Raw genomic sequence first — 112500 nt, 5'->3', positions numbered from 1 at the left:
CACTCTGGATCGTTCGTTGTTCATCGTCTTTGACGATGTCTGATGAATGATCGGATTACCGTTGCCTGACCGCGCGGTACCGGATTTGATCTCGAGAAGCTGGTCTTAAGATAGACTGCAAGTGAGCTGCTCGGCGTAGCTCCAATAAAGCAGATCTATCGAACACGTCGATGGCATCATTGGTTTGGTTGGGTTGTAAAAGGTAACCCGGCCTGTTGCTCGTTTCCTTTGGAGGCGACAGCGAGATGATGAGCATTGGCAATGAGAACGATTAAGTGTCGTAAGGGCATTTGGTGGATGCCTTGGCATGCACAGGCGATGAAGGACGTGATACGCTGCGATAAGCCGTGGGGAGCTGCGAATAAGCTTTGATCCATGGATTTCCGAATGGGGAAACCCACCTTAAATGCTTAGAAAATCCAAACTGTCAGTGATGACGGCTTGGGTTTCTAAGCATTGTTAATAAGGTATCTTATCCTGAATACATAGGGGTAAGAAGCGAACTCGGGGAACTGAAACATCTAAGTACCCGAAGGAAAGGACATCAACCGAGACTCCGTAAGTAGTGGCGAGCGAACACGGACCAGGCCAGTGGCAATGAGGAATAAAGCGGAACAAGTTGGAAAGCTTGGCCATAGTGGGTGACAGCCCCGTACGCGTAGAACACTCATTGTCCTAGAGTAGGGCGGGACACGTGAAATCCTGTTCGAACATGGGGAGACCACTCTCCAAGCCTAAGTACTCGTGCATGACCGATAGCGAACAAGTACCGTGAGGGAAAGGTGAAAAGCACCCCGACAAGGGGAGTGAAATAGAACCTGAAACCGGATGCCTACAAACAGTAGGAGGGCGAAAGCCTGACTGCGTACCTTTTGTATAATGGGTCAACGACTTAGTGTAACTAGCAAGCTTAAGCCGGTAGGTGTAGGCGCAGCGAAAGCGAGTGTTAATAGCGCGATTGAGTTAGTTGCATTAGACCCGAAACCGAGTGATCTAGCCATGAGCAGGTTGAAGGTTGGGTAACACCAACTGGAGGACCGAACCCGCATCTGTTGCAATAGATTGGGATGACTTGTGGTTAGGGGTGAAAGGCCAATCAAACTCGGAAATAGCTGGTTCTCCGCGAAAACTATTTAGGTAGTGCGTCGATCGAATACCTCAGGGGGTAGAGCACTGGATGGGCTATGGGGACTCACCGTCTTACTGATCCTAACCAAACTCCGAATACCTGAGAGTACTAATCGGCAGACACACGGCGGGTGCTAACGTCCGTCGTGAAGAGGGCAACAACCCTGACCTCCAGCTAAGGTCCCCAAGTCATGGCTAAGTGGGAAAGGATGTGAGGATCCCAAAACAACCAGGATGTTGGCTTAGAAGCAGCCATCATTTAAAGAAAGCGTAACAGCTCACTGGTCTAAATAAGGGTCTTTGCGCCGAAAATGTAACGGGGCTAAAGCCATGCACCGAAGCTGAGGATGTGCAGTAATGCACGTGGTAGCGGAGCGTTCCGTAAGCCTGTGAAGGGACAGTCGTGAGACATCCTGGAGGTATCGGAAGTGCGAATGTTGACATGAGTAACGATAAAGGGGGTGAGAGACCCCCTCGCCGAAAGACCAAGGGTTCCTGCTTAAAGTTAATCTGAGCAGGGTTAGCCGGCCCCTAAGGCGAGGCAGAAATGCGTAGTCGATGGGAACCACGTTAATATTCGTGGGCCTGGTGGTAGTGACGGATCACACAAATTGTACAGTCTTACTGGATTGATTGTGCAGTGGAGTGGTTCCAGGAAATAGCTCCACCGTATAGACCGTACCCGAAACCGACACAGGTGGTCAGGTAGAGTATACCAAGGCGCTTGAGAGAACTATGTTGAAGGAACTCGGCAAATTGCACGCGTAACTTCGGAAGAAGCGTGACCCCTTTTTACGCAAGTGGAGAGGGGTGGCACAGACCAGGGGGTAGCGACTGTTTATCAAAAACACAGGGCTCTGCGAAGTCGCAAGACGACGTATAGGGTCTGACGCCTGCCCGGTGCTGGAAGGTTAAAAGGAGAGGTGCAAGCTTTGAATTGAAGCCCCAGTAAACGGCGGCCGTAACTATAACGGTCCTAAGGTAGCGAAATTCCTTGTCGGGTAAGTTCCGACCTGCACGAATGGCGTAACGACTTCCCCGCTGTCTCCAACATAGACTCAGTGAAATTGAATTCCCCGTGAAGATGCGGGGTTCCTGCGGTCAGACGGAAAGACCCCGTGCACCTTTACTATAGCTTTACACTGGCATTCGTGTCGGCATGTGTAGGATAGGTGGTAGGCTTTGAAGCTTGGACGCCAGTTCGAGTGGAGCCATCCTTGAAATACCACCCTTATCGTCATGGATGTCTAACCGCGGTCCGTTATCCGGATCCGGGACAGTGTATGGTGGGTAGTTTGACTGGGGCGGTCGCCTCCGAAAGAGTAACGGAGGCGCGCGATGGTGGGCTCAGACCGGTCGGAAATCGGTCGTCGAGTGCAATGGCATAAGCCCGCCTGACTGCGAGACTGACAAGTCGAGCAGAGACGAAAGTCGGTCATAGTGATCCGGTGGTCCCGCGTGGAAGGGCCATCGCTCAACGGATAAAAGGTACGCCGGGGATAACAGGCTGATGACCCCCAAGAGTCCATATCGACGGGGTTGTTTGGCACCTCGATGTCGGCTCATCGCATCCTGGGGCTGGAGCAGGTCCCAAGGGTTTGGCTGTTCGCCAATTAAAGCGGTACGTGAGCTGGGTTCAGAACGTCGTGAGACAGTTCGGTCCCTATCTGCCGTGGGTGTAGGAATATTGACAGGATCTGTCCCTAGTACGAGAGGACCGGGATGGACATATCTCTGGTGGACCTGTTGTCGTGCCAACGGCATAGCAGGGTAGCTATATATGGAATGGATAACCGCTGAAGGCATCTAAGCGGGAAACCAACCTGAAAACGAGTATTCCCTATCAGAGCCGTGGAAGACGACCACGTTGATAGGACGGGTGTGGAAGCAGGGTAACCTGCGAAGCTTACCGTTACTAATAGCTCGATTGGCTTAATCGTTCTCATTGACCATGCTCATCAAAGCCTTCGGCTTTGATGATGCCATCTGTTTTGTCCTGACGCTGTCGGCTCTTTGAGCCTTCGCTGCGGACGGCCCGCACCATCAGGTGCGACGGCCCTTGGCCTTGCGAGCGGAGCTCGTCACGGCCACGGAAACAAAAAAGACGTGTTCACACAATAAGAAAACGGGCAACGCCCACCAGCTTCTCAATTATGCAAAGCATCAATACGGTTCCGTATCAACGCTTTGGCACCCTTCTGAGCGCAAGCGAAGAAGATGGGTTTGCCAAAGAAAAGGGAACAATGTTGATGCGAGAGCATCAACATTGCCCTTAGCTGACCTGGTGGTCATGGCGGGGCGGCCGCACCCGTTCCCATTCCGAACACGGCCGTGAAACGCCCCTGCGCCAATGGTACTTCGTCTTAAGACGCGGGAGAGTAGGTCGCTGCCAGGTCTGCTAATGGCAATGTTGTAAAGACATCAATCAAATCAATCATCTTCTCTCCAAAAATTCGGCCCTGCCGACAACAAAAAGGGTCGCATAAAGCGACCCTTCTTACGTTGAAAAATACACTAAAATATAACGCGGGGTGGAGCAGCCCGGTAGCTCGTCAGGCTCATAACCTGAAGGCCGCAGGTTCAAATCCTGCCCCCGCAACCAAATAAATCACCGCAATACCATCAAAGCCCCTCAACCGCAGGGGCTTGGCGTTTGTCATTGTCATGGTGACCTAGCCTCGTTGAAATAATCCATTTTGAAGTAAGCTCTGGGCCATGCCATGTATGGTTTCGTCGGGAATCTAGCCCTCGGCTTAACCTCGTAAACACCCTCAATTTCGATGCTACCGCTTTTCGAAATTGCTTTTGTGTAATTTGCGAGGGGGTTGACGTAGCGCAAAGCGGTGTGAGCAGACATCAGTCATTTATGTCCGGAAGGCTTATGTCTTCTGGATAAATCGAGGATGGTGGCGATGGCACAGTTTAATTCCGCTTCGAACGAGAATTCAATCGCCTTGGAGGCATTGCATCGCGACGTTATTGACCTTCGCGCTGACATTGCTGCTCATGCGCAAGATTTGTTGCAAGGTCTGTGCGGCTCAGCGGTGGTTCCCGCGCAACATAGACCAGCGATTGAGAACCTTTGTCACTATCTTTCACTGCGCCACCGTGACCTTCGTGTTTTGCAGCGCGAGTTGATGTGGAGAGGGCTGTCGTCTTTGGGACGTCTGGAAAGTCGCGTGCTTCCAACCTTGGATGCCGTCTCCGCTGCGCTGTCGGGACTACAAGGTGTTGCGTCACACCTGGATGAACTGTCAGAGAGTAAATTCTTTGCCGGAGAGCGATCGTTGCGGGCGGCAACAGAGGAATTGCTTGGACCAGCCCGCTCTTCTCGCCGTGGGCGGATCATGGTGACCATGCCGAGCGAGGCGGCTGATCAGCCGGATTTTGTGCTTGATCTCGCCGCACGCGGGATGGACATTGCCCGGATCAATTGTGCACATGATGACGAGAAGGCGTGGACAAAGATCGCAGGCCACGTCCGCGCGGCGTCAGAGATCATTGGTCATAAACTCACCGTGTTGATGGATATCGCAGGACCAAAAATTCGCACGGAAGCCGTTGCGGGGGAGAAGCGCAAACTTCAGGTCGGGGACAGCCTCAGATTGGTTGCGCAAGGAAAGCCGCGACCAACAGAGGATGTCGGGTTTGCGGCGACCGTGTCGGTTCCCGAAATCGTCACCCGCGTCGCTGTGGGCCATCGGGTTCGATATGATGACGGCAAGCTTGAAGGTGTCGTCGAAGAAACGGGTCCAAACGAAGCGGTCATTCGTGTAACCCATACCAAAACCGGTGGTGTCAAACTCAAGCCCGAAAAGGGTTTAAATCTGCCCGATACAGCGCTTGGTCTTTCGCCGCTGACGACGAAAGACTATTCCGATCTAGAAACCGTTATGGCACAGGCGGATATGCTGGGCTATTCCTTTGTCAGTCATGCCAATGACATCGACCTCTTGGAGGATGCACTGGCAAAATTTCCGGCTCGGTTGCAGCCGCTTGGCGTGATTGCCAAGATCGAGCAGCCGCAGGCTGTGACCAACCTGCCGGAATTGATCGTGCGAGCCCGATGCCGCAACCGCCCGTTTGGCGTGATGATCGCGCGGGGTGATCTTGCGGCTGAAATCGGCTTTGAGCGCGTAGCGGAAATGCAGGAGGAGTTGTTGTGGCTCTGCGAGGCTGCGGCTGTACCCACCATATGGGCGACCCAGGTTCTCGAAGATCTTGTCAAAACAGGTCTGCCCTCCCGTGGAGAGATGACTGATGCCGCCATGGCCGCCCGCGCCGAATGTGTGATGCTGAACAAGGGGCCTGCGGTGGGTGAGGCAGTGAGCCTTCTCGATAGTCTTCTTGCCCGTATGGACGGACATGTGTTCAAGAAGACCCCGACGCTTCGCGCCTTGAAATCATGGTAGCGGACGATTTCTAGAGCATCGGACCGAAAAGTGGGAACCGGTTTTCGGATAAATCCGATGCGCAAACAAAAACCTAGAGCATCGTGCTGGTTCCGATTTTCTGTACGATGCTCTAGTCGCTATCATCTTCTGATATTTGACCCTCTCGGCGCTGGCGGAGAGGGTCAAATATATTTCAATTGTTGTTTTGTGGGTCGCCGTTACAGCGCTTATTCCACGTAGTATTTGTTGTATTGTTTACGGAATTTCTCCGAACCGCCAAAATCGCTATAGCGGGTCAGGGTCTGCATATCGGTCTTGTTCAAGAGAACGCCAAGGACCTTATTGCTGATATGCGGTTCTGCTTCGAGTAGATCGGAGACCAGCTTCTTTGGTGTCTTGCCCCATTCGACAACAAACACAAAGCCATCTGCCAGGGGCGCGAAGGCCTTTGCATCGACGACCGGGCCAAGTGGCGCAAGGTCGACGATAATGTAATCGAACGATTGGCGAACATTTTCGAGCAAGGCATTCATTCCAGGTGATGCAATGAGCTCGTTGGTATGCGCCAGAGATCTGGCTGCTGCGCCTGGAACGATAGGCAGGACGGCAAGTTTCGTTTCCTGATCCACCTTGATACAATCCTGCCAGGAGACCTCACCAAGCACGGCTTGCACGAGGCCGGTTTTCGGGGCGGGCTGTAGAAGCCGGCTAAGGCTCGGATTGCGCAAGTCGGCGTCGATCAGCAATGTCCGCTTGCCGCTGGAGGCAAGCAGAACGGCGAAATTTGCTGCAACCGTGGACTTACCTTCACCAGGCAGCGCCGACAGAATACCGATCACGCGGCTTGTCTTACCCTGCAGGATAATATCGGTGGCAAGCTTGGTATTGCGCAGGGTTTCGGTAAAGGCGGACCGGGGCGCTTCGATTACGGTTCGCATCATTCTGTCGAGTGATACATTTTCTGCCCCAGGAACGACAGTTGCTCCCTTAGGCGCTTTTTGACGCCAGCGGGCGAGTTTGGGGTTGATTGCCTTTTTCAACTTTGGACCGAGACGGGGCAGGTAACCTAGCGATTTTTGGCCAAGTGTGGTGCGCACATCGCTTTCCAGCCGGAAATACCGCTCCTGCATTTCCTGAAGAAAGGCTAGCCCGGCACCGACCATCAGGCCGAGAACCATGGAAAGAGCAATCACCATTGTCTTTTTAGGGCTGGATGGTGAGGCGGGTATACCAGCCTCCGAGATGACCCGCGCTTTGGCCGCTGGCAAGGACTGGCTTTGGCTGGCCACTTCGTAGCGATTCAGGAAAGCTTCATAGAGGGTTTTGAGCGCTGACGATTTCTGCTCAAGCTCTTTCAGATGCACCAGCGATCGATTGGCATCGGAATTTGTGCCGGTCAACTTTTCCAGGCTGCCGCGCAGCGATTGCTCGCGCGATTTGGCAACGTCGAATTCATTGCCATAGCTTGATGTCAGCTGTTGCAGTTCCTGGAAAATCTGGCCGCCGACATTGTCTTTTTCAGCCTTCAGTGCTTTGGCCTGGGGATGGGTCGGGCCAAAATTGGCAACGATATCCTGTTCACGCTTTTCGATCGACAAATACCGGCTTCGCAGATCCTGAAGCACCTGGTTGGCGCCAGCCTGTCCGGAAACGATGGCATTCTTCACCGCATTTTGCGGGCCTTGCGTGACGATGCTTTTATATTGCTCGTAGCGGGCCTGGGCGCTTGCCGCATCGGCCTGGGCAACGATCAGCTGTTTGTTGAGGTCGGTCAACTGCTGTTCGGACATCAGTTCGCCGCCCGTTTGGGTCAGGCCGTTTTCTGCCTTGTATTTTTCAACGTCCAGCGAGGCCAACTGGGCACGCTTTGCCAGATCGTCCAAGCGACCTTGCAGCCACAGCGTTGCTCGCTCACTGGCATCGAAATTGGCGTTCAACTGATCGGTCAGAAAGGCATCTGCGTAGGCTTTGGTGACTTTCGCCGACAGCAGAGGGTCGGGAGAGCGATAGGATACGGCAATGACCGCACTTCGCATCACCCGTTCCACGGTAATGTTCTGCTGTAGCATGGCAGCGGCCTTGCCGCGCTTGCCTGCTGCGATTTCCGCATCGGTCAATTTCGGTCCAGGGCTGACCAGCCTTTTCACGGACCTCAACATGTCCTTGACGAAGGATACTGGCGAGGCGGGGGGATTGGTGACCAGCTCGTTATCACTGAGCTTGGCCTCGTCAACGACCCGCAGGGCCATGCTGTTGGATTTGAGGATTTCCACGGCGCTGGCCAGTTCCGTATCGGCCTGGGAACGGTCACCGGGCGCTGCCTTGTCGTCCTGCGTGTAGCGCGACAGGCTGTCATCCAGCAGGATCTGCGTCATCGACGTATAATAGGGCGTCGTGAAGAGGAGATAGGTAATGCCGAGCATCACGAAGAGGGCGATCGACAGACCGACGATCCTGGCCCTGCGCACGGCAATGGTCAGCAGTTTATCAAGATCGATAAAGGAATCGGCTTCAGGCTGCTCCCGTTGCAGAACGGCTTTATAGGGATAACTTCTCTCGTTCATGGGGCGGCTCTTCATAATTCGTTGCGGAACATAGTTTGGTCCAAGGATGTCTCGGCGGCACCAGGCATAAGCCGGAAACCGGCTTCAAACGTGGTTGAGGCATGGATGGCTGTCAGGAAAAGACCTCCGCTGACCTGCCGGGATCCATTTAGGGTTCGTCTCCCGCCAATGCCGTGCGGGCGGGAGCTCTTCGTCCGGGCATGGTCTGTCAACGGACAGCTGGACCGCCGCGACTGCTCATGCACATTGGAAAAACTCACACTCATACAGCACTCCAAACCCTTGATCTCGACAGATGCTCGTTTCCCGGCTTCGTCAGGCTCGGAATGATCCTGCCCGGACGAAGCAAATTGTAGAACAATGTTGATTTTCCGGCGCCTGATGTCATCCATGACGAACAAAGCAGACCCAGGCACTTTATAGTCAAGCATCGCTTTCGCCTTAAATCGATTTCGGACTTAAGGATTTTGCACTATAGGACGTCTTGGTCCGCCTGAATACGGCCTTCATGCGACGGAACCAATTCCTTTAAAAAAGAGTAAACAGCGCAGGTCAAGATCGCTCCGGGTTGGGACAAGGGCATCACTGATTTTGGCATTGGCGTGCAAGGATCCATGTCACTTCTCTCTAAAGTGGTGGGTTAGCCCTTGATGGGCGGATCGGCAGAAGACGTAGCGGCGTTTGATGTCTGGTCTTTCTGCAAACTCTTTATCAGTCGCTGGAGACGAACGGAGATTGGCATTTTTAGATGGCGCAACGCCAAGGGGTTGGCAAGGGCGGTTTTGATAACGCCCGACAGCGATCGTGCCTTGAGACTATCGATCAGATTTATGAAAGCGCGCGCTTCCTTCAGGCTGCGGGTCCGGGCCGTCTGGGCCGCAAGGGCTGCCCCTTTCAGCGGATAGCGAGAGATGAAGCCGGCATCGGCGGCCATCATAGCATCGACATGATGGAGGCGAAGCACCCGCGAGATCGATCCCTCCCTGATATAATAGAGATAACCCGCTGTCGGCTCTATCGTGCAGAGGGCATTCTCGGCCAAGGCCGAAGCCAGCAGCAGGTAATCCTCGCCGATTCTCAGGCTCTCGTCGAAACGCAGGCCTTTGTCATTCAGGAAACTGCGCAGGAACACAGGCTTCATATAGCCGAAATTATGCTCGGATCGGAACAGGATGTTGGAGCCGATAAACCGCGCCAGGTCGATTTGGCCGATATGTGCTAGCGCGTCTTCCAGAAACATCGTCCGGCAGGCGCCATTCATGTCGATGACATCAAGATTATCGACGACGACCTGAGCCTTTTCGTCCTCGGCACGCTCGATCATTCGAAACAGGCGCATCGGTTTGAATGTATCGTCTGAATCCAGCACGGCGATCCAGCGACCACGGGCGGCGTCTATTCCCGCATTCCTGGCACCGCCCGGGCCTTTATTGCGCTCCAATGCGATCAAGCGAATGCGTGGATCGGTGAGGGCTGCGACCCGGTCGCGGGTATCGTCGGATGAGCAATCGTCGACAACAACAACTTCGACTGTGACATTGACCTGCGACAGGGCGCTTTCAATGGCGCGCTCAATGGTTTCACCGGTATTATAGGCGGCAATCACCACCGTGACATCGGGGGTCCAGGCGATCATGGCTTGGCAGTCTCCAGCGATCCGTATTGGTGGATTTCACGAAAGCCGAGAATGCCGGAGATGGCGCCGAGATGCAGGATGCCGCGCAGGACATAACGATGACGATGGATTGGCATGAAGGCGAAAACCAGTGCGGCCAGAAAGCAGAAAATAGCCTTTGCTCCGGCCATCAGGATTGCCTTGAATTTCGTCAGGGTTCCCTGGCCTTCAGCCACCAGCCGGCCATGGGTCTGGCCCATGCGGTAGCGGCGCTTGGCCAACCAGTCGAACCGGCTGCGCGATGGGGTCACGGGTTCATGGAGAAGGGCGTTCTCGGCATAGGCGATCCTGCCGCCATTGCGGTATATATAGGTGAAATACTCGGTATCCTCACCGCCGGTCTTGCCCAGCGCCAGGTTGAAACGGCGCTCGGTAAGGCGTGGTGAACGCAGATCGAGAAGCACGTTGCAGGTATAGCCGGTGCGGATTTCACCGCCGACAAAGACCGGGAATGTCGAGTGAAAATCGCCTTTGCGCATCCATTCCGGCGCGTTGTCACTATAGCTCGCCTTGACGGGACCAAGTACGGCATCGGCACCGGTCTGGCGGGCGACCGTCAGCAGTTCGGTCAGCCAGCTTTCCGTTGCGGTCTCATCATCGTCGATAAAGGCAAGGTAATCGGCATCGCTGGCATCCAGGCAGGCATTGCGGGCAATGGATATATTGCCAGCCGGGCAATGGACGTAAATCAGCCCGCAGGGAAGACGTGGGCGCAGGCTATCGACCAGGGATGCGGCGCTGGGCGTCTGATCATTGTCGGCAACGATGATACGCAGGGAAACCCCGGTGGGAACGTCGATCATGGCGAGCGACAAAAGAGCTGTCTCAAGCTCGGGCCGCCGGAAGGTGCAGATGCCGATATCGATGCGGATGGGATGGGCGGCATTCATGACGCAACCTCTTGGCTGGGCGGCAGCGGATAGGTTTTACGATTGCGAAAATCCAATATTTCCCGCCAGAAACCGGCTGACCAGGCAAAATGCATGATCATTGCCGAGAGGGCGGCCAGCGGCCCGAGCGGTTGGCGCTCGCCGATGGCGAGCCAGACGCCGTAACCAAGGCAGGCCAGCGCCCAGACGAGAAGCGGGATGAGTGCGAGCCAGCTGAACACACCCAGCAATGCGAAAACGGCAACCGGAGCCACAGCCAGCGGAATGAGCTGACGCAGGCTTGGACGGGAGCGATGTTTCAGGAAATTCTGGGCGCGGCCGCGGCCATAGCCAAAATATTGCCGGTAGAGCGGCAAGGGGCTGGAGCGTGGATAATAGACCATGCTGGTATTGGCGGTCATCCAGACACGAAAGCCGGATTTATTCAGTCGGTAGTCGAATTCCGCGTCTTCGTTATGACGGAAGGATTCGTCATAGCCGCCAATCGCTTTATAGGCGGCAATGCGAATCAGGGCGTGATGGCCGTGATCTGTCCAGTGACTTTGGGCGCCGGTACGATGCTTGGAGCCACCGTTGCCGAGTTTGGAATTCTGGGCCAGCGCCGTTGCCTTCTGGAACGTTCCGAAGCCAACCGTCAACATGCCGACAACGACGGAGTCGGCCCCGGTTTCCAGGGCCTCTGTCACCAGTGTCTGGCAATAATCTTCAGGATAAGTGCCGTGGGCATCGATGCGAATGATATAATCGTAATCACCGCCGAATTGGGCAACGGTCAAGTTGACGGCGGCGCTCTGGATCTTCTTCGGATTGTCGATCAGTCTGACCTTGGAATTCGCAGCGGAAATGCGCGAGACGATCGCCTGGGTCTGATCGCGGCTGCCGCCATCGGCAACGACGATTTCAGCGTTCAGATCGTCAAGCGCCTTGGCCAGATTGGCGATGACGCCCTCGATATGCTTTTCTTCGTTGAGGCAGGGGATGACGATCAGGCATCTTACGGATTTCAGCTTGTCAGCCATCATGAACGTCTACCTTGTTCGAAAGGGTTGGCTTGGTTGAAAGGATCGGCGCCTTCAGGGCGTTTGAATTGAGCGAGCGGGAGGCCAAGGGATCTGCGGGAAGCGCTGCAAGTCGGCGCACCAATGTCTCGCAATCGGCTCTGGTGAGCGTGAAGCTGTGTGGATCCTGGGCGGCAACCGCATCGAAGGCGGACTGGTAACGCTCGGCAGTCATGGTTTCAAACAGTGAAACGAGGGAGGAGACGCTTGCATCCTGCAATTCAAAGCCAATGCCCTTGCGGGCCAGGTAGCGTGCTGTCTCAGTTCCCTTCAGGGCGATGGGAACGGTGCCATAGCGGCATCCTTCATAGAGCCGGTTCGGCAAAAGCCAGCTTGAATTCTGGCCTTCCTCGTAGAAATCGATGGCCCAGACAAATTGAACCTGCTGGTAAATCCCGGCCAGATCCTCAGGATTTTTGTAGGGTCCATGAAAATTGACATGCGGTTCACGCGCGACCTGAGCGTCGAAATTCTCAAACTCGATATGGGCGGGCCGTCCACGCATCTCGACAACTGCCGAACCCTGTATCGACCGGGTGAATTCACCAAGCAGTTTAAGGGATTTCGAGCAGCGCAGGGCGCCGAACCAACCGATGCGCCAAGGCTGGCCGGGAACCGGAACCCGCGGTGTCAGCGCCAGCGGGGCGTCTTGCCCGGACAGGTCGAGAACCTGGTTTTCAAGCAGCATGGTCGGCAGATCCAGACCTGAAAGCGGTTGGAAATACTGCTCGACAAAGGCCGGAGAGCTGGTGATCAACAGGCTTGCCTGGCGACCGAGCCGCGCTTCCAGACCGCGCAGCGATTTGCCGAGCGGATCATTGCGCAGCATCAGCCTGTGGATGTCGAGACATTCATAGACCATTGGCACGGCTGCACCGAAAATATGGCGGGCGCGGCGGCCGATGGCCAGCATTTCGAGATTGCGGGCAATGATCACGTCCGGGCGGGGCAGATGGCCAAGTTTGGCGGCGGCTGACAAGCTGGCTTTCAACACCGTTGCCGCGCGGTGAGCAAAGCGGCCATCGGCGGTTATTCCAAGCTCAATCGGCTGAACCCCTTCCACCGCGGCCAATTTGTTTTCATCGCGGCGAAAGCCAGCCAGCATCACGTCCGCGCCACCGGCACGCAACATCATCACCCTGCGGCGAATGGCAGGATCGGCAAGGTCATGCGCAAGGTATAGCACACGTATGGTCATTGGCCCCCTTTGTGCAATTGTGTGGAAACCCTCGCCAGAGAGGATCGGGTTTCCCGCGAAATTGCGTCTTCATGGAAAGGTAAGCCACCCATGGCTTACCTCGCCCCCAGTCATGTTTCAGTGATGCGACATGTTTTTTCTTGAACCTTACCCGGATCAAGCCATGATGCAGCAGTCTGGCAAGGTAGCGTCCCTATTAACGTAAGGCCGCCCTCACATTGCTCGGTGTCAATTCAGCGTGCAAGCGACCGATTCCGGGAACTGGCACTTGTCGCCCAGCGCCGTGAATGCCAGTCTCTCTACGGTCATGGTCTGCGGTCCGGAATAGGAAAACGACCCCATCCAGTCCTTCAATGTATCCGTACCCCAAAGGCTGAAGAAGATCTTCTGGCTGTGGCTCGGCAATTTGGCCGGATCGGTCACGTCCTGAACCAGCTTACCGTTGACATAGTAGCGCAGCCTGTCCTTTTCCCAGACAAAGGCATAATCGTTGAAGCCCTTGTTGGCGCCGTTATCGACGGCAGCCATTTTTTCATTACCACCCTTGGCCGAGATATACTGGTTGACCTGAACCTCGTTCAGGTTCTTGCCGAGGATCTCGAAGTCGATCTCGTCATGGGGAGTTTTGTCGCGCGGGCCGATAAAGGTGAAAAAAGCCGAATTCAGCCCGGACGCATCGGCGGTCTTCAGGCGCGCCTCATAGGTACCATAGCTGAAGCGCTGCTTGGTCTGAATTTCGGCACAGGAATACTGACGCTCGCCCAGGGGCTTGTCGTCAAATGTCAATTCCAGATGGCCATCCTTGATTTTCACGTTCTTCTTGGTCCACGTGCAGTTCTGATGCGGTCCGTTATTCCAGCCGTCGGAAATATACCAGCGTTTTAAATCCAGTTTGTCAAATGTATCGACAAAGGATTGGCCTTCGACGGGTTGCTGGGCATGCGCCGTGGACAAGGTCATCAAAACCGTTGCGCCAAAAGCAGAGGCGCAGAGTAGCCGAGAAAACAGACCTCGGAAAAGCGAGGGGTGGTTCATGTCAGTCTCCTTTGCTGAAGGCAAGCGCCCGCCCGGCTGCCACGTTCTTGTTCTTGTCTCTGCCGCTTGCATTGCGCTGGCCGGTCATGACCCCGTAAAATCCGGGTGTGAGCCGGATCGCCAGGAAATGGGAGGCAAGCAGTAGGCAAAAGGTGACGGGCAGCGCAAGGACGTAAAATAGAGGGTAAGGCCCTATATCGAATTTCTGCCAGATCATCCATGCGGTCATCAAGATCGGATAATGCGCGCAGAAGATCCAGAAACTAAGCCCGCCGGGTGCGGCGACCAGTGTTTTGCCAAGGCGGGTATTCCTGAGCAGCCGGGTCATTTCCCAGGCTCCCAGGCCGCCAATCACCGTAATCAGACCATATATCACATCAAGCCAGAGTGGATGCTCGTTAAAGCCTGTCTGATACATGCAGACGAAGACCGCCATTGCGCAGACCAGCACCGCTGCCACAATCGGCAAGGCATAACGGTCGAGCTTGCGGATATCGATATTGTGTATCGCTATCGCTGCACCGGCCGAAAACCCGAGAATGATCGATTTTTTCAGGAAAATCATATTGGGCACCGGCAGGACGACATACAGCAACATAACCCCAAGCGTCAGGGCGGGTTGCCGTTTTACCAGGAAGCCAATCAGCGGCGATAGAAGAAAGCAGAGTAGCAGGTCGCGCAGGAAATAGAGTGGCAGATTGATCGGCCAATCTTCCGTTGCCAGCGCCAGGGTAACGAGTTCCCGATAGGATGCGGTGAGAACACTTGGAAAATATCCTTCGCCATAGCCCATGGATTGCGTTGTCAGCACATACAGGAAAACGATGCTGTTCCAGAGCAGGAAAGGCAGCAAAACGCTCGAACTTTTCGAGCGAAGCACTTTCTTGTAATCGAAACCGTCAAGGCCTCGGCGAAACATCAGCAGGCCGGAAATCGCACTGAGGCAGGGAACGCCAATGCGAAACAGCATATCGCCGAGAAAGGCGCGCAGCCAATCAAAGGCGCCGTATTGGCCCAGATAGGCGTTCGACTGCGGATCGAAGGGGACATGTACGAAGACAATGCCGACGATCAGCATCAACCGCGCCATATGAATCCGCGCGGACAGTTCCTGGTCGATCTTCACGATATTCGGTACTCCTGTCTTCAATATCCTCTATTGTCCCCATCACCCTAAGGCCCATCACAGTATGGGCCAGCACCTTCACATTATGGGAATGTGCCTGTAAAAATGTGGCAGTGCAGCAAAAAATTTACCTCTTGATCTTCAATTTTTTGCAGTTTGCCCAGTGAGCTCGGGTTGGATTAGCGGGGTAATAGTAGGATTTTTTTGATAAAATCTTGAAAATTCAGCGGCTTAAATTTATGCGTTTATTGCTATATTTCTATTCGCGTGTGCGAATATTTTTTTGTCCAGAGCTCGAAAAAAGCTAAGGAATTGCACCGCCTATACCATCAGTTTTCCCGGATGAGGGCAGAATGGCTCGATAATGAGGCGGCGCAGAGCGGTTTGCATGGCTTACATTATTCTGCAGGTGCGGGCGCCGCGGATCTGCGGTTGCGCACCATGGTTTTCAGTTTTCTCAACAATTCGGCCTCCGTCAGCACAACGAATACACCGTAGATTGTGCCGCCGATCAAACCACCAATCAATACCTGCAATACTGGATTGGGGACCAGATACCCATAAAAATGCAGAAGGGCGCGAACCATGCCGGCCATGACCAGGGCGGTGACCATCGGCCGTGTGGAAATAAACATGCCCTTGAGGAACGGCATCTGGTCAGCGCGGAACACCACCCAGGAATAGCCGAAGAGCACGACGACATTGACAACGCACAGCGCCACCATGGCATCGACCAGGTTTCCGAAGGCTGCGGCAACCGCGACGGCAACGGTGGTGACGATTGCCCGGATGACGGCCCACCAGAACAGCGTACCGCCGTGTCCAACGCCTTTAAGATAAGGGATAAACGTACTGCACGGCGTGAGAATGCCCTTAGACAAGGCAAGCAGACCGAGAACCGGCCAGGCCCAGGCCCATTGCGGTCCAAACAACACCAGCATGGCCGGCTCGGCCAATGCCCACATGCCGAACATCATCGGCGCCAGCAGCACGGTCGTCACCTGAGTGCTCAACATCAGCGCCTGAGAGCGGCGATCCCGGTCATGCATCATGGTGCTGAAGGCGGGAAACAGCACGCCCATGACAGCGGACAGGACGACCTGGTTGGGAATGCTGGAAAACCGGTTGGCGGCGGAATAAGCGCCGGCATCCGACAGGCCGAGATAGCGGGAAATCACCACCATGGGAGATTGGAAGGTGATGAAATTGGCGATTTCCGAGCCCATCATTCCGAGGCTGAAGCGCCCCAGCGCCAGGATGCGGCGCGGCTTGAAGGCAAAGCCCGGGACATAACCGGATACATAATAGAGCCCGCAAAGCCGGATGATGGAGGAGGAAAACAATTGCGCCACCAGCGCCATCACCCCATAACCCATCAAGGCCATGCCGACCGCAATCAGTGCGCCAGCTGATTCGGAAATCATGCTCCACAGCGCGTCCTGGCTGAACTGCATTCGCCGGGCCAGGAGAGCATAGGCAACGTCTCCGGTGAGTTGCAGCGGAATAAGCACCGCCATGATGCGCACCAGCGGCGCGGCCTCGACCGCTCCCAGCATGGCAGAAATCGGTTCGGCAAACACGTAAAGGAGGGTTGCCATCAGGCAGGAAATGATCAAATTCGCCCAGAAAACAGAATGGATCGTCTCCGGCTCTTCCTTTTCCTGGATGACCAAAGCTGCACCGAAACCTGCACCGCCGATCATCGCCAGAAATTGCACCACGGTTAACGCAACGGCGACAGCACCGAATTGATCAGGGGTGAGAATGCGCGCCAGGATCGGGACCGTGACAAATTTAAGCCCGAAAGTGCCTGTCTTGGAAAGGACGCTCCAGCCGACATTCCGGGTTACGGATTTCGCATTGACGGTTGGCGGCATGGGCAAACATCCTTGGGTCTGGGGGCGAAAGAGCGGTTACAGGTCGAAAGGCTTGTGGGAAAGCGCCAAAATTGTATGGTTATGGAGCGTTTTTGCTTTCAGGGTGGCAAACAACACAAGCGCTATGGCGAACCTGATTGCATCATGGAATATGGTGCAAAGCACCATAGTCTGATAGCGCAAGGGTACATAACAGGCAACTGAACCTCTTTCTTGAGAAACGACAGGGCAAAAAGATGGCGAAGCTGACGGTGATTATTCCCTTCTATCAGAAGGAAGCCGGAATTTTAAGACGGGCGCTGGGCTCGATTTTTTCCCAGACATTCCAGGACTTCGACATTATTGTGGTCGATGACCAGTCACCCTATTCCATCGATTTGGAATTGCAGTCGCTGGAGCCGGCACATCGTGCCCGTATTCGGGTTATCAAGCAGGAGAACGGTGGTCCGGGCGGTGCCCGCAATACCGGGCTCGACGCAATTGCCGCCGATTGCGATTTCGCCGCCTTCCTGGATTCCGACGATGAATGGGCGCCGGATCACCTGAAAAATGCCTATGAGGCCATGACCCAATTCGGTGCGGATTGCTATTGGGCATCGATCCACGGCGGAGATGATTTCTACTATCATTTCAGTGTTGCCGAGCTGAAGAAGACCGAAAAAACCGTGCAGCTTCAGGAGACGCCACTGGTGCTCGAACTGCCGGAAATGCCAGTGGTGATGCTGAAGAACTGGAGTTTCCTGCATCTGTCCTGCATGGTGATTGGTCGCCCGCTGTTTGAGAAAATCCGGTTTGAAGCCGAGCTTCGGCTGGCGGCTGAAGATGTACTGTTCTTCTGTGATTGTGTGCTGGCGGCCAAGCGCGTCATTCTGTGCGATGCCGCTGGAGCCGAGCGCGGTGAAGGAATCAATATTTTCCACAGTATTGATTCAAGTTCTCCCGCCTTTCTGCAGCAGCAGTTGAATACCTGGGTGGCGCTCGACACGCTTGAACGTCGATTTTCCAATAAACCTGAAGCCTTGAGCTTTATTCAGCACTATAAGCAGACAGCTCGTAAAAATGCCCTCTGGGGTCAGATGGGCATGGTAAAACGCCGTAAGCTACCGCAGTTCGGCGTGCTATTGCGATGGATGAGACGGGATCCTGCCATCGTCCAAAGTGCTTTGGCCCTTGCGGTTGGTAAATTTTCCCGCTGATATAAAAGTATCTTGAAATGCAGTGATCATGCATTCTCATCGGGCGTCTGCCTCGCCCCGTAAAGGAACATTCATGCAGCCTTACTATTGGGAATCCGCCCATGGAAACTTTGGTGACGACCTTAACCTCTGGTTATGGGATTTTCTCATGCCAGGTTTTCGGGATGTGCATCCGGAAACGTTGCTTGTCGGCGTCGGAACTGTTCTCAATCGCGCTCTTTTGCCGGAAGGCCAGCATAAGCTGGTGATCGGCAGCGGTTTTGGTTATGGAAGCCTGCCGGATATGAGCCGACCGGAAGAATGGGATATAAGGTCCGTGCGCGGTCCTTTGACTGCCAAGGCGCTTGGTCTGCCGCCGGAAAAAGGTGTCATCGATCCGGCTGTGATGCTGGCGGAAATGCCTGAATTCCAAAAGCTGCCAAAACTATACAAAAAGAGTTTCGTTCCTCACTGGGAATCGGCGGTAGCGGGCGTTTGGGCATCAATTGTGCCCAAAGTGGGTCTCACCTATATCGACCCCTGCGGCGAGGCAAAGGCGGTTATTCGTCAGATTCTGCAATCCGAGGTGATTATAGCCGAATCAATGCATGGCGCGATCATTGCCGATGCTCTACGCGTTCCATGGGTCGCGGTCAGCACCTCAGCTTCCATCAATAGTTTCAAGTGGAACGATTGGGCTTCTACTCTTGGTGTGACTTACAAACCCCTGCGCGTCCCACTGTCCAGCCGAGCTGAAGCCCAGATAAAGGGCGAAAGCTTTTGGGGGGTGAGCTTTAAAAACCACCAGCCAGCCCCAGAAAATCCGAATGATCTGGCTGTAGATGCAGCGGTTCTGGAACAAGCACGCGGTCCGAAGCAAACCGGATTGCGCACCGTCGTCAAACAGATCCTGGCAGGGCCAGCCATGCTTAATCTATGGAAGGCAAGTCAAGCAGAACCGCAACTGAGCCGAGATTCAGTTTTGGATGAGCGTAAAGCCCGCTTCCTGGAGGTTATTGACGGCGTCCGTCGTGATTATGGGATCGGCGCGGCTTCCTGATCCGACCTGCAGCATAATTCAAGTGTTACAGCGCTGTGCGTTTTATCAAACGCACAGCGCTGGAGGTGCCGGTTGTCTCTGTTAAATACTATTGGACAATTCTTTAAGTCGGAATCGGTTTAAAGAATTATGCAACAAATATAAGGAGCTACAGCGAACCTTTGTGCGCCATATGTCGTGCACGGCGCTGTAGAGCATCGTGCAGACAATCAGAATCAGCACGATGCTTCCAGTTTTTGTTTACAGACAGGATTTATCCGAAAACCGGTTCTTAACTTTCGGTCCGATCCTCTATCGCTGGTCGGCATCCGCGATGGCAGGCAAGAGATAGCGCAGAGGCCCCGAGGACTGGGCAGATTGAGGGCGTTGGCTACTGCCAATCAGCGCATCTTTCTTATCGGCTGCAATCCCGCCGATGATGGCCGGTATGGCAACAGGATGGGTCGCCGCATAGGAGATGGCGGACAATGCACCTTGATTATTCTTTAAATCGAGGAAATGTCGCAGCTCATAGCGGTCGCGGATGTGCTTTTCATGCTGGAGCAGCAATGATCTCTGCTCCTGCGTCAGGTCTGGATTGGCGAGGATGGAGCGGTCAGCTTCGTAAAGCCGCTTTAGATCTTCGGTTCTATGCTTGCCGCTGAGCGAATCAGGACGGACAACAGCACCATAACCGCAACTATGAATGATCTTGTAGCGGGCACCAGCGACAAGCGCACGTGCATAAAGATCATAATCTTCGCCGAGGCGAAGCCTTTCGTTATATCGCAAGCCATGGCGATCCAGAAAGTCGCGCCGCATGACTGGCTTGAGGAAGCCGATTTCCCCGCGTTGCGCGCCTCTCTGGGAAATATTTCCAGCAATGAAATCCTCAAGCACCAAAAGGCGCGCCTGACGCCGGAAACGTTTGACCTCGGTACTGACCTGGGAAACGCATTCCTCTTTCACAAAGACGATATTGTCGGCGATGAAATCCCAATGGTCTTCAGCCATCATCTGAGTGAAGCGCCCTGGCAGGAAAAAATCATCTGCATCGAGAATAGATAGCAAAGGTGCCGTCGATGCTTCAATAGCACAGTTGCGTGCGGCGGCTGGGCCGCGATTATGGTCGAAGCGGATAATTTTCAAGCGACCGCTGTTGTCGTCGGCGGAAAAAGCTTCTGCGCCGGTGCCATCCACCGATCCATCATCGACGACAACAACTTCCCGCGTTTCGGCTTCCGCCAAGGCAGAACGCACCGCCCGCGCCACAGTGGCGCCAGCGTTTTTAGCGGCAATAATAACGCATACGGTGGAATTCATCATCATTACGGTCCCCCGTATTCTAATCTGACGCGCAGGTAGCGCGTTTCTGATAAGAACAGATGACGAAGCAAAATTTCCCCTACATTACGGCAGGAACCGGAAAGGCAGTGGATGTCTCCCGGGGTTCTAATCGCCTTGCTCCAAATCAACCGTTTTCCAAGCCAAACGCGGCTTTCAAACACAAATGCTTGGCGAAGTGAGCCGTGTCAACGGCTTTCGCGCAATCTTTGCCAATTGATTTTGGCTGAAACGCGGCCGGGCGAAAAGAAGGCCGGTTAGTTGTTGCGCAATGCGGTCTGACCGGTCTTGCCAAGTGCGCGGATTGCGCCATTGCTGGCTGTCGCGTCGCTGGTCCCGGTCGCCTGTGTGCGGCGCTTTGATTCTTGAAAAACAAGATAAGCAACACAACAGAAGTAACCAACCTGCAAAAGAATGGCGGCTAAAACTGTTTTAATGAGCGTGCCAGCAAGCGAGCCTGACAGGAAATAAGTCGCAACTGCAAACACCAGCAGTGCACCAATCATGCTAAAGAAGACCTTAGGCGCATGCATAATTTAGAGCCTCCCCCCGGTACATTGATCTTGAGATCATAGCCATTGCCTTCTCCTCAGAGGCATAATGAATATAGGCACCTTGCCTCATTCTTTCAATCTTCATGTTTGTACGGCCCTTTGGCTGCGATCTTGGCACGACAATAGAGCAAATGGCTTGCAGGACCGTTACAAAAATCAGTCAATTTTTCTCGCGGCTTTAGGGAATTACTAACTATTTCCTTGGCTTGCGATAGGGCGTCAATGAAGGTCATTGCGTCTTTGAATAGGGACGACCTTGGCTTGGGGGAGGTGGCGATCGAGCCGAAAACCTATATTTCGCCTTTCTGAATTCATTAAATCTTTACCTAATTCGATCACGAATTGTTTCAATATTAGGATATCGTTTTAAACCTATATGCGTCGCACCATAATGATGCAATGCAATATCCATGTCGGAGGACATCAACCTGAGCCGCTTTCCTCCATTTCACATGACGAATTTATGAAATTTCATTGAGTTCCCATATATATTAAAAGTAATAAACATTCCATTTGCGGGAAGGTTAAAGGATTTTCATTGCAAAATATCCAAAATTGGAAACCTAAGTGTCACAATGGGACGTTAAATACTTAAATTGTAGTGTGAAAGAGACACATATTTTAATCGCTATCATTCCATCCTCTGGAAGGTTTTCTGCAAAGGCTATTGCGAAGGACAAATTATCACCACACACTAGGGATCAATGACCACGGACGCGTCCCGCCGGGACCCGACCAATCGCCCACGTAAATGGAGTTACCTCTATGAAGTCCGCGACAAGATCGGCCAGTTCGCCGTTTTTTACGACCGCCGCATCCGGTACCCAACCGGTTGGTGGTCTTGCCAAGAGAGGGTTTGATATTTTCATCGCCACGATGGCGCTGATTATCTTCAGCCCGATGTTCTTGATGATTGCAGCCATGGTGAAATTTACCGATGGCGGCAGTGTATTTTACGGCCATCGCCGTATCGGACATAACGGCCAGCAATTTCATTGCATGAAGTTTCGCACCATGGTGCAGAATGGCGACAAGGTTTTGCAGGATTACCTGCGGGCCAATCCGGAAGCTTATGAAGAATGGCGTGCCACCCGTAAGCTGCAAAACGATCCCCGTGTGACGGCGATCGGTTCCGTGCTGCGTAAGCTCAGCCTGGACGAGCTTCCGCAGCTCTTCAATATCATTAAGGGTGAGATGAGCATCGTCGGACCCCGGCCTGTCGTCGAAGATGAGCTGGAAATGTACGATAGTGCTGCAGCTTTTTATCTGCAAACCCGCCCTGGCCTGACTGGTCTCTGGCAGGTGAGCGGCCGCAACGATGTTTCCTACGAAACGCGGGTGGCTATGGACACGCAATATGTTAAGACATGGTCGCTGGCCAGGGATGTACTCATCATGGTCCGCACGGTTCCGGCAGTGTGCCTGTCTCGCGGCAGCTACTAAAAAAAGAATGTCATAAGGGCGGAGCCGATCGGGCTGCTGCCCGAAATGACGTTTAGACGTGCCGACTTTTTATAGAATACGCATAGGATCTGCCATGAAGGCTTACGGATTTGCTGGAGGATTTCGGTCATCCAAGCGCATTACGACCTTGAACGTTGCAGCACTCACGCTTTGCCTGTCCTTGGCTGTGCCGGGATTGACATTGGCAGATGACTACCGTTTGGGCGTAATGGACAAGGTCCGCGTTCGGGTGGCGGAATGGCAGACGGCCGAGGGTGCCGTACGGGACTGGGCCGCCGTCAGTGGCGACTATTCCGTCGGTGCTGCGGGTCAGGTGTCTCTGCCGTTCATCGGCGAATTGCCGGCCTCCGGCAAAACCACAGCCGAGGTTGCCGACGAGATCGGCAAAAAGATGCAGCAATTGTTCGGTCTCAGTGATCGGCCGTCCGCATCGGTTGAAATTTCCGAATATCGCCCGGTCTACATGGCTGGCGCGATTCAGTCGCCGGGCGAATATCCCTATGCACCGGGTATGACGGTTTTGAAGGCCCTGAGCGTGGCGGGCGGCTTGAAGCGCGCCGATGCTGGCCAGCGTTTTGCGCGTGATTTCCTTCAGGCACAGGGCGATGGCGCCGTTTTGGTCTCCCAACGCAACCGTTTGCTGGTTCGTCGTGTGCGCGTTCTTGCGGAAATGAATGAAAAACAGACGATCGAAATTCCTGAGGAACTGAAATCCATTCCCGACATCAACCAGTTGGTTGAGTCGGAAGCGGCCTTGATGAATTCCCAGACCGCCAAGCTCAAGGTTCAGTTGTCGTCGCTCGCTGACCTAAAGACCTTGCTTGCGGCTGAAATCGAGGCGCTCGGTAAGAAGTCCGAGACCCAGACCCGTCAGTTGACGATGGTTCAGGAAGATCGCGATAAGGTCAATAGCTTGAGCGAGCAGGGATTGGCGCTGAGTTCGCGTCGTTTGGCGGTCGAGCAGCAGGTGTCAGATTTGCAGTCGGCGCTTCTGGATATCGATACCAACACGCTGAAGGCCAAGCAGGACCTGAACAAGGCCCAGCAGGACGAAACCACGACCCGCAACGACTGGGATGCCCAGCTTGCCCAGGAATTGCAGGATACCGAAGCGGAGCTGGACCAGATCGCGTTGAAGCTTTCCACTAGCCGTGGCCTGATGGCCGAATCCCTGCTGCAATCTTCGGAAAGCGCCAGTGCCAAGAATGCTGATGGTGAAGCCAATGTCGCTTATTCCATCGTCCGCGAAAAGGATGGGAAGCCCACTGAAATCGCTGTTGACGAGAATACCTCAGTAGCGCCCGGCGATGTGATCAAGGTTACGGTAAAGCTGTCTCAGCCAGCCATGCGGTAACGGTCGATGCGGATCGCCAAATCGCATTTGATCGACCCGGAACGCAATGGTCTCTACGCCATCACAGCGATTGCGCTTTCCTACTTCGTTTTTGCCTATTCTGCCCGTTTCGGGCAGATTTCCATTCTGGCCTATTACGGGGTCTGGCTGCCGCTGATTGCTGTGAATTATCGGCGCGTGCTCGGTAACTACGGCCTTTATCTTCCGATCTTTGCCTTCAGCATTCTGACGATCCTGTCGATCTTCTGGTCGGCGGCGCCACCGGTGACGGTCAGGGCCTCGCTGCAATATTTCTCGCATATCGTCTGTGCGTTGATTGCCATGCGTGTGGTGGGCATAAGGTCCTTTTTGAGGGGATCAATGATCGGCACCGGTATCGTGCTGGTCTATTCGCTGCTGTTCGGTTCCTATTTTCTGGATCCCCTGGACGGTTCCTTCAGCTTTGTGGGTGCCTTCTCGTCAAAGAACCAGCTGGGCTTTTATGCCTCGCTCGGCGTGTATTTTTCTTTCGCCGCGATCATTATCCTGAAAGAACGCAGCATATGGATGCTGCCGCCCGCTGGGCTGGCTTTGCTATCGGCCTATTGTCTGTTTGCATCGGAGTCGGCCACATCGGTCATTACCGTCATGGCGGTGGTCGGGGCGTCCCTGGTGTTGAGAGCGGTCATTCTCCTATCGCCGCGCCATCGTATTGTGCTGGTTGTGGCTGGCGTCGTGCTTGGCGGGCTCGGGGCGGCGGCGTTCGTCTATGCTGGTGGCGTCGATTTGATCCTGGGAGCATTCGGAAAGGATTCGACCCTGACCGGGCGAACCTATCTTTGGCAGCAGGGCATAGCGGCAGCCTGGGCGAATCCGATTTTTGGCGTCGGTTACCAGGCCTATTGGGTCCAGGGCTTTTCCGAGGCGGAGCGGCTATGGGATGAGTTTTATATTCCGACCCGGGCCGGGTTTCATTTCCACAATACGTTCATCGAAACCGCTGTTGAGACCGGGATTATCGGCCTCGTTCTGCTGGTTGGAATGTTGGTCTTCGCATTGATCGGCAATCTCAAACGTCTGCTCGTTAATGCCCGAGATCCAGAGGCCGGTGTGCTGTTCGGTCTCGCCATGCTGCTGGTCGAGCGGGCCTTCGTGGAAATCGATATTATCTTCGCTTATCAGATCGGCTCCTTCCTGCTTTATTTCATGCTGGGCAAACTCGTTCAGCGCCGCGCCGTCCCGGTGACACGCTCAAGTGTCGTGCGTTATTATGGTGATGGGACATCGAGCGCCCGCAACCTTTAAAAAACAAGGGCGCTGTAGCCGTTGTAAAAGAAGCGCTACTGCATCATATATGTGTGAGGGTCTGCTTTGCTTGCAGGGTGCTGCCTTTGCCCCTGCTTTCGTTGGCTGGCGTTGAATTTAGATAAGGTGCTGTGTGTTTAGCCAAGCACGAAAGGCGCCATAGAACTTTAAAGATGCTGTACAATGTTTCCTAAATCAGGCTCGATTTAAGGAAACGTGCAGTCACCGTCATAATCGACAGTCGATTTCCTGACCGTATCCCTTTGCTCAAGCCCGTTCATTCGAAGGATTAAGCCATGATTCGCTTCACCACCATTACCGATGATGCCGCACCGGCAAAAACGCCAGCCGTCAAGGCGGTTTCCAATGAGACTGCGCCTGAGCAGCAGCCTGAGCCGGCAAAAACCGAAAAGCGCCAGAAGCGCAGCAAGCCGGCAGATGGCGGTGAAAGACTGCTGTGATGATTGGATGGGTCTACTGAACGACGATTGCGACGGTTTGCTCCCTTCGGGAGCCCGGTGATCTCTTCATGTTTCTGAAATATGCGAGCGAGAATAATGCGATGGCTTTAACCTTCCCCAATAGTAGCCGCAGTTTCGATGAGAAGGGTCACCGCATCCGGTTTCTCGGTTACGACGGCATGTTTGAAATTCGGTTTTTCGTGGAACTCGATGCGATATCCAAGGCGATGGCCAAGGTTATCGTCGGGGAACACGACTTCCTCGCCGCATTTGACAATCTACGCGGGTCTATTCTGGATGTTGCAAGAAAAGCCTATGGGAAAAAAGGCGGCAACAACATGTATCTTTTGACCGCAGCGGATTTCCGTTGACTGTAGAACCGCAGGATCTGCCACGTTTACACTGAACCGGACGAATTTGGGGAAACCAGGGTCCATTTCTCCCCGACAACCTCTCAGCAAAGGGATTTTATATTGACTGATCAAGATGAGGATCTGGTTGAACGCCGCGCTGTTCGCGCCCAGGAAAAACTGGTGAAGCAGCAGGAGGGGCAGCAGGCGATGGATGAACATCTCGCTGCCCTCGAGCGGCAGAAGGAAAAGACCTTGCGGCTGCGCGAATTGAGACATGCCCTGGAAGCAGAGAAAATCCGCGCTGCCGCCAAGACAAAGCCCACAACCAAACGCGCTGGTCAGCTGTAAACGGCTTTGGACGGAGAGGCTGCATTGCGTCTTTCATCCATCGCCCGAGAGCTGTCGTATCAGGTGGTCGCAGCTGAGGCGAAATTTACGTCCAGGAACTGCTTGCTGATCGATAGATCGAGTTGGGTGAGATTATGCCCCGATGGCAGGGTGTCGTGGCTGACCGTATGACCCACAGCTTGAAGTGAGCCGACCAATCGTTCTGCATTGTCAGCGGGAATGATTGGATCCATCGCTCCAGATAGCACGAGAACTGGTACGCCAGCGCCACTGTCATGCTCTACTGGCGGGGATTGAAGCGGTGCCATGGCCCGCAACAGCACCGCACCGGCCAAGGTCTGGCGATGCAGCAACAGCAGAGCGGCGGCAATATTGGCGCCATTGGAAAATCCGACGGCAACAGGGGCCGCCAGGTTATGAGCCGCACGGGCCTCCTTTATGAAGCCGGCCAGATCCGCTGCCCGCACCCGCAGGTCATCTTCATCGAACACACCTTCCGCCAACCGTCTGAAGAAGCGTGGCATGCCGTGTTCCAGCACTTGCCCACGGGGGGATAGCAGAGCCGCACCCGGTGAAATGGCAGCGCCGAGCGACAAGAGATCATGTTCGTTGCCGCCTGTTCCATGCAGTAAAAGCAAGGGCGCAAGGTTTGGCACCGTCGCCGGAACGAACTGATGGATAAACGACGAGCTGGGGGAATGGGTCATGTCGGATTTCTCCTATGCGGCCCCGATGTGAGGCGCGAGATGTGCAGCAGACGTAAAGTGTTGCAGCATGCGAGTGCTTGATAAAATGCACGATCGTGTGTCGGCGGCGTGTTTTGGTAACGCGCCGCATTTTTGAGCGTTTGGACGTCAGCATCTCCCAGAAAACTGGAATCGGTACGATGCTGTCGTTTCTGTTGTCGCATCGGATTTTCCGAAAACCGGATTTCACCTCTGCCTGACGAACTCTAGTCCTGCTGAGCGACGCTGAGATCGCCGAGATCGGGTAGCATCCCCTCAATCTTGGCCCGGAAACCTTCCAGGCCCTTCGGCAGCTTCAGTGCCTGACCCAGAGTTTCCGCGGGTTCATCGACGGCAAAGCCTGGGTCGAGCGTGGCGATTTCGAACAACACGCCGCCCGGAGAGCGGAAATAGATCGAGCGGAAATAGTCCCGGTCTTTCTGTTCCGTTGTCTGCAAGCCGTGATTCTTGCGCAGTTTTTCAGCCATTTCCGCCTGTTCGGCATCGTCCTTTGCTCTGAAGGCAACGTGATGGACCGAGCCGGCACCTGGCCGGGCGGGCAAAAATTCACCGGCAGCGCGCAGATCCACCACCCCACCGATCTCCGTGCCAGGCACATGATACCGGGTGACATACCCTTCCTTGCCCTGCTGTTCAAAGCCGAACACATCGGTCAGGACAGCAGCGGTTGCGTCGATCTTGTCCAGCAGCAGCGTCACCCCGTGAAATCCCCGCAGCGCGTGCTCGGCGGGAATGCCCGGTGCAGCCCAGGCGGCTTCGTGGTCGATGTCTTCAACGCCGACCAGGGCAAGTCGCATCCCATCCGGGTCCTTGAACGGCAGAACTGTCTGGCCAAAGCGCTGTTCGATCTTTTCATGCACGACGCCCTGTTCGATGAACCGATGCGCCCAGAAGCCCAGGGAGGATTTCGGGACCCGGTAACCGGTTTCCTGGGTTTCACCGATGCCGAGGCGGCCCGGTGCGGCATGTTCCCAGGGGAAGAAGGTCATGATCGTACCGGGATTGCCGGCCTCATCGCCGAAATAGAAGTGATAGGTGCCGGGATCGTCGAAATTGACAGTCTTCTTGACAAAGCGCTGGCCGAGAACCCGCGTGTAGAAATCGAGATTGCGGCGCGCTGGGCCAGCAATTGCTGTGACGTGATGAATGCCATGTGCCATGTGAACTCTCCTTTGCTTGGTCAGCATTGAGGACGCCGTGCGGTTTGAATTGCCGCTAATCGGGTTCTCTGGTCCGTGAAAGCAGGTGCAGGATTGGACTTCGGTTCCCGATGTCGGCAATGATGCGGCGCTTTCGATGACCAAGAGATAGGCGCTTGCCGTTCGGATTGCAGCTGGTTTTGCTTGCATTCATGCAAACTTGACTTTGCGCAGTAAGAAACCAGAATGCATTTTGGAAATATACGTGGAGGCTTATGATGCGGGCAGCAAAATCCTTGGCCTGGGACGATCTGCGGCTCGTCAAGGCAATAGCGCAGGCCCAGGGGATGGCCGGGGCAGCCGCGGCACTGGGGATTGACCATTCCACCGTGTTCCGCAGGCTGGGCGCCCTGGAAGAGGCACTGGGTGTGCCGCTGTTTGAGCGCAGGCGCTCCGGCTACGCACTGACGCCGACCGGGGAAGAAGCCGTGCGCACTGCCGAGCGGATCGAGGCGGAGGTCGCGCAGCTGGAACGCCGCCTGCAAGGCCGGGAGATTGCGCCGGCCGGTGAAATCCGGGTGACGACGGCCGACAGTCTGCTGGTCTATTTGCTGACGCCCTTGTTTGCCCGGTTCCAGCAGGCCTATCCTGATATTCAGCTGGATGTGGTGATCGGCAATAATGCTTTGAACCTTTCGCGGCGGGATGCAGATATTGCCATTCGTGCAACAGACAATCCGCCGGACATGCTTGTCGGACGCCGCATCGGCCTGATCGCCTGGGCGCTTTATGGTCGCGGACAGGATTTTGCCGCTGCATCCAGTCCGTCGCCGGAAGAACTCGACGCCGCACACTGGGTTTGCCTAGGCGAAGACATGGCGGGGTTGAAAGTGGTCAAGGCGGCCAGGCAACAGCTGGCGTCAAAACAGCTGCGCTACCGCGCCAATTCGGTGCTGGCATTGGCCGATGCGGTGGAGGCGGGCATCGGCATCGGCCATATTCCCTGTTTCATCGGCGACGTACGCCCCGCCCTGGTTCGGCTTTCGCCGACCATTCCTGATTATTCCGCCAGCCTTTGGCTGCTGACTCATCAGGACCTGCGCCATTCGCCCCGCATTCGTGTGTTTATGGATTTTATTGCCGCGCAGTTGATCCCGCTGCGACCGCTGATCGAAGGGGTATCGCCTGGCCGTTCCGAGGCCCTCCAGCAGCCTTGATCTTGCTGAGGTCGTCTTCTGGGTGTCGAGGTTCCCCACTCGGGATCAAGATCAGGTCCGGGAAAGTTCACCTTGCTATGCGGTCTGCGTCTTTACGGAACAATCTTTGCCGTGCTTTTCCTGTTGAAAGTCGGCGGGTGAGAATTCGTTAAGATTGTTTGAATAGTGTCAGCGTAGAGAGGGTATCTTGAAACGACCGTAGAAGGTCGCTAGTAGTTTGTTGCGCCCACCGTCTGCGATGGCAGTCGCACTGTGGAAGCGCCAAGGAGTTGTGCGAGTGGAGAGTTACCCGTTGAAAAAGGTTGTCGCAGTTTTTGTTACTGCGGGTCTTGCTGCATGCGATACTCTACCGGCGTCAGGGCCGCTTTCCTCGCAGATCGAGAGCCAGGCAGGTAAGTCAAGGCAGGAGCTAAACAGGCCCAATGCATCGGTTTTCGATGTTGTGGATGTCGATCAGCGGACTGCCCGTACGGTTTCCGGTTTTTCCAATTCGATGTTCAGCCGCCGTTTCGGTATTGGCGGACGGGCTGGCCGGGTGGTGATCGGGATTGGCGATCAGTTGAAGATCAGCATTTTCGAAGCCGGATCGGACGGGCTGTTTTCAACGAGCCAGTCCAAGCAGACGACCATCGATGTGGTGATCCAGCCAGATGGAACCGGCACCATTCCCTATGTCGGACAGATTGTCCTGGCCGGAAAAACCCAGGAAGAAGCGCGCAAGGCTATCCTGGCCAAGCTGGTCAATAAGGCCGTGGAGCCTGATGTCCTTGTCACGGCAGCAGGCACCGCTTCGCGTTCCGTCACGGTTTCCGGCTCCGTCGGCAAGCCTTCGAATGTGGAGCTGACCCTGGCCGGAGACAAGCTCACCGAGGTGATCGCACGGGCTGGCGGGGCTTCCAGCGAACCCTACGAATCCTATGTAACTCTGGTACGCGGCACCAAATCGGCCAGCGTGCTGTTGAAGTCGCTGATCGAAAATCCGCGTGAAAACATTTATGTCGAGCCGCGCGACCAGATCTATGTCACCCACGATCCGCGTACCTTCACCATTCTGGGTGAAGTCCAGAAGAATGGCCGTGTACCCTTCGGCGCCAATGATCTGAACCTCCTTGAAGCCATCGCGCTTGGCGGCGGCGGTTCCGACAGCCAGGTGGATGCGGAAGGCTATTTCGTGTTCCGCTACGAGGAGCCGGAAATCGTCATGGATATTCTGGGTGCCAAGCGGTTCCACGAATTGCAGTCCAAGGGCATGGTGGCGAGCAAGGATGGCCGATACCCGATCGTCTACCGGTTCAACATGCGTTCACCCGATAGCCTGATTGTTGGCCAGAATTTCCCGATCAAGAGTCGCGATGTCATCTATGCGTCGCGTCATCCGACGGTCGATTTCATGAAGTTCATGCAATTGATCGCAACCCCTGTTGGTACGGCCTCCGGCGTTCGCAGTTTGACGGATTGATTTTGAGGGGAGTTATATCAGGAGTCATTGAAAATGACGCCTGATATTCCCCGTCAAAACAAGTCAAGTGCATGATGTTGCTCATAATCTATAGGGTTGCTCGTGGTGAGCTTTTTCGGATAACAGATCATCCTCCGGCGGCGGTTTCCTGCGTGTCACACCGGTGGTCGATGGCTGTTTTGCCGGTGCTTTCGGTCGCCGCCGGGATTTTGTCGGTCCATACCTCGTGCACATAATATCGACCGTGGCTGCGACATTGGCCTCCATGTCCCCTTCGCTCGGAATGCCGGCTACACCAAGCAGCACAGGTTCATAAAGACCGGCCTCGCACAGCGCCTTGAATTCCCGTGCGGCCTGCGCGCTATCGGGTGGGACAAGTTTACCTGATATTTTCATCGTCTCGAAAATCTGTATGAAGCGGTCCAGCACCCGGCGCGGACCGATGTCGAAGTAAATCGCGCTGAGATCGGTGGCCCTGCCTGCTTCCGATACCACCAGACGGGTGATTGCGATGATCTTGGGGCGTAGCAGCAGCCTCAGGTAGTTCATTCCGAGCGCTTTCAGCGTATTTGCGGCGTCCTGCTCCTTGTCGATGACATCCATCAACGGTGCAAAGGCATCTTCGCCTGCCTGAACGACAAAAGCGGCAAACAGATCCGCCTTGCTGGGGAAATAGCCGTAGAGCGTTCCCTTGGATCCGCCGACTTCTGCCGCCACCGCCGCCATCGATACCTGGGCATAGCCGTGGCGAAGAAACATCGACCCGGCGATGTCGACAATGGCCTGGCGCTTGGCCTGGGTTCTGACACGCATGGCGCCTCCTGAAATCGTACTGGGATGTACGTTTATAACTTGACGTCTGTCACATGGCTGTATATGTACAATATCGTACGGTTATGAAAGGTCAATCCGATGACAGTCCCATTTCCAAATAAGCCTGAATTTACTGGATCGCTCTACAAGCCGGCCCGTTTTGAAGGCCAGGTTTATGATCTCGAAGTGGAGGGCAAGGTGCCCGAGGAGATCGACGGCACGTTCTTTCAGGTTGCTCCCGATCCGCAATATCCCCCTATGCTTGGTGAGGACATTTTCTTCAATGGCGATGGCGCCGTCAGCGCCTTCCGGTTCAAGAACGGCCATGTGGATTTTCAGCGTCGTTACGTGATGACCGAGCGATTGAAGGCCCAGCGCGACGCCCGCGCCTCCTTGCACGGGATCTATCGCAATCCCTTTACCAATGATCCGAGCGTCAAGGATATTTCCAACTCCACCGCCAATACCAATGTCGTTGTTCACAATGGCAAGCTGCTGGCGCTGAAGGAGGATAGCCCACCTTATGCCCTCGATCCGATCACGCTTGAAACCATCGGTCTTTATGATTTCGATGGTCAGTTGACCAGCGCGACCTTCACGGCCCATCCGAAATTCGACCCAGAAACCGGCGATCTGCTGTGTTTCGGCTACGAGGCCAAAGGTGAGGCCACCCCCGACATCGTCTATTACGAGATCGACAAGCATGGCCGGATGAAGCGTGAAGTGTGGATCACCGCACCTTATGCCGCAATGATCCATGATTTCGCGGTCACGGAGCATTTCGTGATTTTCCCGTTGATGCCGTTGACGGCGGATCTGGAGCGGATGAAGCAGGGCGGCAAGCACTTCCAGTGGCAGCCGGGTCTGGATCAGCTCTTCGGCATTCTGCGCCGGGATGGCGACGGACGTGATGTTCGTTGGTTCAAGGCGCCCAACGGCTTCCAGGGCCATACGCTGAACGCCTTCGATGATGGCGGCAGGATCTTTGTCGATATGCCCGTCACATCAGGCAACATCTTCTATTTCTTCCCGCAATCGGACGGCACGGTGCCGCCGCCGGAAACCCTGTCTTCGCAGATGATGCGCTGGACCTTCGACATGCGGTCGAACGGCAACAATATCGAAGTGAAGCCGCTCACCAGTTTCGCTTGTGAGTTTCCCCGCAGCGACGACCGCTATTGTGGCCGGCAATATCGCCATGGCTTTGTGATCGCCATGGATCCGACCAAGCCTTTTGACGAAGCCCGGATCGGTCCGCGTCCGTTTCAGTTCTTCAATCAACTGGCGCATCTGGATATTGCAACCGGAAAGACCCAGCTCTGGTTTGCCGATGACCAGTCCTGTTTCCAGGAGCCGGTCTTCGTGCCGCGCCGGCCGGATTCGCCTGAAGGCGATGGCTATGTGATCGGTCTGGTTAATCGGTTGGCGGAGCGCGCTACGGATCTTCTCGTGCTGGATGCGCAACATCTGTCTGACGGTCCGATTGCGACCATCAAGTTGCCGATGCGTCTGCGCATGTCGTTGCACGGCAATTGGGTGCCGGGCGATCAGCTGAAGGCGGGTTGACATAGCCTGAAGGACGGCATTGGGCTGGAAACCGGGAACGATTTTCAGCCCAATGCGATAAAACCAAGACTTAGATCATCGGGCCGATCCCGATTTTCTGCACCGTTTTCTACAGTGGCATGCATTTTGTCAAGTGCATGTAAGTTACTGTAATAGTTCAAATTTTCGACATAATTTCGCATTGGATCGAGTTCAATCTAAGGAATTATGCGGTAAGGATATGGGATATTCGAAAGAGTATACGAATTGTCATATTTCATGACTTTCCGACTAGACATCAATCCGATACCGGACCCCGTTGCCGCCCTTGAAGAGAACCGACCGCATGTCTCCAGCAACAAAAAACACCACACGTGGCGATGTGAACCGGTGGCGGCGTCGATTTGTTTTCTTAAAAGGCCCCAGCGTCAGCTTTGCCTTGCGCACCACCATTGCCGCTATTCTTGCCATGGCATTGGCCACATTGCTGCAAATTCACCATCCCTACTGGGCGGCAATGACTGTGTGGCTGGTCGCCCAGCCCACCCGTGGCCTGGTGGTCGAGCGGGGACTGGCGCGGCTGGCGGGAACCATCGTCGGAGCCCTTTTCGGCTTTCTAATGCTCTGGCAATTGAGCGCTGCACCTGGCCTGCAGCTGTCGGTGCTGATTTGCTGGGTCGCGCTGTGCGCTGCGGCGGGATCGTTCTTTCGCCATTTCCGGTCCTATGGGCTTTTGCTGGCCGGTTACACCGCTGCCGTCGTCACCATGTCGGGTCTGATCGAGCCCCAGCTTGGCCATGAATTGGCCTGGTCGCGGATCGCCTGTACCCTGATCGGTGTGGTGGCTTCGCTTGTCGCCACGGTGCTTTTTGCACCGGGGGCAGCCAAGGACATGGTTCATACCCGCTCTCTTGCACTTCTGCGTCAGGCTCTGTCGCTTTCGGCGGCCCTGCTGAAAACCCCTGGGGAAACCATGGGGGGGGGCGTGGGTGAACCCGTGCAACAGTTCTTCTCGGTAGTCGTCCAGATGGATACTGATCTCGACACACTGGCTGCGGGCTCGCTCACAGGGCACCAGCGCGCCCGGTTCGCCCGTCACATTGCCGCCGCCTCGACCATTCTGGTCACCGAAGCGATGACGGCCCGCCAACTCGGCGAGCCGCAGATGCGGACGGAAAAGACCGCTGAAACATTGGCCGCTGTCGATCTGGCGCTGGGGCGTGGCGATATCGAGGCGGCCCATACTGCTGTCGCGGCAATCGGCGAGCACGCCCCGCAACTGTCGGCCGCGGTGACCGCTGCCATCGGTTACCTGGGTGAGCTTTCCGCTGTCCAGCCGGTCAATCGCCTGCTGGATCTCAATGCCTTGCGCATTTCGGACAAAAGGGCGGCAGCAATTGCCTTTTGCCGGACTTTCCTTGCGCTGAGCGCGGTGGCCCTGGTCTGGAAGCTGACTGGCTGGTCGTTGGGTCCGGTCATGCTGATGACAGCTGCGGTATTCGTGACGCTGTTTTCAAGCCATGAAGCCCCTCAGCTCGCGGTTGGCGAGGCATTGAAAGGGACGGTGTGCGGCGCAACGCTTGGCTTGCTCTCGCGGATTTTTCTGTTGCCGCATGCGGAAAATTCGCTGGACATGCTGTTGATGGTGGCGCCTTTCTTGGCCGTGGGCGCTTACGCCATGTCGCGTCCGAAAACCGCCAAAGCGGCCATTGATGGCAATATGTCATTCCTACTCGCTGCCCAGCCGGTTTTTCCGGTGGCGGTATCGCCTTGGCTTTCGGTGGAGCAGACCTTGGCGATGGTGGCGGGTGTTGCTGCTGCGGCACTCGCTTTTCGTTTTGTCTTTCCGGTCAATCATCGCCTGGTGCTGACAGTGCTGCGCAACCGTCTGACAGAAGATCTTGAGGTAACGGCCCGGCTTGCCAGCCATGAACAGGTGCTGCAACGCCGCTTCAGAATGATCCAGCGCATCCTGCGTATGGGAAGTCTGCGGCTCGTTGCGCCTTCAGAAACCAGCCGGGACGTGTTTCTGCTTCTCTGCCTTGTGACCATGCTGGGCCGTCTTCTGGAACGGCGTGGGCGTGATGACATCGCCTCGCTCGACAGGCGCTATGTCGATTTTGCACTCGAAGCACTGAAAGCCGCTCCTGAAAACTGGGAGCATCACCATTCGGTCTTCTTGACCCTGCTGAAACGGAATCCGGTCCTGGTTCCCCATACATCTCTCTGAATTTCAATTGTGGAGAAAAGCAATGAACGCGATCAACCGGTCGGAACCCTATTGCGCTTACAGCGGCCAATATATTGGCGGCGTCTGGCGTCCTGGCACCACAGGGGATGTCCTTAATGTCAACAATCCCTATTCCGGTGAGAGGATTGCCGAAATCGCGCTGGCCTCGGTGGAGGATCTCGATGCGGCCTATCTGGCCGCCGAAGCGGCGCAGCGCGATTGGGCAGATAGGCCCGCCAGCGTAAAGCGCGATGTCTTTCTGCGCGCCGCGCAAATCGTCGATCAACGGCATGCTGAAATCGTCGATATGATCATCGCCGAATCCGGCAGCACGCGCATCAAGGCCGAGATTGAGTGGGCTTCGGTGCGCGATACGATGCTGGAGGTGTCCGGCATGCCGTCGCGCGTCCAGGGCCGGATTATCCCCAGCGAAGTGCCGGGCAAGGATGTGCGGGTGCATCGCGCTCCTCTCGGGGTCATCGGGGTTATCAGCCCCTGGAACATGCCAATGCATCTGTCGCATCGTTCGATCGCGCCGGCGCTGGCGCTTGGCAATGCGGTGGTTGTCAAACCGGCGGAAGAGACCCCGATCAGTGGCGGGTTGATGATTGCCAAGATTTATGAAGAGGCTGGCCTGCCGGGCGGCCTTCTGAATGTGGTCGTCGGCCTTGCCGGGGTGATCGGCGACATGTTCACGCTGCATCCCGTGCCGAAGTTCATTTCCTTTACCGGATCGGCACGGGTCGGTCGTCATATCGGGCAGCTTGCCATGCAGGGCTCAACCTTGAAACGGGTCGGGCTTGAGCTGGGCGGTAATGCGCCTTGCGTTGTGCTTGATGATGCGGATCTCGATCTGGCCGTCCGGGGCGCGCTGTTTGGCCGCTTCCTGCACCAAGGCCAGATCTGCATGAGCACCAACCGGATCATCGTTGATGCCTCGATCTATGACGAGTTTGTCACTCGCTTTATTGAGCGCGTCTCCAAGCTTACCTATGGTGATCCCAGCCTCATTGGCACCAATATCGGCCCGATCATCAGCAAGCGCCAGCTTGATGGTATCCTGGCAAAAATTGAAGAAGCCAAGGCCTCCGGCATTCATCTGGCGCTGGGCGGCGAGCCGCAAGGCCAGGTCCTGCCGCCACATGTGTTTATTGATGTCGATAACAACTCGACGCTGGCCCAGACTGAACTGTTTGGCCCCGTTGTTCCGATCATCAAGGCTCATGGTGAGGAGGACGCGCTAAAACTCGCCAACCAGACCGAATTCGGACTTTCCAGTGCGGTTTTCACACGGAATGAAGGGCGTGGCCTGCGGTTTGCCAAGCGCATCCATGCCGGCATGACCCATATCAACGATATTTCCGTTGCCGATAGCCCCAATGCGATGTTCGGTGGTGAAAAGAATAGCGGTATCGGGCGGTTCAACAGCGATTGGGTCATCGCGGAATTCACCTGCGATCACCTGATCACCACCCAAAGCATTCCCCTGCAATATCCCTTCTGACCGAAGGCGCTTCGTTTATCGCACGGACACGACAGCATCAGACGTTTCATAAAACGCATGATGCTGTCGTTAATAGCCGTAGGCCAGCATTTCAGCGGCCATAAAGCGTCAGGATGGTGGTGGATGCATTTTTCGCTGCGGTCTCGATTTGCGCGTCATTCGGGCGATCAATCAGGCCCCAGAGGCAGTGTTCATAAAGACCCGCTTCGGCCACTGCCTTGAACTGTAAGGCCGCCATTGCGATATCTGGGATGGCAAGCGCCTGGCGTTCGACCAGATGCTCCAGCTTTTTTTCGATCTGGTCCAGCGTGGCCCGGGGTCCATTCTGATAGAAGATCCTGCCAAGCTCTTGAAAACGTGGCGCTTCGGCAATCACCAGCCGGTTGATGGCGAGAACCTCCGGCGAAAGCAGCAGCCGCAGGTAGGCGCGCGCATAGGCCGTCAGCGATTTTTCCACGGTGTCGCCAGCCTGATTGCTATCGGCCAAAGCTGCAAAGGGTTCGCGCCCCGCTTCAATCACATAGGCTTCGAACAAGGCTTCCTTGGAGGGGAAATGATTGTAAAGGGTCGATTTCGATCCGCCGACCGAGGCCGCGATCTGCGCCATATTGACGGCCCCAAATCCATGCTCCCGGAACAGATCCCCGGCAATCGTCAGGATCTGGCGTCGTTTCGTCTCGCTTTTTGTCCGCATTGGTTCTCTGGTCGGAATACATCGAAGATGCTGATGTATCCACACATTGAGGATCATCGCTATCCCTGATGCCTCATGGCTTCAAGTGTTCATTCTCCACGAGAATTATCCTAAAATTCTTGCCAGGTTAAGGTTCTATGTCGCAGAAGGAACAATCTTCTTCAGCTTTGATGTTCTGCATCCAGCGTCACGGTGAAGACATCGTACTGCGCCGTGATTGTCAGGTCCAGTGAATCTCCTGGCGAAAAGACCAGCGTATCGAAGCGGTGCAGGGAAATGGTTTGTCCATTGGCGATGATGGTGGCATCACCGTTGAAAATGGCCAATGTCGTGGTCGTGGTCGTGGTCGTGGTCGTGGTCCTGGGCCTGGGCCTGGTCGCCTGGCCGTGCAACACTTCCAGATTGCCCCTTTTCATGGTGTGGCGAAAGCGGCTGCGCCGGGTCATGATATTGAGATCCACCGTTTTGCTGCCAAGATTGCGACTGGAAACGGCCCAATCGCCGGAAAAGGCGAGGGGTTCACTGCCTTGTTTGAGTGCCACATCTTGGCCGTCTGATAGGGACAGAACCATGCCGTCACCTTCCAACAATCCAATACTGCGGTCCACACCGGGAAAGGTCGAAAAAGGGCCGTCCGCGCCGACATGGGCGATGGACAGCCGGTAATCGAAATCCCCAAGGCCACTGTCGGGCGGAAAAATCAGGATTTCCTCTGTCATGCCCTGGCCGTTCTTCCAGGGCATGCGGCGATAATCTTCCCGACGCAGGATCTGCATGTCAATTGCCCAGAATGCCAGGCAGGCGCAGGCCTTTTTCCTTGGCGCAATCCAGTGCAATGTCATAGCCCGCATCGGCATGGCGCATGACGCCGGTGGCCGGGTCGTTCCACAACACCCGCTCCAAGCGCCGTGCGGCATCATCGGTGCCATCGGCGCAGATCACCATGCCGGAATGCTGGCTAAAGCCCATGCCCACACCGCCGCCATGGTGCAGCGATACCCATGTGGCACCCGAGGCGCAATTGAGCAGCGCGTTCAGCAAGGGCCAATCGGATACGGCATCCGAGCCGTCCTTCATGGCTTCGGTTTCGCGGTTGGGCGAGGCGACGGAGCCGGAATCCAGATGGTCACGGCCAATCACCACCGGGGCTTTTAGCTCGCCGCTGCGGACCATTTCGTTGAAGGCCAGACCCAGTTTGTGGCGATCGCCCAGACCCACCCAGCAGATGCGGGCAGGCAGGCCTTGGAAGGCAATGCGCTCGCGCGCCATATCCAGCCAATTGTGCAGGTGCTTGTTGTCGGGCAACAATTCTTTCACCTTGGCATCGGTCTTGTAAATATCCTCTGGATCACCCGAAAGGGCTGCCCAGCGGAACGGACCAATGCCCCGGCAAAACAGCGGACGGATATAGGCTGGCACAAAGCCGGGGAAGGCAAAGGCGTTTTCCAGCCCTTCTTCCTTGGCGACTTGGCGGATATTGTTGCCATAATCCAGCGTGGGCACGCCCATGTTCCAGAAATCGACCATGGCGGCGACATGCACTTTCATCGAGGCACGGGCGGCGCGCTCCACGGCCTTCGGATCGCTCTCTTGCTTGGAACGCCATTCGGCCACCGTCCAGCCAGACGGCAGATAACCATTGATCGGGTCATGGGCCGAGGTCTGGTCTGTCACAATATCGGGACGGATGCCGCGCTTGACCAGTTCGGGGAAAATATCGGCGGCATTGCCAATCAGGCCCACGGATTTGGCTTCGCCTGCCTTGGTCCATTGGTCAATCAGCGCTAAGGCCTCATCCAGCGTGTGGGCCTTGGCATCAACATAGCGGGTGCGCAGGCGAAAATCGACACGGGTTTCATCGCATTCTACCGCAAGGCAGCAGGCACCGGCCATAACGGCTGCCAGCGGCTGCGCGCCACCCATGCCGCCGAGGCCGCCTGTTAGTATCCACTTACCTTTGAGGATGCCGTTATAATGCTGACGGCCCGCTTCCACGAAGGTTTCATAGGTGCCCTGCACAATGCCTTGCGTGCCGATATAGATCCACGAGCCTGCGGTCATCTGGCCATACATGGCCAGTCCCTTCTTATCCAGCTCGTTGAAATGGTCCCAAGTTGCCCAATGGGGCACGAGATTGGAATTGGCAATCAGCACCCGTGGCGCATCTTTATGGGTTTTGAACACACCGACTGGTTTGCCTGATTGCACAATCAGGGTCTCTTCTTCGGTGAGGGTTTTCAGCGTGGCAACAATGCGGTCAAAATCCTCCCAAGTGCGGGCAGCGCGGCCAATGCCGCCATAAACCACCAGCTCATGCGGACGCTCGGCTACGTCTGGGTCGAGATTGTTCATCAACATGCGCAAGGGAGCTTCGGTCATCCAGCTCTTCGCCGAAAGCTCCGTGCCGGTTGCGGCCCGTACATCGCGGATATTGTGGCGTGGGTTGGTCATGATCATTCCCCCTTTTGTTTCAGTTGAAACGCAATCTGTTCGATCCGCTCCAGAATGGCTTTGAGATGGGTGCGCAAACGACCCGCCCTGTCTTCATCATAGGCAAAGGGCGGTGCCTCGGTGGCAAGGTGCGAGGCTTGCGCCAACTCCATCTGAATGGCGTGAATGCCCGTGTCCGGCTTGCCATAATGGCGCGTTGTCCAGCCGCCTTTGAAGCGACCGTTGAGGATGGAGGTGTAACCTTCCGCTGACGCCGCGATCTCCACCGTTGCCGCTTCAATGGCGGCATCACAGGTACGGCCCATGTCGGTGCCGATGTTGAAATCCGGCAATCTGCCTTCAAACAGAAAGGGGATGTTGGCGCGGATGGAGTGGCAATCATAGAGCACGGCCACACCATGGATGGCTTTTGCCCGCTCGATTTCCGCCAAAAGGGCGGCGTGATAGGGTGCGTGAAAGGCTGCCAGACGTTCAGCAATATCCGTTTGCGTTGGTTCCTGCCCATCAATCCAGATCGATTGTCCGTCAAAATCCGTCTCTGGAATAAGCCCCGTGGTGTTTTGGCCCGGATAGAGGCTCACCCCCGCCGGATCACGATTGGCATCAATGACATAGCGATGGAAGGTGGCGCGAACCGTGGTGACGTTTGGCAACAGGTCTTTGTACAGATTGTGGATATGCCAATCGGTATCGGCCAGCAGTTTGCCGTTGTCGTTCAGGCGGTCCCAGATGGCAGGTGGCACATCCGTCCCCGTGTGCGGGAAGGCGAGGATGACGGGCGATGTGCCTTGGGTGATTTCGAAGACATTGGACATTTAAAATGATCTCCCTTGGCGCCTGGAGTTACCCCCCTCTGTCCTGCCGGCGTTCGTCTTTTGAAACGATTCGCTGGATCGTTTCATCGGCTTTGCCGACCAATCCTCACCCCCCACAAGGGGGGAGATCAGCAAGACGCGATGCCGAGTTCCATTATTTGGCCCCGCACTTTTCAACGAGTCGATCTCCCCACTTGAGGGGGAGATGGTCGGCAGACCAGAGGGGGGTAGACCCCACATAAAAACGCCCATTCCGCTCACCCCTCCAACCCCGGCAAAATCCCAGCCGATACACTGCCCACCAAAGCCCCATCAGCCACCAGAGCGCTGGCTGCCGCCAAGTCCGGTGCCATAAACCGATCTTCCTCCAGCGTCGGCACAACGGCGCGCAGGGTGTCCATGGCCTTTTGCAGCTCCGGGCTGGTGGTGAGGGGTGCGCGAAATTCCACGCCTTGGGCGGCGGTGAGAGCCTCAATGCCAATGATGGCAAACAGGTTTTCGGTCATTTGCAACAGGCGCCGCGCACCATGGCAGGCCATGGAAACATGGTCTTCCTGATTGGCAGACGTTGGCGTTGAATCCACGGAAGCCGGATGGGCCATCTGCTTGTTTTCACTCATCAAGGCAGCAGAAGTGACTTCGGCAATCATCAGGCCGGAATTCAGGCCCGGCCTTTTCGCCAAAAACGCAGGCAAGCCGTAGGACAGGGCCGGGTCCACCAACAGCGCAATACGCCGCTGGGCAATGGCACCGATTTCACACACGGCAATGGCAATCTGGTCCGCAGCAAAGGCCACCGGCTCGGCGTGGAAATTGCCGCCAGACACCACACTGTCATCGGAGAGCACCAGCGGATTATCCGTCACTGCATTGGCCTCGATTTCCAAGGTCCGGGCGGTCATCCGCAGCAGATCAAGGCAGGCTCCATCCACCTGCGGCTGGCAGCGGATGCAATAGGGGTCTTGGACGCGCTCGTCACCATCCAGATGGCTTTGGCGGATCACCGAGCCTTCCAGCAAGGCGCGCAAGCTTGCAGCCGTATCAATCTGGCCCTTGTGGCCGCGCAGGGTGTGAATATCGGCCGTAAACGGTGCCGAGGAACCCATGGCGGCATCCGTAGACATCGCCCCGGTAATCAATGCCGCTTGCGCGGCACGATGGGCGCGGAAAAGGCCTGCCAAAGCCAAGGCGGTCGAGGCTTGCGTGCCATTGATCAGCGCCAGTCCTTCCTTGGCTGCCAAAACAACCGGAGTGAGGCCAGCGCGTTCCAGCGCAATCCTGCCCGGCAGTTTTTCACCCTGATAGAAGGCTTCTGCCTCACCCATCATCACCGCAGCCATATGGGCCAGCGGGGCCAGATCACCAGAGGCCCCCACGGAACCCTTTTCCGGGATCAGCGGAATCACGCCTTTTTCCAGCATGGCCTCAATCAACCGCACCAGTTCCAGCCGCACGCCGGAAGCGCCACGGCCCAGCGAAATCAGCTTGAGTGACAGGATCAGCCGCACAATATTTTCAGCCAGTGGCGTGCCGACGCCGCAGCAATGAGAGAGAATGAGGTTACGCTGAAGCGTGGCGGTATCGGCTGCATCAATCTTGATGGAGGCCAGTTTGCCAAAGCCGGTGTTGACGCCGTAAACCGGCTCATTGCCCGCAGCAATCGCGGCAATGCGGCTTGCTGCGCGCTCAATGCCCGCATCAAAGCTGCGATCCAGAACGGCAGGCTCACCATGCCAATAGATTTTCGCCAGATCGGCCAGCGGCACGGAGCCGGGGTGAAGGGTAATGGTCATAATGGCCCCTTGTTGTTATGCGTCATTGTTATTGTGTTTTGGCCGCGCCACACCCGCTGGTACAGCGGGTTAAAGCCCATGCGGTAGACAAGCTCAGACAGTTCAGAAATATCCCAGATGGCAAGATCAGCCGATTTTCCGGCCTCCAGCGTGCCAATCTGATCAAGCCGACCCAGTGCGCGGGCGGCCTCGCGGGTCACGCCAGCTATGCACTCCTCCACTGTCATACCAAACAGGGTGGCGCCCATATTCATGGTCAGCAGCAGCGAGGTCAGCGGCGATGTGCCGGGGTTGTTATCGGTGGCTAGCGCCATCTTGGTGCCGTGTTGGCGAAAGAGATCAATCGGCGGCTTTTTCGTCTCGCGGATGAAGTAAAAGGCACCCGGCAGCAGCACTGCCACGGTGCCTGCTTTCGCCATGGCATCGGCTCCTGCCGCATCGGTATATTCCAGATGATCCGCTGAGAGTGCGCCATATTCGGCAGCAAGGGCAGCACCCGACAGATTGGAAAGCTGATCAGCATGGAGTTTCACCGGCAGGCCCAAAGCCTGTGCCGCATCAAACACAACGTGCATTTCAGCGGGTGAAAAGGCAATGCCCTCGCAAAACCCATCTACCGCATCAACAAGCTGCTCTGCATGGGCGGCTGTCAAACCGGGAAGCACCACCTCGCGGATAAAATCACCATTGCGGCCCTTATACTCTGCGGGCGTGGCATGAGCACCGAGATAGGTGGTAGTGATGGAAACGGCGCGCGTATTGCTGAGTTTTTTTGCTGCCCGCAGCATTTTCAGCTCATCGTCCACCGTCAGCCCATAGCCGGATTTGACCTCAATGGTGGTGACACCCTCGGCCAGAAGCGCATCCAGACGTGGCAGCGTTTCGCGCAGTAAATCCGCCTCACTCGCCGCCTGCACCTTTGATACGGAAGAGACAATGCCGCCACCCGCCCGGGCAATTTCCTCATAACTCGCACCTGCCAGCCGCATTTCAAATTCATGGGCGCGGTTGCCCGCGTGGACCAGATGGGTATGGCAATCCACCAGACCGGGAGTGATCCAGCGGCCCTCGCAATCAGTAACCTCGGCGGCATTCAGCAAGCTGATGGGCAGTTCGGCCATTGGGCCAGCGTAAACAATCTGCCCGTCGCGCACCATCAGCGCACCATCCTCAACAATGCCGAGGCCCGAAAGTTGCGGATTGAGCGTTGCCAACCGCGCATTGGTGAAAATGCGATCCAGATCTGTCATGCTGATCCCTTGTTATTGCGGTTCAGGCTGCATTGCGCCTCACCGATTTTCCTATTATGTATATACTTAATGGGCCAAGGCGCAAGTCAGAAAATGAGAGGGGAAAGCCATGACGACACTCCACGCAAAACAGGCGCTGCTGCCGGATGGTTGGGCCAAGAATGTGCGGCTGACACTGACGGGCCTCGCCATTTCATCCATTGAGCAGGGTGTTGAGGCGCAAGCGGGCGATGAGCGGCACGAGGTGTTGCTGCCCACAATGGCCAATTTGCACAGCCACGCCTTTCAGCGCGGTATGGCGGGTCTGGCGGAATTGCGCGGGCCAGACAATGATAGTTTTTGGAGCTGGCGCACGGTGATGTATCGCTTTGCGCTGACGATGAATCCTGAGCAGATGCAGGCTATTGCCGCCCAGCTTTATGTGGAAATGCTGGAGGCCGGATTTGGCCGGGTGGGCGAGTTTCACTATCTCCACCATGACCGTGATGGCAGCCCTTTTGCCAACCGCGCCGAAATGGCCGAACGTATCGTCGCCGCGAGCAGCGAGACTGGAATTGGCCTCACGCTCCTGCCCGTGTTTTATGCCCATTCCGGCTTTGGTGGTCTGGCTCCCAATGAGGGCCAGCGGCGGTTTATCAATGATGTCGATGGTTTTGCAGAGCTGCTGGAGGGGGCGAAAAAAGCGGCATCAAATCTGCCCGGTAGCGTCACGGGCATTGCCCCCCACAGCCTGCGGGCCGTGACGCCGGAAGAATTATCAGCGCTGCAACAGCTCTCTTTCGATGGACCAATCCATATTCATGTGGCCGAGCAGGTGAAGGAAGTGGAGGACTGTATCAAATGGTCTGGCCAGCGCCCGGTGCAATGGTTGCTGGACAATGCCGATCTCACCACTCGCTGGTGCCTGATCCATGCTACCCATATGACGGATGATGAAACAGTGCGGATGGCCAAGAGCGGTGCCATTGCCGGTCTTTGCCCGATCACCGAGGCCAATCTGGGCGATGGCACATTCAATGCTGACGTGTTCTTGGGGCAGGGCGGGCGTTTTGGTGTCGGCTCTGATTCCAACATTCTGATTGGCATTGCCGACGAGTTGCGCCAGCTGGAATATTCGCAACGTCTCGCTCATCGCGCCCGTAACGTCATGGCTGTTCCGGGTGGATCAACGGGGCGGTATCTGTTTGATGGTGCTGTGAGTGGTGGTGCTGCTGCGTTGATGGCGGACAGTGGGCTGGAGGTGGGTAAGCCTGCCGATGTTGTCAGCCTTAAGCCGCGGCATGATCTTGGTTTGAGCGGAGATCAGGTTTTGGACAGTTTTCTCTTTGCCAATGGCGCAGCAGTCGATTGTGTCTGGGTGGACGGTGTCAAACAGGTGGAAGCCGGGCGGCATATTGCGCGAGAGCGGATTGCAGCGCGATTTGCGGGCGTGATGCGGGATTTGATGGCGGCGTTTTGAGAGGGCCATAGTTGGCATTGGCGCAAGGTACCCCCTTGTATCTACATATTGTCAATCGTGTAAGATTGTAGCGACTGTGCCTTCGACCGGGTGGCCACCCGGTCGAAGGCGTGGCGAAGTCGCCCGTCCCCCCACCGGTTACAACCGCGGCAGAGCCAGGGACCTTCGCCATCGTCACGTACAACCGAACAGTCGCTTGGGTCCAACCGTACGCACAAGGCAGGTTACCGTGAACAGGATCATTTGTGGAGTGGATGTTTCGAAAGATTGGCTGGATGCACAGATCCGGCCGGGGGCCGTTTTCCAGCGCTTTTGCAATGATGCATCGGGCATAGCGGAGCTTTTGGCTCTGTGCCGGGCGCATGGTGTCACGCTTGTGGTGATGGAAGCATCCGGCGGCTATGAGCGCGCTGCCTTTCTGCTTTTGTGGGAGATGGGAATGGCTTGCGCATTGGCCAATGCGCGTAGCGTTCGCTCTTTCGCCGATGCGATGGGCATTCTGGAAAAGACTGACCGGATCGATGCCGGTGTGATTGCCGCCTATGCCGAGGTCAAGAAACTGCGTCCGACGCCCGCGCCAAAGGCGGCCCAGCTGCGGCTTTCGGCTCTGGTGGCACGGCTTTCGCAGATCACGGGCGATCTTGTCGTCAACAAGCAGCGGCGGCATGTCGTGCGCGATGACGAAACCCGGCAAAGCCTTGATGAGGTCATCGCTCTTCTGGTGCGCCAAAGCCGCAAACTCGAAGGCGAGATCGCCTCGCTGATTGATGATGATCCGCTGTGGGCATGCCTCGACAAGGCGTTTCGCACAGTCAAGGGTGTTGCTTCGCGCACTGTGGCCCGGCTGATGGCAGAGCTTCCCGAGATCGGTCACGTCTCCAACAAGGCGATTGCCAAACTGTCTGGTCTGGCACCGATGGCCAACGACAGTGGGAACCGCACCGGTCGTAGACATGTGCGCGATGGACGGGCCGGTCCGCGCAGCATCCTCTTTCTCGTCGCTGCCATCGCAGCAAGATACAATCAAAATCTTGCTGATTTCCAGCAAAGATTGCAGAGCCAGGGAAAGCCAAAGATGGTCATCCGCATTGCACTTGCCCGTAAACTTCTTGTCATTCTCAACGCGAAAGCACGAGATGCGCGAAGGGAATTCGAAAATGCAACTTGACAGCCCAGATAGTCGCTCTGTCCTGCCGGGCATCTCCCCCTTAAGGGGTGAGATCGACTCGTTGCATATCTCTTGGTCCCTCTCAACGTGAGAGATATCGGCACTCAGAGTAAGGTAGTGGGAATGAGCGGTCGCGTCTATCTTATCTCCCCACCTGTGGGGGAGATGGTCGGCAGACCAGAGGGGGTGATCTTGCTCAGTTTTATTTGATCATCCCACCATTCCGCGCCACCGCATAGCGATTGACCGGCATCGACAACCCCAAATTCTCCCGCAATGTCTTGCCCTCATACTCTTCCCGAAACAATCCGCGCCTGCGCAATTCCGGCAGCACCAGCTTTACGAAATCATTCAAGCTGGCGGGCAGGGTTGGCAGCATCAGAATAAAGCCATCGGCGGCCCCGGCCTGGAACCATTCTTCCATAAAATCAGCGATCTCGGTGGGGGTACCGGTGATGCCGTTGCCGGTGCTTTTCTCGGCGTAGAAGCGGATCAGTTCGCCAACGGTGTGGCCTTCCATGATGAAATCGCGCAACCATTCAAACATGGCTTTCGAGCCTTTTGGCTCTGCTGGCAGGCGCTCCAGCGGGAAAGGCTGATCAAGCGCCACGCCAGAAAGATCGGCCTCCAAAAATTCGCCCAGCATCCAGCGGCCCACATCGGGGTGCAGGTTGTCGATCAGGAAATCCACCTTGGCTTGGGCTTCCGCTTTGGTTTCTCCGACATTGACCACCAAGCCGGGCATGAGCTTCAGATCGTTGGTAGAGCGGCCATATTTGGCCATGCGACCTTTGATATTATCGGCAAAAGCCTTGTTGCGCTCCAGATTGGAGGCAAGGCTGAAGACGATTTCGGCGGTGCGGGCGGCCAGTTCCATACCCGCTTCCGAGCCGCCAGCCTGCGCAATCACCGGGCGGCCTTGCGGGCTTGCGGCAATGTTGAGCGGGCCGCGCACCTGAAAATGCTTGCCCTTGTGGTTCAGCGTGTGCAGCTTGTTTTTATCGTGGTAAAGGCCTCTTTCCTTGTCCAGCACCAGTGCATCTTGCTCAAAACTGTCCCACAGGCCAAAGACAACATCAACAAATTCCGAGCCGCGCTCATAGCGTTCTGCATGGGGCGGCAGGCCGTCAAAGCCGAAATTATAGCCCGTCTCGTCATGGTCGGAGGTCACAACATTCCAGCAGGCGCGGCCACCGCTCAAATGATCGATGGAGGCAAAGATGCGGGCGATATTGTACGGCTCGTAATAGCTGGTGGAGGCGGTGGCGACAAAGCCGAGCTTTTCCGTGAGCACGGACAGCGCCGAAATCAGCGATAGCGGCTCAAACCGGTTCATCTTGGTGGGCGAGCGCGCCAGTGCGTCTGCATCGCCAATGGCGGCGGCTGGGGAATCGGCCAAAAACATAAAATCGAATTTTGCCGCTTCCGAGATTTTCGCCACGTTCAGCAGGTGATCAATCTTGTTGGCCCCGTTCACATCGGCCTCCGGGTGGCGCCACGCTGCCGGGTTGAAACCGAAAGTGTAGACGAAGGTTCCAAGTTTCAATGTGTCGGTGCGGGCCATGGTGATCTCTTCTTTTCTGATCAGGCTGGGGTCATAATGCGTTGGGATGGGGTGAAGCGAGCGGTAACGGCATGGCTGGCACCGGGATAGGTCAGGCGCACTTGCGTTACCGTCTCATCCAGCCGCCATGTCTGGCGTTCCACCACCAGAACCGGGGTGTTGGCAGCAATATTCAAGATTTTCGCTGCATCATCATTGGCGGCTTCGGCGGCAATGCGGTGTTCGGCGGCGTTCCATGGAATATGGTCCAAAAGCCACGGGCCGGGGGCCAGATCGGCAAAATCGGCATCGAGCGCCTGCGGCACCACGCCGAGATTGATAATACGCTCTTCCAGACAAAAAGGTTTGTCATTGGCATAGTGCAGGCAGGTGATGGCCAGCAGTTTGCGACGCGGGCTGAGGGAAAGGTTCTCCGACTCCGCCTTGGTGGGGTTGCGAATGACCCGCGATAAAATGCCATGATGATAGGTCTTTTCGAGTGAATTGACCTCATCCTTGATGTCGTAAATCTCCAGAATGGCGCTTTGCGAATTCTGCGGCATCACAATGCTGCCGGTCTTGCGCTTGCGCAGCACAAGGCCTGCGCGGGCAAGCTGGGTCAGCACCTTGTTCACGGTCATGCGCGAGCAGGCATATTCCTCGGTCAGTACCTGTTCGGAGGGGATTTTATGGCCCGGCGGCCATCGGCCTGAGAGGATATTGCTTTCAATATCATCCAGAATGCGCTGGTGCAGGGATTTGCTGGGTGTGTCGGTGTCGTCTGTCATCATGCCAGCATCGATGCGCCGCGATCCAGATAGGTGTCAAGGAACTGCTCCAATCTCGGATGGCGCGGCTTGGCAAAAACATCGGATGGCGCGCCCGTAAACAGCAGTTTGCCGTGATCGAGAAAGCTGATCTGCTGGCCCACCGTGGCGGCAAAGCCAATCTCGTGGCTTACCACCACCATGGTCATGCCTTCAGCTGCCAAGTCGCGCATCACGGTCAGCACTTCCCCGGTCAATTCCGGGTCGAGCGCCGAGGTTGGCTCATCAAACAGCATGATTTTGGGCTGCAAGGCCAAGGCGCGGGCAATGGCCACGCGCTGTTGTTGCCCGCCAGAAAGCTGGGAGGGATAATGACCTGCGCGGTTCTCCAGCCCCACCTTTTTCAGCTGCACCATGGCGCGATCTTCAGCTTCGCGTTTGGGTATTTTATGCACGGTTTTCAACGCTTCAGACACATTGCCAAGGGCGGTCATATGCGGCCAGAGATTGAATTGCTGAAACACCATGCCGATGTGCGAGCGCACGCTGCGGATTTGGGCGGCGGGCAGGCGTTCGCGCTGGCCATCTGGTCGCTCAAAATAGCCGAGCGCTTCGCCGCTGACGGTGATCATGCCTTCGCTGGCCTCTTCCAGAAACGCCATGCAGCGGAGCAGTGTGCTTTTGCCCGAGCCGGAAGGGCCGATCAGGCAGGAGACTTTGCCCTCGGGGATATCGAGGTTGATGTCATTCAACACGGTGTTGGTGCCAAAGCGCTTGACGAGTTTGGAGACGGAAATGGCGGGAAGCGTCATGGCGCGGAAAACCTCAATCTGCTCAAACGATATTCAGCCTTGCGGGCCGCCCAGGCGGTGGCCTCCACAATGACCCAGTAAATCACCGCCAACACGAAAATCGCCTCCAGAAAGGCATATTGCGCAGACCCTATGGCGCTGACGGTGGCGGTGAGTTCGGGAACGGTGATGATCGATAGCACCGCCGATTCTTTCAGAAGAATGATGGCGAGATTGACGCAAGGCGGCAGCACGATCAGCGCCATTTCTGGCAGGAGAATGCGGCGGATGGTTTGCAAGCGGCTCAAGCCGAGGCATTCTGCGGCCTCGACATGGCCATGGGGAACGGAGCTGTAACCAGCCCGGAAAATCTCGGAATAATAGGCGGCAGAATAGATGGTGAGGCCAATCAAGCCGCAAGGAATCGGGTCCAGCGACAGGCCCACATAGGGGCCGCCGTAATAGACCAGAAAAATCTGGATCAGAAACGGTGTGCCGCGCAGCACTTCCACCATCAGCCCCAGCGGAATATCCAGCAACTTGCCGCCGTAGCGACGGCCTGTTGCCACCAGAAAGCCCACGAGCACGCCCAGCAGCATGCCGACAATCCAGATCCACAGCGTGGTGATGGTGCCGCTGAAAATCTCCGGCAGATGATCAAGAATGACTTTGGGATCAAAAATCATTTGATGGCTCCCGGAAGCGCGCGTTCCGCCACTCCGCTCACTAGCGCCACGCTCCAGCAGATGATCAGATAAATCAGCGCAGCCGATGAAAACAGCTCAATGGGAAGATAGGTGGAAGCGGCTAGATCCTGTGCCATGCGGGTTAGCTCAACAATGCCCACCACCGATACCAGCGAGGAGGATTTGAGGATCATGATTGCTTCATTGACCAGGGCTGGAAAGGTCAGCCGAAGTGCAATGGGCAGTTTGATGCGCAGAAACGTTTGCCGTGCTGTGAAGCCCGCCATATCGGCAGCTTCGATCAAGCCTTTCGGCACGCTTTCAAACCCGCCCCGCAGATTTTCGGCCTGATAGGCGGCGGTGCAGAGCGACAAGCCAATAATGGCCGCCACCACGCTTGGCACGTTTATGCCAATAAACGGTAGAAGATTGTAGATCAGCAGCAATTGCACCAGCAGCGGCACGCCGCGAAAGAAGCTGATGAACAGCTCGGTTGGCATTGTATACAGCCGTTTGCCGGACAGCATGGCACCGGAGAGGATGACGGCCAGCACAAAGCCGATGGTGATGGAAATCACGCTGATGCCCAGCGTCCATCCGGCAGCCTTGACCAGCAGGAAGAAGAGTTTGAATGACATGGCTCTCCGGTCTCCGCTGTTGCGGACTACAATAAATGATAGCGTTCGGGATACCCCCCTCTGTCCTGCCGGACATCTCCCCCTCAAGGGGGGAGATTAGATCACCACGACTTGCTTAAACTGACGCAGCCACAAAATGCCGTTCTGGCTGATAGACTGGGCGCTTCGAGCGAGTCGATCTCCCCCCTTGAGGGGGAGATGCCTGGCAAGGCAGAGGGGGGGTAGGCAGCATATCAGGAGATTATCTGTTGTTCCAAAGCACAGCCTCAGGATAGATCACCTCAAAACGCTGGGTCTTTCACGCTATCAGGCGTATCAAACTTGGTGCCAAACCACTTTTCCTGCAATTTCGCCATGCGGCCATCGCCCTTCATCTTGATGATGGCAGCATCAACGGCGTCGATCAGGCTGGCATGGTCTGCATCCTTGGTGCCAACAAAGCTGAAATAGCTCTTTTTGCCAAAGGGTGGCACCACCACTTCAAAGGCTCCATTGCGCTGCTTGGCCACGAAAGCGATGTTGGGCAGCGAATTGGCAACGGCTACCACGCGGCCTGCGGCCATATCGGCATAGGCATCGTTGAAGGAGACATATTCACGTACATCAATTTTCTTCGGCAGGGTTGCGGAAAGCTCCTGCAACTGCGCCAGCTGGGCTGTTGCTTTGCCGACACCAACCGATTTACCCGCCAGATCTTCCGGCTTGGTAATGGTCTTGTCGCCTGCTTTTTTCAGGATAGCAACGGTGGCTTCGGCAATCGGCGCGGTAAAGCGGTAGCGCTCCATGCGGGCTTTGGTGACGGTGGCGGGGCCAGCCACGATATCGAACTTGCCAGCTTCAAGGCCGGGCAAAACGCCGTCCCATGGCAGGGCGATCCACTCGATCTTCACGCCAAGTTCCTTGCCGATTTCGGCAAAGAGATCAACGTTGAGGCCAACGTGGTCGCCAGCATCAATAAAGTCAAAGGGTGCAAAGGCGGTTTCCGTGCCGACCTTCAATGTGCCAGCGGCTTTGATCTTCGCCAGCGCATCTTCGGCATGGGCCGACACGCTTGCGCCAAACAACAGGGCAGCACCAAGCGCCGCCTTCAGCAACAGTCTTTTCTGCATCACAATCTCTCCAGTTGCCCGCTACCCGGCGATCTCTCGTACCGGTGCAATTCCCCTCAGCCGTTTCTCGGCCATTTGACTATACAAATAGAGCGAGGAAGGGGGCAGCTGTCAATGATATTGTGCGGAAAATAAGCGTGCTTATTTTGTAAGCAGATTTTTGGTGGGAGTCGAGAGGCATCCCACCCTGTTTCCAGGAAATATACGGTTTCACGCGATGGCGACGATATCAACACTGATATCAGCGGGCCGCGATGCTTCAATCACCAACCGGCCATTCGGCAAGTCGTTACCATTCAATTTCCAGGCGATTGCGGCATCGTCCAGTCCGTAATGAACCCAACGGTCACGCAGGCGCTGTTCCAGCACCTCCAGCGGTGGGCCGACGAAGACCGTCAGGTCGAAGCAGCTTTGCAGGCGGGTCCAGGGCGCGCGATCGAGAAGCAGGTAATTGCCCTCGACCAGAATAAAGCGGGTTTCCGGCGCAATTGGCCGGGCCGAGGCAATCGCCAATTCGCGGTCGCGGTCAAAGACCGGTACGAGAACCTCCTCGTCGCCAGCCTTTACCGCCGTGACGATGTCGAGAAAACCACGCACGTCGAAGGTTTCCGGTGCGCCCTTGCGCTTCAGCAGGCCGCGCTGTTCCAGAATGCCATTGTCCATGTGAAACCCGTCCATCGGCAGGATTTCCGCGGTTTCGCCGCGCTTAATCAGCGCCTCGCGCAAGGCTTCCGAAAGAGTAGACTTGCCCGCGCCTGGCGGTCCGGCAACGGCGATCATGAAACGGCTGGCCTCTTGGGCCAGCCGGATTATATCATCTGTCAGCGAGGAGACGGAAACCGTCATGCGGCAATCGCTTCAGCTGGGGCTTCCTTCGCACCCGTCATGAAGGCCACGGCATCCGACATGGTGTAATCCTTCGGATTGATCACGCAGAGGCGCTTGCCAAGCCGATGGATATGGATGCGGTCGGCCACTTCGAACACATGCGGCATATTGTGCGAGATCAAAACGATCGGCATGCCGCGCGAGCGCACGTCCTGGATCAGCTCCAGCACGCGGCGGCTTTCCTTGACGCCCAAAGCAGCGGTTGGCTCATCCAGAATGACCACCTTGGAACCGAAAGCCGCAGCGCGTGCCACGGCCACACCCTGCCGCTGGCCACCCGAGAGGGTTTCCACGGCCTGGTTGATGTTCTGGATGGTCATCAGGCCAAGCTCGGACAATTTTTCACGGGCAAACTTGTCCATGGCGGGCTTGTCGAGAGCACGAAACAGGCTGCCCATGATGCCGGGTTTGCGCATTTCGCGACCCAGAAACATGTTGTCGGCAATTGAGAGGGCCGGAGACAGCGCCAGATTCTGATACACGGTTTCAATGCCAGCCTTGCGGGCATCAATCGGCGAACGGAAGTTGATGGTCTTGCCTTCGAGCTTGATCTCGCCTTCATCCGGTGTCACGGCGCCGGAAATAGCCTTGATCAACGAGGATTTACCAGCACCGTTGTCACCAATGACCGCAAGGATTTCACCCGGGTACAGATCAAAATCGGCGTTGTCGAGGGCGGTTACACGGCCATAACGCTTGACGAGGCCACGGGCGGTGAGAATGGGTTCTTGTGCCATTAGCCAGCTACCTTTCTGATCCATTGGTCAATTGCGACGGCGGCAATGATCAGCACGCCAATCAGCATATAGGTCCATTGCGGGTCGGTGCCGGCCATACGCAGGCCAAGCTGGAACACGCCGACGATCAGTGCACCAAACAGCATGCCCATGATGGAACCACGGCCACCAAACAGCGACATGCCGCCAATCACCACTGCGGTGATGGATTCGATATTGGCAAACTGGCCAGCTGTTGGCGAAACCGAGCCGATACGGCCAATCATCGCCCAGCCACCCAGCGCACAGATCAGGCCGGCAAGCGTGTAGACGGAAATCAGCATGCGCTTGACATTGACGCCAGACAATTCCGCTGCATCGGGATCGTCGCCAACTGCATAGAGATGGCGGCCCCAGGCGGTGTTGTTCAAGACATACCAGAGCACGGCAACCAGAAGGGCGAGTGCGATCACACCATAGGTCAGGACGGCACCGCCCAATTTAAAGCTTTGGCCAAAATATTGCAGGATGGGCGCATTGGTGCCCAGGTCTTGCGAACGGATGGTCTCGTTGCCGGAATACAGGAAATTGGCTGCCAGCACGATCTGCCACATGCCGAGTGTGACAATGAAGGGGGGCAGCTTGACGCGGGCCACCAGCACGCCATTGATGAAGCCGCAAACGCCGCCGACGGCAAAGCCGCACAGCACGGCAAGCGGGCCAGGCACGCCATAGTGAACGGCAAATTGCCCCATGACGACAGAAGACAGGACCATGATGGCCCCCACCGAAAGGTCAATCCCGGCGGTGAGGATAATCAGGGTCTGGGCTGCGCCGATAATGCCGGTAATGGCAACCTGCTGCAAAATCAGCGTCAGGGCAAAGGGCGAAAAGAACTTGCCGCCCAGAATGACGCCGAACGCGATCAGTGACAGAATCAGCACGATCAACGGCACGGCAGCCGGGCTGGAATGCAGGAAGTGCTGAAACTTTTGCAATGGCGTCTTGTCGTTGGTATCGAACTGCGCGACCGCAGTGGCACTGCCCGACAGCACATTCTCGTATTCAAGATGAGGTTTGGTGGCGGCTTTTGGCTCGCTCATCGGCTTTCCTCCCGTGGACCTCTTCTGAGGCTTGAGGGCCGGGCTGGACCGTGGCACCAATTGCCGACGGCCGCCTGCGGCATTGTAGAATTTACTTATTCAACCAAGGGCTATTGCTGATAGCCTTGGTTGCAGAAACCGCTTACCAGAAGGGCGGCCTGAGCCGCCCTTCTACTGCGAATTTTTTTGGAGCAGATCAGCCCCAGCACTTCTTCAGGCCTTCGGCAACGTCGATCGAAGGCACGCCCTTGGCAGCCTTGTCGGTGACGAGCGAAACGCCCGTATCAAAGAAGTCCTTGCCAGCGGTTGGCTTTGGCTTTTCGCCAGAGTCAGCAAACTTCTTGATTGCTTCGATGCCGAGTGCAGCCATCATCAGCGGATATTGCTGCGAGGTTGCGCCGATCACGCCTTCCTTGACGTTTTTCACGCCAGGGCAGCCGCCGTCAACCGATACGATCAGCACGTCCTTCTGCTTGCCAACGGCCTTGAGGGCTTCGTAGGCACCGGCAGCAGCAGGCTCGTTGATGGTGTGAACGACGTTGATGTTCGGGTTTTTCTGAAGAAGATTTTCCATGGCCGTACGGCCACCTTCTTCGTTGCCGTTGGTGATGTCGTGGCCCACGATGCGTGGATCAGTTTCATCGCCAATCTTGTTCGGGTCCTTCGGATCAATGCCGAAGCCGATCATGAAGCCCTGGTCGCGCATAACGTCCACCGATGGCTGGGCAGGGGTGAGGTCGAGGAAAGCAACCTTTGCGTCCTTGGCCTTGTCGCCGAGCGTTGCAGCAGCCCACTGACCAATCAGCTTGCCAGCCAGCAGGTTGTCGGTTGCGAAGGTCGCATCCGCAGCATTGACCGGGTCGAGCGGCGTGTCGAGGGCAATAACCAGAAGGCCGGCGTCACGGGCTTCCTTGACGGCAGGCACGATGCCCTTGGTGTCGGAGGCGGTCAGCAGGATACCCTTTGCGCCATCGGCAATGCAGGTTTCGATCGCAGCAACCTGGCTTTCGCTGTCGCCGTCGATCTTGCCGGCATAGGACTTCAGCGTAACGCCCAGTTCCTTGGCCTTGGCGGATGCGCCTTCCTTCATCTTGACGAAGAAGGGATTGGTATCGGTTTTGGTGATCAGGCAGGCTGACACGTCAGCGGCCTGCGCGCCTGTCGAAAAGACAACGCCAAGAGCCAGGGCGCCAAGCGTGGCGCCGATCAAATTGGTCTTCATATGGATCCTCCCAAGGACAAAGATAAACGCACCCTCTCAAGGGGCCGTCCGGTTCGCATGGTCCATCACCTCTCCCGTGTTGGCCCCCCATGCTTCCTGCCTCAAGAAAACACTATTCCAAATCGCTGTCAATAAATAAATCGAGTTGAATTATTAATCCACTGTGGCATGCTTGGCGCGGTCTTGGCAGGGCGGGAGGAGCCTGTGCCGGGTTGATACGGAGCAGGATGCTCAGCAGAATTGGTTGCCGGGCCAGGATGGCGAAATGCCGATCCGGCGGAGCTCGGGGCCTGGAAATTCTTGTCGCACGCGGCTCTCTGGCCGGGTTGGGCGGGATGGGAGGATGATCGATGACAGAGGGAATGAATGCGGGTCTGGCGATGCCGCCCGCTGCCCTCGAGACGAGTGGCGGCGCCAATCAGGTCGGCGTGCGCGCCTATAACGAGCGGCTGGTCATGTCGCTGGTGCGCCGGCATGGCAGCCTGTCCAAGGCGGAAATTGCCCGGCGCAGCGGTCTCTCGGCCCAGACGGTGACGGTGATCATGCGGGTGCTGGAGCGCGAAAAGCTGCTGGTGCGCGGAGAGCCGGTGCGCGGACGCGTCGGCCAGCCTTCGGTGCCGATGCGGCTCAATCCGGATGCGGTCTATTCGTTTGGGGTCAAGATCGGAAGACGAAGCGCCAATCTGGTGCTGATGGATTTCGTCGGCACGATCCGCCATGAGGTGCGTCGGACCTATCCTTATCCGATGCCCGGCCTCTTGCTGGATTTCATCGTCGGCGGCATTTCCGATATTGAGGGCAGGCTTTCCGTCGCGGAGCGGGCCCGAATTGCCGGTGTGGGTATCGCAGCCCCGTTCGAACTGTGGAGCTGGGCGGAAGAGACCGGCGCGCCATCAGAGGAAATGGATGTCTGGCGCGATACCGATCTGAAAGCCGATGTCGCGGCCCGGATTGGTTATCCGGTCTTCATCCAGAACGATGCGACCAGCGCCTGTGCTGCCGAACTGGTGTTCGGGGTCGGGCCGCACTATCCGGATTTCGTCTATTTCTTCCTCGGCTCCTTCGTGGGCGGCGGCATCGTGCTGAATTCCTCGCTGTTTTCCGGGCGCACCGGCACGGCTGGCGCGGTTGGGCCGTTGCCGGTGCAAAGGCGCGATGGCAAAACCGTTCAGCTTTTGAAGATCGCGTCGATTTTCGTGTTGGAAAACCTGTTGCGCGACTATGGACAGGACAGCCAGTCCCTGTGGTATTCGCCGAGCGACTGGGTGGACTATGGCGAGCCGCTGGAAATCTGGATCCGCGATACCGCCGCAGCGCTGGCCCAGGCGATTGTGGCGGCGGCATCGATCATCGACTTTTCCGCCGCCGTCATCGATGGCGGTTTTCCGCAATGGGTGCGCCAGCGTCTGGTCGTGGCCATCCAGGAGGCAGCGCGTGATCTCGACCTCCAGGGCGTATTGATGCCCGAGATCGTCGAAGGCGCTGTGGGCCACCAGGCACGGTCGGTTGGCGGTGCCAGCCTGCCGCTGTTTTCCCGTTATCTTTTGGATCAGAATGTGTTGTTCAAGGAGTTACTGTAAATGCTGAAGGGCCTCAACCCCATCCTTAGTCCCGAATTGTTGGCCACCCTGCGGGCCATGGGTCATGGCGATGAAATCGCCATTGTCGATGGCAATTATCCGGGTCTCGAACATGCAAAGCGGTTGGTGCGGCTGGATGGGCTCGGGCTTATTCCTGTGCTGGATGCCATTCTCTCGGTTCTGCCCATCGATGATTTCGTGCCGGAAGCGATTTTCCGCTCCACCGTCGGCAAGGATCGCGATGCACTTGACCCGGTCCATGCCGAAATCATCGCCTGCTGCGCCGCCCATGAGCCAAAACAGCCGGTCGTCCCGCTGCTGGGACCGGATTTCTATCCCCGCGTCAAGGCGGCCCATACAGTTGTGCAAACTGGCGAACCCCGCCTTTATGCCAATGTCATTCTTAAGAAAGGCGTGATATACCCGCAATAACCTCTGATTGTAGTAGCCGCACTGGCGGACCTGCGGCTGCAAAGGGTGAAATGCCCTGGATGAGGTTTTGAGGTAGATGAGGCCGTGCGGGGCGTCCTGCACGGCCTTTTTCGTTTCGTGTTTTTTACAGAGACGGTTTCAGCTCACGGCTTCGACAGCCTTGCCCGGGTTGAGCGCGGCGTCGAGAGAATGAGGCTGGTTTCGCTATTGGTAATGCCGGGAACCAGTCGCACACGTCGCAAGACACTGTCGAAATCCGTCAAGGTCGCCGCGCCCAGCTCGACGATCAGGTCCCAGCGCCCATTGGTGGAATGTACGGCGGAAATCTCGGGAAAACCGCTCAGAGCGCGGATCACCTTGTCAGTGACATGCCCCTGGATTTCGATCATCATGATGCCGCGTACACCCAGATCGACCGTATCGGCCCGCAGGATCACGGTATAGCCAAGAATGGTGCCATCACGCTCCAGCCGTTCCAGCCGCGCCCGCACCGTTGCGCGCGACGCGCCGGTTTCCAGCGCCAGATCGGAAATGCTGCGCCGGCCGTTATGGCGCAGAAGCGTGACCAGCCGTTCATCGAGATCGTCCACGGTCTTCTCACTTTGAGCAATAAAACTGCCATAACGATAAGCCATATGGACATTATTGCCAATCTATATCGTTCAAATCGCCAGTTTCAAATGGTTGAATAGTGACAACAACAGGAGAGACGCATGGAGTGCAGATTGATCGGAGTTCCCTTGCAGATCGGCGCGGGCCGTCTGGGCTGTGAAATGGGACCGAGTGCGCTGCGCATTGCCGGGCTCGGCCCGATGCTGGAAGATCTTGGCCATCGCGTTACCGATCTCGGCAATGTCGCGCCTGCCGCCTTCAAAACCCTCAGTCATCCCAATCCGGCTGTGCATCACCTGCCCGAAACCGTTGCCTGGATCGAGACCTTGTCCGAGGTCGCTTACCGCGAAAGTGCGGACGGTATGCCGATATTTCTGGGTGGTGACCACGCGCTTTCGGCTGGCACGGTGCCGGGACTGGCGCGCCGGGCGGCGGAACAAGGCCGACCGCTTTTCGTGCTCTGGCTGGATGCCCATACCGATTTCCATACGCTGGAGACCACGGAAAGCGGCAATCTGCATGGTACGCCGGTCGCGTATTTCACCGGTCAGTCCGGTTTTACCGGTTATTTTCCTGAACTCGCCGAAGCGGTCGATCCGACTCATGTGGCAATGATCGGCATTCGCAGCGTCGATCCAGCCGAGCGGGCCGCTTTGCGCCGGACCGGTATCACCGTGCATGACATGCGAATGATCGATGAGCATGGCGTTGCCGTGCTGTTGCGGGCCTTTCTGGACAAGGTTCGGGCCGCGAATGGCTTGCTGCATGTCAGCTTCGATGTGGATTTTCTCGATCCGATGATTGCGCCCGCCGTTGGCACCACGGTGCCGGGTGGCGCCACCTTCCGCGAGGCGCATCTGGTGATGGAAATGCTGCATGACAGCGGCCTGGTCTCCAGCCTCGATCTGGTCGAACTCAACCCTTTCCTGGACGAGCGGGGCCGTACCGCCATCCTGATGGCCGATCTGACGGCAAGCCTGATGGGACGGCAGGTCATGGATCGTCCCACACGCGATTACGCCGGGAGCGTTTGATGAGTGCTATTGCCAATCTGAATATCGTCCCCTTCGTCAGCGTCGATCATATGATGAAACTGGTGCTGCGGATCGGGGTCGAGACCTTCCTGACCGAACTTGCCGAAGTGATCGAGGAGGACTTTCGCCGCTGGGAGGTGTTTGACAAGACGCCACGCATTGCCTCCCATTCCAGCGATGGGGTGATTGAGTTAATGCCGACCAGTGACGGCACGCTCTACGGCTTCAAATATGTCAACGGCCATCCTAAGAACATGCGGCAAGGCCGCCAGACGGTGACGGCCTTCGGTGTGTTGTCGGATGTCGGCAATGGCTATCCGATGCTGCTGTCGGAAATGACCATTTTGACGGCATTGCGTACGGCGGCAACCTCGGCTGTGGCGGCCAAATACCTGGCCCGGCCCGATGCCCGCTGCATGGCGGTGATTGGCAATGGCGCGCAAGCCGAGTTTCAGGCGCTGGCCTTCAAGGCGATCTGCGGCGTGACGCATCTTCGGCTCTATGATATCGATCGTAGCGCCAGCGACAAATGCCTGCGCAATCTTCAGGCAAGCGGATTGGCGATAACGCTGTGCCATTCCTCGCAGGAGGCGGTCGAGGGCGCCGATATCATCACCACCGTCACCGCCGACAAGCAATGCGCCACCATTCTCACCGATAACATGGTCGGCCCCGGTGTTCATATCAACGCGGTTGGCGGCGATTGCCCCGGCAAGACTGAATTGCACCGCGATATTCTCAACCGCGCCGATATTTTCGTTGAATATCCACCTCAGACCCGGATCGAGGGGGAGATCCAGCAAATGCCGTCCGATCATCCCGTCACAGAACTGTGGCAGGTCATGACCGGCACGGCCAAGGGACGGAGCGATTCGCGCCAGATCACCTTGTTCGATTCGGTCGGCTTTGCCATCGAGGATTTTTCGGCCCTGCGATATGTGCGCAGCAAGCTGGCCGAAACCGGGCTTTTCACCGAATTGGACCTGCTGGCCGACCCCGATGAGCCCCGCGATCTCTATGGCATGGTGCTGCGCAGCAAGGTTTCCGTCGGTTGATGACTAAAATTTCATGATCGGCGGTATGGATCCTTTTGCCTCGATCCCCATTTCTGCATGGAGTCAAGTTTTACAAAGGATCTATCATGGACGTCGTGCGCATTCTGTTTGCCATTCTTCTGCCCCCGGTCGGCGTTTTTCTCCAGGTCGGTATCGGTCTGCAATTCTGGCTGAATATTTTGCTGACATTGTGCGGCTATATCCCCGGCATCATCCATGCGATCTGGGTCATCCTGCGCCGATAACCTCCTGAATTGACAGTTACCGGCTGGCGACATGCGATTGACAATGGCGCCAAGCCGGACGACTTTGCCACTTGTGGCAACGGTTGGAGGACCCGCGCCCGTGTCGCTTGGGAGGCCTGCCGTATGACTGTCGATCTGGTCGATTATTTCGACGCCTATGCCCGTGATTATCAGTCTTATAAGGGCGGCAGTTGGTGCTATGAGGACGGTTGTCTCTATGCTGGGCTGATCGCCCTTCACGAGGCGACCGGTGATACCAGATGGTCGGCGCATCTGAAGCGGCTGGTCGATGGCCAGCTGGATGATCAGGGCCAGATGCGTGATTACGTGCTGACCGAGTATAATATCGACAATATCCTGCCGGGCCGGGCGCTGATTTTCCTGCTGAAAACGACGGATGACAATCGTTACCGGATTGCAGCGGACCGGCTTGCCCGGCAATTGCAAAGCCATCCGCGCCTGGGTGCCGGTCCCTATTGGCATAAGCTGCGCTATCCCCATCAAGTCTGGCTGGATGGGCTCTATATGGGCCTCGCCTTCAAGGCCGAATACGGCAAGCTGGCTGGCCAGGAGACGATGGTCCGCGATGCGCTGGAGGAATTGCTGGTCACGCTCGACCTGACCTCGGATGGTGTGAGCGGGCTTTATCGCCACGGCTACGATGAGGAACGGCTGCAAGCCTGGGCCGATCCGCAAACCGGCCTGTCGCCCGCCCATTGGGCACGGGCGATCGGCTGGCTGGCGATGGCTATGGTCGATCTCTACGGCCTGGTGCCAGAGGGAGCGGATAAGTTGACGCTGGCCGAAAAGCTTGGCGGACTTCTCACTCGGCTTTCACACTTGCGCGCGGCGGATGGCCGCTGGTTGCAGGTTATCGATCAGCCCGATCTTACTGGCAATTATCCTGAAAGCTCTGCCACGGCGATGTTCGCCTATGCCTCTCTGAAGGCAGCCCGGCTCGGAATTGCGGGGGCAAAGCCGGAGATTGGGGCGGAGGCATTGGAAAGTCTTCACCGCCATGCGCTTGATCCCAACGTCTCTGGCCGGATGGTGATGAAGCAGATTTGCTGTGTGGCCGGACTGGGCGGATTTGGCGGCGTCTATCGGGATGGCACGCCCGCCTATTACCTCTCCGAAGCGTTGAATGACGACGACATCAAGGGTGTCGGCCCATTGATGATGGCTGAAGCGGAGCGTCTGCGTTGCGCGACACACTCCGCATCTCCCGTGCTTGGCTGACGGGAGATGCCTTTTTCCAGTTGTTATTTGAGATTGAAGCGGAACGGCACCGTAATCGTCTTGCTGACACCCGGTGGAGGTGCTGGCACCGGCGAGGCACGTTTTATGGCATCGACCGTTGCCTGATCCAGATTTGCAAACCCTGAAGATCGGGAAATCGACACCGAGAGAACATTGCCGCTGTCATCGATCTGGAAGCGGGCATAGGCGGTGCCTTCCTCCTTGTTGGCGCGGGCTTCGCTTGGATAGCGCTTGCGTCGCTCAAGATAGGAAGCCAGCCGTGCCTGCCAATTTTGCGGGCTGACACTCGATGAAAACAGGCCGGAACTGGTGTTGGAGGCCGCCGTCCTGTCCGATTGCGTCACCTCTGCCTTGGCCTCGCGCTGGGCTTTTTGGGCCAAGGGTTGCGGGGCAGCTTTAGGTTGCTTCTTTTTAACCGGTGTCGTGTCTGCGGTCTCCACCGGCTTTTGCACTGGGCGAGTTACTGGCAGCGGGACTTCCACATTTTCCAGTTCCTTGGTTACCTGTTCCTCGACCGTCGGTTCTTCCACCGGTTTGGGCTCCGGTTCCGGTGGTGGCTCGGGCTGCACTTCCGCGACGTCGGGTGGCGATGGTGGTGTTTCCTCGACTTTTTCAGGCGGTGTCGGTTCCGGTGGCTGCACCTCGGGTGGCTGTGGCACGGGTGGCGGCTCGACCGGCTGTGGCGGCTTCTCCACCGCCTCGGATTTTACCTCTTCGGCATCCTGCTGATCGGGCGTTATCTGGTTTTCCTCGACCTTGGTAGCAACCGGTTCGGGAGCCAGCTCAATCATGATGGCAGCGGGCGGAGCACCGTCGGCCAACGGCTCTTCCGGCTGTTGCAGCATCAGCGCCACGGCACCGGCATGGGCGGCAAACACCAGGGTTCCGGCTGTACACCAGAGCAGCCAATCGAGGGCGGAACTGCGCCGCCCTGTCGGGTCCGCTTGCCTGCTCATTGGCCGTTGGTATCCTCTGCGGGCGGCGTAATGCTGGTCGCCTGCGGCAATGTTTCCACCCCAACCAGGGCGATCTTCAGATAGCCTGCGTCGCGCAGCAGGTTCATCACCGTCATGAATTCGCCGTAGCCGACATTCTTATCGGCGCGCAGGAAAATCCGCGTGTCTTTATTGCCCTTGGAGACCTGTTCCAGCACGGTCGGCAGCCTGTCGCGGCTGACCGTGTCATTGCCAAGCGCCAGGCTGAGATCCTGTTTCAAGGTCAGATAGACCGGTTCATCCGGCCGTTTCGCCGGTGCGGCGCTGGAGGCGGGGAGGTCGACATTGACATCGACAGTCGCCAGCGGGGCCGCCACCATGAAGATGATCAGCAAAACCAGCATGACATCGATGAAGGGCGTGACATTGATCTCGTGGTTTTCAACCAGATCGTCGCCGGAATTTTCGCGGATACCTCCAGCCATCGGATTACTCCGTCACCACCTTGAGGCGGGCGGCACGCACATCGGCCGGCACCTTGCGGAAATCGAGATCCCGGCTGACCAGCCGCTCCACCGCCGTTGCCGCATCCAGCAATTGCTGGCGATAGCCGGTCACCGCGCGGGCAAACACGTTATAGATCACCACGGCGGGAATGGCGGCAACCAGACCGATCGCGGTGGCCAGCAGCGCCTCGGCAATACCCGGTGCGACCACGGCAAGATTGGTGGTCTGCGATTGCGAAATGCCAATGAAGGAATTCATGATGCCCCAGACGGTGCCGAACAGACCGACAAAGGGGCCGATCGAGCCGATGGTGGCAAGAATGCCGGTTCCGGCGGTCATACGGCGTCCGGCGCGCGATTCGATCCGCGACAGAGCCGAGCTTACCCGTTCCTTGACGCCGTCATTGCCAGCATAATCGAGCGCAGGCTCTGACAGTTTCAACTCGCGTGCAGCGATCAGTAGCATGTCCGGCACGGTGCCGCGCCGCTTCTGCAATGCGCCCGCGGCCTGCGAGAGGGATCGCGCTTCCTGCAGCACAGCCAGACCGCGCCGCAGCCTCGCCTTTGAGCCGGAGAGTTGAAGGGTTTTGACAAGCAGGATGGTCCAGGTTGCGACGGAGGCAAGGCCAAGGGCAATCATCACTGACTTCACCACCCAGTCGGCGGCCATGAACATGCCAACAGGTGAAAGATCGTGGGGAATGTCGGAGCGCTGCACTGCGGCGGGAGCCTCCACTGCGACGCCTTCTGTGGGCGTGGGTGACGGAGCTGGCGTGGCGGTATCGGCTGGTGGAGCTGCCAAATTGGCAGGTGACGCAGGCGTCTCTTGCGGCGGTGTTTGCGCAGGCACGGCTGGGGCCGGTTCGCTTGTGGTTTGAGCGGGTGCCGCCCCTTGCTGGGCCACGGCGGCGGACGAACTCATCAGCGTGCCGGTTATCAGCAGACCCGAGCCAATAACCACGGTCATGCTCACGCGAGCGAGCGAAGAGGAGCGACGATACGCCATCAAACAACCTTCCGATCAAAATCCATTGCCGGTGCCGGCATGTCCCGCGCATGGCGGGGCAGTGCCTTTAATTGTTTGTCGATATTAAAGTTGAGTGATGTTTTCAAGTATAATCTTGCCAAGGATGCATTTTCCCTGAGCTTTCCCCAGAGCTTGCCAGGGAAAAGTGGCTCCCGGTTTTCCCGATCAGGCAAGCTCAAACAAAAGATCAGAGAGACTGCCTGGTTCAGAATGAAGCGGGCAGTTTCTCGCGCTTGCCAGGGAAAAGTGGCTCCCGGTTTTCCCGAGTAGCGGGCATGGAGCATGGCGGATTATTGCCTGCGAAGACCATGGGAAATTGCCCCTGCCGGGTGTTGCCCCTTGCCAATGACGGAACATTTTCAGTCGCTTGCCGTTCTCCTGCCGATAATTATTTCAAGGAGCCTGTCATGCTGCACTGGATTTTGATTTTTCTGCTGATTGCCGCCGTCGCCAGCCTTCTTGGCTTCCGAGGTGTGGCCGGGGCTTCTGCCGGTATTGCGAAAATCCTGATCTTTATCGTGTTGGTAATCTTCATCATCGCGTTGGTCAGCGGCATTGTCATCGTCGCATAAAATACATGCATTAAAATAGACCTGCCTTATCCTGCGTCATTCGGCGCGGGAGAAGATGCCCGTTCCTTGCCCCCCAAGGCGGGCGAAGCCGAAGTCCGCCGGGTCTCCAGCTGACGGACTTCGGTTTCTTTGTTATGAGCGAAGAATGATATTATATCGTTTGATCTCGAACAAAAATCACCGGTCAGATAAAAGGACGGCGCATGACGCCATCGGGCGTCCAGTTTGCAGCAGCCTGAAGACCGGCGCTATCAAGGATTTCGCACCCACGGTCCAGCCAGCGGATCAGGCCACGGGCGGTCAGCTTTTTCAATGTTTTGTTGGTGTGAACGATCGAAAGTCCGAGCGTGTCGGCAACGTGGACCTGAGTGATCGGTAAATAGGGTTTCTCCGCGTCGATAAGCCCGGCCACCCGGCCGCGATCATCCAGGAAAGCCAGCAGATAGGCAGCGCGCTCCAGTGCGGTGCGCCGGCCAATGCTGATCAGATGATCGTCCAGCATGCTTTCTTCGCGTGACGCGATCCAGGTCAGGTCGTAGCCAAGGCCTGGATGCTTTTCAAAAAGGGAAAAAAGCCGCTCTCGCTCAAAGACGCAAAGCCGCATGGGCGTCAGTGCTTCGACGGAATGGGCCATTTCATCGAAAACCGCGCCCTGCAAGCCGATCATATCGCCGGGAACCACGTAATTCAGAATTTGCCGGCGACCATCCTCGAGGATTTTATAGCGAAAACCCCAGCCTGTCAGGGTTGTGTAAAGATGAGCACTATGGCTGCCTTCAACAAGGATTGTCGTGCCCGCGTCAGCATGAAACTCACCCTTTCGGAATGCGCGGACGAATTCGAGCTCGCCGGGTGTGAATTCGCGGAAATGGTCATTGAGGCGGATGGGGCAGACCAGACAGGCCGTGTGAATTCCATTCTTGAGCCGTTCTCCATGCCTTGCCGGTTCCTCTGGCATTCCGCCTCCTTATTTGCTTTTATTTTCAGTAAAGTATCAGGAGGAACAAATGTTCCTGATTGAGGACGGGTGACATGTCTTTTTTAAATGACCCGCAGCGAGGCAGCACCGATAAGGGCTTTTAAGCAAAAAGGTTAATCAATGACTGAAAAACCGCTGCATGTACTCGTTGCTGAAAAACAGGCCTTGATCGCGATCGAGATCGAGGTCGTGCTGACGGAAGTGGCTGGCGGCAAAATCACCGTTTGTCTCCCTCGCGATATGCCATTGAGATTGAGCGAAGCCCGCTATGATGTGGTGCTGATCGATGCGACCATCATGCCGGAGCAGAACCGTACGCGATTCGATCTTATTCGAAGTCATCATGCCGGGGTGGTGTTTCTGACCTCCTTCGACGAGGTGCCGGGGTTTAGCCAGCCAGAACCTGGCTTTGCACTCCTGACAAAGCCGTTTGACGAGCAGAGGCTCCTGGCCGCGGTATTCGAAGCGGCAGCCAATCGAGATCCGATGGGTGCTGGTTTAGAGACAAAGATCGAGGGGAATGGCGCCGATCAGGGGCCAAACAGATGACAAGCAAATCTTCCGGTCGGCGCGACCCGCACGCCGACCGGAAGATGTCATTATACCGCAAATGCGCGTTTCGTTACCGCAGCGTCATGGGCGTCGGGTCCGAAATCGCCTTCACCGCTCACACCAAGAATTTCCTGCAGGCGGTTTCGCGCCCGATTGATCCGGCTCTTGATGGTGCCAACAGCGCAACCGCAAATTTCCGCTGCTTCCTCATAGGCGAAACCAGAGGCACCCACCAGAATAATGGCTTCGCGCTGGTCGCTCGGCAGTTGATCGAGCGCCTTTTTGAAGTCCTGAAGGTCCAGCGAACCGTATTGCTGAGGATGAACAGCCAGCTGTGAGGTGAAAATGCCGTCGGGGTCCGAGACCTCGCGGCCGCGCTTGCGCATTTGCGAATAGAATTCATTGCGCAGAATGGTGAACAACCAGGCTTTCATATTGGTGCCCGGTTCGAAATGATCCTGCTTTGCCCAGGCTTTCATGATCGTATCCTGGACAAGATCGTCCGCAACGTGATGCCGTCCGGCCAGCGACACGGCAAACGCACGTAGATTGGGCAGGGCAGCCAGCATATCTCTCTTGAAGCCGCGATCATCCGATTGCTTTTCAAGGGTCATCGAGCAGTGTCCTTCCTGTCGCACTGTTTCCCCGCATTTTGTTCGGCGGCATCCAGACGCTCAAGCAAGTCCATGAAACGGTCCGGAATTCCCTCCTCCTGGACGGAATCATAGAATTGCCGGAGCTTGCTGCTGATCGTGCCGTGTGCCTCAGCCGGGATTCCCCCGGTTCCATCCTCTCCTGCGTCACGATGATTATGCTGGTTGTTCATGATGTCTCTGACGGTTGATTTTAATGTCAGGCTTAACGGACCATATCTGAGAAGGTTCCGCTTCTCCCTGCATATTTTTTCTCCGGGTTAGTCTCTGGCGTCAGACATGAGGTGAGGAGGAAATTATACTGAAAATATAAAGTGTTAAATTGAAATTTCGCATATCACGCACAAGATGTCGAGTGATAGCATTTCATCAAATTAAGGTGAAATGATAACGGTCCTCAATTGCCGGCGGTCGAAGACAGCGATCTCTGGAGCCAGACGGTGTGCTGCGCTTGAGGCGGGCAAGAATTTTCCAGAGCTTCCAGATTGTCGCTAGCGGGTTTGCGACAAAAAATGACGCCTTGACGAGGCGGATGGAACTTTAGCCCCAGCTTTTCGTTTCTAAATCAGTTGATAACGGAGTTCAAATCCATGCTGTATTATTCTCTCGTCTTTCTCGTCGTCGCTCTTATCGCCGCCGCATTGGGTTTTGGTGGCATTGCTGGCGCTTCGGCCGGTATTGCAAAGATCCTGTTCTTTGTCTTCATCGTGCTCTTCCTGATTTCGCTGGTAAGCCGTCTGTTCAGGCGCGCCTGAACCCTGCGAACTTGACCCCTGCGAAATGATAATAACAACAAGGCCCGGCAATTGCCGGGCCTTGTTTCGTTTGCGGACTGAAATGGAAAGCAAAGCGAGCGTGTGACAAACCTCACAATGCCCTCTCGCTATGCCCTTGGAGTGTCCAGGGTTTTATGGATATCTGGGAAATTTCAGAAGCGGTTATTGTCCAGGGCCACAGCCTGCACCTGTTTTTGGGAACCGCCCTGGCTTTTCAGCGCTTGCAGTTCGCGCGCTCCCATGATGAAGCGAATACCGGTTTTTCCTGCCAGCAGGCCGGGTGCGACGGGAATACAATCCCCATACATCTTCAGGGCATAGCCTTCCAGACGACGCAATTTTTCCGGCAGATCTGCCCGGCACAGGTTTGCATCGGCATAGTCGATCACTGCGACTGGCCGGTCTATGCAATCCGTTCGTTCGGGATGACAAGCAACAATCACCATTATTGCCGCAAAGCTCATCATGGCCAATCTCCTTACCCTTCAAGAGGGTAACGGCCCTGCTATTCGCTTGTTCCTGATGGGACTGGCGGGAGAAGGGCAACATGGGCATGCTGTGACCAAAATATCACGGTGTCCAGCTGCGAGTACCCGGGGAACCCGATAATTCCCCGGTGCAGGTCGAACTCAGAAGCTGGCTTTATGCGTGGCTCCGTGAATGAGATCATGGATATATTGCAGTTTCACCAAGACGGGCGCGGACAGCACAAAGGGATAGAGATCCGGTTGACCCATGCTGCGGTTGATACTGTTGACGGCGACGGTCAGCGGAACCCATGCATCGATCAAGGCTCTGACACCATCCACTTTATAGGGGTCGAAATCGACTTTCACGGTCAGGTTTTGTTCGTCGATGATCGGACGGGTGCGCAGGCCGAACGCGTAGGCTGTTTCCAGGGCATCGACAATATGGATGTAGTGAGCCCAGGTTTCGGCGAAATCTTCCCAGGGGTGGCTGGCGGCGTAGGCGCTGATGAAACTGCCCTCCCAGCCCGGAACCGGTCCATTGGCATAATGCCGTTGCAGGGCTTCGCCGTAATCCTCTTCGTCATTGCCGAAAATTGCCCGGCATTGTGCGAGTTGGTTGCCGTCGCGCACCAGGACGTTCCAGTAGTAATGGCCAACTTCGTGGCGGAAATGTCCAATCAGGGTCCGAAACGGTTCGCCCAGGGCGACGCGCCTTGCTTCACGCTCAGCATCTGAACCCTCGGCGATATTCAGGGTGATCAGGCCTGAATCATGGCCGGTCATGACGGGCTGCCCGCCGGTGCGGGCTGAATCGTCTTCCAGGAACTCGAATGCCAGCCCGTCCGGGGTCGCTTCGGTGCGAGTGACCAACGGCAGGCCGAAACGCTGGAGCGAATAAAACAGCACATGCTTGGCATTCTCGATCTTGCGCCAGTTTTCGAGATTGTCGTTGCTGGAGAGATCCGGAATAACCAGATTATGGCGGCAGGCGAGGCAAAATTCCTCACCGTCCTCGACCAGCCAGTTGCAGGCGTCATGGCGCGCATTGGCGCAGAGCCGGATAAAGCCCTGCTGCGGCACGCCATCGATCAGAGCGGCATTGCTGGAATCAATGGCGATAAACCCGTTATCGGATGGGCGAAAACCCAGCAGGGAATGGCAAGACAGGCATTGGGTGTTATCGAAGAACACCATGTTTCTGCAATTGGAACAATTAAAGAGGCGCATCAGGGCTCCATGGATGGCTCCCGCACAATCGCTCGCAACCCGGTATGGTGTCGCGACAGGATTATGCAGCAGGTTTGAATTGTATCGCAAGCGGATTTGCATCGTCTCCGACGCACCATATTGCGGCGGGGTGAAATGTTGCGGCGTGTAAACGCATCCGCATCCACAAAGCCCGCACGCACAAAAGCCCGCACTCACGAAAGATTGGCGAGAGGAATAGGTTCCCTGGTCAGGGATCGCAGCGTGAAATACAGTTATTCATGCAGTTCGACTGGAAAGGTCAGTTCGTAATAGACGCTTTCCTTGTCGAACCGATGTACGACATGGCCGTTGACGGAGGCGGGTACGACACGTTCGAGCACCGTGCTGCCGAACCGTCCCCTGGCGCGTTCCAGATCCTCGCCGGCCAGCGTTTCAATCGGCTCGTTCCAGGTCACCCTGATTTCCTCGCCATTGCGTGTCCATTGCTGATGACAGGAGACCTCGATTTTCTTGCGTTGACTGATGAAGTCGCCGTGGCTGACTGCGTTGACGATCAGTTCATGCAGGGCGAGCCCGATATGCAGGGATGCATTGGGTGACAGCAGAACATTGTCACCGGATACCTGAACGAGATTTGCCGTTTCCGGAACGTATTTTTCCAATTGCTGGCGGACCAGATCCTGGAAATAAGCGCCACGCCAACTGGAATCGGTAATCAGGTCCTGCGACATCGACAGTGCATGCAGCCTGCCGCGAAACTTGCCCAGAAACTGGTCGAGCGTCCCGGAATACCGGGCTGTCTGGAAAGCGATGCTTTGAATGATCGCCAGCAGGTTTTTCGAGCGGTGGCTGACTTCACGCAACAGCGCACGCAATAGGCGTTCACGGCGCTTTTCCTCGGTCCGGTCCACCAGGATCGTCATCATGCAGACGTCTTCCGGGCTGATGCGGATCATTCGGCAGCGAAATTCAAACACCGTATCGTCGCCTGGCTCCACACTCAGTTCCGCACCCTGGTCCGCCTCCACCAGCCCGGCTTTCAACTCCCGCAACTGGGCGCCGATTTCGGGTCCGAAAATCGAATCGTCACTGGGTTCTTCGCCATGGGCGAGCGGCCAACGCTGGGGCAGGGATGTAATGCAGATATAGCGCCCGTCCATGTCCTGAAGGGTCAGACTTGCGCCAATATCCAGCAGAGCCGTGATAAAGAACTCACGCAAGGGCCTGTCAGCACGCTGCGGTTCGAACCATGTCAACCGATTTACCAAGTGCTTCTCTCCAGCGGCGGTAGCCCTCTTTCAAGGGCGCGCGGCATCCATGCGCCTGCATAGTTTCACCAACATCGCAATGACGACCCGTTTTATCCGGCGCCTCGTGCTTTGACGCTATCCCCTCATTGATTGCGATGCCGAACCAGACCGGTCCAAAATCGCATGGCCCCGCCCTCAGGCATCCTGTTTGGCATGTTCGTTGAAGAACAGTGCCTGGCTGATCAGTGCCTTGACCATATCGGGATTGAACGGCTTGGTGACGAGAAACGCGGGTTCAGGCCGCTCGCCAGTCAGCAAACGCTCCGGGAAGGCGGTAATGAAGATCACCGGCACGGTATCCACCTTCAGGATATCGTTGATGGCGTCGATGCCGGAGCTTCCATCGGCAAGCTGGATGTCGGCAAGCACCATTTTCGGGTTGGTTCGGCCATAAAGCTCCACGGCTTCCTTGTGGGTGCGGGCAATGCCTGTCACGCGATGACCGAGATCTTCCACCATCTGCTCAATATCGAGCGCGATCAGCGGTTCGTCTTCGATGATCATGATGTCGGTTGCCACCTGGCGGGAGATTTCGACGGCGGCCTGGTTGAACAGACCCCGGAATTCGCTATCGCTGACGCCGAGCACTTCCGCAGCTTCCTCATAGGTAAAGCCTTCGACTGAGATCAGCAGAAACGCGTGGCGCTCACGCGGAGGAACGGCCAGAAGATTAGAGGCGGCCCGTTTTTCCCAGGCAAAAGGCGAGGTCATCGGCCGGATTTCGACATGGGTCGAGCCGAAAATCGTGACAAACAGTTTATAAAGCGAAACCCGATCACTGCTGGCTTCGGGGTAGACCGAAAGATCGGCGATCAGAGCCTCCAGAACAGCGGCGACATAGGCGTCGCCCGATGTCTGCGAGCCCGTGACAGCTCGGGCATATCGCCTCAAATAAGGAATATGAGCAGCGACGCGGGTGGTAAGGGACATTCAGCTTCTCCAGTTTGCACGAATGCAGCATAAACTCGCTAGCAAACGTGGGGATCCAAAAAAAGTTCCAAATTTCGTCCGGCTATTTGCCCGATCCGTGCGGGGTGCCGGTCGATATCGATCCATTCTATCCACTTCATGACCTGCACCTCTATTACGGTGCAGAGAGACTGATGTGTCCTCGCCTCGAAGAGATCGCAATATATCAAATCTGTCAAAGGCTTGAGATATTTGCAAAGGGTATGATGAACGATCTTCAATGATTTTCGTCTTTATGGGCAAGGCAAACCACTGTCGCGAGACTGGGAAAAGAATGGGCAGGCGTTAAAATCAGATGATGCTCACGAGCTTATGCCAGCGGACCGGTGAAGTTCAAGACGCAAATACTGCGGCAATCCTTTCCTGCCAAAATCATTGAAGGCTTTTCGGTCAGTAGGGACAAAAGGGTTTTTATTCGACCAACAACCCCTGGATTTCTAGAATTGCTATAGATATCCACAGTGGTTTAAACAAGCAGCGATATTCATTCTGATGTTCAGGATCAATGCATCGGATGCAGTTGATTTATATGTTCGAATGTTCGGATCTCTATTTGACAAAGATCAAGAAAGCCACGCCCGACATTGTGCTATTATCTTGTTTGTAACCGTCTTGGATACAAAAAACCAGGATTGCTCTTGCTGCGATCTATTTCTTGATAGAATGCATATCATATAACAAGCTCCCTCTCCAGGCCGCAGGCATTGACATCATGTCCGAAAAAAAGTCCTCGAAATCCGTCAAAGCTCCGGCAAAGCAGAGCCAGGCCAATGCCATGATCGCGGCGCGTTTGAAAACCTATTACGATGAGCTTGTCGAGGAGGGGACCCCGGATCACTTTCTGGACCTGCTGGAGAGGCTCGATGCTGCCGAGCAGGCGGCGAAGTCCAAGTCGGATAAAGCCTGAAACCGGTGTTTACGACACACGAGGTGACGGGAAATATAGAAAAAGCGTCATGTGTTTTGCAAATCACATGACGCTTTTGTTGTTCAAACCAGTCTTTTCAGTGAAACCGGCTCCGGCATTTTTCTGAAAATGCTCTTATGAAGCGATAATCGCCCGCAACATCCACAATGCTTTTTCGTGGAAGGTCAGTCGCGCTGTCAGCATGTCTGATGTAACCAGATCGCCAGCTTCGTCGGCAGCCTCGCCGACCTCACGCATCTGGCGCACGGCAGCCTCGTGGTCGGCGATCAGATCCTTGACCATGTCGATGGCGGCGTGATGCTGGGTCTCGCCAGTCTTTGGTGCGAAATTGCTGCTGCTTTGCAGATTGACCGGGGCAAGATGCCCGAGGGCGCGAATACGCTCAGCAATAATGTCGACGGCGGCAAACAGCGTGTTGTAATGCTCTTCCGTCAGTTCGTGGATCGGCTTGAACAGCGGACCAACAACATTCCAGTGATAGACCTGCGTCTTGATTGTCAGCGCATAGGTGGCCGCGAGAATCTTGGAGAGATCCTTGGAGGCCTGCTCGCGGTAGGCGTCTTCGAGTCCGATGCTGATTTTTTCGTCGCGGGCTCTAGGCTTCAATACTTCTGCAACTTTGGCCATGAATTTGGTCCTTTCCGTAAAAATCAAGGCGACGAAAAGCCCCGCCGAAACAGGGTTCCGCCGTCGGTTGAGGGTATGACTGCACTTACAAACTGCGACAGGCTCAGCCGTTACTTACGGCCGATCCCCTGGCTGCGCGCAAACAAATAGGCAAGCATGCCGACCGCCGCGACCCCGACGATGGGGTTGACCTTCAGCATTCCGGGCAAACGCCCCATCAGGCCCATGGTCAGTGGATCGGTCGCTGCAAGCGTCGCGGTTTGAAGAAATGCCCGCCTGCGTGCCTCGCGGCGATTGATGATGGAGACGGTCGCTAAAGTGATCAGGCCGATCAACACTGCGATGCCTGCAATCACCAGCCCGGCGGGGCCAGCACCGATCTCCGCCGCCAGGAAGATCCAGCCGGAAACAATCGCCGCAACGATGGCAATCAGGAAACAAAACCCGGCAATAGCGCCAGCGATGGCGTTGCGCCGAGCTTTGTCGATCCTTGGCTTCACGCCTTCTGCGGCCACTAGTGTCAGACGTGTGAGCAAACCGAACATTGATTAGCGCCGTGACAGCAGGGCGAAAATAAAGCCGAGACCGGCGGCAATCGCCACCGACTGCAACGGTTTTGCCCGAATTTTATCTTCCAGATCCTGTTCCAGCGCAGAAACGCTGCTGCGTGCGGAGCTGATCGCATCCGATGCCTTGTCGCCGACCTGATGCAATGTTGCGCTGCCGAGGGAGGCGAGCGTGCTCGTCAGCGAGGCAACGTCCTGCTTGAGCTGCTCGATCTGTGCTTCGAGTTCCTTGGACCGTGCTTCTGCTTCCAAATCGTTGACGGCTTCATTGATATCGACCATGGACGAACTCCTTCTGGATTTTAAGGCTGCGCAAACCGTTATCTCGTCTGCGGCTCGAACTCTATCAACAAACGTTGCTCAGGCCCAAGGGTTCCATTTTTCAACTATTTTCGGGTCACCCCTCTCGCGTGGCATGATGTCAACGGTCGTCTACCGTCGCGCCACATCGGTATAATCGGAACCTTCAAGGTTGCATGACGTTAATCTCATGCTAGCATGCTCGGACCGCTGATGTTTGACGGCGGCACGGGCTTCTTGAAATCGCCAATCGGAAGAGGAGACCGCGATGAACTGGAACCGTGTTGAAGGCAATTGGGAACAATTCAAGGGCAAGGCCCAGGCTCAATGGGGCAAGCTGACCGGTGACGATCTGGATGTTATTGCCGGTAATCGCAAACAATTGAGCGGCAAATTGCAGGAACTCTATGGAAAAGGCCAGGATGAGGCCGACCGGGAGATCGACGATTGGGTCAAACGCCACTAATATACCCTAACCGCAGTCTGGCGACATGATGTCGTCTTGCGGGTGCGGCGCTGGAAACCATGATGGTTCTGGCGCCGCTTTTTTATGACCTGATGGTCATGCTGGCAGCATATGCAGCAGCGTTTCCAGCAGGTCGGCATCACGCGGGAGTTTGTCATCCCGCAACCGCGAAATCCTGGGAAAGCGCATGGCGACGCCGGATTTATGCCGGGTGGACCGGTTCAGCCCTTCAAAGGCCACCTCTACCACGAACCCATGATCCGGCTCGGCGCGGATCGAGCGGACTGGTCCGAACCGGTCGATGGTGTTGTTGCGCACATATTTATCGAGAATTTCCAGCTCTTGGTCGGTAAAGCCGAAATAGGCCTTGCCCACCGGCACCAGTTGGTCGCCACCTTCTGGCATATGCATCCAGACCCCGAAGGTAAAATCGGAATAATAGCTGGAGCGCTTGCCATGGCCGCGCTGCGCATACATCAGCACCGCATCGACGTTCAGCGGTTGCTTTTTCCACTTGAACCATGGCCCCTTGGCGCGTCCCGCCTGGTAGATACTGTCGCGGCGCTTGATCATCACCCCTTCGATGACCGGATCGGGCGGGGCGTGCCGCAGCGCGTCCAGCTCGTCCCAGCTGGAAAAAGCAATCAGCGGCGAGAGATCGAAGCGCGTGGCCGGGGCTTTTTCGACAATTTCTGCAAGCAACCCCCGGCGTGCCTCATAGCCAAGATTTCGTACATCCTGATCGCCGGTAAACAACAGATCATAGGCACGGATAAAGGCCGGGTAATCGCTGAGCATTTTCGTCGTGACGCTCTTGCGGTTCAACCGTTGCTGAAGATCGGAAAAGCTGCGGGTCGGCTGGTTGGAGCGGGCGGTGCCGCCGACCAGCAGTTCTCCATCGATCACTCCATCGAAATTCGCCGCCGCGACAATATCGGGAAAAGCCCCGGAAATGTCGTCGCCGGAGCGGGAGTAGAGGCGGCAGGTGTCTCCATGGCGCGAAAGCTGCACCCGGATACCGTCCCATTTCCACTCGGCGGCATAATCGGCGGGATCGAGACCATCCAGATCGCCATTGCCGACCGGATTGGACAGCATGACCGAATGAAAGATAGCCGGTGTCGCCAGCACGGGCTTGTCTCCGCCGCCCTCAAGCCAGGCAAACAGGCTCACATAGGGCGGCTCCAGCCCATGCCACAGCGTCTCGATCTCCCCGACATCCTTGCCCGACATGTCGGAAAGAGCCTGTTTGGCAAGTCTTGCCGAAACCCCGATCCGCAAGCCGCCGGTCGCAAGTTTGAGAAAGGCAAAGCGGCCTGACGTGTCGAGTTGGTCGAGCAGATCGCGCACGGCGCCTCGCACCTGGGTGCGACTGAGCGATTGCATGAGGGCCACGACCTCGCCAAGGCTCGGCTCGGCAATCTCGGCCTTTTCGCCGCGGTCCTGGTCCCAGACCAGCGAAATGGTTTCGGCGAGGTCGCCGACATAGTCATAGGAATAGCCGAAGAGAACCGGGTCCATCCGCTCCAGCACCAGTTCTTTCAGGAGGGCTGGTTTGACTGTCTTCAGATCGAGCGTTCCGGCCAGAACGCCCAGCGCATAGCCCCGGTCCGGGTCTGGCACGCTGGCGAAGTAATCGGCCAACAGCTTGAGCTTGGCATTGCGGCTTGGGGTCAGGACGAGGCGGTCGAGAAGGGTGGCAAAGGCACGCATCAATCGCCCTCGTCTTCATAGCCAACCAGATGCAGCGGCTTGGCGGCAATACCGTTCAACTCGCACCAGCGCACCAGCGCCTCTTCGCGCCCATGCGTGACCCAGACGGCACCGGGTTGCAATTCGCTAATCGTCTCGATCAGTTCCGGCCAGTCGCAATGATCGGAAATCACCAGCGGCAATTCGACCCCGCGCTGCTTGGCCCTTTGGCGCACCATCATCCAGCCAGAGGCGAAAATCGGCAGTGGATCGTGAAAGCGCCGCGCCCAGCGATCGGCAAAAGCCGAAGGCGGGCCAATGACGATAGCGCCTTCGAAATGGCTGGAACCGCCGCTTTCCACCGTTGCGGGGCGCAATTCTCCCAGCTCGATGCCCTGGCTCTGGTAATAGTCGCAGAGCTTGGCGAGCGCACCATGAATATAGATCGGCTTGTCATAGCCCGCTTGACGGATCAGCGAGATCACCCGCTGCGCCTTGCCCAGCGCATAGGCCCCAACCAGATGGCTGCGCTGCGGAAACTGTTCCAGCGACCGCAAAAGCTTGCCGATTTCCAATGCCGGATCGGGATGGTGAAAGACCGGCAGCGCAAAGGTTGCCTCAGTGATGAACACATCGCAAGGTACAGGCACGAAGGCCGCACAAGTGGCATCGGGCCGACGTTTGTAATCGCCGGAAACGACGATGCGGGTTCCCAGCCGCTCAATCGAAATCTGCGCCGACCCCAGAACGTGTCCAGCTGGGTGAAAACCGACGGCAACGCCGTCCATCGTGACGGTTTCGCCAAAATCAATCGCCTGGGACGATCCGGCAAAGTCCGCACCGTAGCGTAATGCCATGATGTCGAGCGTCTGCCGTGTGGCCAGCACTTTATCATGGCCAGCGCGGGCATGGTCGGAATGGCCATGCGTAATCAGCGCCCGGGCCACAGGCCTTACCGGATCGACATGAAAATCGCCGGTCGGACAATAGAGACCGGCAGGGGTCGGATGCAGCAGGGCCTCGGGCTTGATCATGATGCTAAAATAGGGCGGGAGGCTTGAGAAGTGTAGAGCGAATTTGCTCTTGACCTGTCCCTTGGGGCTGCTTCCATACGTATGGCGGTCAACAGCGAACGAGGTGATTCGTGACATATTCCGCTCAATATCTCAATGCTTCCGAGGCCGCGAGCCGGCTCGGCGTATCCATGAAGGCCCTGCGGCTCTACGAGCAGAAAGGGTTGATAACGCCGGTCCGCACCACTGCGGGATGGAGGACTTACGGTCCCGCCGAAATGGCTCGCGCCACGGACATCATTGCCCTGCGAGATCTGGGCCTCAGTCTTGCAGAGGTCAAGCGCGTGCTGGAAGGGGACCCGCAATGCCTCGAACCGGCTTTCGCGCGGCATCAGTCCGCGCTTGAACGGACCATCCGGCAGACCGCGCAAGCCCTGGAGAAAATCCGGGCGCTGCGCCAGGATATAGCCGTCGGGATAGTCCCGTCATTTGCCGATTTGATGGGTCTGTCGCGTCGCAGTGGCGACGTTCGGCTTGCTCTGGATCTTCCGTGGCCGTGGGGTGGAGAACGCTTCGAGCTGCTGGATATTCGTCCAATCAATTATATTGTCGGACCACTCGGCTGCGGCAAGACCAGGCTTGCCCATGCCATCGCCGCCGCCTTGCCTGATGCAGCATTCCTTGGTCTGGACCGGCTTGAGGACATGGGCAGTGCGGCGAAGGCGAGCCTCGATGCCGATCAGTCTTTAAAGGAAAGGATTGAGCGGGCCTTGGCTTGGCTTATGGAGGAAGGGGCTGTTCCTTCTGATGCCTTGACGGCCCTTCTGGTCGGGCTGGAAGCGCACGGCCCGGCCTGCCTGGTTATCGACATGGTGGAGGATGGCCTGGATCGCGCCACGCAGGAGGCGTTGACCTGTTACCTGCGCCATCACTGCTCCCAGTCACGTCCGCTGTTTCTCATGACCCGATCGGCGTCGATCCTCGACCTGGATGCGGTGACGGGGGACGAAGCCATCATTTTTTGCCCGGCGAACCACAGCCCACCAAGCGTAGTCGCCCCTTATCCCGGTGCGCCCGGCTATGAGGCCCTTTCCACATGTCTCGCCTCACCGGAAGTTCGGGCACGCAGCCGGGGTGTTGTTGCCTTCAGGCCTCATCCATAAGTGCTGCTGACTGGAGGATTGCCGTTCGCCTGTGCATCCATGCGCAGGCGAGACCTGCGATTGCAGGGTGACATCCCGCTTGTATTTGCGGTATCGGATAAAGACAGTGTGGCATTGTTTTCTCAGGCATTGCCTGCACGGTCTCTCAGACTTTTCGACGCGCAATCTCAGGATCTATTTCCATGAAACCCATTTTCGTTCAGTTGCAATGTGTTCCCGGCAAGACCTATGAGGTGGCCGATGCGATCTATAAGGCGGAGATCGTCTCAGAACTTTATTCCACCTCGGGCGAATATGATCTGCTGATAAAGGTCTATATCGAGGATGGGCAGGACGTCGGCAAATTCGTCAACGAACAGATTTCGGCCGTACCCGGCGTGGTCCGTTCGCTGACGACAATGACGTTTACCGCTTTCTAAGCGTCATCAGGCGAAGCCTGTGCTACCAGCCTTCGGTCAGGACCTTGTCCAGCATGGCCACGAAGAAGCTGGCGCTTTCATAGGTCAAGCAGAGCGGCGGCTTGATCTTCAAGACGTTGAGATGGTCACCGGTCGGCTGCATGATGATGCCGAGGTCGAGCAGCCGTTCGCAGATCGCGGCGGTCTCCTGGGCCGCCGGTTCCAGCGTCTGGCGGTCGCGGACCAGTTCGAGGCCGAGATAAAGCCCCATGCCGTGCACGGCACCAGCCAGGGGATGGACGGCAACCAGATCCTCCAGTTTTTCGCGCAGGAAATCGCCGACATCGCGGGCATTGTCCTGCAAGTTTTCGTCGCGCATGATGTCCAGCACCGTCATGCCGATCACCGAACTGACCGGGCTGCCGCCGGAGGATGAGAAGAAATAACCGTCCTGCTCGAAGGCATCGGCAATCGCCTTGGTGGTGATGACGGCGCCGAGCGGCTGGCCATTGCCCATGCCCTTGGCGATAGTGATGATATCAGGGATGATGCCCTGCTGCTCGAAACCCCAGAAATGATGGCCGAGGCGGCCATAGCCGACCTGAACTTCATCGGCGATGCATAGCCCACCGCGCGCCCGGATCAAGGGATAGACGCCCTGGAGATAGCCGGGCGGCAAGGCGATGCCGCCAGCATTGCCAAACAGGCTTTCGGCAATGAATCCGGCCAGACCCGCACCTGCGGCATCGATGTCCTCCAGCGTCTTTTCCACCTCAGCGACATAGGCGGCAGCGCTGTCTGGCCCTTTATACGGGCCGCGATAGCTGTTGGGCGCGGTGACGGGCCATACCCAGTCCGGCCTGGTTTCCAGGGCGCGGGGATTATCGGCAATCGAGGTGGAGACCGCGTCGCTCGCCATGGTCCAGCCGTGATAGGCTTCCTTCAGGCTGACGATGTTGCGTTTGCCGCTGGCTGCCCAGGCAAGCCGGATGGCGAGGTCCACGGCTTCCGAGCCGCTATTGACCAGGAAGACCGTGTCCAGTCCTTCCGGCGCAAGGCTTGCCAACCGCTCAGAAAATTCGGCGACGGCGCGGTAATGAAAGCGGGAATTGGTGTTGAGACGCGACCACTGCGCCCAGGCGGCATGGGCAAGACGGGGGTAGCCATGGCCGACGGTGGCGACATTATTGACCATATCAAGATAGGCGCGGCCCGCCATGTCGAACAGATGCTCACCAAAACCACGCTCGATCTGCGGCGGATGGGCATAATAGTGCTTTTGCGGGCTGGCAAAATGCTGGCTGCGGGTCGCAAGCAGGGCTTCGCCGCTTGCCAACGGCGCATCCAGATCGACGCCGAACAAGGCGGCGGGCGACAGGCAGACGCGCCGCCACGCATAGGCGTGATCGGGTCTGGCAAAAAGTGGCGGCACGAGGTCGGTGTCGCGGCACAGCTGCAATCGCAGCCCGCCCACGGACCCTTCGGCACCGGCAATCCGGCCGAGTGGCGTTCCCGCCTGCAATGGCGTGCCGTCTTCAAACTGGCATTCCAGCCCATGGATATGCAGGGCCAGATCCGGCGCCATCAAGATGAAGTGCTGGCTGGTGCGCTTCAGCACGCAATCGAAGGGCACAACGGCCTCGGTTCCCGCTGGCAGGCAGGCATCGACATGCAGCGCAAAGGTTGCTGGCATGCGCGGTGATAAAAGCCTTGTATAGGACAGGCGGCATTCACCGTAGCGGGTTGCGGCAACGCCGGTATCGGCGGCGGCCTTGGCCAGCAGCTTCCAGTCGATCTGGGCATCCGCCCAATCGTCCTCGATCAGCGCGGGGCTGAGAGTGGACAGGTCGGTCAGGTGCACGCTGAGCGGATCGATACCGGGCAGAAGCCGGCCAAGCACCGGGTGCTCCTCCGGTTGTTCCTGGCCAAGCGCCGCCAAGATCGCTGCTTCCATGACCGAGAAGGGCAGGGAGGTGGCGAGGGTGAAAATTTCCCGTTCATGTTCCAGATTGCTGAAAACATAATCATTGTCGGGATCGATTGACAATTGCTGCTCGCTGCTGGCCACCAGCACGGCGGCGCGCGCGACGATAAGGGGCCAAAGGGCTTTGATCTCGGCTTCATTCAACGGATAAAGCGCGTGAAAGGCCTGGATAACCGGCAGCACACCGAAGGGATCGCCATCGGCCTGGTGCAAGAGTGCCGCGCAGGTGACGGCAAGGTCACCCACCAGCCAGCCGGTCACCAGATCACCGAAATCGATCACGGCTTGCGGCAGAAGCCGACCGGCGGCATCGGGCGCGCCCATGATGTTGTCGCCGGTCAAGTCGTGATGCACGGCCTGAAGGCGCAGGTCGCCCAGCAACGGATTGATATGACGCATGGTGACGATCATCGCCTTGGCGACATCGTCACGGCGTTTTGGTTCGCTGACGGAGGCCAGCAGATGCAAGGTGACCGGTCCGGCACGCCGCAGGTCCCATTGCAGGTCCCGCTCCAGGCCGGGATGGTCGAAATCGGTCAGTGCCAACGCCATGCGGGCGCAAAAGCTGCCGATGGCGCGCATGGTCGCAGGCGCAAGATAGCTTCGCTGGCTAAGGGATTCGCCCTCGATATAGGTCAGCAGGCGGGCGTAATAGCTTTCCTCATCAAGCGTGACGGCCACGATCTCCTCTCCGCTGAGGGAGGGTACCGGTTCCGGGGCCTTCGGGGCATCGGGGATTTGCGTCAGATGCCGCAAGGCCGCATTCTGGGCTTCCAGTTCGATGCTCGCATATTCCTGGCGGCAGATTTTCAGAACGAAGCGGCGATCACCGGTATCCACGCGGAAATTGCGGTCCTGTTGCGAACCCAGCTCCTTGACGGTGCCTTCAAGGCCATACTGCTCTTTCAGCAGGGTCACTGCCGCCTCAAGCGTCACGTGAGGCCGCGCAAGCCCAGTGCGCTGAAAGAGAAGGGTGTTTGGCATGGACTGCCTCCTGCAGAATCAATCGGCTGAGAGCTGGGCCTGTCCGGTCTGAACTCCGGTCCGACCTGCATCATGCAAGCTCATGTCTGTCTTCTTTTGGTTTCTCGCATTGGAAAGCCGATAACCATGTTTCATGACAAACTCTAGCAGAGAGAATCCGCGCGTCCATCGCTCATCCATAAAATAACATGGGCAATAAACGTTTGAGGTGTGGAAAGAGCCGATTTCGCCTCAGGTGCGGTCCGACTCAATCCGTAAATGCCTGGTTATCCCATGCGTTCCGACGCATAGGAGCCTGGGCTGGCTGGAAAAACCACGCTCTTGTTGCCGTTGATGAAGGTGCGGTGATGGATATGGGCGTGGATGGCGCGGGCGAGAACCTGGCTTTCCACATCGCGGCCGATCGACACGTAATCCTCGGCGTTCTGGGCATGGGTGACACGCGCGACATCCTGCTCGATGATCGGGCCCTCATCGAGATCGGCGGTGACATAATGGGCGGTGGCCCCGATCAGCTTCACGCCGCGCTCGAAGGCCTGCTTGTAGGGATTGGCGCCTTTGAAGCTTGGCAGAAAGGAATGGTGGATATTGATGATCCGGCCTGACATCTTCTGGCACATCTGGTCCGACAGGATCTGCATATAGCGGGCGAGGACGATCAGCTCGGTGCCGGTCTGTTCGACGATATCCATGATGCGGGCTTCGGCTTGTGGCTTGTTGGCCTTGGTCACTGGAATATGGTGGAAGGGAATGTCGTGGTTCACGACGACCTTCTGGTAGTCGAAATGGTTGGAGACCACGCCGACGATATCGATGGGCAGGGCGCCGATTTTCCAGCGGTACAAAAGGTCGTTCAGGCAATGGCCGAAGCGTGACACCATCAGTAGAACCTTGACCCGCTCTGTCGCATCGTAAAGTCCGATCTCCATCTGGAAATTATCGACAACGGGTGTCAAGCCCGCCTCGATTGTTTCGCGGCTTGCGCCCTGTTCGGAAATGAAGCTGACGCGCATGAAAAACCGGTCGGTCCCCAGATCGTCGAATTGCGAGCTGTCAACGATATTGCATCCCATTTCCGCCAGATATCCGGAAAGGGCCGCGACAATGCCGCGCTTGGATGGGCAGGATACCGTCAGAACATAACTCGTCATCTCGTCTTCCTCTGATGTGGCCGGTTTGTACGGCCTCTTTCCGTTAAAGCGTCCTCCGCCTGAAGAAGCGGGTTGTTAGCCTTCTGATTTATGATGCATAATCCATTGTCAATCCCGATCAATCCAGGGGTTCTTGCCTCAGCCTAGTAAACTATTTTTCTTTTAAGGAAAAGTGTCGAAGGCCGTGAGAATGAAACTGCCGGGTTTGTGGGGCAAAAGGTGGTCCGATTGCGTCTTCATGCGCCGAATTGTGTCGCAACGTCGGGTTAGGGCGCCGAATGACAGCGCAAATAGGTCCAGTCGCTGTTTGCCAGCACAACAGCTGCCTGCGTGACAGAACGAAAAACGAGGATAAGAAAATGGCAGCGATGACGACGGACAGGTATGAGAGCGTGTTGAAAAGAACCATAACCATGTCTGTGGCTCTCACGCTTTCGGTGGCACCGGTCATCAGCGGGCAGGCTTGGGCCGGTCAGGCCTGCATGCGAGGGGTCAACCTTTCTGGCGCGGAATTCGGCGAGATTGGCGGGGCACCGGACAGGGCCTATACCTATCCCAGTGCCAGGACCATCGATTACTTTGCCGAGAAAGGCTTCAACTCCGTGCGCCTTCCCTTTAAATGGGAACGTCTGCAACCCAAGCTCAATAGTGCCTTCGACGCTGACGAGCTGAAACGCCTGGATACAGCCGTTGCGCAGCTGAAGGCGGCGCATCTGCGGGTCGTGCTCGATCCGCATAATTTCGCGGTCTATCATCAAAAGCAGATCAATGGCCCGGACGTGCCTGTCGATGCCTTCGCGGATTTGTGGATGCGGCTGGCCGCTCACTATGCCAATGACCAGACCATCGTTTTCGGCTTGATGAATGAGCCCTATGACATGCCCGCCAGCCAATGGCTTCCGGCAGCCAATGCCGCCATTTCCGCCATTCGCCAGGTTGGGGCGAAAAATCTCATTCTCGTGCCGGGCGTGTCCTGGACAGGTGCGCATAGCTGGCAAAGCGATGGCTATGGCGGTGCTAATGGCGAGGTCATGCTGGGCGTGAAGGACCCCGGCAATAATTATGCCTATGAGGTTCACCAGTATTTCGACGCGGATTTTTCCGGTACCAAGGATGAATGCAGCCGGGCAGGCGACGCCGTTGCCGCCATCGAGGCCTTCACGAATTGGCTGCGCAAGAATGACAAGCGTGGCTATCTCGGCGAATTCGGCGCGCCGGGTGGAGAGCCCTGCGTCAAGGGCATCAAGGACATGGTGGCTGTGGTGGAGAACAACCCGGATCGCTGGGTTGGCTGGGCCTATTGGGTGGCCGGTGACTGGTGGCCGGAAACCGAAATGCTCAACATTCAGCCGGGCAAGTCCGGTGACAGGCCGCAACTAGCCGGTCTGACCCCTTATTTGCGCGATTTCTCTGCGGCTGCGGGGGACTGCCCATCATTGCGGTCCCGGTAGGCCAGGATTTTGGTCCAGTCCACCGCATCGGCGGTGCCGATCAGGAACCACATCAGGGCGGCGGTCTTGATCGAATAGAAGGAGTTGCTGATCAACATCAGCAGCAGAAGATAGATTACCATCATGCCCCGGAAGGCCCAGGCCCTGGGGTCTTTCATCGGTGAGAGCACGAAAGCCGCCCAGAGCCCGACAAAGCCGAACAGGCCGAAATTGGTCAGCGTGTAGGAAATGCCGGAATCGGCGGTAAAGGCATCGGTGGTCTTTGCGCCGAGAACCACCTGGAAATCCAGGCTGTTGAGAATGCCTGCCGTCACTTTCAACCGGCCTGACAGATCGTTGGCACCGCCTTCGGCGCCGACGATCAGCCCATAGGCGGCAATCACGGCGAGCAGCAGGAACGGGGCGACCAGCCAGACGGTTTTCGGAATGAAGCGGTAGAGCGGCAAAAGCAGGGTAATGGCGACGCAGGTGAAGAAGCCGAAGCGGGCATCGGCCAGAACAATGCTGATCATGGCCAGCGCCATGACGATCAGCCGCCACGGCATGGCGGGTCGAAACAGCGCCCAGGCATAGAGGATGACGCCGAAATTGCCGGCTGAGACCGGTTCCAGAAACACCGAGGACACCCGGTGCTGGCCGAGAAAGGGCAGGAGGGTGCGCGGCTCCGGTCGCAGGCCGGAAATGAACAGACCCCGTGTCTGGCCGAAGCTTTCCTGAAGTGTCACGGTGCCGCGGGCGATGTAATAGCCGAGCACATTGAAATAATCGAGATAGCTTTCAAGCGCCAGATATTCGTAAAGCGCCACGGTCAGCACGATCAGGCCGCAGGCGATCACCAACCGGTCCGCCAGCCCGACATGGGCAACCCTGCGGCCCATGAAATAGAACCCGACCGGGATGAAGATGTCGCGCAGTGCTTTAAGATCCAGCGCGCCGCGCAAGGCAAAGATCATCAGCATATAGCTGACGAACAGCAGCAGGGTCAGATAGAGGCCGGGGCGCCGGTCGACCGCCAACAGGAAGGCAGCGCCCAGCGTGGTCATTTCCCCCAGCATGACATGGGTGTCGCTGACGGGCATGATCCGGGTGTTAACGAAGCAGAGAAACAGATTGAGCACCAGCCCGCCGATGACAGCGAAGGAGGCAAGCGCCGAGATGAGCCATTCGGGAAGAAACGCCTGATGCTGCGTCTCATCCTCCGTCAGGGACCGGTCGCCGGTGCCGGTCGGCCCGGTTTGCGCCGCCACCCTCATCCGGCGGTCTCAAGCACAATGCGACCCACGACCCGTTCTGCGTCTTCGCCCATCCGTATCAGCAGTTCATCCAGGGCGGCGGTCTCGTCTTGCGCCGTGGTCAAGACGAGAATGACATCGGCCTCGGCGGCAAGGGCAGTAAGATGCTGCTCGCCCCCAACACCACTGGCATTGAACCCGGCGCCGCAGGCATTGATCAAGGTGAAATCGGTTTCCGCCTGAAGGCTTTGCTCGACAAATCGTGAATAGGTGGGACGACCGGAGGAGGCTGATGCTCCCGCTGCTGGCCGGGCTGGCTGGTTATGGGGCAGGGCAATACGCTCGTAGCGCAGGATATGAGAAAGAGGTGCGTCTTCAAGATCGGGCTGCTGCAATGCCTGGGCAAGGCTTGGTCGCGCATTGGTTTTTCTGTGCGAGCGGATCGCTAAGCGATGATCGCGCATGGTGCCATTGGCCAACAGCACGCCGCGATTCCGATCAACCAGCTTCTGCGCCACATCGCCAATAAAGGCGCTGGCCACCGGCCTGCCGGCTGCAACGAAGAGAACGGTCAGATCAGCATAGCCTTCCCCGCATTCGATCAGAAAACCGGCTGTGTTGGCAACCGCATGGGACCACGCGCCGCCCGCAGCCGGTTGTTGTGTGTTTGCCGGGTTGGATGCTGGGACAAGAGGCGAAACCAGCCGACGGCCAAAGGCGGTGATAAAGCTGAACGGATTGCGGGATCTAGGCCTTTTCGGCTCCGTTGCGTCAGCAATCAGAGCGATATGACGTGATGACGCAACCGGCGGCGCTAATTGTGGTTCACTGTTGGTAGGGGTCGCGGCGACAGGCACGATGCGGTCTTGCCGGGGGGCGTCGATATCCTTGCGCGACAGCAGTTCCAGCACCACCGCCAGCGTGCTGCCGAAGGCCAGACCAAACAGGATGGCGGCGGCAAGGATCATCACCTTGAGAGTGGTGACCGATTTTGCTGTCGCCACCGCCTCGGTGATAACGCGGGAATTGTTGATTGAGATTGTCTGTTCCTGGCTCAGTTCCTCGGCGCGGTTGAGGAAGGCCTTGTAAATGGTGCGGATGGCTTCCGCCTCGCTTTCCAGCTGGCGCAGGGTGATCTGGCGGGCGCCGCTGTCGAAACTGGTCTTCGTCAGGCTTTGCAGTTGGGTTTCCAGCGCCTTGCGGTTGGCAACCGCCCGGTCATAGTTGAGCTTCATCGACTGGCGCACACGGTCCAGCTCCTGCTGGATGGCCTGGCGCATGCTCGCCACCTGCGAATTGATCGCCTTCAACTGCGGGTGATTGCCGCCGAGATTGGCGGAGGCTTCGGCCTGGCGGTCCTGTAGCTGGACATAGCGGTCGCGCAGCAGCCCGACCGTGGTGGATTGCACCGCTTCTGGAATATTGCCGTTTTCAACGGCGGCAACAGTGAGATTGCGGGTTTGCTGGTAAATGGCCTGCTGCTGTTCTTCCGCGCCGCGTGCTGCGATCAATTGCTGGTTCAGCCCGGCCAATTGCTGGTCGATCACCAGCCCGGTGACGCCGGTGCTGGCCAGACCGTTGGCTGAGCGGAATTCCTCGACCGCCCTTTCGGCCTTCAACACCCGGTCGCGCAATTCACTGGCCTGTGCCTGGAAGGCGGCGCTGGCCCGGCGCGCGGCATCGGAGCGGGCTTCGTCCACCTGTTTCAGGTAGACGGTGGCAATCATATTGGCAATGTCGGCAGCCGTTTTGGCGATGCGATGCTCGACCGTAATCGACATGATGAAGGACTGGCCTTCGCGCTCGACTTTCACATGCCGGACCAGCCCGCCGATGGTGGCAGCCATGATCTCAGCGGGGGATGCGGCGCTGTCTGGTTTGCCCGCATAGAGATAGGGGTCTTTCGTCAGGTCGAGGCGGTTGACCACTTCCCCCAGCACGGCGCTGGAAAGCACCACATAGATCTGGCTGTCGAGGCTGGCCGGGTCGCTTTGTACGGCGGCTGTCGGCTGACGGCTGTCGTTGCTGGTGGCCGACAGGCCGCGCGGATCGAGCAGGATCTGCGTGGAGGATACATAGACAGGCTTCAGGCTGAGCGCATAGAGAAGCGCCAGACCGGCAAACAGTGCGGCAAAAAACGCCAGGTAATACCAGCGCCGTCGCAAGATCCCGGGAATTTGAAAAATGTCGATGTCCATTTTCATGTCCAGGACCGGAAAACTCCAGCCGGTTGTCCTTCTGAGGGCATTGTCATACCGTTGCTCCGAGGCGGAAAATCCGCTGGCTAACCGCTAAAATGGCAGGCCATGGTTAATGATACCTAACAATTTGGCCCGTTAATCACGATTCTTTACCGCGTTTGTGCAAGGATAGGACATTTATGCACAAGTTGCTTTACCAATGTTTCAAGGCATTCTAACCAAACGATCAGGAAATTGAGGTTCTTTCCGTTTAAACCCGGGGGTATTGGCATGATCATCGGCGCAAGGCGAGCGGCAAGGGAGGCCAAGCCCTCATCCGCACCTTTGATCGTCCAGGTGGTGCGGCAATATCCGCCGGGCCGGGGCGGATTGGAAGATGTGGTCTCCAGCTTGAGCAGGGAGCTGTTACAGCGCGGGTTCAGGGTACGGGTCGTCACCCTCGACCGGCTGTTTTCCGATCCGCACAAGGTCCTGCCAGCCTTTGAAGTGATTGAAGGCGTGGAGGTGGTGCGCATCCCCTATCGCGGCAGCAGCCGTTACCCGCTGGCCTTTTCCGCCTTTCGCCATATCCGCGATGCCGACCTTGTCCATGTCCATGGGGTGGATTTCTTTTTCGATGCTCTGGCGATCGGTCGTTTCCTGCATGGCGCGCCGATGGTGGCGACCACCCATGGCGGTTTTTTTCACACCCGCAAATTCGCCGCGATCAAGCAGATCTGGTTCAGCAGCCTGACCCGGTTATCGGCGAGCGCGTATCGTTCGGTGGTGTGCTGTAGCGCCTCGGACCTTGCTCTGTTCAAGGTCATCCAGCCCAGGCACTCGGTGTTGATTGAAAATGGCGTCGACACCAGCAAGTTTTCCGGACTGGCCTCGCGCCAGCCTGTGAAACGGATTGTGACGATTGGCCGTTTCTCGGTCAACAAGCGGCTCGATCATTTGTTGCAGGCCATGGCCGTGCTGGTGAAGCGCGATCCGCAGTGGCGGCTCGATATTGCCGGTTCGCCATCGGATCTGTCCGCCCAGGATGTCAGCGCGCTCATCGACGCCAATGGTCTGGCTGATCATGTCGGCCTGCATCTGCAACCCGACAATCGCCTTCTGGGCGAGCTGATGTCCAAGGCATCGATCTTTGCCTCGGCATCCGATTATGAAGGCTTCGGCCTGGTGGCCGTGGAGGCAATGAGCGCCGGTCTGGTGCCTGTCCTGCATGAAAACGATGCCTACCAGGCGCTGGCAGCCCAGCATTCCGGCATTGAGCTTGCCGATTTTGCCGATGCCGCGCGCGCAGCGACGTCGATTGAAACGGCGTTCGCCCGGCTGGAAGCCCAGGGTGCCGATCTGCGCCACGCGCTTGCCGCTGATGTCAACCGCTATTCCTGGGAAGGCGTGGCGGAACGCTACATTGCCCTTTACCGGCGCGCCCTGCCTGCCATCCACCGCTGCGGGCAAGAGGCTGCGGCATGAGCAATGCCCAGGTGATGACTGATGTTAAACCGCCCCGTCATGTTCTTGTTGTGACCGGGCAGCATTTCGCCGATGCGCCGCGCAAGGTCGATCTGCATTTCATGGCGGACAGCCTGCTGTCGCAGGGCGACAGGGTGGATTTTCTGGTCTGGCGGCTCAGCCCGATCAGCCGGCTGCTGAAGGATGGGCGTTACGCCTTTGCTCGCACGCATCGCCTCAACCAATGGGAGGCTTTAGGCGATGGACTACGGCAATTCATCTGGTTTCAGCTTTTCCACCCCATAAACCTGAAATTTTCCTGGCTCAATCGCCTGGCCGATCCGCTGTTTTCGCGCGTCAGTGCGGTTTTGCCCAAAGCGGTCCGCGACGGACTGTCTTCCTATACCCATATCCTGGTGGAAAGCGGTCCTTCGCCGCTGTTGGCCCCGGCGCTTCGCCAACATGCGCCGAAGGCCCGGATCATCTACCATGCCGCCGACCGGCTTTCGACCATCGGCGTGCCGCCTGCCGTTTACCGGACGCTTGCCAAGACCATCGGGCTTTACGATAGCGTCCATGTGCTGGCGCAGGCGCTGCTGGCGGATTTTCCCAGCGATGCGCCGCTGCTTTACCTGCCGCATGGCATTGACAAGGCAGCCTTCGATGCGAGCGGTCAAAACCCCTATCAGAGCGGTGCTTACCAAGGCCACAAGCATGCCGTCAGCGTTGGCGACATGCTGTTTGATGCCGATGCCATTGATGTCATGGCCGCGGCCAACCCGGACTGGACCTTCCATCTGTTCGGGGCCAAGTCATTGCCGCGCCGGGTGCTGCCCAATATCGTCGCCCATGGTGAACAGGCATTCGAGCGGATCGTGCCGTTCATCAAATTCGCCGATCTCGGCATCGCGCCTTACCGGGATGGGGCAAGTGCCGATTATCTCAGCCAATCGAGCCTGAAGATGATCCAGTATAGCTATTGCCGCTTGCCGATTGTCGCGCCGCATTTTGCCGCCATGGGGCGGGACCATGTCATGGGCTATGACCCCGCCGATCCGGACTCGATCCGCGCAGCGTTTTCAGCCGCAGGGGATTTTGATCGACAGACGATTGTGACCGATGGTGTTTTAAGCTGGGACGAGACGGTCGATGTCTTGTTTGCGGGGTGATGAAATGGATGGCAGCCTTGTGGACACGGAGAACACCACGGACATGGTGAGGCAATGAGCAATGGAATAGTCGCAAATTCCGCGTTCAATGCGGCGGCGGGGCTGACCCTGCTGGCGACGGGATTCATATGCTCGATCTTCACGGCACGGGTTCTTGGCCCGGAAGCCAATGGCATTATCGCCTTTTCCGTCTGGCTTGCCTCCACGGCGGCACTGGTGGCCGAACTTGGCACCGGCGTGTTATTGCTGCGTCTGCTGCCGCAGCTGAAAGGGCAGGGCTATGGCGAAGCCGACCGCAAAGGGTTCGCCGCCTATCTGCTTTGGCCGGTGGTTGGCTCGACATTGCTGTTGCTAGCCTTCTATTTCCTGTTTTTCTGGGTGGCTGAAAGCAGGCATTGGGCAGAAACCGCGCCTGAGGTGCTGGTGGTGACGGCGTTGTTGTTTGCCACGCAGGCCATTGGGATGTTTGCCAAGAATTACCTGATTGGCGAACAGCGGGTGGATATTTTCTTCCGCATGACCTTGACGGCCGGGCTGCTGCAACTGGTCGGTGTCATCGCGGGCACACTGCTGTTTGGCGTACCGGGCGCGCTGTTCGGTTATGTTCTGGCCTATATTTCCCAGTTTCTCTTTGCTGCCGCCCTGTTGCGCCACAAGGTGAAAAGCTGCGGCATCGGCCTTCGTTATCTGCTTGGCTCCTCCTTCGTGCTCTCGCTGGAATTCATGGTGGATTCGATCTTCCTGAACCGGATCGAGCTGTTCTTCCTGCAACGCTACCAGGGGATCGAGACCGTCGGCTACTATTCCGTGGCGTTCTCGCTGACCAATCTTGCCTTGCAGGTGCCGATCCAGCTTTCCGGCAGTCTTGTGCCTTATTATGCCGAACATCTGCACCGCGCGCCGGGCGGACGGTTGCCTGTGGCGATGTTTGAAAGCGTGGTGCGCAGTCTGGCCTATTTCACGCTGCCGATGAGCCTGGGTCTGGCGGCGGTGTCACATCGGCTGGTCACGCTGGTGTTTGGTGATGCCTTTGCCCCGAGCGCGCCGATGCTGACGCTGCTAGCGCTATCTGTGCCGGTTGCCGTTGCCTGTCAGGTGGCGACACAATATCTGTTTGCCCTCGATAAAATCCGCCAAAGACTGTTTGTCGGGCTGGGCGGTGCGTTTATCATGCTGGTTGGGGATGTTTTGCTTGTGCCTTCCTACGGGGGAGAAGGTGCGGCTTTCGTGCGGATCGTGGTGTTTACCGCCATGAGCCTGGCGATGCTGCGCTGGATGCGGTTCGAAGGGTCATTGGCGCCGCTGGGGTTTAGTCTTTTCAAGGTTACCGTAGCTGCTGGCTGTTGTGCGGCGGCGGCTTTGGCGGTGCAGGATGTGGTGCCGGGTATCGGTGGCCTTGTCCTTGCCATTGTCGGCGCCGTCAGCGTCTATTGCCTGGCGCTGCGGCTGTTGCGGGCCGTGCCGGAGGCGGATGTATCGGTCATGGCAGGGCTGATTGCCCGTTTGCCAAAACGGCTGGCGGGGCCTTTGAATGTGGTTTTGATGTTGCTGACCGCGACACCCAACCGGAGCTGAGGGGGCTACAGCCTCCCTTGTGCTTCCGGTTGGAACAAGGTCTGCTGGCGTCCTTTATATATGCTCAATAATTTTCACCTTAAATCCATGGAGATTTAAGGGATTATGCAGTAGCCGTCTTTGAGAGAGTGCCGTGGGGCAAGGAAAGGGCAGGTTGATGGAAGCGATAACCGAGCGGGTTGGCCCGGCATCTGGCCAGCGGCTTCAGCCGCACCAGCATGCTGTGGCTCAGCCGGTCAGCTTTGCTGGCACCTTCGGGCTCTATCAGCCGGCGGAGGGCGCCAAGCAAGGTGTGGTGCGCAAATGCGCGGTGCTGTTTCTCCAGCCCTGGGGCTTTGAGGAAATGTGCACGCACAAGCTTTTCCGCATCATTGCGGAAGAACTGGCGTGTGAGGGCATTGCCAGTCTGCGCTTCGATTATCCCGGCACGGGCGATGCGCTGGACCCGCCGGACCGAACGCTTGGCCTGTCGCTCTGGCAAGATACGATCCGCGCGGCGCTTGAGGTGCTTGCCGAAAAGACCGGCGGCCTGCCGGTGATTTTACTGGGGCATGGGCTGGGTGCATCGCTTGGCGTGGGCATGGCCGCAGAACTCGATGGCCTGGCGGGATTTGTCGCCATGGCTCCCGTGGCCTCGGGTCGTGCTTATCTCAGGGAATTGCAGTTCTGGGCGCGGGTCATCGATGACGGATTGGGCCTGGCCGAACATTTGCGCCTTAGCGGGATGACGGCCATTGCCGGGCATGTGATGCCGGATGCAAAGGCCTCGGCCTTGAAGAAAACTGATTTTTCCGCCGTGCAGCCGCATCGCTCCATTCCACATCTGTTCGTCAACCGGGCGGATCGGCCCGGTGACGGGCAAATGGCAAAGCAGTTGGAAGCGAAAGGCGCCCGCGTCGAGAGCATCGACTATCCGGGCTATGATGCGATGGTCGGCAATCCCGCTATGGCCCGCATGCCCATGGTGGCGGCTGAACATGTCATCAGCTGGATCGTTCGCCGGGCGGCGGCGCTTGGCGAGCAGAAGCGTCCGTTGGCTATCGATCCTTCAGCAGTATCCGTACAGGATGAAGATCAGGCGCACCTGGATGGCGGGGATTTTCGCGAGACGGCCCTTCGGTTTGGCCGAGGCAAACGGCTTTATGGTATTTTGTGCGAGCCGACTGGACCCCGCAGTGGCGCAAGCGTTCTGTTGCTCAACACTGCCTATGACCGCAGTGCGGGATGGGGACGCTCGGGTGTCGCCATGGCGCGCAAGCTTGCAGGCGACGGTATTGCCTCTCTGCGCTTCGATGTTGCCAATGTCGGCGACAGCCCGCCGGTGCCGGGCCTGCCGGATCAGGTGCTTTACGCCGAAACCCAATATGACGATGTGGAAGCCGCGCTTGCCGTTCTCGAAGAGCGTTCACTGCTGCCCAGTGTGGTAGCCGGACGGTGCAGTGGCGGCTATCTCGGGTTTTCCTGCATGACCAAGGATCACCGCATTGCCGGAGCCTGCCTGGTCAATCCCTTCGTCTTCTATTGGGATAAGAGACGGCGCGTGGAAGACGGGCTAGCCGTGGTGCCGCGTTCGCTCGATACCTACAAGCATCGGCTGTTTCAGATGCAAACCTTGCGGCGTCTCTGGCGGGGCAAGGTGGATGTGAAGAACGCGACCCGCAATTTCGCTCTGGTTGGCGTGCGTCGTGTGTTGAACCGCCTTGGCCTCGCCCAGGTCTTCAGCCGCGATGTCCGGCTGGAACATTGGGCCGTGCGTGTTGCCTTTGCCGCTCTCGCAAAGCGAAAAACGCCGCTGGTGCTGCTCTATAGCGAGCAGGACGTTGGTCTTGACCATTTCTATCAGCATTTCGGCTCGCAGGGCCGTAAGTTGGAACGCTATCCCAATGTCCGCACCGACATTCTGGCGGAGACGGATCATAATTTTTCTCCCGCCGCTGCCCAGCAGCGCTATTTCGAGGAAATCAAGGCGCTGGCGATGACGGTTCAGGCGTCGAAATTGCCTGCCCAGCAGATCAAAGCCGGTGTATCCGCAGGCAAAGAACCCGTCTCAGAACCGGAAGCGTCGTAAGGCAGAGCCACTGAGGATTTCGCCGCTGGGTTTCTCCGGTGTTAGAAGCCTGACCCGGCGGGCAAAACCCGGCGCCAGATGAAAGAAATCATCGGTGCTGCGGCCGTCTTCAAGGGCGATATGGACGGATTGGGCCAGCCGGTCGGTTTCCAGCATCAGCCACCAGCCATCCTTTTCCTGCGACAGCGTGGTACGGATCTCTGCGTCATGCATGGCCGGGGCGCGGCCTTGCGGGAAGTGAAAGGACTGACTGACGATCTCGCCGTTTTCCGCGTTGCTCAGGGTCGCCACAGTGACGTCATGGGCGGGCGGCCCGAAGCGGAAGGCATAGGTCGTGTCGAAAAACGCTCCAAACAGATCTGTGGCATGCAGTGTTATGCCGCTCTGCGGGGGCAAGATGACGGCGCGCCTTGCGGCTACGACCAGCGATTTACCGTCGCGCAGGCAGGTGAGATCCAGGGTCAGAGTATGTTGCCGCATCGTGTCATTGCAAAGATGCACATCAAGCCCATTGGTGCCTTCATCGGTCATGGTGATGCGGATGGGGTTGAAGGCGCGCCGCGCTGCGTACCAGACGGGTTTCGGCGTACCGGTCGCATCCACCAGTCCCCAGCCGGGACCGATGGTCAGGTCCTGAAAAGTCCAGATCAGCGCGCCATTGCAGGATGAGCCGGGACGTCGCCATTCCGCATAGGTTTCCTCCAGTACCTCTCCGCTGACCGCTCGCGACAGATGCAGGTAACGCGCCGGATTTTCCCGGCGCAACCGGGCCGGATCGACACCGTAGAGCAGGGCGAGATAATGGTCGCGAATATCCTCGAAATCCCAGGAGGCACCCCGGTCTCGCGGCACACGCGTCTTCCAGCGAGGATCATGAACCGGCGACACGGACAAATGGCTGTCGAGCGTCTGTTGCTGGGGGACATGGGCAAAGGCCAGGCATTCGGCGGCAAAGCGGATATGGGCGCGGCGTGCATCCTCAAGCGGGCGGCAATAGGCGCCAACGCCGTAATAATGGGTGACGCCGGTATCCGGGCTGAAGGGCATTGTGCCACCCATCGGTGAATTTTCCACATAAGGCAGATGTGGTGCAAAGCGCGCGCAGAGCTGCGGCAGAAGGCTGGTGAAGACAGGGCCTTTCCAGCTGGTTTCCGGCAGGCCCAGCATGGCGCCCTGCTGATAGACTTCGCTGCCGCCGCACAGGATCGCCAGCGAGGGAGAGGACTGTACGGCGCTTAACAGTTGCTCCACTTCCCGGCGGATATGGTCGGAAAATGCCTCGTCGGCAGCGGGATAGTCGAAATTGGCCAGCATGATATCCTGCCAGACCATTAGGCCCAGCTGATCACAGAGCCTGAAGAAATCAGCGCTTTCATAGGTCATGGTGCCGCCAATGCGGATCATGTTCATGCCAGCATCCGCGGCCATGCTCAGCCAGGACGCATAATCCTCGGCGGTGCTGGGCAGGCGGGTCAGGTTGGCATTGGTCCAGACGGCACCCCGGCAGAAGATTTTCACGCCATTGACGAAGATCGCGAAATCCTTGCCATCCGCGCCCCGGTCAACCCGGATGCGGCGAAATCCGGTGAGACCAAGCGAATGCGGCTTTCCATCCAGCGTCAGGCGAATGTCGTGCAGCACCGGCTCACCATGGGTGCGCGGCCACCAGGGCGCAACAGTGGGAAGACGAAGCTGGCCCGCGACATGGCCGTCGGCATCGGCTTTGAGATCGAGAGTCTCACCCGCACATGTCACGGATATGGCTGTCACACTGCCAGTCAGCTGGAATGCGATGTCGAGCAGCCCGGTGCCGTTTTCATCGAGATCGGCGTGCAGCGCGAGGTCGGTTATCGTGCTTGTGCCGGGGCGGATCAGGCTGATTGGCCGATACGGCCCGACTGCATGAATATCAGGGCACCAGCCTGGCATATGGCCAAGGGCGGTTGTGCGCACCAGCCGCAGGCCCTGGTCGCTCATCATCTGCGGTCGCCAGCGGGCTCTTGGGCCTCGTCTTTCCAGATGAGGCTTGAGCGCGCGAAAGCAGATCGACAGGTCGTCCGAGCCGGTCAGGATTACATCGACATCATGGGCCTCGAACATGCTCTGCGATGACAGGATCAGCCTGTCGTTCAAATAGACCTCGGCAATGGTCGCCAAGCCTTCGAAGCGCAGCACCGCAGGGCCGGGCTGTTCGCCGGTCAGGGGGCGGAGATACCAGATGTCCTTGCCATGCAGCGGGCTTGGATGATCAGGATCGAATAGGCCCGCCTTGGTCAGCGCCTGGGCAACGGTGCCGGGTACTGGTGCCTGAAGGCGGGCGCTGGCGCGGTGCAATGCCTTCGGGCTGTCATAGGTGCCTGGCTCGCAGACCAGCAAGGTCCAACCGGCTTCCAGTGGGCGGATGTCGGCATCGAGATAGGTGATCATCGGCTATGCGTCCCTTTAGAGCATTTCCAGGAAAAGTGTGAAGCGGTTTTACGTCCGGAAATGCGCAAAACAAAGACCTGGAGCATTTCCGCGATTCAACGAAGCGCTGAAATGCTCCAAAAGCAAGACGGTGCCTGAATGACCCGATCTGGTCTCAGCCGATCTTGCTGGCAAGCCCCGTCATCAGCCTGTCCCATGCGTCAATCGCGGGGTCAAGCGCTGCTTTCAGTGGTTCGAATTTCTTGCGGGTGATGGCGCGGGCCAGCTGGAACTGGACCGTTTTTGCCAGTTCGGAAATCCGCAATGCTTCGGCAATTTCGCTCGTATAGCGCCCATCTGCGGCGAGCCAGTGCAGATGACTGGCCAGAAGCTCGAAATTCGCCCCGAATTGCCGCAGTGTGTTGAAGGCATAGGTATGAAAATAGCCGAAGGGCCGCTCCGCGATGGCTTCCACCTGGGCCGGAAAAACCTCTGCAAACGCCGCAAAGGGATTGTCTTGCGGGCGGCGGGTAAAATGAAAGGCGAAAAGCCGCTCAGCGACCTGACGCAGATGCGTCTCGTCAGGCCGAGTTTCGGGGAATTTGGCAAATTCGGCATAGGGCAGGAATGGAAGTGCGGTCTCCGGTGCTGCTAATTGCCAAATTCCGTCGAAATCCTCGGCTTCGAGCCGGAAAAATCCGCCATTGTGGAAATAATCCATTGAGCGGCCTGCGAGATCCAGCCGGTTGATACCGACCGTGGTCTTGCCGTGGTGCTGGCGATAACCGACACCAGCGGTGTCTGGCATGAAATAGCTGTCCATTTCGACAAGGCACAACCGGCCACGGCTGATCTGCTGGGCCACATGCGTCTCGGCCCGGTCGAAAATTGCCAGCTCCGTGACGCGGATACCGTAAAGCGCTTCGAGATCTTCCAGTGGCACCTTGAAGAAGGTGAACTGGTCGCCCTCGAAATCCTGGGTCAGGGTAAAGCCCAGCATGGCCTCCGGCGGCAGGCCCAGCACGGACAGGACCTCGATCCACAGATCGACATAGCAATTGGTTTCCGGCCACATGCGCTCCGCCGAATGCAGCAGATGGGGAGTATAGCGAGCCGGATCGAGCGGCAGGACCGTGGTCATCGTCAGCCCCAGAGTGCGCTGCGCACCGATTGTGGCCAGGCCTTGACGTCCAGCCCGTGGTGATGGAACAGCGCCAGCGCGATCCGTTCCAAACCGAAACCGACGCAAGCGGTATGGGCAACCGAACCATCTTCCAGGTTCAGGCCCCATTTGCTGCCAAAGGCATCCTGATGATAGTTGAAGCTCATGCAGGCCGTGGGTTTATCGACCGAGGTGATCGGGATCAGCAATTCGAATTTCAGGTTCTGGTCGCGCTGGTTATTGGCCAGCATCTTGCCGGCGCGTCCGAAGAACGGATCGTTGGCAATGTCGATTTCAACCGGCAATTCCACCTCTTCCATCATTTTCAGGCCGCGATCCATCCAGGTCTGGCGAAAATCGGTGACATGGCTCTCGGAACCCATGCAGACATATTCGCGCATGCGAAACAGCTGCTGGCGGGCCGGATCGGTCGAGGGTTCATGGCGGAAACAATAGGATTGCAAGTCAAACAGCGCGCCGGAGGCGGCAATCGGACCACGCTTGGCAATCGTCGGATAGAGTGGATAGCAGGCGGCGGGCGTCAACACGATATCCGTCGCTTTCTGGTCCTTCGTCCAGTCCTCATCGGCATCCATGCATTTCAGCAGGCTGACATGATCGAGCTCGTTACCGCAGAAGCTGTGCACGGTGCCGGCCAGCTGCGGAAAGCTCTTCATATAGCCGCTGGTCTCGAAAAAAGCGCGGTTCATGCCCGGCGGAAAGCGCAGAGCTTCAGCACCATCTGCGCCACCGAACCGGTCGATCAGCCGCTCGAAAGCGGCGATCACATCTTCGAACTGGCCGCTGCGGCCATAAAGCCCGTCCACGCCAGTATCGATCAGCAGGCCGGCATCGAACAGCCGGTCCAGAAAATTGGCTTGCGTATCCATTTGCTTACCCCAGCAGACGTGTGTCGAGTTTGTGGACCAGCAACATCGTTGATGTGTTGGCGAGAATGCGATCATTGGAAATCATCAGCCGGGCGGAATGCGCGTCGCGCAGATGGCGGCCAAGGCTGTAGGGTGTGCCGTTTTTGTAGCCCATGATGCCGCAGATCAGCATGGCCTGATTGATGATGTCGATGATCGTCTCGGACGAGGCAATCTTGACATTGTTCATCGCCACCGAAAAACCGAAGGACGACAGCTTGTCGCCGTCATTTTTGGCCTCTTCATAGGCTTTGAGCGCCGCCACCACATTGGAGCGCACCAGCTGCAACAGATTGGCGGCTTGCGCCAGATGCAAGGCACCGGGCGGCATCTGGCCTTGTTGCGAGCTGTTCTGGCTCTTGCGGGCGGCGGCGCGCACGAAGCTCTGTGCTCTCGCCACAGCATCAACGGCGATGCCGTACCAGACGCCGCTCCACAGAATATGGGAGGCGGCCAGCATCGACTGGGCGGCAATGTCGGCAAAGGGTTTTGGCAGGATCTGGACGGCGGGCGCTTCGCCCTTGAACAGGAAGCCATCGGACCGAGTGCCGCGCATGCCGAGTGTGTCCCAGTCCACGGTCTTGTCCAGGCTATATTGGCCCTTGAGAAATACGGTCATGACCTGGTCGGACGGTGCGGCATCCTTATGGGCGCGCGAGGTGATCAGGATCGCATCGGCCTCTGATCCATAGGAAATGACGGTGGCGTCCTTTTCCAGCCGGCAGGTGTCGCCATCGACCTCAATGGCGCAGATGGAATTGCGCAGATTGCCGCCAATGCCGCCTTCGGTCGTCGCGGAGCCGAGCAGCAATTGTTCATCGGCAACCCGTGCCATGAAGCTGCGCTGCCAGGCATTGTCCTGGGCATGTTCCACCAGGCTTGAACATTTGATGTGATGCATGGCGAAAATCATCGCGCTGGAGGCGCAGGCCTGGCCAAGCGTGGTGCAGATCTCGGCAATTGCGGCAAATCCGGCATTTTCACCGCCAAGTCCTGCGGGGATCTGGATGCCGAGCAGCTGCTCTGCCTTCAATGCGTCCACGGTCTCGCGCGGAAACCGGCCTTCGCGGTCGACATCCTCGGCATATTTCGCGGCAATAGCGGCAACGCGGGCTGCCCGTTCGGAGAGATTACCGGCGGGAGTCCTGACGTTGAGGGCGTGAGTAGCCGGAGCGGTCATCAGGCGACCTTCCGACCCTCCAGGATCTGGCGCACCGTGCGTTCGATGGCCTCGATGCTGGCAAAGGATTTGCGGTTGAGCAGATGGTCGGGAAATTCAATGTCGAAGGCTTCTTCTATGCCGAGCATCAGCTGCACCGATGCAAAAGAAGACAGTCCTAGCGCATAGAGATCGGCATCTGCCGAGATCTCTGTAACGGCAACCTGTAAGCCGCCAACTCTGCCCAGAATAGTCCGAATGGTCTCGTTCATCTCAACCCCTCATAGGAAATCTGTCTGATCAGGAGAATTGCAATAGACCAGAAATCGTAAGATTAGGCTAATATGAATATCTCAATTCTTTTGATCCTGTCTAAAATTCTACCAGGATCGTTGAAATTTCAAATCTTTAAGGTTTAATATTCTCGGCTTTTTTTGGGTTTATCTGAATTTTATAAAGGTTGTATATTTTAAAATAATATACTTTTGATTGTGGTGGCTATTTCTATTGATCACGATAAATATGGTGATGTCCATGGAAGTCCGTGACCCGATAATGATCGCCTTCCTTGCTGATCCGGCTCGCATCGATCGGCGCCTTGCCGTGGCCGCCGGGAATATCCAGCACGTAAGTCGGCTGACAGAGACCCGACAGATGCCCATGCAGGGCCGAAACGATCGCCTGGCCTTCCTCTATGGTGAGGCGGAAATGGCCGGTGCCGGGCGCAAGATCGGGGTGATGCAGGTAATAAGGCCGGATATGCATGTCGACGAAAGCGCGCATCAGATCCGCCAGCACGGCAACATCGTCATTGACGCCCTTCAGCAGCACTGTTTGACTTAAAAGCGCAAAGCCAGCTTGCAGGAGCATTGCGCTCGCCGCCCGGGCTTGTGGCGTCAGTTCGCGTGGGTGGTTGGCGTGTATGGCGATATAGGTGGTCTTGCCGCTCGCCTGCAAGGCTTCGATCAGATCCTTATCGATACGGGCCGGATCGGCGACGGGAACACGGCTGTGAAACCGGATGATCTGGACATGATCGATGGTGCCCAATTGCTGCAAGATCGACCGCAGCCGGCGTGGCGACAGAACAAGCGGATCGCCGCCGGTAAAGATGACTTCCCAGATATCCTTGTGGTCACGGATATAGGCAATGGCGGCGTCCAGCGCCGGGCCTGAGAGCAGGCCATCGCCTTCCGGCCCGACCATTTCGCGGCGAAAGCAGAAACGGCAATAGACCGGGCAGCTATGCACCACCTTCAACAGAACCCTGTCGGGATAGCGATGGACAATGCCTTCGACCGGGCTGTGGGCATGGTCACCGATCGGATCGGCCCGCTCCACCGGCTGATGCTCCAATTCACCGGCTTGTGGCACGAATTGCGCGGCAATCGGGTCTTTGGGGTCGTTTGGGTCGATCAACGCCAGCATGACGGGGGTGATGGCGATGGCGTAGCGGGCAGCGACCGCTTCCAGTTCCGCACCGGTTTCAGCAGCAACAAGTCCGGTCTCGACCAGTTCTCCGACAGTTTTCACGGTTCTGACGGGAGCGGTCACGGTTGCGGCTCCGCCACCGGTGTCCACAACACCTGCTCGATCCGCTGCGCACCGGTCGCCAGCAGCACCAGCCGGTCGAAGCCGAGCGCGATGCCTGAGGCTTCCGGCATGATGGCCAGCGCCTCCAGAAAATCCTCGTCCAGCGGATAGGTCTCGCCGTACACCCGCTGCTTTTCCGCCATTTCCAGCATGAAGCGACGGCGTTGCTCCTGTGGATCGGTCAACTCGCCAAAGGCATTGGCCAGTTCGACACCGCAGGCATAAAGTTCGAAACGTTCGGCGACGCGCGGATCGTCGGCCGCAGGCCGGGCAAGGGCGGCTTCCGCCACGGGATAGCGATCGAGAATGGTGGGCCGGCCAAAGCCCAGATGCGGTTCGACTTTTTCAACGATCACCCGGCTGAACAGATCGGCCCAGCCATCGTCTTCGGCAACGCGCATGCCTACCTGCCGTACCTGTGCGGCCAGATGGTCGCGGTCGGTTTCGCCGCCGGCAAACACGCTGCCCAGAAGATCGATGCCCGCATGGCGCGCGAAAGCATCCGCAACGCTAAGCCGCTCAAACGGCGCAAAGGGATCGCAGACGCCGCCGCGGAAGGAAAATTGCCTTGTTCCTGTCGTTTCGGCGGCAAGGGCCAGGATGGCGGCACAATCGTCCATCAGCCGCTCATAGGGTTCCCCGGCGCGATACCATTCCAGCATGGTGAATTCCGGGTGGTGCAGGGGACCACGCTCCCGGTTGCGATAGACATGGGCAAAGCAGGCGATCCGTGGCTCGCCGGCGGCCAGCAGTTTCTTGCAGGCAAATTCCGGTGATGTATGCAGGTAAAGAGGATACGCCTGCCCGTCATTGCCAATGGCGCTCGTTGCGAAGGCATGCAAGTGCGCCTCGTTGCCGGGCGAGATCTGCAAGGTTGCGGTGTCGATCTCCAGGACGTCGTTACGGCTGAAATAGAGCCGCAGGGCGGCCTGGATGGCATTGCGGCCAAGCAGGAAGGGGCGGCGGTCTGCATGGACCCGCGGTGTCCACCAAGGGGAGGCGGAGAGGCGCTTTTCGCTCATTCCAGTCATTGCACTCTTAATCTTTCGTCCTTGGCCGGCAATTCGGCTGCAACACGGGCTGGCTATTTCGGCAAATTTGGGTTAGGTGCGCCCCATGCAACGTCACAGCATGTCAAAAGGGCGCCGGGTCGTCCTTTACGATGTGTGTTTGAGAGATACAAGGAATTCCGAATGGTCAAGGTCATCGCCTCTTCGGTCCGCAAGGGCAATGTTCTCGAAGTCGACGGCAAGCTCTATGTCGTGCTTACCGCGCAAAACTTCCATCCCGGCAAAGGCACGCCGGTGACCCAGATCGACATGCGCCGCATCGTTGACGGTGTGAAAGTGTCGGAACGCTGGCGCACGACCGAGCAGGTTGAGCGTGCTTTTGTTGAAGACGTCAACCACCAGTTCCTTTATGAGGATGGTGAAGGCTTCCACTTCATGAATCCGGAAAACTACGACCAGATCGTCGTTGATGTCGATACCATGGGTGACCAGAAGGCCTATCTCCAGGAAGGCATGACCTGCGTTATTTCCATGTATGAAGGTGTTGCGCTGGCGCTTGACCTGCCGCGCCACGTGACCCTGGAAATCATGGAGACCGAACCGGTTGTCAAAGGCCAGACGGCATCCTCGTCCTATAAGCCTGCGATGCTTTCCAATGGCATCCGGACCCTGGTACCGCCGCATATCAATGCCGGAACCCGCGTGGTGATTGCCACCGAAGACAATTCCTATGTCGAGCGTGCCAAGGACTGATGTTCGGCACTCCGGCGCTTCGAGCTGTCGTTTCTGCCTGATGTTTGATTAAAGAAAAGCCCGGCTTGCTTTCGCGAGCCGGGCTTTTTGGTGTCATGCGGGAGCTTTAAAGACGCTTGCGCTCGGTGCTGTCGGCCACACGCAATGCAAACAAAATGACCGTCAATAGAAAACGCCCGGCGATCAGGATCGCCGGGCGTGTGCATGAAAAGTCTGATGCTTACTTGGCTTTGGCAAGTGCGGGCGGGATATCCGCAGGCTTGACAGTGGCTTCAATAGCCTGGGCCTTGCCATTGAAATTATAGCCGCCGCCAATGGCCACATTCAGTGTCACATAGTCATTGGCCATTTGCTGGATCGACTCGGCAAGGCTGGCCTGAGCGGTGGTCAACTCACGCTGAGCATCCAAGACGTCGAGCAGGGACGAAGCGCCGTCCTTATAGGATGCGGTCGAAAGTTCGAGCGCTTCCTTATAGGACTTTACATAGGCGCGATTGGCTGCAACGGCGCGAGCATCGCGGTTATAGGCAGCAAGCGCGCTTTCAACGTCTTCGACGCCGTTCAGCACAGTCTGCTTCCAGGCCAGGTATTTTTCACGAGCGACCGACTGGGCGTTCTTGACATTGGCACGCAGCGTACCGCCATCGAAAATCGGCAGGTTGAGCGACGGGCCGAAGGACCAGGTATTGGCTGTGCCGTGGGTGTTGGAATGCACATAGGACGGCGAAATCGAGCCGCTGAGCGTGATCGAAGGCAGCAACTGCGCCTGCGCATTGCCGATGTCGTAAACGGCGGCGGCCAGATCGCGTTCGGCCTTGCGAATGTCAGGACGGTTGCGGATCAGATCAGCCGGAATTCCCGACAGAACCACACGACGGGCAACCGGCTGAGGAGCATGCTTCTTCAGATCGTTGATGAGCGTCGAGGCCGGAAGGCCAAGAAGCGTCGAGATATGATAGGCATTGCTATAGAAGTTGGCTTCAAAGCCCGGAATATCCGCCAACTGCGAGTTGACCAGACCTTCGGACTGCACGACGTCGAGGCGCGAAGCAGCACCGGCCTCAAGCTGCAGCTTGGTCAGCGCAAGGGTTTCGCGGCGAGATTTGACGGCTTCGTTGGCGATTGCGATTCGAGCCTGATAGTAGCGGGCATCGATATAGGCTGTTGCCAGATCGGAAAGATAGGTCAGGCGAGAGGTATCGACGCTGGCATAGGCGGCATCAAGCGATGCAGTAGCGCTCTGCTTGGCGCGGCGATATTGACCCCAGAGATCGAGAAGCCAAGACGCGGAAAGTTCACCTTTGGATTCCCAAGCGCGAGGTTGAGAATTATAGCCGCCATTGGTCTGGCTGCCGCTTTCGCTTGCCGTGCCCGTCAGGCTTGGCAGGCCGCCCGCAGATGAGGTGACGACGGTCGCGCGCGCCTGTTCGATCCGCTCCAGTGCTTGTAGAACGTCAAGATTCTGGTTGACGCCCTGGTTGATCAGCGTGTTGAGGCGCGCATCGTTGAACGCCGTCCACCACTGAACGGTGGTTGTGTCCTGCGCAGATTTGGTCCCACCCTCTGTAAATTTGGCAGGAAGTGCGGTTTGTGGCGGGCTGTGCTCGGGCCCCATCACGCAACCTGACAGAAGCAGCATTGCAAAGGGCGCAGCTAAGCGTACGGAGACCATCTATTCTATCCCTGTTTCAATCCGAAGGCGCGCCGAGCAAGCAATGGGCCGCGACCGCCACAATCTCGAAAATGCCGCGCTTTTTTTGGGAGCGCGGCAACTGTTTTTTAACCTATCGTTTCTGCTCAGCTTGTAACAGCTCTTCTTTGGCTTTTGCACGGTTTGAAGCGCGTCTGACAATGACAAAAAAGGATGGAACAAAGAAAATTCCGAGCAGTGTTGCAGAAAGCATACCACCGAGTACGCCGATGCCGATTGCATTCTGCGCTGCAGAGCCCGCGCCAGTAGCGATTGCCAGCGGAACGACGCCCAGAATGAAGGCGAGAGAGGTCATGATGATCGGCCGAAGACGGAGTCTTGCCGCCTCCAGGGTCGCATCCATCAGGCTCAATCCGTGTTCCTGTCGCTCCTTGGCGAACTCGACGATCAGAATGGCGTTCTTTGCCGCCAGACCGATTGTGGTAAGCAGCCCGACCTTGAAGTAGACGTCGTTGTCCTGCCCCATCAAAGTTGCTGCCGCAACGGCGCCAAGAACACCGATCGGCACGGCCATGATCACCGAGAAGGGGATCGACCAGCTTTCGTAGAGTGCCGATAGGCATAGGAAGACGATCAACACCGACAAGGCGTAGAGCAAGGGCGCCTGCGAGCCTGACAATCTTTCCTGATAGGAGATGCCCTGCCAAGCGACGGTGTAGCCGCCATCCATCTTGGAAACCAGACGTTCTACTTCATCCATTGCGTCGCCGGAGCTGACGCCGGGCGCCGCAGAACCGTCGAGCGAGAAGGCGGTGACAGCGTTGAAAGCCGAAATCGAAGGAAGCCCGTTTACCCATTTTGCGTCCGTGAACGATGAGAAGGGGACCATCTCATTGCTCGAATTGCGGGCATCCCAATATTTTATGTCCTCGGCCTGCATGCGATAGGGGGCATCGGCCTGGACATAGACCTTCTTGATCTTGTTGTTCAGCGTAAAGTCATTGACATTGGTGCCGGCGAAAATGGTCGTCAGCATAGAGTTGGCGTCGGAAATCGTCACGCCCATGGCGCTAAGCTTTTCCTGGTCGAGAATAAGCTTGACCTGACTTTCCTCATCGCGGTCGTTCGGGCGCATGGCGGTGATAACGCCGCTGCTATTGGCCTGCGCCAGCAGTTGTTTCGCAGCGATCGACAGTGCTTCCGAGCCGTGGTTCCCGTTATCAACGAGATACAAGGAAAAACCGCTGGAATTGCCCATGCCCTGAATGGCCGGTGGCAGAATCGGAAAGACCTGCGCTTCACGAATGGTCATGAAATAACCCATCGCTCGTTGGACGATGGCACTTGCGGCCATATCCGGCTTCTTGCGCAGGTCGAAATCCTTCAGCTTGGCGAAAACCAGGCCATAGTTCTGGCCGCTTCCGTTGAAGCTGAAACCATTGACGGCGAAAACCGAATCGACAACGCTGCTTTCCTTGTCGAGCAGGTAATCCTCAACCTTTTTCATCACTTCGCCCGTCTGCGCCGAGGTCGAGCCATTTGGGAGCTGGACGATCGTCATTAGCACGCCCTGGTCTTCCTGCGGAAGGAAGGAGGAGGGCAGGCGCAGGAACAGCCAGGCGCAACCGCCGACCAGTACCGCGAATATCAACAGAAGCCGGAGCGGGCGCTTCAGCAGGTGACCAATGGACCATACGTAGCCATTGGTCGTGCGGTCGAAATTGCGATTGAACCAAGCGGCTGGACCGGTCGTCTTCCTATGACTCTTGTCTATCGGTTTCAGTATCGTCGCGCAAAGCGCAGGTGTCAGGACCAGTGCGACAACTGCTGAAAGCAGCATCGCCGAAATGATGGTGACCGAAAACTGACGATAGATAATGCCGGTCGAGCCACCGAAAAATGCCATGGGAACGAACACGGCCGTCAGCACCAGGGCGATGCCGACGATGGCGCCAGTGATTTCACCCATGGATTTCTGGGTCGCCTCCAGGGGGGGCAGGCCCTCTTCGGTCATGATGCGTTCGACATTTTCCACCACGACGATGGCATCATCGACGAGAAGGCCGATGGCAAGCACCATGGCGAACATGGTCAGTGTGTTGATCGAATATCCCGTCAGCGCCAGAATGCCAAACGTACCAAGCAAAACGACGGGCACGGCGATCATCGGAATGAATGTCGCCCGCAGGTTCTGTAGGAAGATCAACAAGACGAAGAAGACGAGGACGATAGCTTCAATCAGCGTATGAACGACCTTTTCGATCGAAAGTGATACGAAAGGCGTTGTGTCGTAAGGATAGATGATGCTGACATTCTGGGGCAATGCCGGAGCGATCTGCGCCAGCTTGGCCTTCACACGGGAGGCCGTATCGAGAGCATTCGCTCCCGTTGCAAGGTTAACCGCGAAGCCGGATGCCGCCTGACGGTTCGACCGCGAGGTGGAGGTGTAGCTTTCCTGGCCGATTTCAACCCGTGCCACATCGCTCAAGCGGACATTTGCACCGCTGGTATCGACCTTCAGGATGATCCGCTCAAAGTCCGACACAGTGGTCAACTGGCTCTGAGCTGTCATCGTGACGTTGATCTGCTGTCCCTCGACAGCTGGAAGACCGCCAACCGAGCCAACCGAAATCTGGGTATTCTGTGCTTCAATGGCTGAGGTGACATCCGCAGGTGTCAGCTGAAACTTGCGCAGCTTGAAGGGATCGAGCCAGACGCGCATGGCAAAGGCGGAGCCGAAGGCATTGATATTGCCGACGCCTTCCAGGCGCTTTACCTGGTCTTCGATCTGAGCGGAAAAGATATCGCCGAGGTCTGCTGAGGTGCGCTTGCCATCCGTGGACACGAGGGCGCCAACCAACAGGATACTGGAGGTCGATTTCGTCACTTCGATGCCGAGATTTTGCACTACGGACGGTAATTGCGATTCCACCAGTTGCAGTTTGTTCTGGACCTGGACCTGGGCCATGTCCGGATCGATACTGTTGTCGAAGGTCAACGTGATGGATGATGATCCAGACGTCGATGAAGAGGTCATATATGTCAGTCCATCCAGCCCCGTCATTCCGTCCTCAATGATCTGAGTAACGGTCTTCTTGACGGTATCGGCGCTGGCACCTGTATAGGTGGCGCTGATTTTTACGGATGGTGGTGCGATTTCCGGGTATTGCGAAATCGACAGGCTGGTGATCGCCAGCCCGCCACCCAGCATGATCACGATCGCGATCACCCAGGCGAAAATCGGTCGCCGTATGAAGAATTTTGACATGAGTTAATTCCTGATCACGATGTTGCAGGAGATGTCCTCTGACATCATGATTTCGGTGCTTCCGTCGCAGTCTTGCCTGCTGCCGGCGCAATAACAAAGCCCTTGGAATCGATTTCCGAGGGAACCGGCTTGACCGTGGCGTTGTCGGTGATCGACTGGAAGCCATCGAGGATCAACTGGTCGCCTTCCTTGATGCCGTCATTGACCAGCCAATTGTTGCCAGACAGCTTGCTGCTGCGGAATGTCCGGGTTTCAACTTTGTTGTCTGCGTTTACGAATTTGGCGGTCAGGTCGCCATTGGCATTGCGGCTGGCAGCGCGCTGAGGAATGAGATAACCGTCTTCTTCGCCAACGGTGATCGTAGCACGGACATACATGCCGGGCAGGATGAGATTGTCCGGATTGTCGAACAATGCACGAATCGTCACTGTTCCCGTTGAGGTGCTGACCGCCATTTCAGACATATCGATCTTGCCGACATGCGGATAGTCAGTGCCGTCCTCCATCGTCAGCCGGATATCGGTCGTCTCGGCATCCGCCTTGTTGCCGTTGCGCTTGAGATTGCTGGCGGCGATGGCGGCGCGCAGGCGCAGGAGATTAACGCTGGATTCGTTCAGGGAGATATAGATCGGATCAATCTGCCGCAGAGTCATCAACGATTCTGTCTGGCTGGCCGTGACCACGTTGCCGATCGAATAATTGGTCGCCGATGTGACACCATCGAAAGGCGCCTTTACGGATGTCAGATCCAGATTGATCTGCGCGGTCTGAAGAGAAGCGCGCGATTCAGACACGGATGCCTTTGCCTGGAGCAGTGTCGTTTGGGCATCTTCATATTCTTTTTGCGATGCACCAGTATTGGCCAGACGCTCATAGCGCTGGAGATTGGCCTGGGCAGCCGGGACGCTCGCCTCAGACTTTTCCAAGGTAGCCTTGGCTTCATCCAACGAAGCCCTATAGGTATCCTCGTCGATCTTGTAGAGCAGATCGCCAGCCTTGACGAAGCTGCCTTCCTTGAAGGCGATTTCCTTGATCACGCCGCCGACCCGTGGACGAATGTCAGCAGATTGGAAAGCTTCCGCGCGGCCCGACAAGACGGTCGTCAGCGGTGCCGTGGATTTTTTAATTGCAAGAACACTCACCGGGCTTGGTGGTCTTTCGCCTCCGGGCCCCCCTGGTCCTCCCGGGCCGCCGGCTTGCTTTTTCCCGTCATCGCTGCATCCGCTCAGCGCAATCGCCGCCACGAGAATAATGGATGACAGGGTGAGATGTCTGGCCATGCGCAGATCCTAATTTCCGAGATAGTCTTGTTCTGACAGTTTCAGTAAAAGAAAATGATCACAAGACAATAACATTCCGTAACCGCTCTATCGACCGATGTTTTTTGCGCTATGGCATCAAGGACACGGCTCGCCTACAAACGGCTTATCTTGTGACGTAAATTAACAACCGTCACTTTGCAAGTGGATTTTGCAGTGCGGTAGTCACCAGGCCAATCAGATCCCGGCAGCGAATATGGAGAATCTCGGGCTTTTCCCGCGTGATTGAAAGTGGATGGATAACCCCTTCCAAAGCGGTGGCAATGACGGATGCAGTATGACGCGGATCGGTTACGAAAAAGTCGCCCGTCGCCACGCCTTCAAGGACGATGGTTTCGAAAATTGCGCAAATCTTTTCCCTGTAGAGATCGGCGGCGGTGAGTTCCAGATCGGTGGTCAGCACGATCATTTTGAACAGGTGCGGATTGTCGCAAACGTCCTGCAGCAGTTTGGTCAGGAGCTGCTCGGCCATTTGCAGCAATTTCATCTGAGGTGAAGGAAGCAGTTCCAGGTCAGCGAGCCCGGCCATTAGTTTTTCGAGATGGGCTGTCGCGATCGCATCGACTAGCGCGGTTTTGGAATGAAAATGCTTGAATACATTGGCCGGAGACATTTCCAGCTCGGCTGCGATATCCGCCATCGCTACCTGTTGGTATCCGCGCTGGCGAAACAGTTCCTCCGCTGCGCGCAGGATTTCCTGGCGAGTTTCTGCCGCCGGACGACGTGACCTGCGCGGGCGGCATGGTTCCCGCTTGCCAGCGCCTCGTCCGGTGGGTTTGCCAGTGCTTTTTGGCGCTGTCATGATCGTCAGCGCCGGTCGAGATAGGAAAACAGATTTGCTTTCACGCGATCTAAGGGGGTTTCACCGGAGTTATCGGCCTGGAACGTCAATCCTGTGATGGCCTCATAGGCCTGGATATAGACTTTGGAAGTTGCCTCGACCAAGTCCTGTGGAATTTCTGGAATGTCGTCCTTATACGGATCGCATCGTTCCGCCACCCATGACCGTACGAAGTCCTTGTCGAAGCTGGCCGGCCGGGTTCCCTGCGCAAAGGCCTGTTCATAAGTTTCGGCAATCCAGTAACGGCTGCTATCTGGTGTATGGATCTCATCAGCCAGAAGGATGTTCCCGGCCTCGTCTGTGCCGAATTCATATTTGGTATCGACGAGAATAAGGCCGCGTTCTGCCGCCTTCTGTTGGCCGCGCGCGAAAAGAGCCAGCGCATATTGAGAAAGCTGCTGCCATTGATCAGGTGTCAGCAGGCCATTATCGATAATTTCTGCCGGTGTCAGCGGTGCATCGTGACCACCGTCAAATTCCTTGCTGGTCGGCGTAATGATCGCCTGCGGCAGTTTCTGATTATCGCGCATGCCGTCTGGCAATGTCATGCCATACATCGTTCGCTGCCCCTTCTTATAGAGTGTCAGGATCGATGTTCCGGTCGTGCCGGCCAGATAGCCGCGCACCACCACTTCCACAGGCAGGATCGTCAGGCGTTTGCCGATGACAATGGCAGGATCGGGATAGGCTATGACATGGTTGGGACAAATATCGGCGGTCTGCTCGAACCAGTAGCGCGCCGTCTGCGTCAGGACCTGACCTTTATAAGGGATGCAAGCCAGGATACGGTCGAAAGCGCTCAAACGATCTGTCGATATAATGATACGGCTGCCATCCGGCAGATCGTAATTTTCCCTGACTTTGCCGCGATAATAGTTGGGAAGCTCGGAAAAAAAAGCTTCTTTCAAAATGCGCATCGCTCGGCCCCTTTTATGTCGCTGCCATCTCGCGTTGGTGATCTGGTTCAAGCGCGTAAATCAATTTTATAGCTCAAACACGTCATGAACATTCCAACCGGCTGCTCTCAACATGATGCAGTCCTAGCGCGCCTAACCCATCGCGGTGGGATTTTCAAAGAAAAAAGCGCGCGGCCAACGCACGCGCGCCTCTCATTCTCTTAAATTGCGCTGATCTCAGGCAAAGGTCAAACGGTCGATCTCGGTGATCTGGCTGGTCACGCGAAGGTGCCTTATTCGCCGCACGGCGAGCACGATGATAAACGTGATGCATGCCTCAATGGCAAAGACTGGTGCATAAGCAATGACCCAGCGCCCCCAGTCGGCAAAGGCAAGACCGTCGTTAGAAATAGCCAGCCAGAAACCGACCATGGCCGACACTCCGGCATAATAGGTGGCATCCAGCCCCAATACCCTGGCGAGATTGAAGCGCTTGCCGACTTCTCCAGAGAAAAGACGCTTCCCAAGCGTATAATGCACCAGCATCATCGGCAGCATCAGTGATAGGGCATTGACGCCGAGATGAGGAATGTCCCCCGGCTCGAATAGAAATGCCTGTAGGACGAGGCCAAGCGCAAAGCCAAGCATGGCGGGCGTAAAGCCGAAGAGAAGATAAATGGTGGTCGCCCCGATTAGGTGCAATTCCGATGGCCCTACTGGCAGATGCCAGACCTGCATCATGATTGAGAAAGCAACAGCGGCAAGCGCCGTCTTAGGGAGCATCAGAGGATGACGCCAAAGTGCAGGCAGTTGAGAGGCAACCAGTGACAGCGCTGCGGCATTGGCAAGGGCTATCCTG

At 57.0% G+C, this 112500-nt stretch carries 99 protein-coding genes, 1 tRNA gene and 2 rRNA genes (1 of these 102 cut by a window edge); 38 read left to right on the top strand and 64 right to left on the bottom strand.

Translation table 11 applies throughout. The annotated features are described in order from the left end of the window. Positions 1–269: 269 nt before the first annotated feature. The 4 genes from FS819_RS14160 (at position 270) to FS819_RS14145 (ending at position 5540) form a co-directional block, all read left to right on the top strand. Positions 270–3068 (top strand): 23S ribosomal RNA (locus tag FS819_RS14160). A gap of 340 nt (positions 3069–3408) precedes the next feature. Further along, positions 3409–3523 (top strand): 5S ribosomal RNA (rrf, locus tag FS819_RS14155). 130 nt (positions 3524–3653) lie between these two features. Next, positions 3654–3730 (top strand) — tRNA-Met (locus tag FS819_RS14150). Between the two features lie 577 nt (positions 3731–4307). After that, positions 4308–5540: a pyruvate kinase gene (locus tag FS819_RS14145; protein ID WP_234625134.1), complete on the top strand. Its 1233-nt coding sequence runs from the start codon at positions 4308–4310 to the stop codon at positions 5538–5540. A 209-nt stretch (positions 5541–5749) separates the two neighbouring features. Here the strand turns inward: FS819_RS14145 and FS819_RS14140 are convergent, their stop codons facing one another. From FS819_RS14140 to FS819_RS14100, 9 genes are all read right to left on the bottom strand, one after another. Then, positions 5750–8086: a polysaccharide biosynthesis tyrosine autokinase gene (locus tag FS819_RS14140; protein WP_070167102.1), complete on the bottom strand. Its 2337-nt coding sequence runs from the start codon at positions 8084–8086 to the stop codon at positions 5750–5752. An 11-nt stretch (positions 8087–8097) separates the two neighbouring features. Beyond that, on the bottom strand, positions 8098–8517 hold the full coding sequence (locus FS819_RS14135; protein ID WP_156551537.1) for a hypothetical protein: 420 nt from the start codon (positions 8515–8517) through the stop codon (positions 8098–8100). 209 nt (positions 8518–8726) lie between these two features. Continuing rightward, the gene (locus FS819_RS14130) at positions 8727–9722 is read right to left on the bottom strand and encodes a glycosyltransferase family 2 protein (protein ID WP_156551536.1); all 996 of its coding nucleotides are present in this window, start codon (positions 9720–9722) and stop codon (positions 8727–8729) included. Beyond that, complete coding sequence (locus tag FS819_RS14125; RefSeq protein WP_156551535.1) at positions 9719–10651, bottom strand: glycosyltransferase family 2 protein; 933 nt, start codon at positions 10649–10651, stop codon at positions 9719–9721. The genes FS819_RS14130 and FS819_RS14125 overlap by 4 nt, the downstream gene beginning before the upstream one ends. Continuing rightward, positions 10648–11673 (bottom strand): glycosyltransferase family 2 protein, encoded by a 1026-nt coding sequence (locus FS819_RS14120; protein ID WP_156551534.1) that lies wholly within the window; start codon positions 11671–11673, stop codon positions 10648–10650. Before FS819_RS14120 ends, FS819_RS14125 begins: the two co-directional genes overlap by 4 nt. Then, positions 11663–12907 carry a glycosyltransferase family protein gene (locus FS819_RS14115; RefSeq protein WP_156551533.1) on the bottom strand — a complete coding sequence of 415 codons (1245 nt, stop codon included), beginning with the start codon at positions 12905–12907 and terminating at the stop codon, positions 11663–11665. Before FS819_RS14115 ends, FS819_RS14120 begins: the two co-directional genes overlap by 11 nt. 228 nt (positions 12908–13135) lie before the next feature. Continuing rightward, the gene (gene exoK / locus FS819_RS14110) at positions 13136–13942 is read right to left on the bottom strand and encodes an endo-1,3-1,4-beta-glycanase ExoK (RefSeq protein WP_012654204.1); all 807 of its coding nucleotides are present in this window, start codon (positions 13940–13942) and stop codon (positions 13136–13138) included. 1 nt (position 13943) lies between these two features. Then, positions 13944–15068 carry an acyltransferase family protein gene (locus tag FS819_RS14105; RefSeq protein ID WP_234625135.1) on the bottom strand — a complete coding sequence of 375 codons (1125 nt, stop codon included), beginning with the start codon at positions 15066–15068 and terminating at the stop codon, positions 13944–13946. A gap of 398 nt (positions 15069–15466) precedes the next feature. Next, positions 15467–16945: a lipopolysaccharide biosynthesis protein gene (locus tag FS819_RS14100; protein ID WP_070167095.1), complete on the bottom strand. Its 1479-nt coding sequence runs from the start codon at positions 16943–16945 to the stop codon at positions 15467–15469. Between the two features lie 236 nt (positions 16946–17181). On the opposite strand from FS819_RS14100, the gene FS819_RS14095 reads away from it, so the two are divergent. Both FS819_RS14095 and FS819_RS14090 read left to right on the top strand, forming a co-directional pair. Continuing rightward, positions 17182–18141 (top strand): glycosyltransferase family 2 protein, encoded by a 960-nt coding sequence (locus tag FS819_RS14095; RefSeq protein WP_156551532.1) that lies wholly within the window; start codon positions 17182–17184, stop codon positions 18139–18141. 73 nt (positions 18142–18214) lie between these two features. After that, a complete protein-coding gene (locus FS819_RS14090; RefSeq protein WP_156551531.1) occupies positions 18215–19180 on the top strand; it encodes a polysaccharide pyruvyl transferase family protein in 966 nt (321 codons plus the stop codon). Positions 19181–19471: 291 nt separating this feature from the next. On the opposite strand, the gene FS819_RS14085 is transcribed toward FS819_RS14090, so the two are convergent. Beyond that, entirely contained in the window at positions 19472–20488 is a 1017-nt protein-coding gene (locus tag FS819_RS14085) for a glycosyltransferase family 2 protein (protein ID WP_081344211.1), read from the bottom strand. 272 nt (positions 20489–20760) lie between these two features. Continuing rightward, entirely contained in the window at positions 20761–21036 is a 276-nt protein-coding gene (locus tag FS819_RS14080) for an exopolysaccharide production repressor protein (RefSeq protein WP_156551530.1), read from the bottom strand. 786 nt (positions 21037–21822) lie between these two features. Here FS819_RS14080 and FS819_RS14075 point away from each other — a divergent pair. The 6 genes from FS819_RS14075 to FS819_RS14050 all read left to right on the top strand — a co-directional run bounded on the left by FS819_RS14075 (position 21823) and on the right by FS819_RS14050 (position 26321). Beyond that, complete coding sequence (locus FS819_RS14075; protein WP_070167091.1) at positions 21823–22500, top strand: sugar transferase; 678 nt, start codon at positions 21823–21825, stop codon at positions 22498–22500. A gap of 94 nt (positions 22501–22594) precedes the next feature. Next, on the top strand, positions 22595–23875 hold the full coding sequence (locus FS819_RS14070; protein WP_156551529.1) for a polysaccharide biosynthesis/export family protein: 1281 nt from the start codon (positions 22595–22597) through the stop codon (positions 23873–23875). Between the two features lie 6 nt (positions 23876–23881). Beyond that, the gene (locus tag FS819_RS14065) at positions 23882–25159 is read left to right on the top strand and encodes an O-antigen ligase family protein (RefSeq protein WP_156551528.1); all 1278 of its coding nucleotides are present in this window, start codon (positions 23882–23884) and stop codon (positions 25157–25159) included. Positions 25160–25455: 296 nt separating this feature from the next. Continuing rightward, entirely contained in the window at positions 25456–25620 is a 165-nt protein-coding gene (locus tag FS819_RS14060; protein WP_156551527.1) for a hypothetical protein, read from the top strand. Positions 25621–25721: 101 nt separating this feature from the next. Then, complete coding sequence (locus FS819_RS14055; RefSeq protein WP_087730399.1) at positions 25722–25991, top strand: DUF1488 family protein; 270 nt, start codon at positions 25722–25724, stop codon at positions 25989–25991. Positions 25992–26093: 102 nt separating this feature from the next. Continuing rightward, positions 26094–26321: a hypothetical protein gene (locus tag FS819_RS14050; RefSeq protein ID WP_070167089.1), complete on the top strand. Its 228-nt coding sequence runs from the start codon at positions 26094–26096 to the stop codon at positions 26319–26321. A 59-nt stretch (positions 26322–26380) separates the two neighbouring features. On the opposite strand, the gene FS819_RS14045 is transcribed toward FS819_RS14050, so the two are convergent. Continuing rightward, on the bottom strand, positions 26381–27028 hold the full coding sequence (locus FS819_RS14045; protein ID WP_156551526.1) for an alpha/beta hydrolase: 648 nt from the start codon (positions 27026–27028) through the stop codon (positions 26381–26383). 245 nt (positions 27029–27273) lie between these two features. After that, positions 27274–28227, bottom strand: a complete 954-nt coding sequence (locus FS819_RS14040) for a ring-cleaving dioxygenase (RefSeq protein ID WP_156551525.1) — start codon at positions 28225–28227, stop codon at positions 27274–27276. A gap of 257 nt (positions 28228–28484) precedes the next feature. On the opposite strand from FS819_RS14040, the gene FS819_RS14035 reads away from it, so the two are divergent. Together FS819_RS14035 and FS819_RS14030 are read left to right on the top strand one after the other, a co-directional pair. Beyond that, positions 28485–29423, top strand: a complete 939-nt coding sequence (locus FS819_RS14035; protein ID WP_156551524.1) for a LysR family transcriptional regulator — start codon at positions 28485–28487, stop codon at positions 29421–29423. Positions 29424–29715: 292 nt separating this feature from the next. Next, positions 29716–30882: a polysaccharide biosynthesis/export family protein gene (locus tag FS819_RS14030; protein ID WP_197434249.1), complete on the top strand. Its 1167-nt coding sequence runs from the start codon at positions 29716–29718 to the stop codon at positions 30880–30882. An 81-nt stretch (positions 30883–30963) separates the two neighbouring features. Here FS819_RS14030 and FS819_RS14025 read toward each other — a convergent pair whose 3' ends face one another. Then, positions 30964–31695, bottom strand: coding sequence for a TetR/AcrR family transcriptional regulator (locus FS819_RS14025; protein ID WP_070167084.1), 732 nt, complete (start codon positions 31693–31695; stop codon positions 30964–30966). 99 nt (positions 31696–31794) lie between these two features. Here FS819_RS14025 and FS819_RS14020 point away from each other — a divergent pair, with 99 nt between their 5' ends. The 3 genes from FS819_RS14020 to FS819_RS14010 all read left to right on the top strand — a co-directional run bounded on the left by FS819_RS14020 (position 31795) and on the right by FS819_RS14010 (position 36974). Further along, entirely contained in the window at positions 31795–33261 is a 1467-nt protein-coding gene (locus FS819_RS14020; protein WP_156551522.1) for a carotenoid oxygenase family protein, read from the top strand. A gap of 325 nt (positions 33262–33586) precedes the next feature. Further along, entirely contained in the window at positions 33587–35470 is a 1884-nt protein-coding gene (locus FS819_RS14015; protein WP_156551521.1) for an FUSC family protein, read from the top strand. A gap of 22 nt (positions 35471–35492) precedes the next feature. Continuing rightward, positions 35493–36974, top strand: a complete 1482-nt coding sequence (locus FS819_RS14010) for an aldehyde dehydrogenase family protein (protein ID WP_156551520.1) — start codon at positions 35493–35495, stop codon at positions 36972–36974. A 91-nt stretch (positions 36975–37065) separates the two neighbouring features. On the opposite strand, the gene FS819_RS14005 is transcribed toward FS819_RS14010, so the two are convergent. The 6 genes from FS819_RS14005 to hutI form a co-directional block, all read right to left on the bottom strand. Next, positions 37066–37668 carry a TetR/AcrR family transcriptional regulator gene (locus FS819_RS14005; protein ID WP_194417263.1) on the bottom strand — a complete coding sequence of 201 codons (603 nt, stop codon included), beginning with the start codon at positions 37666–37668 and terminating at the stop codon, positions 37066–37068. A 161-nt stretch (positions 37669–37829) separates the two neighbouring features. Next, the gene (locus tag FS819_RS14000) at positions 37830–38444 is read right to left on the bottom strand and encodes a HutD/Ves family protein (protein ID WP_234625136.1); all 615 of its coding nucleotides are present in this window, start codon (positions 38442–38444) and stop codon (positions 37830–37832) included. A 1-nt stretch (position 38445) separates the two neighbouring features. After that, the gene (hutU, locus tag FS819_RS13995; protein WP_156551518.1) at positions 38446–40119 is read right to left on the bottom strand and encodes a urocanate hydratase; all 1674 of its coding nucleotides are present in this window, start codon (positions 40117–40119) and stop codon (positions 38446–38448) included. A gap of 2 nt (positions 40120–40121) precedes the next feature. Next, the gene (hutG, locus tag FS819_RS13990; RefSeq protein WP_156551517.1) at positions 40122–40934 is read right to left on the bottom strand and encodes an N-formylglutamate deformylase; all 813 of its coding nucleotides are present in this window, start codon (positions 40932–40934) and stop codon (positions 40122–40124) included. 257 nt (positions 40935–41191) lie between these two features. Continuing rightward, positions 41192–42727 carry a histidine ammonia-lyase gene (hutH, locus tag FS819_RS13985; RefSeq protein WP_156551516.1) on the bottom strand — a complete coding sequence of 512 codons (1536 nt, stop codon included), beginning with the start codon at positions 42725–42727 and terminating at the stop codon, positions 41192–41194. Then, positions 42724–43977 (bottom strand): imidazolonepropionase, encoded by a 1254-nt coding sequence (hutI, locus tag FS819_RS13980; RefSeq protein ID WP_156551515.1) that lies wholly within the window; start codon positions 43975–43977, stop codon positions 42724–42726. The genes hutH and hutI overlap by 4 nt, the downstream gene beginning before the upstream one ends. 109 nt (positions 43978–44086) lie before the next feature. On the opposite strand from hutI, the gene FS819_RS13975 reads away from it, so the two are divergent. Further along, a complete protein-coding gene (locus FS819_RS13975; protein ID WP_156551514.1) occupies positions 44087–45436 on the top strand; it encodes a formimidoylglutamate deiminase in 1350 nt (449 codons plus the stop codon). Between the two features lie 229 nt (positions 45437–45665). Next, complete coding sequence (locus FS819_RS13970; RefSeq protein WP_234625171.1) at positions 45666–46604, top strand: IS110 family RNA-guided transposase; 939 nt, start codon at positions 45666–45668, stop codon at positions 46602–46604. 202 nt (positions 46605–46806) lie between these two features. Here the strand turns inward: FS819_RS13970 and FS819_RS13965 are convergent, their stop codons facing one another. From FS819_RS13965 to FS819_RS13920, 10 genes are all read right to left on the bottom strand, one after another. After that, the gene (locus tag FS819_RS13965) at positions 46807–48168 is read right to left on the bottom strand and encodes an LLM class flavin-dependent oxidoreductase (RefSeq protein WP_156551510.1); all 1362 of its coding nucleotides are present in this window, start codon (positions 48166–48168) and stop codon (positions 46807–46809) included. A 20-nt stretch (positions 48169–48188) separates the two neighbouring features. Next, positions 48189–48938: a histidine utilization transcriptional repressor HutC gene (hutC, locus tag FS819_RS13960; RefSeq protein WP_156551509.1), complete on the bottom strand. Its 750-nt coding sequence runs from the start codon at positions 48936–48938 to the stop codon at positions 48189–48191. Further along, positions 48935–49726 (bottom strand): amino acid ABC transporter ATP-binding protein, encoded by a 792-nt coding sequence (locus FS819_RS13955; protein ID WP_156551508.1) that lies wholly within the window; start codon positions 49724–49726, stop codon positions 48935–48937. The genes hutC and FS819_RS13955 overlap by 4 nt, the downstream gene beginning before the upstream one ends. Further along, on the bottom strand, positions 49723–50391 hold the full coding sequence (locus tag FS819_RS13950; RefSeq protein WP_156551507.1) for an amino acid ABC transporter permease: 669 nt from the start codon (positions 50389–50391) through the stop codon (positions 49723–49725). Before FS819_RS13950 ends, FS819_RS13955 begins: the two co-directional genes overlap by 4 nt. Beyond that, the gene (locus FS819_RS13945; RefSeq protein WP_156551506.1) at positions 50388–51029 is read right to left on the bottom strand and encodes an amino acid ABC transporter permease; all 642 of its coding nucleotides are present in this window, start codon (positions 51027–51029) and stop codon (positions 50388–50390) included. The genes FS819_RS13950 and FS819_RS13945 overlap by 4 nt, the downstream gene beginning before the upstream one ends. A 281-nt stretch (positions 51030–51310) precedes the next feature. Then, positions 51311–52138: a transporter substrate-binding domain-containing protein gene (locus FS819_RS13940; RefSeq protein WP_156551505.1), complete on the bottom strand. Its 828-nt coding sequence runs from the start codon at positions 52136–52138 to the stop codon at positions 51311–51313. Positions 52139–52348: 210 nt separating this feature from the next. Continuing rightward, a complete protein-coding gene (locus FS819_RS13935; protein ID WP_156551504.1) occupies positions 52349–52984 on the bottom strand; it encodes a nucleoside triphosphate hydrolase in 636 nt (211 codons plus the stop codon). Further along, the gene (locus FS819_RS13930; protein WP_041698633.1) at positions 52981–53763 is read right to left on the bottom strand and encodes an ATP-binding cassette domain-containing protein; all 783 of its coding nucleotides are present in this window, start codon (positions 53761–53763) and stop codon (positions 52981–52983) included. Before FS819_RS13930 ends, FS819_RS13935 begins: the two co-directional genes overlap by 4 nt. Further along, positions 53763–54845 carry an ABC transporter permease gene (locus FS819_RS13925; protein ID WP_156551503.1) on the bottom strand — a complete coding sequence of 361 codons (1083 nt, stop codon included), beginning with the start codon at positions 54843–54845 and terminating at the stop codon, positions 53763–53765. The genes FS819_RS13930 and FS819_RS13925 overlap by 1 nt, the downstream gene beginning before the upstream one ends. A 196-nt stretch (positions 54846–55041) precedes the next feature. After that, positions 55042–56067: a sugar ABC transporter substrate-binding protein gene (locus FS819_RS13920; protein ID WP_156551502.1), complete on the bottom strand. Its 1026-nt coding sequence runs from the start codon at positions 56065–56067 to the stop codon at positions 55042–55044. Between the two features lie 350 nt (positions 56068–56417). Between FS819_RS13920 and FS819_RS13915 the strand changes: the two genes are divergently transcribed. Beyond that, entirely contained in the window at positions 56418–57647 is a 1230-nt protein-coding gene (locus FS819_RS13915) for an ROK family transcriptional regulator (protein ID WP_071206039.1), read from the top strand. Next, positions 57648–58079 (top strand): RbsD/FucU family protein, encoded by a 432-nt coding sequence (locus FS819_RS13910; protein ID WP_070167064.1) that lies wholly within the window; start codon positions 57648–57650, stop codon positions 58077–58079. Positions 58080–58222: 143 nt separating this feature from the next. Here the strand turns inward: FS819_RS13910 and FS819_RS13905 are convergent, their stop codons facing one another. Then, on the bottom strand, positions 58223–58669 hold the full coding sequence (locus tag FS819_RS13905; protein WP_180574399.1) for an Lrp/AsnC family transcriptional regulator: 447 nt from the start codon (positions 58667–58669) through the stop codon (positions 58223–58225). A gap of 123 nt (positions 58670–58792) precedes the next feature. Between FS819_RS13905 and rocF the strand changes: the two genes are divergently transcribed. The 4 genes from rocF (at position 58793) to FS819_RS13885 (ending at position 62264) form a co-directional block, all read left to right on the top strand. Continuing rightward, positions 58793–59725 (top strand): arginase, encoded by a 933-nt coding sequence (gene rocF, locus FS819_RS13900; protein WP_156551500.1) that lies wholly within the window; start codon positions 58793–58795, stop codon positions 59723–59725. Beyond that, positions 59725–60780: an ornithine cyclodeaminase gene (ocd, locus tag FS819_RS13895; protein ID WP_156551499.1), complete on the top strand. Its 1056-nt coding sequence runs from the start codon at positions 59725–59727 to the stop codon at positions 60778–60780. Before rocF ends, ocd begins: the two co-directional genes overlap by 1 nt. Positions 60781–60866: 86 nt before the next feature. After that, positions 60867–61025, top strand: a complete 159-nt coding sequence (locus FS819_RS13890) for a YqaE/Pmp3 family membrane protein (RefSeq protein ID WP_012654247.1) — start codon at positions 60867–60869, stop codon at positions 61023–61025. Between the two features lie 123 nt (positions 61026–61148). After that, entirely contained in the window at positions 61149–62264 is a 1116-nt protein-coding gene (locus FS819_RS13885) for a glycoside hydrolase family 88/105 protein (RefSeq protein ID WP_156551498.1), read from the top strand. A gap of 23 nt (positions 62265–62287) precedes the next feature. Here FS819_RS13885 and FS819_RS13880 read toward each other — a convergent pair whose 3' ends face one another. Genes FS819_RS13880 through FS819_RS13865 form a run of 4 tightly spaced genes read right to left on the bottom strand, consistent with a single transcriptional unit; the run spans position 62288 to position 65037 of the window. After that, on the bottom strand, positions 62288–63241 hold the full coding sequence (locus tag FS819_RS13880) for an energy transducer TonB (RefSeq protein ID WP_156551497.1): 954 nt from the start codon (positions 63239–63241) through the stop codon (positions 62288–62290). Further along, on the bottom strand, positions 63238–63705 hold the full coding sequence (gene exbD / locus FS819_RS13875; protein WP_156551496.1) for a TonB system transport protein ExbD: 468 nt from the start codon (positions 63703–63705) through the stop codon (positions 63238–63240). Before exbD ends, FS819_RS13880 begins: the two co-directional genes overlap by 4 nt. A 4-nt stretch (positions 63706–63709) precedes the next feature. Further along, positions 63710–64732 carry a tonB-system energizer ExbB gene (exbB, locus tag FS819_RS13870; RefSeq protein ID WP_156551495.1) on the bottom strand — a complete coding sequence of 341 codons (1023 nt, stop codon included), beginning with the start codon at positions 64730–64732 and terminating at the stop codon, positions 63710–63712. Continuing rightward, positions 64732–65037 carry a hypothetical protein gene (locus FS819_RS13865; RefSeq protein WP_156551494.1) on the bottom strand — a complete coding sequence of 102 codons (306 nt, stop codon included), beginning with the start codon at positions 65035–65037 and terminating at the stop codon, positions 64732–64734. Before FS819_RS13865 ends, exbB begins: the two co-directional genes overlap by 1 nt. A gap of 123 nt (positions 65038–65160) precedes the next feature. On the opposite strand from FS819_RS13865, the gene FS819_RS13860 reads away from it, so the two are divergent. Next, positions 65161–65325, top strand: a complete 165-nt coding sequence (locus tag FS819_RS13860) for a DUF1328 domain-containing protein (protein ID WP_041698999.1) — start codon at positions 65161–65163, stop codon at positions 65323–65325. Between the two features lie 184 nt (positions 65326–65509). Here the strand turns inward: FS819_RS13860 and FS819_RS13855 are convergent, their stop codons facing one another. Continuing rightward, positions 65510–66283: a Crp/Fnr family transcriptional regulator gene (locus tag FS819_RS13855; protein WP_012654253.1), complete on the bottom strand. Its 774-nt coding sequence runs from the start codon at positions 66281–66283 to the stop codon at positions 65510–65512. Positions 66284–66424: 141 nt separating this feature from the next. Between FS819_RS13855 and FS819_RS13850 the strand changes: the two genes are divergently transcribed. Further along, complete coding sequence (locus FS819_RS13850; RefSeq protein WP_156551493.1) at positions 66425–66853, top strand: response regulator; 429 nt, start codon at positions 66425–66427, stop codon at positions 66851–66853. 50 nt (positions 66854–66903) lie between these two features. On the opposite strand, the gene FS819_RS13845 is transcribed toward FS819_RS13850, so the two are convergent. Together FS819_RS13845 and FS819_RS13840 are read right to left on the bottom strand one after the other, a co-directional pair. After that, on the bottom strand, positions 66904–67470 hold the full coding sequence (locus FS819_RS13845; protein WP_012654255.1) for an RNA polymerase sigma factor: 567 nt from the start codon (positions 67468–67470) through the stop codon (positions 66904–66906). After that, positions 67467–67682, bottom strand: a complete 216-nt coding sequence (locus FS819_RS13840; RefSeq protein WP_070167055.1) for a NepR family anti-sigma factor — start codon at positions 67680–67682, stop codon at positions 67467–67469. Before FS819_RS13840 ends, FS819_RS13845 begins: the two co-directional genes overlap by 4 nt. A 417-nt stretch (positions 67683–68099) precedes the next feature. Between FS819_RS13840 and FS819_RS13835 the strand changes: the two genes are divergently transcribed. Further along, a complete protein-coding gene (locus tag FS819_RS13835; RefSeq protein WP_012654256.1) occupies positions 68100–68264 on the top strand; it encodes a DUF1328 domain-containing protein in 165 nt (54 codons plus the stop codon). A 173-nt stretch (positions 68265–68437) separates the two neighbouring features. On the opposite strand, the gene FS819_RS13830 is transcribed toward FS819_RS13835, so the two are convergent. The 4 genes from FS819_RS13830 to FS819_RS13815 form a co-directional block, all read right to left on the bottom strand. Then, complete coding sequence (locus tag FS819_RS13830) at positions 68438–68752, bottom strand: hypothetical protein (RefSeq protein WP_156551492.1); 315 nt, start codon at positions 68750–68752, stop codon at positions 68438–68440. Positions 68753–68914: 162 nt separating this feature from the next. After that, complete coding sequence (locus FS819_RS13825; protein WP_156551491.1) at positions 68915–69982, bottom strand: zinc-binding metallopeptidase family protein; 1068 nt, start codon at positions 69980–69982, stop codon at positions 68915–68917. Between the two features lie 254 nt (positions 69983–70236). Next, positions 70237–71232 carry a sensor histidine kinase gene (locus tag FS819_RS13820; protein ID WP_156551490.1) on the bottom strand — a complete coding sequence of 332 codons (996 nt, stop codon included), beginning with the start codon at positions 71230–71232 and terminating at the stop codon, positions 70237–70239. 177 nt (positions 71233–71409) lie between these two features. Beyond that, positions 71410–72204: a response regulator gene (locus tag FS819_RS13815; protein ID WP_060716861.1), complete on the bottom strand. Its 795-nt coding sequence runs from the start codon at positions 72202–72204 to the stop codon at positions 71410–71412. 751 nt (positions 72205–72955) lie between these two features. Here FS819_RS13815 and FS819_RS13810 point away from each other — a divergent pair. Then, complete coding sequence (locus FS819_RS13810; protein WP_049777363.1) at positions 72956–73150, top strand: NepR family anti-sigma factor; 195 nt, start codon at positions 72956–72958, stop codon at positions 73148–73150. Positions 73151–73285: 135 nt separating this feature from the next. Here FS819_RS13810 and FS819_RS13805 read toward each other — a convergent pair whose 3' ends face one another. The 3 genes from FS819_RS13805 to FS819_RS13795 form a co-directional block, all read right to left on the bottom strand. Then, positions 73286–73798 carry a Dps family protein gene (locus tag FS819_RS13805; protein WP_070167109.1) on the bottom strand — a complete coding sequence of 171 codons (513 nt, stop codon included), beginning with the start codon at positions 73796–73798 and terminating at the stop codon, positions 73286–73288. Between the two features lie 110 nt (positions 73799–73908). Continuing rightward, positions 73909–74343: a hypothetical protein gene (locus FS819_RS13800; protein WP_156551489.1), complete on the bottom strand. Its 435-nt coding sequence runs from the start codon at positions 74341–74343 to the stop codon at positions 73909–73911. A gap of 3 nt (positions 74344–74346) precedes the next feature. Then, complete coding sequence (locus FS819_RS13795) at positions 74347–74646, bottom strand: ElaB/YgaM/YqjD family protein (protein ID WP_012654264.1); 300 nt, start codon at positions 74644–74646, stop codon at positions 74347–74349. Between the two features lie 286 nt (positions 74647–74932). On the opposite strand from FS819_RS13795, the gene FS819_RS13790 reads away from it, so the two are divergent. Continuing rightward, positions 74933–75130 (top strand): CsbD family protein, encoded by a 198-nt coding sequence (locus FS819_RS13790; protein WP_060716888.1) that lies wholly within the window; start codon positions 74933–74935, stop codon positions 75128–75130. A gap of 96 nt (positions 75131–75226) precedes the next feature. On the opposite strand, the gene FS819_RS13785 is transcribed toward FS819_RS13790, so the two are convergent. Then, positions 75227–76843: a cisplatin damage response ATP-dependent DNA ligase gene (locus tag FS819_RS13785; protein WP_156551488.1), complete on the bottom strand. Its 1617-nt coding sequence runs from the start codon at positions 76841–76843 to the stop codon at positions 75227–75229. Continuing rightward, positions 76843–77853 (bottom strand): ligase-associated DNA damage response exonuclease, encoded by a 1011-nt coding sequence (locus tag FS819_RS13780; RefSeq protein ID WP_234625070.1) that lies wholly within the window; start codon positions 77851–77853, stop codon positions 76843–76845. The genes FS819_RS13785 and FS819_RS13780 overlap by 1 nt, the downstream gene beginning before the upstream one ends. A 113-nt stretch (positions 77854–77966) precedes the next feature. Between FS819_RS13780 and FS819_RS13775 the strand changes: the two genes are divergently transcribed. Next, a complete protein-coding gene (locus tag FS819_RS13775) occupies positions 77967–78998 on the top strand; it encodes a MerR family transcriptional regulator (protein ID WP_234625066.1) in 1032 nt (343 codons plus the stop codon). A gap of 182 nt (positions 78999–79180) precedes the next feature. Further along, complete coding sequence (locus FS819_RS13770) at positions 79181–79417, top strand: Lrp/AsnC ligand binding domain-containing protein (RefSeq protein ID WP_156551486.1); 237 nt, start codon at positions 79181–79183, stop codon at positions 79415–79417. 22 nt (positions 79418–79439) lie between these two features. Here FS819_RS13770 and FS819_RS13765 read toward each other — a convergent pair whose 3' ends face one another. Next, positions 79440–82364, bottom strand: a complete 2925-nt coding sequence (locus FS819_RS13765) for an aminotransferase (RefSeq protein WP_156551485.1) — start codon at positions 82362–82364, stop codon at positions 79440–79442. A gap of 266 nt (positions 82365–82630) precedes the next feature. Beyond that, entirely contained in the window at positions 82631–83515 is an 885-nt protein-coding gene (purU, locus tag FS819_RS13760) for a formyltetrahydrofolate deformylase (RefSeq protein ID WP_156551484.1), read from the bottom strand. A gap of 413 nt (positions 83516–83928) precedes the next feature. Here purU and FS819_RS13755 point away from each other — a divergent pair, with 413 nt between their 5' ends. Next, positions 83929–84966 carry a glycoside hydrolase family 5 protein gene (locus tag FS819_RS13755; RefSeq protein ID WP_234625067.1) on the top strand — a complete coding sequence of 346 codons (1038 nt, stop codon included), beginning with the start codon at positions 83929–83931 and terminating at the stop codon, positions 84964–84966. On the opposite strand, the gene FS819_RS13750 is transcribed toward FS819_RS13755, so the two are convergent. Together FS819_RS13750 and FS819_RS13745 are read right to left on the bottom strand one after the other, a co-directional pair. Then, positions 84909–86219, bottom strand: coding sequence for a UDP-phosphate alpha N-acetylglucosaminyltransferase (locus tag FS819_RS13750; RefSeq protein ID WP_156551482.1), 1311 nt, complete (start codon positions 86217–86219; stop codon positions 84909–84911). The two genes, FS819_RS13755 and FS819_RS13750, sit on opposite strands and share 58 nt — an antisense overlap. Next, positions 86216–88396 carry a GumC family protein gene (locus FS819_RS13745; RefSeq protein WP_197434247.1) on the bottom strand — a complete coding sequence of 727 codons (2181 nt, stop codon included), beginning with the start codon at positions 88394–88396 and terminating at the stop codon, positions 86216–86218. The genes FS819_RS13750 and FS819_RS13745 overlap by 4 nt, the downstream gene beginning before the upstream one ends. A gap of 273 nt (positions 88397–88669) precedes the next feature. Between FS819_RS13745 and FS819_RS13740 the strand changes: the two genes are divergently transcribed. The 4 genes from FS819_RS13740 (at position 88670) to FS819_RS13725 (ending at position 94654) form a co-directional block, all read left to right on the top strand. After that, positions 88670–89863 (top strand): glycosyltransferase family 4 protein, encoded by a 1194-nt coding sequence (locus tag FS819_RS13740; RefSeq protein ID WP_156551480.1) that lies wholly within the window; start codon positions 88670–88672, stop codon positions 89861–89863. Next, positions 89860–91011, top strand: a complete 1152-nt coding sequence (locus tag FS819_RS13735; RefSeq protein ID WP_156551479.1) for a GumK N-terminal domain-containing glycosyltransferase — start codon at positions 89860–89862, stop codon at positions 91009–91011. The genes FS819_RS13740 and FS819_RS13735 overlap by 4 nt, the downstream gene beginning before the upstream one ends. Positions 91012–91065: 54 nt before the next feature. Then, positions 91066–92586, top strand: a complete 1521-nt coding sequence (locus tag FS819_RS13730) for a lipopolysaccharide biosynthesis protein (protein WP_156551478.1) — start codon at positions 91066–91068, stop codon at positions 92584–92586. 157 nt (positions 92587–92743) lie between these two features. After that, a complete protein-coding gene (locus tag FS819_RS13725; protein ID WP_156551477.1) occupies positions 92744–94654 on the top strand; it encodes an alpha/beta fold hydrolase in 1911 nt (636 codons plus the stop codon). Here FS819_RS13725 and FS819_RS13720 read toward each other — a convergent pair. The 7 genes from FS819_RS13720 to epmA all read right to left on the bottom strand — a co-directional run bounded on the left by FS819_RS13720 (position 94634) and on the right by epmA (position 102934). Further along, positions 94634–97081, bottom strand: coding sequence for a glycoside hydrolase family 2 protein (locus FS819_RS13720; RefSeq protein WP_156551476.1), 2448 nt, complete (start codon positions 97079–97081; stop codon positions 94634–94636). The two genes, FS819_RS13725 and FS819_RS13720, sit on opposite strands and share 21 nt — an antisense overlap. A gap of 154 nt (positions 97082–97235) precedes the next feature. Next, positions 97236–98201 carry a DUF1839 family protein gene (locus FS819_RS13715; RefSeq protein WP_156551475.1) on the bottom strand — a complete coding sequence of 322 codons (966 nt, stop codon included), beginning with the start codon at positions 98199–98201 and terminating at the stop codon, positions 97236–97238. Between the two features lie 2 nt (positions 98202–98203). Next, complete coding sequence (locus tag FS819_RS13710; RefSeq protein ID WP_156551474.1) at positions 98204–99112, bottom strand: amino acid--[acyl-carrier-protein] ligase; 909 nt, start codon at positions 99110–99112, stop codon at positions 98204–98206. Positions 99113–99116: 4 nt separating this feature from the next. Then, positions 99117–100331, bottom strand: a complete 1215-nt coding sequence (locus FS819_RS13705; RefSeq protein ID WP_156551473.1) for an acyl-CoA dehydrogenase family protein — start codon at positions 100329–100331, stop codon at positions 99117–99119. Then, complete coding sequence (locus FS819_RS13700; RefSeq protein WP_156551472.1) at positions 100331–100582, bottom strand: acyl carrier protein; 252 nt, start codon at positions 100580–100582, stop codon at positions 100331–100333. Before FS819_RS13700 ends, FS819_RS13705 begins: the two co-directional genes overlap by 1 nt. Positions 100583–100814: 232 nt before the next feature. After that, positions 100815–101864: a lysine-2,3-aminomutase-like protein gene (locus FS819_RS13695; RefSeq protein WP_234625068.1), complete on the bottom strand. Its 1050-nt coding sequence runs from the start codon at positions 101862–101864 to the stop codon at positions 100815–100817. After that, complete coding sequence (epmA, locus tag FS819_RS13690; RefSeq protein ID WP_197434246.1) at positions 101861–102934, bottom strand: EF-P lysine aminoacylase EpmA; 1074 nt, start codon at positions 102932–102934, stop codon at positions 101861–101863. The genes FS819_RS13695 and epmA overlap by 4 nt, the downstream gene beginning before the upstream one ends. A gap of 162 nt (positions 102935–103096) precedes the next feature. Here epmA and efp point away from each other — a divergent pair, with 162 nt between their 5' ends. After that, positions 103097–103666: an elongation factor P gene (gene efp / locus FS819_RS13685; protein WP_070167034.1), complete on the top strand. Its 570-nt coding sequence runs from the start codon at positions 103097–103099 to the stop codon at positions 103664–103666. Positions 103667–103886: 220 nt separating this feature from the next. Here efp and FS819_RS13680 read toward each other — a convergent pair whose 3' ends face one another. The 6 genes from FS819_RS13680 to FS819_RS13655 form a co-directional block, all read right to left on the bottom strand. Beyond that, the gene (locus tag FS819_RS13680; RefSeq protein WP_156538578.1) at positions 103887–105338 is read right to left on the bottom strand and encodes an efflux transporter outer membrane subunit; all 1452 of its coding nucleotides are present in this window, start codon (positions 105336–105338) and stop codon (positions 103887–103889) included. A gap of 112 nt (positions 105339–105450) precedes the next feature. Further along, positions 105451–108585, bottom strand: coding sequence for an efflux RND transporter permease subunit (locus FS819_RS13675; protein WP_156551471.1), 3135 nt, complete (start codon positions 108583–108585; stop codon positions 105451–105453). Positions 108586–108629: 44 nt separating this feature from the next. Then, on the bottom strand, positions 108630–109865 hold the full coding sequence (locus tag FS819_RS13670; RefSeq protein ID WP_156551470.1) for an efflux RND transporter periplasmic adaptor subunit: 1236 nt from the start codon (positions 109863–109865) through the stop codon (positions 108630–108632). 172 nt (positions 109866–110037) lie between these two features. Then, on the bottom strand, positions 110038–110544 hold the full coding sequence (locus FS819_RS13665; protein WP_234890377.1) for a TetR family transcriptional regulator: 507 nt from the start codon (positions 110542–110544) through the stop codon (positions 110038–110040). Positions 110545–110711: 167 nt separating this feature from the next. Then, the gene (locus FS819_RS13660) at positions 110712–111662 is read right to left on the bottom strand and encodes a phosphoribosylaminoimidazolesuccinocarboxamide synthase (RefSeq protein WP_156551468.1); all 951 of its coding nucleotides are present in this window, start codon (positions 111660–111662) and stop codon (positions 110712–110714) included. Positions 111663–111878: 216 nt separating this feature from the next. Next, positions 111879–112500 carry the 3' portion of an energy-coupling factor ABC transporter permease gene (locus FS819_RS13655; protein ID WP_156551467.1) on the bottom strand. 32 nt of this gene lie beyond the right edge of the window, so the window shows 622 of its 654 coding nt (coding positions 33–654); its start codon lies off the right edge, out of view — the gene reads right to left on this strand; its stop codon occupies positions 111879–111881.

This window comes from Allorhizobium sp. Av2 (genome assembly GCF_021462805.2).
GTDB classification, from domain to species: Bacteria; Pseudomonadota; Alphaproteobacteria; order Rhizobiales; family Rhizobiaceae; genus Allorhizobium; species Allorhizobium vitis_G.
This window is presented reverse-complemented; position numbering and strand designations above follow the sequence as displayed.

Excerpts from the sequence above, each read along its gene's own strand:
- FS819_RS14140 (WP_070167102.1), bottom strand. The coding sequence starts at position 8,086 with ATGAACGAGAGAAGTTATCCCTATAAAGCCGTTCTGCAACGGGAGCAG.
- FS819_RS14135 (WP_156551537.1), bottom strand. The coding sequence starts at position 8,517 with ATGCTTGACTATAAAGTGCCTGGGTCTGCTTTGTTCGTCATGGATGAC.
- FS819_RS14130 (WP_156551536.1), bottom strand. The coding sequence starts at position 9,722 with ATGATCGCCTGGACCCCCGATGTCACGGTGGTGATTGCCGCCTATAAT.
- FS819_RS14125 (WP_156551535.1), bottom strand. The coding sequence starts at position 10,651 with ATGAATGCCGCCCATCCCATCCGCATCGATATCGGCATCTGCACCTTC.
- FS819_RS14120 (WP_156551534.1), bottom strand. The coding sequence starts at position 11,673 with ATGATGGCTGACAAGCTGAAATCCGTAAGATGCCTGATCGTCATCCCC.
- FS819_RS14115 (WP_156551533.1), bottom strand. The coding sequence starts at position 12,907 with ATGACCATACGTGTGCTATACCTTGCGCATGACCTTGCCGATCCTGCC.
- exoK (WP_012654204.1), bottom strand. The coding sequence starts at position 13,942 with ATGAACCACCCCTCGCTTTTCCGAGGTCTGTTTTCTCGGCTACTCTGC.
- FS819_RS14100 (WP_070167095.1), bottom strand. The coding sequence starts at position 16,945 with ATGCCGCCAACCGTCAATGCGAAATCCGTAACCCGGAATGTCGGCTGG.
- FS819_RS14095 (WP_156551532.1), top strand. The coding sequence starts at position 17,182 with ATGGCGAAGCTGACGGTGATTATTCCCTTCTATCAGAAGGAAGCCGGA.
- FS819_RS14090 (WP_156551531.1), top strand. The coding sequence starts at position 18,215 with ATGCAGCCTTACTATTGGGAATCCGCCCATGGAAACTTTGGTGACGAC.
- FS819_RS14085 (WP_081344211.1), bottom strand. The coding sequence starts at position 20,488 with ATGATGATGAATTCCACCGTATGCGTTATTATTGCCGCTAAAAACGCT.
- FS819_RS14080 (WP_156551530.1), bottom strand. The coding sequence starts at position 21,036 with ATGCATGCGCCTAAGGTCTTCTTTAGCATGATTGGTGCACTGCTGGTG.
- FS819_RS14075 (WP_070167091.1), top strand. The coding sequence starts at position 21,823 with ATGAAGTCCGCGACAAGATCGGCCAGTTCGCCGTTTTTTACGACCGCC.
- FS819_RS14070 (WP_156551529.1), top strand. The coding sequence starts at position 22,595 with ATGAAGGCTTACGGATTTGCTGGAGGATTTCGGTCATCCAAGCGCATT.
- FS819_RS14065 (WP_156551528.1), top strand. The coding sequence starts at position 23,882 with ATGCGGATCGCCAAATCGCATTTGATCGACCCGGAACGCAATGGTCTC.
- FS819_RS14060 (WP_156551527.1), top strand. The coding sequence starts at position 25,456 with ATGATTCGCTTCACCACCATTACCGATGATGCCGCACCGGCAAAAACG.
- FS819_RS14055 (WP_087730399.1), top strand. The coding sequence starts at position 25,722 with ATGGCTTTAACCTTCCCCAATAGTAGCCGCAGTTTCGATGAGAAGGGT.
- FS819_RS14045 (WP_156551526.1), bottom strand. The coding sequence starts at position 27,028 with ATGACCCATTCCCCCAGCTCGTCGTTTATCCATCAGTTCGTTCCGGCG.
- FS819_RS14040 (WP_156551525.1), bottom strand. The coding sequence starts at position 28,227 with ATGGCACATGGCATTCATCACGTCACAGCAATTGCTGGCCCAGCGCGC.
- FS819_RS14035 (WP_156551524.1), top strand. The coding sequence starts at position 28,485 with ATGCGGGCAGCAAAATCCTTGGCCTGGGACGATCTGCGGCTCGTCAAG.
- FS819_RS14025 (WP_070167084.1), bottom strand. The coding sequence starts at position 31,695 with ATGCGTGTCAGAACCCAGGCCAAGCGCCAGGCCATTGTCGACATCGCC.
- FS819_RS14020 (WP_156551522.1), top strand. The coding sequence starts at position 31,795 with ATGACAGTCCCATTTCCAAATAAGCCTGAATTTACTGGATCGCTCTAC.
- FS819_RS14015 (WP_156551521.1), top strand. The coding sequence starts at position 33,587 with ATGTCTCCAGCAACAAAAAACACCACACGTGGCGATGTGAACCGGTGG.
- FS819_RS14010 (WP_156551520.1), top strand. The coding sequence starts at position 35,493 with ATGAACGCGATCAACCGGTCGGAACCCTATTGCGCTTACAGCGGCCAA.
- FS819_RS14005 (WP_194417263.1), bottom strand. The coding sequence starts at position 37,668 with ATGCGGACAAAAAGCGAGACGAAACGACGCCAGATCCTGACGATTGCC.
- FS819_RS14000 (WP_234625136.1), bottom strand. The coding sequence starts at position 38,444 with ATGCAGATCCTGCGTCGGGAAGATTATCGCCGCATGCCCTGGAAGAAC.
- hutU (WP_156551518.1), bottom strand. The coding sequence starts at position 40,119 with ATGACCAACCCACGCCACAATATCCGCGATGTACGGGCCGCAACCGGC.
- hutG (WP_156551517.1), bottom strand. The coding sequence starts at position 40,934 with ATGTCCAATGTCTTCGAAATCACCCAAGGCACATCGCCCGTCATCCTC.
- hutH (WP_156551516.1), bottom strand. The coding sequence starts at position 42,727 with ATGACCATTACCCTTCACCCCGGCTCCGTGCCGCTGGCCGATCTGGCG.
- hutI (WP_156551515.1), bottom strand. The coding sequence starts at position 43,977 with ATGACAGATCTGGATCGCATTTTCACCAATGCGCGGTTGGCAACGCTC.
- FS819_RS13975 (WP_156551514.1), top strand. The coding sequence starts at position 44,087 with ATGACGACACTCCACGCAAAACAGGCGCTGCTGCCGGATGGTTGGGCC.
- FS819_RS13965 (WP_156551510.1), bottom strand. The coding sequence starts at position 48,168 with ATGGCCCGCACCGACACATTGAAACTTGGAACCTTCGTCTACACTTTC.
- hutC (WP_156551509.1), bottom strand. The coding sequence starts at position 48,938 with ATGATGACAGACGACACCGACACACCCAGCAAATCCCTGCACCAGCGC.
- FS819_RS13955 (WP_156551508.1), bottom strand. The coding sequence starts at position 49,726 with ATGACGCTTCCCGCCATTTCCGTCTCCAAACTCGTCAAGCGCTTTGGC.
- FS819_RS13950 (WP_156551507.1), bottom strand. The coding sequence starts at position 50,391 with ATGATTTTTGATCCCAAAGTCATTCTTGATCATCTGCCGGAGATTTTC.
- FS819_RS13945 (WP_156551506.1), bottom strand. The coding sequence starts at position 51,029 with ATGTCATTCAAACTCTTCTTCCTGCTGGTCAAGGCTGCCGGATGGACG.
- FS819_RS13940 (WP_156551505.1), bottom strand. The coding sequence starts at position 52,138 with ATGCAGAAAAGACTGTTGCTGAAGGCGGCGCTTGGTGCTGCCCTGTTG.
- FS819_RS13935 (WP_156551504.1), bottom strand. The coding sequence starts at position 52,984 with ATGACGGTTTCCGTCTCCTCGCTGACAGATGATATAATCCGGCTGGCC.
- FS819_RS13930 (WP_041698633.1), bottom strand. The coding sequence starts at position 53,763 with ATGGCACAAGAACCCATTCTCACCGCCCGTGGCCTCGTCAAGCGTTAT.
- FS819_RS13925 (WP_156551503.1), bottom strand. The coding sequence starts at position 54,845 with ATGAGCGAGCCAAAAGCCGCCACCAAACCTCATCTTGAATACGAGAAT.
- FS819_RS13920 (WP_156551502.1), bottom strand. The coding sequence starts at position 56,067 with ATGAAGACCAATTTGATCGGCGCCACGCTTGGCGCCCTGGCTCTTGGC.
- FS819_RS13915 (WP_071206039.1), top strand. The coding sequence starts at position 56,418 with ATGACAGAGGGAATGAATGCGGGTCTGGCGATGCCGCCCGCTGCCCTC.
- FS819_RS13910 (WP_070167064.1), top strand. The coding sequence starts at position 57,648 with ATGCTGAAGGGCCTCAACCCCATCCTTAGTCCCGAATTGTTGGCCACC.
- rocF (WP_156551500.1), top strand. The coding sequence starts at position 58,793 with ATGGAGTGCAGATTGATCGGAGTTCCCTTGCAGATCGGCGCGGGCCGT.
- ocd (WP_156551499.1), top strand. The coding sequence starts at position 59,725 with ATGAGTGCTATTGCCAATCTGAATATCGTCCCCTTCGTCAGCGTCGAT.
- FS819_RS13890 (WP_012654247.1), top strand. The coding sequence starts at position 60,867 with ATGGACGTCGTGCGCATTCTGTTTGCCATTCTTCTGCCCCCGGTCGGC.
- FS819_RS13885 (WP_156551498.1), top strand. The coding sequence starts at position 61,149 with ATGACTGTCGATCTGGTCGATTATTTCGACGCCTATGCCCGTGATTAT.
- FS819_RS13880 (WP_156551497.1), bottom strand. The coding sequence starts at position 63,241 with ATGAGCAGGCAAGCGGACCCGACAGGGCGGCGCAGTTCCGCCCTCGAT.
- exbD (WP_156551496.1), bottom strand. The coding sequence starts at position 63,705 with ATGGCTGGAGGTATCCGCGAAAATTCCGGCGACGATCTGGTTGAAAAC.
- exbB (WP_156551495.1), bottom strand. The coding sequence starts at position 64,732 with ATGGCGTATCGTCGCTCCTCTTCGCTCGCTCGCGTGAGCATGACCGTG.
- FS819_RS13865 (WP_156551494.1), bottom strand. The coding sequence starts at position 65,037 with ATGCTCCATGCCCGCTACTCGGGAAAACCGGGAGCCACTTTTCCCTGG.
- FS819_RS13860 (WP_041698999.1), top strand. The coding sequence starts at position 65,161 with ATGCTGCACTGGATTTTGATTTTTCTGCTGATTGCCGCCGTCGCCAGC.
- FS819_RS13855 (WP_012654253.1), bottom strand. The coding sequence starts at position 66,283 with ATGCCAGAGGAACCGGCAAGGCATGGAGAACGGCTCAAGAATGGAATT.
- FS819_RS13850 (WP_156551493.1), top strand. The coding sequence starts at position 66,425 with ATGACTGAAAAACCGCTGCATGTACTCGTTGCTGAAAAACAGGCCTTG.
- FS819_RS13845 (WP_012654255.1), bottom strand. The coding sequence starts at position 67,470 with ATGACCCTTGAAAAGCAATCGGATGATCGCGGCTTCAAGAGAGATATG.
- FS819_RS13840 (WP_070167055.1), bottom strand. The coding sequence starts at position 67,682 with ATGAACAACCAGCATAATCATCGTGACGCAGGAGAGGATGGAACCGGG.
- FS819_RS13835 (WP_012654256.1), top strand. The coding sequence starts at position 68,100 with ATGCTGTATTATTCTCTCGTCTTTCTCGTCGTCGCTCTTATCGCCGCC.
- FS819_RS13830 (WP_156551492.1), bottom strand. The coding sequence starts at position 68,752 with ATGATGAGCTTTGCGGCAATAATGGTGATTGTTGCTTGTCATCCCGAA.
- FS819_RS13825 (WP_156551491.1), bottom strand. The coding sequence starts at position 69,982 with ATGCGCCTCTTTAATTGTTCCAATTGCAGAAACATGGTGTTCTTCGAT.
- FS819_RS13815 (WP_060716861.1), bottom strand. The coding sequence starts at position 72,204 with ATGTCCCTTACCACCCGCGTCGCTGCTCATATTCCTTATTTGAGGCGA.
- FS819_RS13810 (WP_049777363.1), top strand. The coding sequence starts at position 72,956 with ATGTCCGAAAAAAAGTCCTCGAAATCCGTCAAAGCTCCGGCAAAGCAG.
- FS819_RS13805 (WP_070167109.1), bottom strand. The coding sequence starts at position 73,798 with ATGGCCAAAGTTGCAGAAGTATTGAAGCCTAGAGCCCGCGACGAAAAA.
- FS819_RS13800 (WP_156551489.1), bottom strand. The coding sequence starts at position 74,343 with ATGTTCGGTTTGCTCACACGTCTGACACTAGTGGCCGCAGAAGGCGTG.
- FS819_RS13795 (WP_012654264.1), bottom strand. The coding sequence starts at position 74,646 with ATGGTCGATATCAATGAAGCCGTCAACGATTTGGAAGCAGAAGCACGG.
- FS819_RS13790 (WP_060716888.1), top strand. The coding sequence starts at position 74,933 with ATGAACTGGAACCGTGTTGAAGGCAATTGGGAACAATTCAAGGGCAAG.
- FS819_RS13785 (WP_156551488.1), bottom strand. The coding sequence starts at position 76,843 with ATGCGTGCCTTTGCCACCCTTCTCGACCGCCTCGTCCTGACCCCAAGC.
- FS819_RS13770 (WP_156551486.1), top strand. The coding sequence starts at position 79,181 with ATGAAACCCATTTTCGTTCAGTTGCAATGTGTTCCCGGCAAGACCTAT.
- FS819_RS13765 (WP_156551485.1), bottom strand. The coding sequence starts at position 82,364 with ATGCCAAACACCCTTCTCTTTCAGCGCACTGGGCTTGCGCGGCCTCAC.
- purU (WP_156551484.1), bottom strand. The coding sequence starts at position 83,515 with ATGACGAGTTATGTTCTGACGGTATCCTGCCCATCCAAGCGCGGCATT.
- FS819_RS13755 (WP_234625067.1), top strand. The coding sequence starts at position 83,929 with ATGTCTGTGGCTCTCACGCTTTCGGTGGCACCGGTCATCAGCGGGCAG.
- FS819_RS13750 (WP_156551482.1), bottom strand. The coding sequence starts at position 86,219 with ATGAGGGTGGCGGCGCAAACCGGGCCGACCGGCACCGGCGACCGGTCC.
- FS819_RS13745 (WP_197434247.1), bottom strand. The coding sequence starts at position 88,396 with ATGGACATCGACATTTTTCAAATTCCCGGGATCTTGCGACGGCGCTGG.
- FS819_RS13740 (WP_156551480.1), top strand. The coding sequence starts at position 88,670 with ATGATCATCGGCGCAAGGCGAGCGGCAAGGGAGGCCAAGCCCTCATCC.
- FS819_RS13735 (WP_156551479.1), top strand. The coding sequence starts at position 89,860 with ATGAGCAATGCCCAGGTGATGACTGATGTTAAACCGCCCCGTCATGTT.
- FS819_RS13730 (WP_156551478.1), top strand. The coding sequence starts at position 91,066 with ATGAGCAATGGAATAGTCGCAAATTCCGCGTTCAATGCGGCGGCGGGG.
- FS819_RS13725 (WP_156551477.1), top strand. The coding sequence starts at position 92,744 with ATGGAAGCGATAACCGAGCGGGTTGGCCCGGCATCTGGCCAGCGGCTT.
- FS819_RS13720 (WP_156551476.1), bottom strand. The coding sequence starts at position 97,081 with ATGATCACCTATCTCGATGCCGACATCCGCCCACTGGAAGCCGGTTGG.
- FS819_RS13715 (WP_156551475.1), bottom strand. The coding sequence starts at position 98,201 with ATGACCACGGTCCTGCCGCTCGATCCGGCTCGCTATACTCCCCATCTG.
- FS819_RS13710 (WP_156551474.1), bottom strand. The coding sequence starts at position 99,112 with ATGGATACGCAAGCCAATTTTCTGGACCGGCTGTTCGATGCCGGCCTG.
- FS819_RS13705 (WP_156551473.1), bottom strand. The coding sequence starts at position 100,331 with ATGACCGCTCCGGCTACTCACGCCCTCAACGTCAGGACTCCCGCCGGT.
- FS819_RS13700 (WP_156551472.1), bottom strand. The coding sequence starts at position 100,582 with ATGAACGAGACCATTCGGACTATTCTGGGCAGAGTTGGCGGCTTACAG.
- epmA (WP_197434246.1), bottom strand. The coding sequence starts at position 102,934 with ATGACTGGAATGAGCGAAAAGCGCCTCTCCGCCTCCCCTTGGTGGACA.
- efp (WP_070167034.1), top strand. The coding sequence starts at position 103,097 with ATGGTCAAGGTCATCGCCTCTTCGGTCCGCAAGGGCAATGTTCTCGAA.
- FS819_RS13680 (WP_156538578.1), bottom strand. The coding sequence starts at position 105,338 with ATGGTCTCCGTACGCTTAGCTGCGCCCTTTGCAATGCTGCTTCTGTCA.
- FS819_RS13675 (WP_156551471.1), bottom strand. The coding sequence starts at position 108,585 with ATGTCAAAATTCTTCATACGGCGACCGATTTTCGCCTGGGTGATCGCG.
- FS819_RS13670 (WP_156551470.1), bottom strand. The coding sequence starts at position 109,865 with ATGGCCAGACATCTCACCCTGTCATCCATTATTCTCGTGGCGGCGATT.
- FS819_RS13665 (WP_234890377.1), bottom strand. The coding sequence starts at position 110,544 with ATGGCGGATATCGCAGCCGAGCTGGAAATGTCTCCGGCCAATGTATTC.
- FS819_RS13660 (WP_156551468.1), bottom strand. The coding sequence starts at position 111,662 with ATGCGCATTTTGAAAGAAGCTTTTTTTTCCGAGCTTCCCAACTATTAT.